The organism is Pseudomonas sp. MF6776, from assembly GCF_016613125.1.
Classification (GTDB): Bacteria; Pseudomonadota; Gammaproteobacteria; order Pseudomonadales; family Pseudomonadaceae; genus Aquipseudomonas; species Aquipseudomonas iridis.
Genome location: NZ_JAENSQ010000014.1, coordinates 1 through 114537, shown reverse-complemented (window position 1 = coordinate 114537; position 114537 = coordinate 1). Strand labels below are relative to the sequence as shown.

General features: G+C 58.7%; 106 protein-coding genes, 1 other RNA gene and 1 riboswitch (1 of these 108 only partly in view). Of the genes, 61 read left to right on the top strand and 46 right to left on the bottom strand.

What is annotated here, in order from left to right; all coding sequences use genetic code 11:
- The 5 genes from phrB to JJD74_RS17600 all read right to left on the bottom strand — a co-directional run.
- Nucleotides 1-1231 carry the 5' portion of a deoxyribodipyrimidine photo-lyase gene (phrB, locus tag JJD74_RS17620; RefSeq protein ID WP_200616212.1) on the bottom strand. Its footprint begins 215 nt before the window's first position, so the window shows 1231 of its 1446 coding nt (coding positions 1-1231); it begins with the start codon at nt 1229-1231; its stop codon lies beyond the left edge, outside the window.
- Nucleotides 1232-1251: 20 nt separating this feature from the next.
- Nucleotides 1252-2193 carry a MerR family transcriptional regulator gene (locus tag JJD74_RS17615; RefSeq protein WP_042561038.1) on the bottom strand — a complete coding sequence of 314 codons (942 nt, stop codon included), beginning with the start codon at nt 2191-2193 and terminating at the stop codon, nt 1252-1254.
- A complete protein-coding gene (locus JJD74_RS17610) occupies nt 2193-3155 on the bottom strand; it encodes a YbgA family protein (protein ID WP_042561037.1) in 963 nt (320 codons plus the stop codon). The genes JJD74_RS17615 and JJD74_RS17610 overlap by 1 nt, the downstream gene beginning before the upstream one ends.
- Before the next feature lie 199 nt (nt 3156-3354).
- Nucleotides 3355-3573 (bottom strand): TIGR02450 family Trp-rich protein, encoded by a 219-nt coding sequence (locus tag JJD74_RS17605; RefSeq protein ID WP_200616209.1) that lies wholly within the window; start codon nt 3571-3573, stop codon nt 3355-3357.
- A complete protein-coding gene (locus tag JJD74_RS17600; RefSeq protein WP_047303137.1) occupies nt 3570-4556 on the bottom strand; it encodes an NAD(P)/FAD-dependent oxidoreductase in 987 nt (328 codons plus the stop codon). Before JJD74_RS17600 ends, JJD74_RS17605 begins: the two co-directional genes overlap by 4 nt.
- A 197-nt stretch (nt 4557-4753) precedes the next feature.
- On the opposite strand from JJD74_RS17600, the gene JJD74_RS17595 reads away from it, so the two are divergent.
- Nucleotides 4754-5656: a TIGR01777 family oxidoreductase gene (locus JJD74_RS17595; protein WP_200616205.1), complete on the top strand. Its 903-nt coding sequence runs from the start codon at nt 4754-4756 to the stop codon at nt 5654-5656.
- Between the two features lie 13 nt (nt 5657-5669).
- Entirely contained in the window at nt 5670-6695 is a 1026-nt protein-coding gene (hemH, locus tag JJD74_RS17590) for a ferrochelatase (protein ID WP_200616202.1), read from the top strand.
- A 119-nt stretch (nt 6696-6814) separates the two neighbouring features.
- Here hemH and JJD74_RS17585 read toward each other — a convergent pair whose 3' ends face one another.
- The gene (locus tag JJD74_RS17585; RefSeq protein ID WP_042561032.1) at nt 6815-8089 is read right to left on the bottom strand and encodes a uracil-xanthine permease family protein; all 1275 of its coding nucleotides are present in this window, start codon (nt 8087-8089) and stop codon (nt 6815-6817) included.
- A 2-nt stretch (nt 8090-8091) separates the two neighbouring features.
- Nucleotides 8092-8730, bottom strand: coding sequence for a uracil phosphoribosyltransferase (gene upp / locus JJD74_RS17580; protein WP_042561031.1), 639 nt, complete (start codon nt 8728-8730; stop codon nt 8092-8094).
- A 178-nt stretch (nt 8731-8908) separates the two neighbouring features.
- On the opposite strand from upp, the gene JJD74_RS17575 reads away from it, so the two are divergent.
- The 3 genes from JJD74_RS17575 (at nt 8909) to JJD74_RS17565 (ending at nt 10430) form a co-directional block, all read left to right on the top strand.
- Nucleotides 8909-9466: a hypoxanthine-guanine phosphoribosyltransferase gene (locus JJD74_RS17575; protein ID WP_042561030.1), complete on the top strand. Its 558-nt coding sequence runs from the start codon at nt 8909-8911 to the stop codon at nt 9464-9466.
- 133 nt (nt 9467-9599) lie between these two features.
- Nucleotides 9600-10079 (top strand): hypothetical protein, encoded by a 480-nt coding sequence (locus JJD74_RS17570; RefSeq protein ID WP_200616198.1) that lies wholly within the window; start codon nt 9600-9602, stop codon nt 10077-10079.
- Between the two features lie 63 nt (nt 10080-10142).
- Nucleotides 10143-10430: a PA4642 family protein gene (locus JJD74_RS17565; RefSeq protein WP_042561028.1), complete on the top strand. Its 288-nt coding sequence runs from the start codon at nt 10143-10145 to the stop codon at nt 10428-10430.
- A gap of 143 nt (nt 10431-10573) precedes the next feature.
- Here JJD74_RS17565 and mqo read toward each other — a convergent pair whose 3' ends face one another.
- Both mqo and JJD74_RS17555 read right to left on the bottom strand, forming a co-directional pair.
- Nucleotides 10574-12082, bottom strand: coding sequence for a malate dehydrogenase (quinone) (gene mqo, locus JJD74_RS17560; RefSeq protein ID WP_042561027.1), 1509 nt, complete (start codon nt 12080-12082; stop codon nt 10574-10576).
- A gap of 709 nt (nt 12083-12791) precedes the next feature.
- Nucleotides 12792-13025, bottom strand: a complete 234-nt coding sequence (locus tag JJD74_RS17555) for a hypothetical protein (protein ID WP_042561026.1) — start codon at nt 13023-13025, stop codon at nt 12792-12794.
- Between the two features lie 205 nt (nt 13026-13230).
- Between JJD74_RS17555 and JJD74_RS17550 the strand changes: the two genes are divergently transcribed.
- On the top strand, nt 13231-13815 hold the full coding sequence (locus JJD74_RS17550) for a YajG family lipoprotein (RefSeq protein WP_007912832.1): 585 nt from the start codon (nt 13231-13233) through the stop codon (nt 13813-13815).
- Nucleotides 13816-14002: 187 nt separating this feature from the next.
- On the opposite strand, the gene JJD74_RS17545 is transcribed toward JJD74_RS17550, so the two are convergent.
- Entirely contained in the window at nt 14003-14209 is a 207-nt protein-coding gene (locus tag JJD74_RS17545) for a hypothetical protein (RefSeq protein ID WP_008083982.1), read from the bottom strand.
- Between the two features lie 191 nt (nt 14210-14400).
- Here JJD74_RS17545 and JJD74_RS17540 point away from each other — a divergent pair, with 191 nt between their 5' ends.
- Nucleotides 14401-14679 (top strand): hypothetical protein, encoded by a 279-nt coding sequence (locus tag JJD74_RS17540; RefSeq protein WP_042561025.1) that lies wholly within the window; start codon nt 14401-14403, stop codon nt 14677-14679.
- A gap of 91 nt (nt 14680-14770) precedes the next feature.
- Here JJD74_RS17540 and JJD74_RS17535 read toward each other — a convergent pair whose 3' ends face one another.
- A complete protein-coding gene (locus JJD74_RS17535; protein ID WP_200616194.1) occupies nt 14771-15934 on the bottom strand; it encodes a 1-acyl-sn-glycerol-3-phosphate acyltransferase in 1164 nt (387 codons plus the stop codon).
- Nucleotides 15935-16076: 142 nt separating this feature from the next.
- On the opposite strand from JJD74_RS17535, the gene JJD74_RS17530 reads away from it, so the two are divergent.
- The 4 genes from JJD74_RS17530 (at nt 16077) to JJD74_RS17515 (ending at nt 18162) form a co-directional block, all read left to right on the top strand.
- Complete coding sequence (locus tag JJD74_RS17530; RefSeq protein ID WP_042561023.1) at nt 16077-16259, top strand: CPXCG motif-containing cysteine-rich protein; 183 nt, start codon at nt 16077-16079, stop codon at nt 16257-16259.
- Between the two features lie 9 nt (nt 16260-16268).
- The gene (locus JJD74_RS17525) at nt 16269-16529 is read left to right on the top strand and encodes a putative signal transducing protein (protein ID WP_200616191.1); all 261 of its coding nucleotides are present in this window, start codon (nt 16269-16271) and stop codon (nt 16527-16529) included.
- A gap of 37 nt (nt 16530-16566) precedes the next feature.
- Nucleotides 16567-17190, top strand: coding sequence for an SOS response-associated peptidase (locus JJD74_RS17520; RefSeq protein WP_042561021.1), 624 nt, complete (start codon nt 16567-16569; stop codon nt 17188-17190).
- 153 nt (nt 17191-17343) lie between these two features.
- A complete protein-coding gene (locus JJD74_RS17515) occupies nt 17344-18162 on the top strand; it encodes a M48 family metallopeptidase (protein ID WP_042561020.1) in 819 nt (272 codons plus the stop codon).
- A gap of 148 nt (nt 18163-18310) precedes the next feature.
- Here the strand turns inward: JJD74_RS17515 and JJD74_RS17510 are convergent, their stop codons facing one another.
- The 3 genes from JJD74_RS17510 to JJD74_RS17500 form a co-directional block, all read right to left on the bottom strand.
- The gene (locus JJD74_RS17510) at nt 18311-18895 is read right to left on the bottom strand and encodes a TMEM165/GDT1 family protein (protein ID WP_042561019.1); all 585 of its coding nucleotides are present in this window, start codon (nt 18893-18895) and stop codon (nt 18311-18313) included.
- Between the two features lie 88 nt (nt 18896-18983).
- A riboswitch (yybP-ykoY riboswitch) is annotated at nt 18984-19108 on the bottom strand.
- Nucleotides 19109-19147: 39 nt separating this feature from the next.
- On the bottom strand, nt 19148-20146 hold the full coding sequence (locus JJD74_RS17505; RefSeq protein WP_042561018.1) for a class I SAM-dependent methyltransferase: 999 nt from the start codon (nt 20144-20146) through the stop codon (nt 19148-19150).
- A gap of 31 nt (nt 20147-20177) precedes the next feature.
- The gene (locus JJD74_RS17500; RefSeq protein ID WP_200616188.1) at nt 20178-21143 is read right to left on the bottom strand and encodes a 2-hydroxyacid dehydrogenase; all 966 of its coding nucleotides are present in this window, start codon (nt 21141-21143) and stop codon (nt 20178-20180) included.
- A gap of 157 nt (nt 21144-21300) precedes the next feature.
- Between JJD74_RS17500 and JJD74_RS17495 the strand changes: the two genes are divergently transcribed.
- The 5 genes from JJD74_RS17495 to JJD74_RS17475 all read left to right on the top strand — a co-directional run bounded on the left by JJD74_RS17495 (nt 21301) and on the right by JJD74_RS17475 (nt 30561).
- Nucleotides 21301-21930: a LysE family translocator gene (locus tag JJD74_RS17495; RefSeq protein ID WP_042561016.1), complete on the top strand. Its 630-nt coding sequence runs from the start codon at nt 21301-21303 to the stop codon at nt 21928-21930.
- 286 nt (nt 21931-22216) lie between these two features.
- Entirely contained in the window at nt 22217-23899 is a 1683-nt protein-coding gene (locus JJD74_RS17490; RefSeq protein ID WP_200616185.1) for a fatty acid--CoA ligase, read from the top strand.
- Nucleotides 23900-24236: 337 nt separating this feature from the next.
- Nucleotides 24237-26126: a DUF1302 domain-containing protein gene (locus tag JJD74_RS17485; RefSeq protein ID WP_042561014.1), complete on the top strand. Its 1890-nt coding sequence runs from the start codon at nt 24237-24239 to the stop codon at nt 26124-26126.
- 27 nt (nt 26127-26153) lie between these two features.
- Entirely contained in the window at nt 26154-27518 is a 1365-nt protein-coding gene (locus tag JJD74_RS17480; protein WP_042561013.1) for a DUF1329 domain-containing protein, read from the top strand.
- A gap of 310 nt (nt 27519-27828) precedes the next feature.
- Nucleotides 27829-30561: a LuxR C-terminal-related transcriptional regulator gene (locus tag JJD74_RS17475; protein ID WP_200616183.1), complete on the top strand. Its 2733-nt coding sequence runs from the start codon at nt 27829-27831 to the stop codon at nt 30559-30561.
- A 101-nt stretch (nt 30562-30662) separates the two neighbouring features.
- Here the strand turns inward: JJD74_RS17475 and JJD74_RS17470 are convergent, their stop codons facing one another.
- Complete coding sequence (locus tag JJD74_RS17470) at nt 30663-35591, bottom strand: M10 family metallopeptidase C-terminal domain-containing protein (protein ID WP_200616180.1); 4929 nt, start codon at nt 35589-35591, stop codon at nt 30663-30665.
- A 198-nt stretch (nt 35592-35789) separates the two neighbouring features.
- Between JJD74_RS17470 and JJD74_RS17465 the strand changes: the two genes are divergently transcribed.
- Complete coding sequence (locus JJD74_RS17465; RefSeq protein WP_200616177.1) at nt 35790-36434, top strand: MBL fold metallo-hydrolase; 645 nt, start codon at nt 35790-35792, stop codon at nt 36432-36434.
- A 116-nt stretch (nt 36435-36550) separates the two neighbouring features.
- Nucleotides 36551-37282 carry an OmpA family protein gene (locus JJD74_RS17460; protein ID WP_042561010.1) on the top strand — a complete coding sequence of 244 codons (732 nt, stop codon included), beginning with the start codon at nt 36551-36553 and terminating at the stop codon, nt 37280-37282.
- 251 nt (nt 37283-37533) lie between these two features.
- Here JJD74_RS17460 and JJD74_RS17455 read toward each other — a convergent pair whose 3' ends face one another.
- Nucleotides 37534-37968: a YhcB family protein gene (locus tag JJD74_RS17455; RefSeq protein WP_042561009.1), complete on the bottom strand. Its 435-nt coding sequence runs from the start codon at nt 37966-37968 to the stop codon at nt 37534-37536.
- A gap of 144 nt (nt 37969-38112) precedes the next feature.
- On the opposite strand from JJD74_RS17455, the gene JJD74_RS17450 reads away from it, so the two are divergent.
- The 3 genes from JJD74_RS17450 to zapE all read left to right on the top strand — a co-directional run bounded on the left by JJD74_RS17450 (nt 38113) and on the right by zapE (nt 41307).
- The gene (locus tag JJD74_RS17450) at nt 38113-38742 is read left to right on the top strand and encodes an alpha/beta hydrolase (RefSeq protein WP_042562198.1); all 630 of its coding nucleotides are present in this window, start codon (nt 38113-38115) and stop codon (nt 38740-38742) included.
- A 24-nt stretch (nt 38743-38766) separates the two neighbouring features.
- Entirely contained in the window at nt 38767-40122 is a 1356-nt protein-coding gene (locus JJD74_RS17445) for a tryptophan--tRNA ligase (protein ID WP_042561008.1), read from the top strand.
- A 90-nt stretch (nt 40123-40212) separates the two neighbouring features.
- A complete protein-coding gene (zapE, locus tag JJD74_RS17440) occupies nt 40213-41307 on the top strand; it encodes a cell division protein ZapE (RefSeq protein ID WP_042561007.1) in 1095 nt (364 codons plus the stop codon).
- 59 nt (nt 41308-41366) lie between these two features.
- Here zapE and JJD74_RS17435 read toward each other — a convergent pair whose 3' ends face one another.
- The 5 genes from JJD74_RS17435 to JJD74_RS17415 all read right to left on the bottom strand — a co-directional run bounded on the left by JJD74_RS17435 (nt 41367) and on the right by JJD74_RS17415 (nt 47751).
- Complete coding sequence (locus JJD74_RS17435; protein ID WP_200616165.1) at nt 41367-42350, bottom strand: asparaginase; 984 nt, start codon at nt 42348-42350, stop codon at nt 41367-41369.
- Between the two features lie 67 nt (nt 42351-42417).
- On the bottom strand, nt 42418-43626 hold the full coding sequence (locus JJD74_RS17430) for a hypothetical protein (protein ID WP_200616161.1): 1209 nt from the start codon (nt 43624-43626) through the stop codon (nt 42418-42420).
- 15 nt (nt 43627-43641) lie between these two features.
- Complete coding sequence (locus JJD74_RS17425) at nt 43642-44529, bottom strand: nitrilase family protein (RefSeq protein ID WP_200616158.1); 888 nt, start codon at nt 44527-44529, stop codon at nt 43642-43644.
- Between the two features lie 196 nt (nt 44530-44725).
- Complete coding sequence (locus JJD74_RS17420; protein ID WP_200616154.1) at nt 44726-46675, bottom strand: flavin monoamine oxidase family protein; 1950 nt, start codon at nt 46673-46675, stop codon at nt 44726-44728.
- 179 nt (nt 46676-46854) lie between these two features.
- Complete coding sequence (locus JJD74_RS17415) at nt 46855-47751, bottom strand: GlxA family transcriptional regulator (protein WP_196304183.1); 897 nt, start codon at nt 47749-47751, stop codon at nt 46855-46857.
- Nucleotides 47752-48001: 250 nt separating this feature from the next.
- On the opposite strand from JJD74_RS17415, the gene JJD74_RS17410 reads away from it, so the two are divergent.
- A complete protein-coding gene (locus JJD74_RS17410) occupies nt 48002-49138 on the top strand; it encodes an acyl-CoA dehydrogenase family protein (protein WP_042561001.1) in 1137 nt (378 codons plus the stop codon).
- Nucleotides 49139-49243: 105 nt separating this feature from the next.
- On the opposite strand, the gene JJD74_RS17405 is transcribed toward JJD74_RS17410, so the two are convergent.
- Nucleotides 49244-50284, bottom strand: a complete 1041-nt coding sequence (locus JJD74_RS17405; protein WP_041073179.1) for an NADP(H)-dependent aldo-keto reductase — start codon at nt 50282-50284, stop codon at nt 49244-49246.
- Between the two features lie 245 nt (nt 50285-50529).
- Between JJD74_RS17405 and rplM the strand changes: the two genes are divergently transcribed.
- The 7 genes from rplM to JJD74_RS17370 all read left to right on the top strand — a co-directional run bounded on the left by rplM (nt 50530) and on the right by JJD74_RS17370 (nt 55414).
- A complete protein-coding gene (gene rplM / locus JJD74_RS17400) occupies nt 50530-50958 on the top strand; it encodes a 50S ribosomal protein L13 (RefSeq protein ID WP_007917032.1) in 429 nt (142 codons plus the stop codon).
- Nucleotides 50959-50972: 14 nt separating this feature from the next.
- Nucleotides 50973-51365 carry a 30S ribosomal protein S9 gene (rpsI, locus tag JJD74_RS17395; protein ID WP_008080273.1) on the top strand — a complete coding sequence of 131 codons (393 nt, stop codon included), beginning with the start codon at nt 50973-50975 and terminating at the stop codon, nt 51363-51365.
- Nucleotides 51366-51633: 268 nt separating this feature from the next.
- Entirely contained in the window at nt 51634-52227 is a 594-nt protein-coding gene (petA, locus tag JJD74_RS17390) for a ubiquinol-cytochrome c reductase iron-sulfur subunit (RefSeq protein ID WP_007917031.1), read from the top strand.
- Nucleotides 52227-53438, top strand: a complete 1212-nt coding sequence (locus tag JJD74_RS17385) for a cytochrome b (RefSeq protein WP_042561000.1) — start codon at nt 52227-52229, stop codon at nt 53436-53438. Before petA ends, JJD74_RS17385 begins: the two co-directional genes overlap by 1 nt.
- On the top strand, nt 53438-54220 hold the full coding sequence (locus JJD74_RS17380) for a cytochrome c1 (RefSeq protein WP_042560999.1): 783 nt from the start codon (nt 53438-53440) through the stop codon (nt 54218-54220). The genes JJD74_RS17385 and JJD74_RS17380 overlap by 1 nt, the downstream gene beginning before the upstream one ends.
- A gap of 146 nt (nt 54221-54366) precedes the next feature.
- A complete protein-coding gene (locus JJD74_RS17375) occupies nt 54367-54984 on the top strand; it encodes a glutathione S-transferase N-terminal domain-containing protein (RefSeq protein ID WP_047303097.1) in 618 nt (205 codons plus the stop codon).
- Nucleotides 54985-55000: 16 nt separating this feature from the next.
- Complete coding sequence (locus JJD74_RS17370) at nt 55001-55414, top strand: ClpXP protease specificity-enhancing factor (protein ID WP_150592664.1); 414 nt, start codon at nt 55001-55003, stop codon at nt 55412-55414.
- An 88-nt stretch (nt 55415-55502) separates the two neighbouring features.
- On the opposite strand, the gene JJD74_RS17365 is transcribed toward JJD74_RS17370, so the two are convergent.
- The 4 genes from JJD74_RS17365 to JJD74_RS17350 form a co-directional block, all read right to left on the bottom strand.
- Complete coding sequence (locus JJD74_RS17365; protein WP_042560996.1) at nt 55503-56081, bottom strand: BON domain-containing protein; 579 nt, start codon at nt 56079-56081, stop codon at nt 55503-55505.
- Entirely contained in the window at nt 56078-56671 is a 594-nt protein-coding gene (locus tag JJD74_RS17360) for a phosphoheptose isomerase (RefSeq protein ID WP_008082788.1), read from the bottom strand. The genes JJD74_RS17365 and JJD74_RS17360 overlap by 4 nt, the downstream gene beginning before the upstream one ends.
- A 104-nt stretch (nt 56672-56775) precedes the next feature.
- Nucleotides 56776-57138, bottom strand: a complete 363-nt coding sequence (locus JJD74_RS17355) for a YraN family protein (protein ID WP_200616150.1) — start codon at nt 57136-57138, stop codon at nt 56776-56778.
- Nucleotides 57138-58949: a penicillin-binding protein activator gene (locus tag JJD74_RS17350; protein WP_042560994.1), complete on the bottom strand. Its 1812-nt coding sequence runs from the start codon at nt 58947-58949 to the stop codon at nt 57138-57140. Before JJD74_RS17350 ends, JJD74_RS17355 begins: the two co-directional genes overlap by 1 nt.
- Nucleotides 58950-59127: 178 nt before the next feature.
- Between JJD74_RS17350 and rsmI the strand changes: the two genes are divergently transcribed.
- The 18 genes from rsmI (at nt 59128) to lpxC (ending at nt 78701) form a co-directional block, all read left to right on the top strand.
- The gene (gene rsmI, locus JJD74_RS17345; RefSeq protein ID WP_200616147.1) at nt 59128-60033 is read left to right on the top strand and encodes a 16S rRNA (cytidine(1402)-2'-O)-methyltransferase; all 906 of its coding nucleotides are present in this window, start codon (nt 59128-59130) and stop codon (nt 60031-60033) included.
- A 73-nt stretch (nt 60034-60106) separates the two neighbouring features.
- An RNA gene (rnpB, locus tag JJD74_RS17340) (RNase P RNA component class A) lies at nt 60107-60460 on the top strand.
- A gap of 402 nt (nt 60461-60862) precedes the next feature.
- A complete protein-coding gene (gene mraZ, locus JJD74_RS17335) occupies nt 60863-61318 on the top strand; it encodes a division/cell wall cluster transcriptional repressor MraZ (RefSeq protein ID WP_042560992.1) in 456 nt (151 codons plus the stop codon).
- Nucleotides 61315-62262, top strand: a complete 948-nt coding sequence (rsmH, locus tag JJD74_RS17330) for a 16S rRNA (cytosine(1402)-N(4))-methyltransferase RsmH (RefSeq protein WP_390896372.1) — start codon at nt 61315-61317, stop codon at nt 62260-62262. The genes mraZ and rsmH overlap by 4 nt, the downstream gene beginning before the upstream one ends.
- Entirely contained in the window at nt 62259-62552 is a 294-nt protein-coding gene (gene ftsL / locus JJD74_RS17325; RefSeq protein ID WP_042560990.1) for a cell division protein FtsL, read from the top strand. The genes rsmH and ftsL overlap by 4 nt, the downstream gene beginning before the upstream one ends.
- Entirely contained in the window at nt 62552-64291 is a 1740-nt protein-coding gene (locus tag JJD74_RS17320; protein ID WP_181818547.1) for a peptidoglycan D,D-transpeptidase FtsI family protein, read from the top strand. Before ftsL ends, JJD74_RS17320 begins: the two co-directional genes overlap by 1 nt.
- A complete protein-coding gene (locus JJD74_RS17315; RefSeq protein WP_200616143.1) occupies nt 64291-65754 on the top strand; it encodes a UDP-N-acetylmuramoyl-L-alanyl-D-glutamate--2,6-diaminopimelate ligase in 1464 nt (487 codons plus the stop codon). The genes JJD74_RS17320 and JJD74_RS17315 overlap by 1 nt, the downstream gene beginning before the upstream one ends.
- Entirely contained in the window at nt 65747-67114 is a 1368-nt protein-coding gene (locus JJD74_RS17310; RefSeq protein ID WP_200616142.1) for a UDP-N-acetylmuramoyl-tripeptide--D-alanyl-D-alanine ligase, read from the top strand. The genes JJD74_RS17315 and JJD74_RS17310 overlap by 8 nt, the downstream gene beginning before the upstream one ends.
- Nucleotides 67114-68196 (top strand): phospho-N-acetylmuramoyl-pentapeptide-transferase, encoded by a 1083-nt coding sequence (gene mraY, locus JJD74_RS17305; RefSeq protein ID WP_047303084.1) that lies wholly within the window; start codon nt 67114-67116, stop codon nt 68194-68196. The genes JJD74_RS17310 and mraY overlap by 1 nt, the downstream gene beginning before the upstream one ends.
- Nucleotides 68197-68201: 5 nt before the next feature.
- Nucleotides 68202-69548 carry a UDP-N-acetylmuramoyl-L-alanine--D-glutamate ligase gene (murD, locus tag JJD74_RS17300; RefSeq protein WP_200616141.1) on the top strand — a complete coding sequence of 449 codons (1347 nt, stop codon included), beginning with the start codon at nt 68202-68204 and terminating at the stop codon, nt 69546-69548.
- Nucleotides 69545-70762 (top strand): putative lipid II flippase FtsW, encoded by a 1218-nt coding sequence (ftsW, locus tag JJD74_RS17295; RefSeq protein ID WP_047303079.1) that lies wholly within the window; start codon nt 69545-69547, stop codon nt 70760-70762. The genes murD and ftsW overlap by 4 nt, the downstream gene beginning before the upstream one ends.
- Nucleotides 70752-71822, top strand: a complete 1071-nt coding sequence (murG, locus tag JJD74_RS17290; protein WP_200616140.1) for an undecaprenyldiphospho-muramoylpentapeptide beta-N-acetylglucosaminyltransferase — start codon at nt 70752-70754, stop codon at nt 71820-71822. Before ftsW ends, murG begins: the two co-directional genes overlap by 11 nt.
- Nucleotides 71815-73275, top strand: coding sequence for a UDP-N-acetylmuramate--L-alanine ligase (gene murC / locus JJD74_RS17285; protein ID WP_042560981.1), 1461 nt, complete (start codon nt 71815-71817; stop codon nt 73273-73275). The genes murG and murC overlap by 8 nt, the downstream gene beginning before the upstream one ends.
- Nucleotides 73272-74231, top strand: coding sequence for a D-alanine--D-alanine ligase (locus JJD74_RS17280; RefSeq protein WP_115148182.1), 960 nt, complete (start codon nt 73272-73274; stop codon nt 74229-74231). Before murC ends, JJD74_RS17280 begins: the two co-directional genes overlap by 4 nt.
- 4 nt (nt 74232-74235) lie before the next feature.
- Nucleotides 74236-75102 carry a cell division protein FtsQ/DivIB gene (locus JJD74_RS17275; protein WP_047303073.1) on the top strand — a complete coding sequence of 289 codons (867 nt, stop codon included), beginning with the start codon at nt 74236-74238 and terminating at the stop codon, nt 75100-75102.
- Nucleotides 75103-75117: 15 nt separating this feature from the next.
- Nucleotides 75118-76377 (top strand): cell division protein FtsA, encoded by a 1260-nt coding sequence (gene ftsA / locus JJD74_RS17270; RefSeq protein WP_047303071.1) that lies wholly within the window; start codon nt 75118-75120, stop codon nt 76375-76377.
- A 103-nt stretch (nt 76378-76480) separates the two neighbouring features.
- The gene (gene ftsZ, locus JJD74_RS17265; protein WP_042560977.1) at nt 76481-77677 is read left to right on the top strand and encodes a cell division protein FtsZ; all 1197 of its coding nucleotides are present in this window, start codon (nt 76481-76483) and stop codon (nt 77675-77677) included.
- A 112-nt stretch (nt 77678-77789) separates the two neighbouring features.
- Nucleotides 77790-78701, top strand: a complete 912-nt coding sequence (gene lpxC / locus JJD74_RS17260; protein WP_007939852.1) for a UDP-3-O-acyl-N-acetylglucosamine deacetylase — start codon at nt 77790-77792, stop codon at nt 78699-78701.
- Nucleotides 78702-78974: 273 nt separating this feature from the next.
- Here the strand turns inward: lpxC and JJD74_RS17255 are convergent, their stop codons facing one another.
- The 7 genes from JJD74_RS17255 to JJD74_RS17225 form a co-directional block, all read right to left on the bottom strand.
- Nucleotides 78975-80483: a sensor domain-containing diguanylate cyclase gene (locus JJD74_RS17255; RefSeq protein WP_200616137.1), complete on the bottom strand. Its 1509-nt coding sequence runs from the start codon at nt 80481-80483 to the stop codon at nt 78975-78977.
- Between the two features lie 207 nt (nt 80484-80690).
- On the bottom strand, nt 80691-82007 hold the full coding sequence (locus JJD74_RS17250) for an OprD family porin (RefSeq protein ID WP_200616134.1): 1317 nt from the start codon (nt 82005-82007) through the stop codon (nt 80691-80693).
- 193 nt (nt 82008-82200) lie between these two features.
- The gene (locus JJD74_RS17245) at nt 82201-82422 is read right to left on the bottom strand and encodes a hypothetical protein (protein ID WP_042560974.1); all 222 of its coding nucleotides are present in this window, start codon (nt 82420-82422) and stop codon (nt 82201-82203) included.
- Nucleotides 82423-82620: 198 nt separating this feature from the next.
- On the bottom strand, nt 82621-83985 hold the full coding sequence (locus JJD74_RS17240; RefSeq protein WP_200616130.1) for a heavy metal sensor histidine kinase: 1365 nt from the start codon (nt 83983-83985) through the stop codon (nt 82621-82623).
- The gene (locus tag JJD74_RS17235) at nt 83975-84652 is read right to left on the bottom strand and encodes a heavy metal response regulator transcription factor (protein WP_007916978.1); all 678 of its coding nucleotides are present in this window, start codon (nt 84650-84652) and stop codon (nt 83975-83977) included. Before JJD74_RS17235 ends, JJD74_RS17240 begins: the two co-directional genes overlap by 11 nt.
- 8 nt (nt 84653-84660) lie before the next feature.
- On the bottom strand, nt 84661-87762 hold the full coding sequence (locus JJD74_RS17230) for a multidrug efflux RND transporter permease subunit (RefSeq protein ID WP_200616127.1): 3102 nt from the start codon (nt 87760-87762) through the stop codon (nt 84661-84663).
- Entirely contained in the window at nt 87759-88919 is a 1161-nt protein-coding gene (locus JJD74_RS17225; protein ID WP_200616123.1) for an efflux RND transporter periplasmic adaptor subunit, read from the bottom strand. Before JJD74_RS17225 ends, JJD74_RS17230 begins: the two co-directional genes overlap by 4 nt.
- A gap of 349 nt (nt 88920-89268) precedes the next feature.
- On the opposite strand from JJD74_RS17225, the gene JJD74_RS17220 reads away from it, so the two are divergent.
- Together JJD74_RS17220 and JJD74_RS17215 are read left to right on the top strand one after the other, a co-directional pair.
- Complete coding sequence (locus JJD74_RS17220) at nt 89269-89574, top strand: type 1 fimbrial protein (RefSeq protein WP_042560969.1); 306 nt, start codon at nt 89269-89271, stop codon at nt 89572-89574.
- Nucleotides 89575-89685: 111 nt separating this feature from the next.
- Nucleotides 89686-89925, top strand: coding sequence for a hypothetical protein (locus JJD74_RS17215; RefSeq protein WP_047303058.1), 240 nt, complete (start codon nt 89686-89688; stop codon nt 89923-89925).
- A gap of 206 nt (nt 89926-90131) precedes the next feature.
- Here the strand turns inward: JJD74_RS17215 and JJD74_RS17210 are convergent, their stop codons facing one another.
- The 5 genes from JJD74_RS17210 to norR form a co-directional block, all read right to left on the bottom strand.
- Entirely contained in the window at nt 90132-90881 is a 750-nt protein-coding gene (locus JJD74_RS17210; protein ID WP_200616119.1) for a YkgJ family cysteine cluster protein, read from the bottom strand.
- Nucleotides 90882-90963: 82 nt separating this feature from the next.
- Nucleotides 90964-91290 (bottom strand): hypothetical protein, encoded by a 327-nt coding sequence (locus JJD74_RS17205; protein ID WP_200616116.1) that lies wholly within the window; start codon nt 91288-91290, stop codon nt 90964-90966.
- Between the two features lie 151 nt (nt 91291-91441).
- Entirely contained in the window at nt 91442-91924 is a 483-nt protein-coding gene (locus JJD74_RS17200; RefSeq protein ID WP_200616113.1) for a GNAT family N-acetyltransferase, read from the bottom strand.
- Between the two features lie 3 nt (nt 91925-91927).
- Nucleotides 91928-92830, bottom strand: a complete 903-nt coding sequence (locus tag JJD74_RS17195) for a chemotaxis protein CheV (RefSeq protein WP_042560964.1) — start codon at nt 92828-92830, stop codon at nt 91928-91930.
- A gap of 355 nt (nt 92831-93185) precedes the next feature.
- Nucleotides 93186-94745 carry a nitric oxide reductase transcriptional regulator NorR gene (norR, locus tag JJD74_RS17190; protein ID WP_200616110.1) on the bottom strand — a complete coding sequence of 520 codons (1560 nt, stop codon included), beginning with the start codon at nt 94743-94745 and terminating at the stop codon, nt 93186-93188.
- Nucleotides 94746-94909: 164 nt separating this feature from the next.
- Here norR and hmpA point away from each other — a divergent pair, with 164 nt between their 5' ends.
- The 8 genes from hmpA (at nt 94910) to JJD74_RS17150 (ending at nt 103276) form a co-directional block, all read left to right on the top strand.
- Nucleotides 94910-96091 carry an NO-inducible flavohemoprotein gene (hmpA, locus tag JJD74_RS17185; protein ID WP_200616107.1) on the top strand — a complete coding sequence of 394 codons (1182 nt, stop codon included), beginning with the start codon at nt 94910-94912 and terminating at the stop codon, nt 96089-96091.
- 252 nt (nt 96092-96343) lie between these two features.
- Entirely contained in the window at nt 96344-96853 is a 510-nt protein-coding gene (locus tag JJD74_RS17180; RefSeq protein ID WP_200616104.1) for a disulfide bond formation protein B, read from the top strand.
- Between the two features lie 825 nt (nt 96854-97678).
- Nucleotides 97679-98620, top strand: coding sequence for a ubiquinol oxidase subunit II (gene cyoA / locus JJD74_RS17175; RefSeq protein WP_042560960.1), 942 nt, complete (start codon nt 97679-97681; stop codon nt 98618-98620).
- A 3-nt stretch (nt 98621-98623) separates the two neighbouring features.
- Complete coding sequence (gene cyoB / locus JJD74_RS17170; protein WP_042560959.1) at nt 98624-100654, top strand: cytochrome o ubiquinol oxidase subunit I; 2031 nt, start codon at nt 98624-98626, stop codon at nt 100652-100654.
- Nucleotides 100655-100657: 3 nt separating this feature from the next.
- Nucleotides 100658-101281, top strand: coding sequence for a cytochrome o ubiquinol oxidase subunit III (cyoC, locus tag JJD74_RS17165; RefSeq protein WP_042560958.1), 624 nt, complete (start codon nt 100658-100660; stop codon nt 101279-101281).
- A complete protein-coding gene (gene cyoD, locus JJD74_RS17160) occupies nt 101281-101616 on the top strand; it encodes a cytochrome o ubiquinol oxidase subunit IV (RefSeq protein WP_042560957.1) in 336 nt (111 codons plus the stop codon). Before cyoC ends, cyoD begins: the two co-directional genes overlap by 1 nt.
- Nucleotides 101617-101626: 10 nt before the next feature.
- Nucleotides 101627-102514: a heme o synthase gene (gene cyoE / locus JJD74_RS17155; protein ID WP_042560956.1), complete on the top strand. Its 888-nt coding sequence runs from the start codon at nt 101627-101629 to the stop codon at nt 102512-102514.
- Between the two features lie 270 nt (nt 102515-102784).
- On the top strand, nt 102785-103276 hold the full coding sequence (locus JJD74_RS17150; RefSeq protein WP_042560955.1) for a RidA family protein: 492 nt from the start codon (nt 102785-102787) through the stop codon (nt 103274-103276).
- A gap of 70 nt (nt 103277-103346) precedes the next feature.
- Here JJD74_RS17150 and JJD74_RS17145 read toward each other — a convergent pair whose 3' ends face one another.
- The 3 genes from JJD74_RS17145 to JJD74_RS17135 form a co-directional block, all read right to left on the bottom strand.
- A complete protein-coding gene (locus tag JJD74_RS17145; protein WP_200616101.1) occupies nt 103347-104051 on the bottom strand; it encodes a hypothetical protein in 705 nt (234 codons plus the stop codon).
- Nucleotides 104052-104195: 144 nt separating this feature from the next.
- The gene (locus tag JJD74_RS17140; RefSeq protein ID WP_200616098.1) at nt 104196-104600 is read right to left on the bottom strand and encodes a GNAT family N-acetyltransferase; all 405 of its coding nucleotides are present in this window, start codon (nt 104598-104600) and stop codon (nt 104196-104198) included.
- 56 nt (nt 104601-104656) lie between these two features.
- Nucleotides 104657-105562: a LysR family transcriptional regulator gene (locus JJD74_RS17135; protein ID WP_200616095.1), complete on the bottom strand. Its 906-nt coding sequence runs from the start codon at nt 105560-105562 to the stop codon at nt 104657-104659.
- Nucleotides 105563-105664: 102 nt separating this feature from the next.
- On the opposite strand from JJD74_RS17135, the gene JJD74_RS17130 reads away from it, so the two are divergent.
- On the top strand, nt 105665-106837 hold the full coding sequence (locus JJD74_RS17130) for an aspartate aminotransferase family protein (RefSeq protein ID WP_200616092.1): 1173 nt from the start codon (nt 105665-105667) through the stop codon (nt 106835-106837).
- A gap of 125 nt (nt 106838-106962) precedes the next feature.
- Here JJD74_RS17130 and JJD74_RS17125 read toward each other — a convergent pair whose 3' ends face one another.
- From JJD74_RS17125 to JJD74_RS17110, 4 genes are all read right to left on the bottom strand, one after another.
- On the bottom strand, nt 106963-108882 hold the full coding sequence (locus tag JJD74_RS17125) for an alkaline phosphatase D family protein (protein ID WP_200616090.1): 1920 nt from the start codon (nt 108880-108882) through the stop codon (nt 106963-106965).
- Nucleotides 108883-108953: 71 nt separating this feature from the next.
- On the bottom strand, nt 108954-109691 hold the full coding sequence (locus tag JJD74_RS17120; RefSeq protein ID WP_200616087.1) for a hypothetical protein: 738 nt from the start codon (nt 109689-109691) through the stop codon (nt 108954-108956).
- Between the two features lie 116 nt (nt 109692-109807).
- On the bottom strand, nt 109808-110986 hold the full coding sequence (locus JJD74_RS17115) for a hypothetical protein (RefSeq protein WP_200616085.1): 1179 nt from the start codon (nt 110984-110986) through the stop codon (nt 109808-109810).
- 90 nt (nt 110987-111076) lie between these two features.
- On the bottom strand, nt 111077-111442 hold the full coding sequence (locus tag JJD74_RS17110) for a hypothetical protein (RefSeq protein ID WP_115147743.1): 366 nt from the start codon (nt 111440-111442) through the stop codon (nt 111077-111079).
- Nucleotides 111443-111561: 119 nt separating this feature from the next.
- Between JJD74_RS17110 and JJD74_RS17105 the strand changes: the two genes are divergently transcribed.
- Nucleotides 111562-112317, top strand: a complete 756-nt coding sequence (locus JJD74_RS17105) for a hypothetical protein (RefSeq protein WP_200616083.1) — start codon at nt 111562-111564, stop codon at nt 112315-112317.
- A gap of 34 nt (nt 112318-112351) precedes the next feature.
- Here JJD74_RS17105 and JJD74_RS17100 read toward each other — a convergent pair whose 3' ends face one another.
- Entirely contained in the window at nt 112352-112681 is a 330-nt protein-coding gene (locus tag JJD74_RS17100) for a hypothetical protein (protein WP_200616080.1), read from the bottom strand.
- Nucleotides 112682-112974: 293 nt separating this feature from the next.
- Here JJD74_RS17100 and JJD74_RS17095 point away from each other — a divergent pair, with 293 nt between their 5' ends.
- Both JJD74_RS17095 and JJD74_RS17090 read left to right on the top strand, forming a co-directional pair.
- Nucleotides 112975-113262, top strand: a complete 288-nt coding sequence (locus JJD74_RS17095; protein ID WP_042562197.1) for a hypothetical protein — start codon at nt 112975-112977, stop codon at nt 113260-113262.
- Between the two features lie 104 nt (nt 113263-113366).
- On the top strand, nt 113367-113627 hold the full coding sequence (locus JJD74_RS17090) for a DUF6429 family protein (protein WP_115147745.1): 261 nt from the start codon (nt 113367-113369) through the stop codon (nt 113625-113627).
- Nucleotides 113628-114537: the final 910 nt, after the last annotated feature.

Genomic DNA, 114537 nt, shown 5'->3' with positions numbered 1-114537 from the left:
TTTCCGATTGGCTCAACGGGTTGAAAATGCGGAAGTACGGGGCCGAATCGGTGCCGGTCGACGAGCTCCATTGCCAGCCGCCGTTGTTCGCCGCCAGATCACCATCGATCAAATGACGCATGAAAAACCGCTCGCCTTCGCGCCAGTCGATCAGCAGGTTTTTGGTCAGGAACATCGCCACGACCATGCGCAGGCGATTGTGCATCCAGCCGGTTTCGAGCAATTGGCGCATCGCCGCATCGATGATCGGCAGTCCGGTACGCGCCTCTTGCCACGCCGCGAGTTCTTCCGGGGCGTCGCGCCAGGCCAGCGCTTCGGTTTCCGGACGGAAGGCGCGATGGCGCGAAACCCGTGGATAGCCGACCAGAATGTGTTTATAGAACTCGCGCCACAACAGCTCATTGATCCAGGTAATAGCGCCGACTTTGCCGCTTTCGAATTCACCCTGATTGCTTTGCAGGGCGGCGTGAAGGCATTGGCGTGGCGAAACCACGCCAGCGGCCAGGTACGCTGACAGCTGACTGGTGCCAGGCTTGGCCGGGAAGTCGCGTTCGCTTTTGTAGTAATCGATTTGGGCGTCGGCGAAGGTATCGAGGCGGCGCCGGGCTTCTTTCTCACCGGCAGGCCACAGATCGCGCAGGGTTTCGTTTGGCGTGGCGAAACCGGTGACGGATGCAGGAATCGGATCGCTGTCGATGCCCAGTGGCGACTGTTTGCCGGGGGCGGCCACCAACGCCGGAATCGAGCGATGCAGGCGTTCGTAGCAGACCTTGCGAAACTGGCTGAACACCTGGAAGTAAGTCCCGGTCTTGGTCAGTACGGTGCCAGGCTTGAACAGCAATTGATCGAGATAACTGTGAAATTCGATGCCCTCGGCCTGCAATGCCTCGGCCACGGCCGCATCGCGCCGGCTCTCGTTCAAGCCATATTCTTCGTTGACGTGCACGACCTTGATATTCAGTTGGTGACAGAGCTTGCACAGTTCTGCCGGCGCCTGGTCCCAATGCGCCGCCGTACGGATCAACAGAGGAATATTCAGTTGGCCGAGGCTTTTGCTCAGTTCGTGCAGATTGCGCAGCCAGAAGTCGACCTTGCAGGGCGCGTCGTCATGTTCTTGCCATTGCTGTGGGCTCAGCAGATACACGGCAACAGTCGGACCGCGCGCTGCGGCAGCCGCGAGTGCGGTGTTGTCATGTTGGCGCAAGTCGCTGCGCAGCCAGATCAATTGCATATCGGTCGTCGTCGCGTCCATTAAATCAGCCCACGCTGAACGAGAGCCTGATGTGCTGAAAGTGGATCTTCAGCCAGGTACAAATCAGCAGTTTCCAAGGTTTTTGCGGACAACTCGGCCTGGTGGATGCAAACCGTTGGTCCGACGATTATTTTCGGGCAAGTGACGCCAGCCAAAAGTTTTGGCAACTGCGCAAGCTGCATGGCTTTGCTGGAATACAGCAGTACGCCGCGGGCTTGCAGGTGTTCGACCGCCAGTGCCAGCTCTCCGGACGGCAGTGGCCAGTCAAACACCTGCACCGGGCAATCAGCGCTGCTGACCAGCCACGCGCACAGCCACAGATGAGGTTCCAGTGACAGGTCGGAATGATTGATCAGCAACAGTGGCGCGGTGTGCAATTGACGATTGTTATGGTAGATGCGCGCGCCAAATTTGCTGCGTAACCACGAATAAAAAAATACCCGTTCCATCTGCGCGCCGAACTGGCCCTGCCAGCGCTGTTCAAGTTCAGCCAGCAGCGGCACCAGCAACTGCTCACACAGCGTGCGCGGGGGATACAGCGCCATGACTTGATTGATGCTGTCGTCGATGGTCCGTTCATTGAGTTGCGTAACGGCCATGAGCAGGGTCTGGCGCAAGCGTTGCCAATCGTTTTCCACCGACTCGCCGAGGTCTTGCGCAGTGTCGAGAAGCGGCTTGACCTGGCTGACCGCGACGCCACGGTTGAGCCAGGTGAGGATCGTCAGGATGCGTTGCACGTGCTCGGCCGAATACAGCCGATGCCCCTTGGGCGTGCGTTGCGGGACGATCAGACCATAGCGCCGTTCCCACGCCCGCAGCGTGATCGCATTGACGCCGGTTTGCCGCGCCACTTCGCGGATCGGCAACCAGCCATCGTCGAGGGCTTTCTTGAAATCGGCGCCGAGGTCTTCCTGGGCGCTGGTGTCGGGGCTCACGTTCATCAAATCAAGTTTCGCAGGCTGAGATTTTCCGGGTGCGGTTGCAAGTAAACCTGTTGCGCAATGTACGGATCGGGATGTTGGCGAAAGTGATGCTTGAGCAGGGTCAGCGGCACCACGAGCGGGACGATGCCCAACCGATATTGGCCGATCACATGCACCATCTCCTGCTTGTCTTCGGCGCTGATTGCCTGTTTCAAGTAGCCGGTGATGTGCTGCAGAACATTGCTATGGGTGCCGCGGGTCGCACATTTTTTTAGCGCTGCCATCAATTCGCTGAAGTAACGCGGGCCAAGTTCGGCAGGGTCGCTCTGCGCCATGTTGCCCAGCAACTTGCCTAGCGCCTTGTATTGGAGCGGGTTGTGCGCCATCAGCTGGTATTTGTAGCGTGAGTGGAATTCGGTGAGCACACGGCGGCTCAGGCCTTGGGCAAGCACTTGCTGCCAGGCGCTGTAGGCGAGAACCCGGGTGATGAAGTTTTCACGCAGCACCGGATCATTCAGGCGTCCGGCTTCTTCCACCGGCAAGTCCGGGTGCCGTGCACAGAAGGCCTGTGCGTAGATGCCCCGGCCACCGCCATTCACCGGCGCGCCGTTATCGTGATAGACCTTGACCCGTTCCAGACCGCAGGAAGGTGATTGCTGCATGAAGATGTAGCCGCAGATGTCATTGAGCTCGCCGGCCATTTTCTCGCCGTACTCGGCCAGAGGCGCGGTAACGTTGATCGAGGGATTGACAGTGCCGACGGCTTGCGGGCTTTGCGGATCGCCAACCAGACGGATCGGTTCGCGGGGGATGCCCATGCCGATGGCGACTTCCGGGCACAGCGGCACGAATTCGAAATGTTCAGCGAGGGTGCGGCTGCACAGGCGTGATTCCTTGTGACCGCCGTTAAAGCGAACCTCGGCGCCCATCAGGCAGGCACTGATGGCGATCTTCGGCCGGGACATGGAAAGGTCTGACATGGATACCTCTCGAATCTATACCTGTACAGAGATTGATCTCTGTACAACATTTCCTAAGCATAGATTCATAGCTGTACAAGTCAAATCATTTGTATAAGTTTTTCTGTAGGCGCTGCCGAAGGCTGCGATCTCTTGATCCTGTCTTTGATTTGGGAGTTTTGAGAAGCAAAGATCAAAAGATCGCAGCCTTCGGCAGCTCCTACATGAGCCAGCCGATTTTCCATTGGGCGTTGTTTTGTAAAGCATGCCAATCGAATCGTTCGACGCGCTTGGTCAGCACCGCCTGGAACTCGACTTCGAGCACCGTGCCCTCTTCATCGCAAATCAGCTCAGTCACCAGGAAATGTTTTTCACGGTTTTGCGGGTGGGCTGCTGTCCATTTCGACAGCAGCAATTTGCGTGGGTTGATGCGATTCATTGCAAGTGCTCATGCAAGCGGCGGGCAGCTTCCTGGCCGCTGAGCCAGGCACCTTCGACGCGTCCGGACAGACACCAGTCGCCGCAGGCATACAGGCCCAGATCAGCATCCGCCAGCGTGCCCCATTCGTGGCCCGTCGCCGGGCGTGCATAGAGCCAGCGATGGGCAAGACTGAAGGTCGGTGCGGGCATCGCGCTGTGCAGCAATTCGGCGAACGCGCCGTGTAGTTGCTCGATCACCGCTTCCTTGGGCAGGTCGATGTGCTGTCGACTCCAGGCGCTGGTGGCGTGCAGTACCCAAGTGTCGAGGGTGTTGTCGCGCCCCGGTTTACTGCGATTGCGCGCCAGCCAGTCGAGGGGGCTGTCCTGCACGAAGCAACCCTCGATCGGAGTATCCAGCGGCGTATCGAAGGCGAGGGCGACGGCCCAGGTCGGGTCCATTTTTACCCCGGCGGCGGCACCGGCGAGTTTCGGCGCGGCGGCCAGCAGCGCGGTAGCTTGCGGTGCCGGCGTGGCGATCACGACATGACTGAATGGGCCGTGGGTGAAGCCTTCGGCGTCTTGCAGATGCCAATGTTCTTCGCCGCGATAGACCTCGGTAATCCGACAGGCAAATTGCACCTCCAGCCCCTCGAGCAAGCCGCGGGTGATGGCGCTCATCCGCGGCGCACCGACCCAGCGGGTCTGCTCGTCCGGCGACAGATTCAGTTGCCCGCCCTGGAAGGTGTAGAGCTGCGGTGTCCACTCGGCGACCCAGCCCTGACTTTGCCAGCGCTGTACCTCGGTGACAAAACGCCGATCGCGGGCGGTGAAATATTGCGCGCCCAGATCCAGCGAACCGGCGTCGCTGCGTTTGCTCGACATACGTCCGCCGCTGCCGCGACTTTTATCGAACAATTGGACGGTGTGCCCAGTCTCCGTAAGAGCCTGAGCCGCCGAGAGTCCGGCGATGCCGGTGCCGATGATTGCGATAGGTACAGTCATAGGGGCCTCGTTTACCTTTCTGTACAGACTACGCCGTCGTTGAAACCTGTACAATTTTGTTTTTTGGTATAACTTCTAGCGTTCTCGTTCTGGCAGCTTGGCCTATGGTTAAACAATAGAACCTGCCCGATAGAAAAGATCCCTGCTTTTAAAAATAGACTAGTGATCCGGGTAAAACGCCACGCGAGGAAGATGTCATGCACATATTGCTGACCGGCGGTACTGGTTTGATCGGGCGTCAACTCTGTCGACACTGGTCGGGGCAGGGGCATCACCTGACGGTTTGGAGTCGACGCCCGGAAGAGGTCGCGAAAATCTGCGGGGCGCAGGTGCGCGGCATTGCAAGGCTGGAAGAGCTTGGCGAAGAACCCCTCGACGCAATCATCAATCTTGCTGGCGCGCCGATTGCCGACCGACTGTGGACCCATCGACGTAAAGCGTTGCTGTGGAGCAGCCGCATCACGCTCACGGAAACCTTGTTGGCGTGGCTGGAAAAACGCGCGCAGAAACCGGCGCTGCTGATTTCGGGTTCGGCCATCGGCTGGTACGGCGACGGTGGTGAGCGCGAGTTGACCGAAGACTCACCGCCAGTAATCGACGATTTCGCCAGTCAGTTGTGCGTTGCCTGGGAGGAGACTGCCCAGCGCGCAGAGGCGTTGGGCATTCGCGTGGTGCTGGTGCGAACCGGTCTGGTGCTGTCGGCCGAGGGCGGCTTTTTGTCGCGGCTGTTGCTGCCGTTCAAACTTGGATTGGGCGGGCCTCTGGGCAATGGCCGGCAGTGGATGCCTTGGATTCATATCGACGACCAAATCGCCCTGATTGATTTTCTTCTGCATCGTGATGAGGCCAGTGGTCCTTATAATGCGTGCGCGCCAAAACCTGTGCGCAATCGCGAATTTGCCAAGACGCTGGGCAGTGTTTTACATCGTCCGGCGTTCATGCCAATGCCGGCCCTGGCACTGAAGGTCGGTCTTGGCGAGTTGTCATTGCTGTTGCTGGGTGGCCAACGGGCCACGCCGGCACGCTTGCTGGAAGCGGGATTCAGTTTCCAGTTCACGGATTTACGCGCGGCTCTGGATGATCTCTCCAGCCGCCTCTGAAATAGGACGTTGCATGACCGATCACGCCTTGCTTCTGGTCAACCTGGGTTCCCCGGCCTCCACCTCGGTGGCCGATGTACGCCGCTACCTCAATCAATTTCTGATGGATCCGTACGTGATCGACCTGCCGTGGCCGGTGCGGCGTTTGCTGGTGTCGCTGATCCTGATCAAGCGCCCCGAGCAATCCGCGCACGCCTACGCCTCGATCTGGTGGGAGGAGGGTTCGCCGCTGGTGGTGCTCAGCCGTCGCTTGCAAGAGCAGATGAAGGCGCAGTGGAAGCATGGCCCGGTCGACCTGGCGATGCGTTACGGCGAGCCTTCAGTTGAAACGTGCCTGACAAGGCTGGTCGCGGCAGGGCACAAGCGCATCACGCTGGCGCCGCTTTATCCACAGTTCGCCGACAGTACGACGACCACGGTGATCGAAGAGGCCCGGCGTGTAATCCGTGCCAAGAACCTCGATGTGCAGTTGTCGATCCTGCAACCGTTTTACGATCAGCCGGAATACCTCGACGCGCTGGTCGCCAGCGCCAGGCCGCATTTGCAGCAGGACTATGACCACCTGCTGCTGAGCTTCCATGGTTTGCCGGAGCGGCATCTGACCAAGCTTGATCCGACCGGGCAGCATTGTTTCAAGAACGAAGACTGCTGCAAGAACGCATCCCCAGCGGTTTTGGCTACCTGCTATCGCGCGCAATGCCTGCGCACGGCGGCACTGTTCGCCGAGCGCATGGGGCTGGCGGACGGCAAATGGTCGGTGTCGTTTCAGTCGCGATTGGGTCGTGCCAAATGGATCGAGCCGTACACCGAAGCGCGGCTGGATGAGTTGGCGAAAAGCGGTGTGAAGAAGCTTCTGGTGATGTGCCCGGCGTTTGTGGCCGATTGCATCGAGACGCTGGAAGAGATCGGTGATCGCGGCAAGGAGCAGTTCCGCGAAGCGGGGGGCGAGGAGTTGGTGCTGGTGCCGTGCCTGAATGACGACCCGCAATGGGCGAAGGCGTTGGCCACTCTTTGCGAAAGAGCGCCGTTGGCCCTTTAAAGCCAAAAGCTTCGCGAGCAGGCTCGCTCCCACATTTGATCTTCAGTGCGCTGAAGAACCCCTGTGGGAGAGAGCCTGCTCGCGAAAGCTATCTGTCAGGCAATAAACATCTTGAAGCCTTAGATCAGCGGCTCATCCGGCTTCTTGTTCTTCCAGCCATCATTGCCCGGCAGCAGCAGGTTCAGCGCAATCGCCACCACCGCGCACAGCGCGATGCCTTTGAGGCCGAAGTCGTCCGGACCGGTGCCAGTGCCAACCAGCACACCGCCAATCCCGAACACCAACGTGACCGAAACAATCACCAGATTGCGTGCTTCGCCCAGATCGATCTTGTGGCGGATCAGGGTGTTCATGCCCACTGCCGCGATCGAACCAAACAACAGGCACAGAATCCCGCCCATCACCGGTACCGGGATGCTTTGCAGCAGCGCGCCGAACTTGCCGACAAACGCCAGGCTGATGGCGAAGATCGCCGCCCAGGTCATGATTTTCGGGTTGTAGTTCTTGGTCAGCATCACTGCGCCAGTCACTTCGGCGTAGGTGGTGTTAGGCGGGCCGCCGAACATCCCGGCTGCGGTGGTGGCGATGCCGTCACCGAGCAGAGTGCGATGCAGGCCCGGCTTCTTCAGATAGTCACGACCGGTCACGCTACCGACTGCAATCACGCCGCCGATGTGTTCAATCGCCGGGGCCAATGCCACTGGAACGATGAACAGAATCGCCTGCCAGTTGAACTCCGGCGCGGTGAAGTGCGGGATCGCGAACCACGGTGCTGCGGCAATTTTCGCGGTATCGACCACACCGAAATAGAACGCCATGGCGAATCCGACCAGCACGCCGGAAATGATCGGCACCAGACGGAAAATGCCTTTGCCGAACACTGCCACGATCAACGTGGTCAGCAGCGCTGGCATCGAGATCATCATTGCAGTCTGGTAATGGATCAGTTCGGAACCGTCGCCAGCCTTGCCCATCGCCATGTTCGCGGCAATCGGCGCCATGGCCAGGCCGATGGAGATGATCACCGGGCCGATGACCACTGGCGGCAGCAGACGGTCGATGAAACCGGTGCCTTTGATCTTCACGGCCAGGCCAAGAAAGGTGTAGACGAAACCGGCCGCCATCACGCCGCCCATGGTCGCGGCCAGGCCGAACTGGCCCTTGGCGAGAATGATCGGGGTGATGAAAGCGAAGCTGGACGCCAGGAACACCGGCACCTGACGGCCAGTGACGATCTGGAACAGAATCGTCCCAAGACCTGCGGTAAACAGTGCCACGTTCGGGTCAAGGCCCGTGATCAGCGGCATCAGCACCAAAGCGCCGAAAGCCACGAACAGCATCTGGGCGCCGGACAGCACCGTGCGCCAGAGCGGATCGTTGAACTCTTGTTGCATGGTCACGCGTCCTTCTGCTTGGTGCCGAAGATCTTGTCACCGGCATCGCCAAGCCCTGGGATGATGTAACCGTGTTCGTTCAAACGTTCGTCAATCGAGGCGGTGTAGATGGTCACGTCCGGGTGAGCCTTTTCTACAGCGGCAATGCCTTCCGGCGCTGCAACCAGCACCATCGCGCGGATTTCCTTGCAGCCAGCCTTTTTCAGCAGGTCGATGGTTGCAACCATCGAGCTGCCGGTGGCGAGCATCGGGTCGATGATCATCGCCAGACGTTCGTCGATTTCCGGAACCAGTTTTTCCAGATAGGTGTGGGCTTGCAGGGTTTCTTCGTTGCGGGCAACACCCACAGCGCTGACCTTGGCACCCGGGATCAGGCTGAGCACGCCTTCGAGCATGCCGATGCCGGCACGCAGGATTGGCACGACAGTGATCTTCTTGCCGGCGATTTTCTCGACCGACACGGTGCCGCACCAACCTTCGATATCGTAGGTTTCCAGCGGCAGGTCTTTAGTAGCTTCGTAGGTCAGCAGCGCACCGACTTCCTGAGCGAGCTCGCGGAAATTCTTGGTGCTGATGTCTGCGCGGCGCATAAGGCCAAGTTTGTGACGGATCAGCGGATGGCGGATCTCTTGGATGGACATGGGGAAAGGCTCCGGCGGCGGGCAAAAAAACCGGCCTAGATTAATCTATCCGAGGGTGATGTCCTATAGGACATAGAGTACGTTAGTCCATAAAGGCTTGATTCAGCCGTGCGAGATGCGTACCTTTGCCCGCTTTTCGCGACTATACCCCCCTTCAACCACCCCCCCGGAGAGCGCCATGTCCGCTGATCTCGAGCATATCCGTCAAATCATGCGAGAGGCTGACTGCCTGTACACCGAGTCTGAAGTCGAGGCCGCCATTGCCCGCGTCGGTGCACAAATCAACGAAACACTGGCCGAGAGCAACCCGGTGGTGTTCTGCGTGATGAACGGCGGGCTGATTTTTTCCGGCAAGCTGCTGACTCATCTGCATTTCCCGCTGGAAGCGTCCTACCTGCACGCGACCCGTTATCGCAACGAAACCAGCGGCGGCGATCTGTTCTGGAAGGCCAAGCCAGAAGTCTCGTTCCTTGACCGTGACGTGCTGATCATCGACGACATCCTCGATGAAGGTCACACCCTTGGCGCGATCATCGATTACTGCAAACACGCCGGCGCGCGCAAAGTGCACACCGCCGTGCTGATCGACAAGGATCACGACCGCAAGGCACGTCCTGACCTGAAAGCAGACTTCGTCGGCCTGCCGTGCATCGACCGTTACATCTTCGGTTACGGCATGGACTACAAAGGCTACTGGCGTAACGCCAACGGGATCTTTGCCGTTAAAGGCATGTAAGCAAGATCAAAAGATCGCAACGTTCCGCAGCCCCTGCAAGGGATTGATTACACCCTGTAGGAGCTGCGGAACGCTGCGATCTTTTGCTTTTAATCCCATGCTAGAGTGCTCGGCCCCGCCTCCGGAGCCTGCCATGCACCTCTTGATTCGCAGCCTTGCCGCCCTGTTGCTCACCCTTAGCCTGCCTTTGTCCGCCGCGCCGATGCACAGCCAGTTCCTGCCGCCGGACGATTTGACCCTGCGCGATGCCGAGCCCGAACATCAGCAACTGATGCAGGTCACGGACTATTCGGTGGTGGTCGGCGCGCAACGTCAGTCCAATCAGCAGCCGATTCCGGTCACCTCGCCACTGATGATCCGCCTCAAGGGCAAATCCCTGAGCAAAGGCGCGACAATCACTCAGGTGCTGGTCAGCTTCGATGGCGAAAGCAAAAGCCTGAAAAAACCGCTCTATGACGACAAAAGCAAAACCCTGACACTGTTTTATCCGCTGGCTCAATACCGTGTGGTGATCGATCTGCTGCGCAACGACACCGTCTATGTGCAATTCCTCAGTTACGCCAACGGCCATATCTGGGCCGATTTGCACACCGGCAGCGTGCGTGCGCGTTGAGCCGAGCGGCAGGGCAGGGGTAAACTGCCCGCCCCGTGTCATGTCTGCGAGCTGGAGTCGGCAATGCGTAAAGATAAGAAACAAGTGATTGGTGACGAGATCGGCGATGAGCAGATCAAGCTGTTCCTCGATTTTGAACCGGTCGACGCTACTTCGCCGTCGTTGCACAAACTGATCAAGGCTTACCGTGGTCTGCGAATCGACGATTTCGAACGGTTTCTGACGTTCTTTGTGGCGGCTGGGTACGACGTCGATGGCAAGGACGAGCAGGGCCAGACGTTTGTTGATCAGATCCGCGATCAACGCAACGCGCCGGAATACATCGAGCTGATCGACAAGGCTCGCGGTTAAGGTCTAAAGACAAGATCAGCTCCTACAGAGGATTAGTGTTCACCCTGTAGGAACTGCCGAAGGCTGCGATCTTTTGCTTTTTGGCAGGCATAAAAAAACGCCCCGCACTCACTGAGCTGCGGGGCGTTTTTTATGCGGCACGATCAAGCGTAGCTTGGCGTCTCGCTGCTTTCTTCAACCAGTTCCAGGGCGATGTTGTTCTGCGTGTTGATCTTGCGATACAGCGCAGCATCGGTTTCCAGAACCTTTTCGCGGGCCGGGAAGATTTCCGCCAGTTTGCCAGCCCACTCGCCGGACGCTTTGCCCGGGAAGCACTTCTCGATCAGTTCCAGCATGATCGAAACGGTCACCGATGCACCTGGCGATGCGCCGAGCAGGGCCGCAAGGGAACCATCCTTGGCCGCGACCAGTTCGGTACCGAATTGCAGGATGCCGCCCTTTTTCGGGTCTTTCTTGATGATCTGTACCCGTTGGCCGGCCACTTCCAGGCGCCAGTCTTCGGCTTTCGCCTCCGGGTAGAAACGGCGCAGGGAATCCAGACGCTGTTCCATCGACTGCATCACTTCGCTGACCAGGTACTTGGTCAGGTCCATGTTGTTTTTTGCCACCGCCAGCATCGGCCCGATATTGCCGGCGCGAACCGACAGCGGCAGGTCCATGAACGAACCATGCTTGAGGAATTTGGTGGTGAAACCGGCGTATGGCCCGAACAGCAGGGATTTCTTGCCATCGACCACGCGGGTGTCCAGGTGCGGCACCGACATCGGTGGCGAACCTACGGCAGCCTGGCTGTAAACCTTGGCCTGGTGCTGTTTGACAACTTGCGGGTTGTCGCAACGCAGCCACTGGCCGCTGATCGGGAAGCCGCCGAAACCTTTGCTTTCTTCGATGCCCGAAGCCTGCAGCAATGGCAGGGCCGCGCCACCGGCGCCGAGGAAGACGAATTTGGCATCGACTTCACGGCTGCTGCCGCTGTTGACGTCCTTGATGCTGACGGTCCAGCCGCTGCCGTTACGCTTGAGGCCGGTGACGCGCTTGCAGTATTTGACCTGGGCGTCGGGAGCGCTGGTCAGGTGCTTGAGCAACTGATTCGTCAGGGCGCCGAAGTTGACGTCGGTGCCGTTCATCACGCGGGTCGCGGCGAGCACTTCGTCCGGCGAGCGGCCCGGCATCATCAGCGGCATCCACTCGGCCATCTTGGCCTTGTCCTCGGTGTACTCCATGTCGGCGAAGGCGTGGTGCTTGCTCAGCACATCGAAGCGTGACTTGAGGAAGGACACGCCACTGTCGCCCTGCACGAAACTCAGGTGCGGCACCGGGCTGATGAAGGATTTGCACGAGCCGAAGGTGCCTTTTTTGGTCAGGTACGACCAGAACTGCTTGGACACTTCGAACTGGGTATTGATGTGCACGGCTTTCTTGATATCGACGCTGCCGTCGGCCGCTTGCGGCGTGTAATTCAGCTCGCACAGGCCTGCGTGGCCGGTACCGGCGTTGTTCCACGGGTTGGAACTCTCCGCAGCACCGGAGTCCATCAGCTCGACAACTTCCAGTTTGATCGCCGGATCGAGCTCTTTGAGCAGCACTGCAAGGGTGGCACTCATGATGCCGGCCCCAACCAGTACTACATCGACTGCTTCGTTATGCGCCATTTAACGCGTCTCCAAAATCTGCAGCACCAAATTGTCGGCATGGCTGCCAGGCATTCAGGGACAGGTCAATTATGTCCCGGCTATCCGTGGTCAGGTTCGCCATGTCCGAATCTTCGCAATTTTTCGCAACTTTGACGGATGCGTGCGGCGTGGCTTCCAGAGCTCCATGAACTCATTTCAGCGCCCGGCTGGCAATTCGACTTATGGTCGAGACATCCGTTTTTGTGCAACCAAATCCGTAGCGGACAGGCTTCAGGCTCCGGTATTCGAGGTATACCCGGTCCTGTGTCGTTGGGCTGTTTCAGACGCTAATGGTGCATGTTCAGACGCAAAACTATTCATTTGCTCGCCACACTCTTGTGAAGTTGTGAAAACCCGTTTTTTTCACGCTCTTTTGAAGACGTGAACCTCAAAAAAGGGCTGTCCAAGCCTGGCACCCTGCCCGCAAAGGCAAAACAACGCGGTGGCCGAGCGTCATGACAGCTCTGCAGATTCGCGAAAAGCGGGGGTTTTGCCGGAAGAACAGGCAAGCGCGCCAACTTCACTCGATCTGTGTGGGCGACTCTCTGTGGGCGATTTTGGATGCCAACGCAAGCGCATTGACGGTGTTGCGGGGCCCGATCAGGAGACGTCCTTATAATCGGGGGGAGATTGTATCGAAGAAATGCGCGGAGTTGGTCGAGTTTAATGACTTTTATTAGGCATCCGGTCAGATGCTCAACTGCACCTGCGCCCGTGCGCGCATTTGACGCGGTACGACCCGGGCGCTGGCGGGCAGCGGCTGGTTCAACCAGGTAAGGCGGATTTCTTCTATTTCCACCCAGCCATCGCCCATCGGCTGCAGGCTGCACTGCTTGAAGGCCTGACAGTGACCGTTGCGGTCGAGCAGGGCAAAGCTGCGATGCAGCGGGCGTGGCGCGAACAACGAGATCAGATAACGCATGGCCGAGCACCTGGTTGGAGGACTGATTTGAAGGATGCCGACCAGCCGTGACGTGTACATGTATGGCGGGTGAAGAATCTGTGACAGGAACCGCTTTCGACGGGGTTTGTCAGACATTTCAGTATTCATTGTGCGGCGCTGGTTACCCGCAGTGGCCCACCGCTATACTGCCGGCCTGTTTGTGCCTGATTCTGGAGAGAAAAGCATGTTGCAACGCCTGTTGTTCGGTTTGATCACTGTGGCCGGTTTGACTCTGGCCGGCTGCGCCCACAGCCCGCAACAACTGAGTCCGGAACCGAAGCTGACCACGCAATTGCCTGCGGTCGGCCGTGGCCAGCCAGTCGTCGTGCGTGTGGTTGACGGTCGTCCGTCGCCAACTCTGGGCACCCGTGGCGGTCTGTATCCTGAGACCAGTGCCATTACTGTACAGCGCGAGCAGATCCTGCCGAAGTTGCAGGCTCAGGCTGAAGCCGCCGTGCGTTTGCTCGGGTTCACCCCGACCAACAACGCGCCCAACGCTCCGCAACTGACTGTGACCCTGGCCGAACTGAAGTATCAGTCGCCCAAAGAAGGCATGTACGTGACTGAGGCGACCATCGGCGCGACCTTCCGCTCTGACGTGCAGAACGCCAACCGTCGCTACAGCGGCCGTTACGGTGCTTCGCTGGACCAGCGCTTCGGCATGGCGCCGAACCAGGAAACCAATACCAAACTGGTCAGCGATGTGTTGAGCGATGCGCTGACGCGTTTGTTCAAGGATCCGACCGTGGGTCAGGTTCTGGCTGAATAAGCGGGTCGCCTGATGTGAAAAAGCCCGGGACCAGTGATGGTCCCGGGCTTTTTCATGCCTACGTCTCTACCTGCATAACCCCCATCCCTGTAGGAGCTGCCGAAGGCTGCGATCTTTTGATCTTGTTTTCAAACAGTCAAAATCAAAAGATCGCAGCCTGCGGCAGCTCCTACAGGGGGCGTATCGTTCAGGCAGCCTGCGAATAAAAATCGAGAACGCTAACTCCCGTCAGCAAATCCGTCTCGGGCAAATCCGCATGCTGATGCCCGCCCAGCGCGCAATACACCAGCCAATGGCGATCCTGAACATTGAAGGCGAGGCTGCCAACGAGACTTTGCTGCTCGTCGTAGGGGGTGATGAGGTACAGACGATCCTGGTTTTCAGCGTGAAGCATGACGCGTTCCATGTGTGTTTCGAGGCGCGCATGGTGGTGCATCCACATGACGAAGCCGTGACACAGGACAGCCATCGGTCGATTGCCGGGTTATTTGTCGTAAAGGAGAGGCGTCGGGGACAGGTTTCGGTAGAATCCTGGCGCGGTCGTCTGTCTGGCGTCTGCCACACTGATTAAGTTTGAGGTCTGTGATGTCGCTGCATTTGATGACGCTGTTTACCAACCATCCCGCCAAATTGATCAATCTGCTGGCGCTGCTGTTGGCGTTCCCCGGCAGTTGGCTGCTGCACGCGACCCGCCGCCGCGAACAACGCGCATCGGCCAGCATCGCCGCGCAGCGCCAGGCTCAGCCGAACGCTGAACCGATCCTCGATTGGTCGACGTTGCGCATGAACCGCTTTTTCTATCGCTTCGGTTTTGCCTGCCTGGGCTTGGCGCTGGTCATTTCCTGGATCAGCACCCAATTCTGAATTGAATGCAAAACCCTTCGCCACCGTCACGTGGTGTCAGGCAAAAAAACGGCGCCCGAGGGGCGCCGTTTTTGCGTCGGATCGAAGCCGCTTACAACGGCAACCCAGCCTTGACCCGATACTGGTTACGCACCGGCGTTGCATATTGCAGCACCAGATACGGACGATGCTCTTCAGGGCAAGCGTCCAGCCGTGACTGCCACTCTTCCTGCGCCTTGGCCAGCTCATCCGCCGGGAACACCTCGGCAGCTTTCGGCACATTCAGTTGCGGATCAGCATCGGCCCACTGCGCATACGCCAGGTAATGCACCGGGAACAACCGGTAGCCGCCGAGAATCTGCTTGTCCATTTCGACTGCCAATTGCTTGGTGTCTTCAAACAGCTCGGTAATGGGCGCGGCGAAGTTCACGTGCACCCGGCCCTTATAGCCGGTGATGCCCTTGGCAATGCTCACGTCATCTTCGCCCGACACTTTGCTGTAGGTGCCGGTGGTGGCGCGGATGTACAGCTCGCGGGCCTTGGCCTGGTCGCACGGATCGTATTCGTAGCTGATCGACACGGGGGTGACGTTCAGCGACTGAATCACTTCGCCGAACGGCTCGTCCTTGCGGCTCATGTGGAACATCTTGAGGATCGCCGACTCGGTGCGGTCGTCGCCATCCTTCGCCCGGCCTTCGGCCTGTGCAATCCAGATCGAGGCGCAATCATTGCGGATCGAGTAGTTGATGTACGCCGACAGCAACTGATACGCGGCCATTTTCTCGCGACGGCCGGTGATCGAGCGATGCACGATGAAACTCTTGTTCAGGCGCATCAGGTCGCTGACAAACGGCTTCTGCAACAGGTTGTCACCAATCGCGATACGCGGCGTCGGCAGGCCGGCGTGGTACACGGCGTAGTTGACGAAGGCCGGGTCCATGACGATGTCACGGTGGTTGGCGATGAACAGATACGCGCTGCCGGACTTGAATTGCTCGACCCCGGTGTAGGTCACGCCGTCGGTGGCGCGCTCGATGGTGTGGTCGACGTACGCCTCGATTTTGTCCTGCAAAGTTGCCACCGATGTCACGTCGGCAAACTCACGACGCAGCCGATGGGCTATAAGTGGTTTGAGCATCCAGCCGAAGGGACCGGCAAAACGCGGGAAGCGGAAGTGGGTGAGGATATCTAGAAACGCCTTGTCGCCGAGCAGTCTTGCCAGTACCACGGGTACTTCGCTGTCGTCGTAAGGTCGGATGGCATCGAATTCGCCCATCATGCTCTCTTGTTGGAAACGGCTAGGGTAAGTAAAGGTTTTGATCGAAAACCAACGGGGCACGGTCTGAAAAAATAGCCAGACAAAAATAGCCCTGCAAATAGACCGGCGATTATACGCACAAGTCACTTGGGAGACCGCGATGCTGGAAGCTGCACTGTATGAATGTCCTTATTGTGGGGAGCAGGTCGAGACGTCAGTGGACTTGTCCGGCGGCGATCAGACTTATATCGAGGACTGTCAGGTGTGTTGTCGCCCGATCACGTTTGTATTGCAGGTTCACGGTGAGGAATGGCATCTGGAAGTGTTCAGCGAAAACGAGTGAGGGGCGCCCATGCAGCGGATCTACGAACCGGAAAACCTGTTGGAAGGCGAAATGCTCAAGGGCATGCTCGCCAGCGAAGGTATCGAGGCGCATCTGGTGGGCCGGGATTTGCTCGGCGGCGCGGGCGAGTTGCCGATTTTCGGGTTGCTGGGGCTGTCGGTCGATAACGATCAGGCCCAATACGCCCTCGAACTGATCACCGCGTACAATGCCGCGCTGCCGCTGCCCGGCGACGAACCGGAGAGCTTCCTCGGTACGCTGGTCTGTTAGGCTGGCGTTCGTTTTATTTTTTGAGTCGTGTTGCCCCATGTGTGGACGTTATGCCCTGTTTCGCTGGAACCGCGACTTCGCGGCCCTGCCAGGTTTTCCTGCCGATCAACTGGCGCAGTGGAACATTTCCCCCAACGATTCGGTGTTGATGCTGCGTGCCGGCGAAGACGGCGAGCGCACGCTGGCCCGCGCCCGCTGGGGGCTGACGCCGCCGTGGTTGACGGACTTGTCACGCACTCCGGCGCATGCCCGCGCCGAAACCGTGGCCGAGCAACCGATGTTTCGCGAGGCGCTGCGTTTGCGTCGCTGCCTGCTGCCGGCCAACGGCTTTTATGAATGGCGCGGCACCCAGCGCAAGCGCCCTTACTGGCTGACGCCGGGCGAGGGGGCTTCGCTGTTTTTTGCGGCGATCTGGGAAGCGTACCCGGTGCAGGAGCAGGTGTGGTTGAGCACGGCGGTGATCACTCAATCAGCGGCCAGTCAGCGCCGGCCGTTGATTCTGGATGAGGCGGGGCAGGCTGCGTGGCTTGATCCCGCGACGCCGCTGCATGCCTTGCAAGCCTTGCTCGCCAGTGAACCGGCCGCGTTGCGCGAGCGGGTGTTGGCGAACATGGTCAATGATCCGAAACTCAATGGGCCGGAGTGTCTGACTCCGGGTTGAATCAAAAGCCTCTCACCCCAGCCCTCAGGGAGAGGGCTGGGGGGCTTTTGCTCTGCGGAATATATCTGAAAGTCGCTGCAATACGTCCGTTGTATCTGGCGCCAATACAATTACCCACCTACGATACGCGACAGGTTTTCAGGGAGCTTTTGAATGAACAAGACATTGGTTGTAAGTGCACTGAGCGCAGCGCTGTTGCTGGCCGGTTGTCAGTCGGTCAACACCACCAGCGGCGGCGCCGTGGGTGTGGAGCGCAAGCAATACATGTTCAGCATGCTGTCCTCGCAAGAGGTCGATCAGATGTATGCCCAGTCCTATCAGAAGACCGTGGGCGAGGCGTCGACCAAGGGTGTGCTGGACAAGACCAGCAGCGACGCCAAGCGGGTTCAGGCTATTTCCAGCCGTCTGATTGCCCAAGCACCGAATTTCCGCCCGGATTCGGCGCAGTGGAAGTGGGAAGTCAATCTGATCAAGAGCGACGAGCTCAACGCCAACTGCGGCCCTGGCGGCAAGATCATTTTCTACACCGGGCTGATCGACAAACTGAAACTCACCGACGATGAAATCGCCGCAATCATCGGCCATGAAATCGCCCACGCTCTGCGCGAGCATGGTCGTGAAGCGATGTCCAAGGCCTATGGCATTGAAATGGCCAAACAGGGCGCGGGCGCACTGCTCGGTCTTGGCCAGGACAGCCTGGCGCTGGCCGATACCGTGGCCAATTACGGCATGACCCTGCCTAACAGCCGCGCCAACGAAAACGAAGCCGACCTGATCGGCCTGGAGCTGGCCGCTCGCGCCGGCTACAACCCGAACGCCGCGATCACCCTGTGGAACAAGATGAGCAAGGCGTCGGAAGGTTCGCCGCCAGAGTTCATGAGTACACACCCGGCGTCGACCAGCCGGATTGCTTCGTTGCAGGCGGCGATTCCGAAGGTGATGCCGCTTTACGAAAAAGCTCCGAAGTCCTGATCATCTTTCAGCGAGGCTGATGATCCCTTCGCGAGCAGGCTCGCTCCCACAGGTTCGGTAGTGCTCACACAATCTGTGAGCGCCGTAAATCCCTGTGGGAGCGAGCCTGCTCGCGAAGACCGATGACACGGTCTATCGACTTGTGCCGTTAAACCCAGCCGCTGCTCTGCATCGCTTTGTAAACCGCAACGAGCGCCAGAATCAGGAATGCCGAGGCCGCCAGGCGTCGGATCAAGGTCAGCGGCAGTTTGTCCGCGGCAAAATTACCCGCCAGTACAACCGGCACGTTGGCAATCAGCATGCCCAATGTGGTGCCGATGATCACCAGCCACAACTCCGGATATTGCGCGGCGAGCATCACCGTCGCAACCTGGGTTTTGTCGCCCATTTCAGCAAGGAAGAACGCGATAAGCGTGGTCAGGAACGGCCCGAACTTGCGCGCGGTACTGGCTTCATCGTCATCCATTTTGTCCGGGACCAATGTCCACAGTGCAGTGGCTGCGAAGCTTGCGGCGAGAATCCAGTGCAACACGGAGTCGGAGAAGAAGCTGCCAAACCAGGCACCTACCGCACCGGCTGCTGCGTGGTTGGCCAGGGTCGCAGCAACGATGCCGGCAATGATCGGCCAGGGTTTGCGAAAGCGTGCGGCCAGAATCAGCGCGAGCAGTTGCGTCTTGTCGCCGATTTCGGCCAAGGCAACGATTGCGGTGGGAACGAGTAATGAGTCCAGCATCAGGATTTTCCTAAGGGGCGGGTCGACACGGCTATGACACGTACAGCCTTCCCGCCCCGGGTAAGGTGTGCGTGTCATAGGTCTTGTCAAACCCTGCGATCCGTCTGATGCGGACGCTTGGGTCGCATACGCCATGATCTGAGGATCAAGTATGTTGACGTATGCCGGACGAGCTTGGTGCTCGTGGGAGACTACTCCCCTAGGACGGAGCGGATTCTGCCTTCGCAAATCCGATAGAGCAAGAACAAATTTTCAGCCGCGCTTGGCCCGGTAAATCCGGAAACCGTTACCCTCAGCCTTGATCGCACAGATCCCGAGGTGCTCTTCAATCAGCGGTTGATACTTCAGGAAGCTATTGGCAACCAGGCGAAGTTCGCCACCGTTTTTCAGATGTTTGGCCGCTTTTCGCAGCAAGTTCTCGGTGGCGAAATAATCGGTATGGACGCCGACATGGAACGGCGGATTGCTCAGAATCGCGCTCAGGCCCATCGGTGCAGCATCGATACCGTCACCGGTCAGCACTTCAGCCTCCAGCCCGTTGGCTGCAAGCGTCAGACGGCTGCTGGCGGCGGCAAAAGCATCGACGTCGAGCAACGTGACCTGATTGTGCGGGTAGCGACGTTTTACCGCAGCCCCCAACACTCCAGCGCCACAGCCGAAATCCAGCAGGTGGCCGCTCGGCAGTTTGTCCAGATGCTCCAGCAACAGCGCGCTGCCGCGATCCAGTCGACCATGGCTGAACACGCCCGGCAGGCTGATGACTTTTAGCGGACCTTCGGCCAGCGGCAATTCATAGGTTTGTGCCAGGCTTTCCAGCGACTTCACTTCAGGGGCATTGGCTACCGTGACTTGCCAGAGCTGGCAGTGCCGCGCGCTGTCGAGCTTGCGCGGCTTGCCGAACGGGTTGAGTTGCTTGGACGCGCCTTCGATGCCGCTGCGTTTTTCCCCGACCAGAAATACTTCGCGCCCGGCCAGGCGCGCGGCCACGGCGTTGAGGATGTAGTCGGTCAAGTCCTTGGACTTGGGCAGGAACACCACGGCGCTGTCGAACTCGCGCTCGGGGATGTTCACGCCGAAATGGCTGCGGCCTTCGAAGCGCGCCTCCAGGGCGTTTTGATCACCGGCATGCCAGCACCAGCCAAACGCGTTGGGCAGGCGACCGAGCAAATCGTCGGCAGGCAAACCGGCCAACAACAGCGAACCCTGGAATAACTCGGGCTGACGAAGCAGTACTTCACTGCGCGGATCCATATCTGCTCCTCAAAAAAAGTGCCGCAGTTTATCAACTGACGACCCGCAGCGCCTTACCGCTGAAGAACGCTTCGGCGTTTTCGGTCAATTGACCGACGATGCGCTGCCGCGCCTCACGGCTGCCCCAGGCGTTGTGCGGCGTGACGATGAGACGCGGGATATCGGCGGCCAGCAGCGGATTGCCCTGAGTGGGCGGCTCGACACTCAGCACGTCAGTGGCGGCGCCACCTAGATGACCGGCGCGCAAGGCATCGGCCAGCGCCTGCTCATCGATCAGTCCGCCGCGGGCGGTGTTAATCACGAACGCGCCGGGTTTCATCGAAGCCAGTTCGCGAGCGCCGATGAAGTGGCGAGTGTGTTCGTTGAGCGGGCAGTGCAACGTCAGGGCGTCGATCTGCGGGAGCAATTCATCCAGCGGCAAACGATCCGCCCGGGCAGGGCGCCCTGGAATCTGTCCGAGCAATACGCGCATGCCGAACGCTTCGGCCAGTTGCGCGACGGCGCCGCCGAGTTCGCCATGACCGAGCAAGCCGAGGGTTTTGCCTTGCAGTTCGACAATCGGGTAGTCGAGCAGGCAGAACTGTTTCGCCTGCTGCCAGCGACCTTCATCGACGGCTTTTTGATAATCGGCCAGGCGGGTGGCGAGGTTGAGCAACAGCATGATGGTGTGTTGCGCCACCGATGGCGTGCCGTAACCCTGGCAGTTGCACACCGTGATGCCGTGGGCGCGAGCGGCCACCAGATCGACGTTGTTGGTGCCAGTGGCGGTGATCAGGATCAGTTTCAGGTCAGGGTTGGCGGCCATGGCGGCGGCGTCGATCAGGATCTTGTTGCTGATCGCCACGGTGGCACCTTGCAGGCGTTCGGCAACCTGTTCAGGCAATGTCTGAGCGAACAATTGCAAGTCGCTGAAGCAGGCGCGCAACGGGCTGAGGTCGAGATCGCCAAGATCCAGTGAAGGATGATCAAGGAATACGGCGCGGCGCGGGTTCGTCATCAACTGTACCTTTTGTGCTGTGAACGGAAGGCGTAATCTGCCGAGCCTACCAGATGAAACAATTGGTTACTCGGTGGCTGCGGTGCTCCAGAATCCTGTAGGAGCGAGCACCTGCGCCTTGAGTCCGATTTGACTGATCAACTCCAGAGGAGCCCCCATGTACTGGACCGAGTTCTTGACCGTTGCACTGATCCACCTGCTGGCCGTCGCCAGCCCCGGCCCGGACTTTGCCGTGGTGGTGCGCGAGAGCGTCACCCACGGAAGACGCGCCGGTACCTGGACGGCGCTGGGTGTGGGCACGGCGATTTTCCTGCATGTGGGCTATTCGCTACTGGGCATCGGTTTGATCGTGTCGCAGTCGATTGTGCTGTTCAACGCGCTGAAATGGGCGGCGGCGGCGTACCTGCTGTACATCGGCTTCAAGGCCTTGCGTGCGCAACCGGCAAAAGCCGTCAGCGATGATCTGCACAAGGAAGCGGGCGAGCGCACCGCCCGTGGTGCGTTCACTTCGGGCTTCGTGACCAACGGCCTGAATCCGAAAGCCACACTGTTCTTCCTGTCGTTGTTCACCGTGGTGATCAACCCGCACACGCCCCTGGCGATGCAGGCCGGCTACGGCGTTTACCTCGCTGTCGCGACCGCTTTCTGGTTCTGCCTGGTGGCCATGCTGTTCAGCCAGCAACGCGTACGCGCCGGTTTCGCCCGCATGGGCCACTGGTTCGACCGCACCATGGGCGCTGTGCTGATCGCCCTCGGTGTGAAAATCGCGTTCACCGAGATGCATTGATCCGGCGAGAGCCTGCCGGCTGCGGGCTATTGGATGACCGCGATCCTGTAGGAGCTGCCGAAGGCTGCGATCTTTTGATCTTAAAAACACATCAAAAGATCGCAGCCTTCGGCAGCTCCTACAAAGGGCTCGTTCATGACTTTCCCCTTCCATCCTGCAAATACTGGCGCAAAGCTAGCATTTGTACGGCTTTGCAAATCATTCCTTTGGCTGATTTGGCTGGCGTATAAGGGTTTTAGAGTACAAATCTCTACGCCAACACCGAGCCGTCAGAAAAGGGATTCTTATGTTGCAGACTCGCGTCATTCCCCCAGCCGATGGGGCCTACCAGTATCCATTGCTGATCAAACGGCTGCTGATGTCCGGTGCCCGTTACGAGAAAACCCGCGAGATCATCTACCGTGACCAGTTGCGCTACAGCTACCCGACCCTGATCGAACGCGTGGCGCGGCTGGCCAACGTGTTGACGGCTGCCGGCGTCAAGGCCGGTGACACCGTGGCGGTGATGGATTGGGACAGTCACCGTTACCTGGAATGCATGTTTGCCGTTCCGATGATCGGCGCGGTGATCCACACCATCAACGTGCGCCTGTCCCCGGAACAGATCCTCTACACCATGAACCACGCCGAGGACCGCTTCGTGCTGGTCAACAGCGAGTTCGTCGGGCTGTACCAGGCGATTGCGCCGCACCTGACCACGGTCGAGAAAACCCTGCTGCTGACCGATCTGCCGGAAAAAACCGCCGAGCTGCCGAATCTGGTGGGCGAGTACGAGCAACTGCTGGCCGCCGCCAGCCCGCAGTACATCTTTGAGGACTTCGACGAAAACTCGGTCGCCACCACGTTCTATACAACCGGTACCACCGGCAACCCGAAAGGCGTGTACTTCACCCATCGGCAACTGGTGCTGCACACCATGGGCGTGTCGACGATCATGGGCTCCATCGACAGCGTGCGCCTGCTCGGCACCAACGACGTCTATATGCCAATCACGCCGATGTTCCATGTTCACGCGTGGGGCCTGCCTTATGTGGCGACCATGCTCGGGCTCAAACAGGTTTATCCGGGCCGCTACGATCCGGAGTTTCTGGTGGAGCTGTGGCGCAAGGAGAAGGTCACGTTCTCCCATTGCGTGCCGACCATTCTGCAAATGCTGCTCAACGCCAAAGGTGCGCAGGAAACCGATTTCGCCGGCTGGAAAATCGTCATCGGCGGCAGCGCACTCAACCGTACCTTGTACGAAACCGCCAAGGCTCGCGGCATTCAACTGACCGCCGCCTATGGCATGTCCGAGACCGGACCATTGGTATCGTGCGCACACCTCAACGACGAGCTGATGGCCGGCACGGAGGACGAACGCACCACTTATCGAATCAAGGCCGGTGTGCCGGGCCCGCTGGTGGAAGCCGCGATTGTCGATGCCGAGGGCAACTTCCTCCCGGCCGATGGCGAAACTCAGGGCGAGCTTGTGCTGCGTGCACCGTGGCTGACCGAAGGTTATTTCAACGAACCGCAAAAAGGCGCCGAACTGTGGGCCGGCGGCTGGCTGCACACCGGCGACGTCGCGACGCTCGACAGCATGGGCGTGATCGACATCCGTGACCGGATCAAGGACGTGATCAAGACCGGTGGCGAATGGATTTCCTCACTGGACCTCGAGGACCTGATCAGCCGTCACGTCGCGGTACGCGAAGTAGCAGTGGTGGGCATCGCCGATCCGCAGTGGGGCGAGCGCCCGTTTGCCCTGCTGGTGATCCGTGAAGGGCATGAAATCGGGGCGCGGGAGCTCAAGGAGCACCTCAAGCCATTTGTGGAGCTGGGGCATCTGAGCAAGTGGGCGATTCCGAGTCAGATCGCTCTTGTTACGGAAATTCCCAAGACCAGCGTCGGCAAGCTCGACAAGAAGCGCATCCGTCTCGACATCACTGAATGGCAGGCCAATAACAGCACCTTCCTCTCGACCCTTTAAGTCCCTGCTGGCGCGCCGAAAACGGCGCGCCAGACCCGCCAAGCAAGCGCTTGCCTTGTGAAATCGAAAATTTCAGCCATCCTTGCCATGCCGACACGTGTCGGCCTGGCGAAAGGACTGTTCCAGAGTGGTCGGCAGCTGCAAATCACACTTTAGAGGGATCAAGCTCCACAACCTGCTGGCTATAGTCCACTTAAGGATTTTTAAGAACGTGGCACACGCACAAGATGGGGCGATGCATCTTTGGAGTGACGTCGGACAGCCTTTGGCATCCGGTCCTTCAGACGTTTTTAAAAGTACTCACTGCCATAACAATAATGCACATGGAGTAGCGTCGATGACCTCAGTAAACCAGTTCTGGCGCCGGGCGAAACTGCCTCTGGCGGTCAGTCTTGCTTCTTCGCTCGCCGGGCCTGCATTCGGCGTCAGTTTCAACGTTGGTGAAATCGAAGGTCAGTTCGATTCATCCCTGTCGATCGGCGCAAGTTGGTCTACCCAGAGCCCGAACAAGAACCTCATCGGCGTCAACAACGGTGGTCACGGCCTGTCGCAGACTTCTGACGATGGCCACGCCAACTTCAAGAGCGGCGAAACCTTTTCGAAGATCTTCAAGGGCATCCATGACCTTGAATTGAAATACGGCGACACCGGCGTGTTCGTCCGTGGCAAATACTGGTACGACTTCGAACTCAAGGACGAAAGCCGTCAGTTCAAGGACATCAGCGACAGCAATCGCAAGGAAGGCGCCAAGTCTTCCGGCGGGCAGATCCTCGACGCCTTCGTCTACCACAACTACGCCATCGCCGATCAGCCGGGCTCGGTTCGTCTGGGCAAGCAGGTAGTGAGCTGGGGTGAAAGTACCTTCATCGGTGGCGGCATCAACTCGATCAACCCGATCGACGTGTCTGCATTCCGTCGTCCAGGTGCCGAGATCAAGGAAGGCCTGATCCCGGTCAACATGTTCTACGTGTCTCAGAGCCTGACCGACAATCTGTCGGCCGAAGCCTTCTATCAGCTGGAATGGGACCAGACCGTTGTCGATAACTGCGGCACCTTCTTTTCGCAGCCGGACATTGTCGCCGACGGTTGCAACGACAACCTGCGCGTGCTGAACAAGCGTTCGACTATTCCAGCCGTTGCACTGGGGCCGTTGGCCGCCAACGGCGTCGATGTCAATCAGGAAGGCGTTCTGGTACGCCGTGGTCCGGATCGCGATGCCCGTGACAGCGGTCAGTGGGGCGCGTCCCTGAAGTACATGTTCGAGCCTCTGGATACCGAGTTCGGCGCGTACTTCATGAACTACCACAGCCGTGCGCCGATCTTCAGCGCAACCGGTGCGCCGCGGTCGGTCTACAACACTGCAGCCGGTCTGCCCGGGCCGTTCGCAGCTCTCGCACCACTGCTGGTGGCGGGCAACTCGAATTACTTTATTGAATACCCTGAGGACATTCGCCTCTACGGCCTGAGCTTCTCTACCACCCTGCCTACCGGTACGGCGTGGAGCGGTGAGATCAGCTATCGCCCGAATGCACCCGTACAACTGAACTCCACCGACATCCTGTTCGCCGGTGTTCGTCCGCTGGGCGGCGCACTGACCAACGCCTCGCTGCTAAATGGCGTTCCTGGTCAGGATCTGCACGGCTATGAGCGCAAGGAAATCACCCAACTGCAGACGACCTTCACGCACTTCTTCGATCAGGTCATGGGCGCCAGCCGTCTGACCCTCGTGGGTGAAGCGGGCATGACCTACGTGGGCGGTCTGGAAAGCCGTTCCGACAAGCGTTATGGCCGGGATCCGGTTTATGGCCCGGGTGAGTTGCCGGCCACTGGCGGTATCAATACCTGCGCCAACATTCTCAACGCCAGCACCATCAATGGTGCAGGGCCGGGTTCGCCGCAGAACAACCGCAGCCGCAATTGCGACAACGACGGCTTCACCACATCGATGTCGTGGGGCTATCGCGGTCGGGCCATCTGGGATTACAACGACGTCTTCGCCGGTGTGAACCTCAAGCCGAACGTAGCCTGGTCCCATGACGTCAGCGGCTACTCGCCTGGCCCTGGCGGCAACTTCGAGGAAGGTCGCAAAGCGGTCAGTCTGGGCGTCGATGCCGAGTACCAGAACACCTACACCGCGAGCCTGGCCTACACCAACTTCTTCGACGGCAAGTACACCACTGTGGATGACCGCGACTTCGTTGCGCTCAGCTTCGGCGTGAACTTCTAAGCACTGCATTTCAGGACGAACGAATTTATGAAAATAACAAAAAGTCTGTTCCACGCCGGTGTTCTGGGTCTGTCGCTGCTGGCGACCGGCGTCATGGCCGCAGTGCCTGCTGGCGAAGCGGACAAGCTGGGCAAGAGCCTGACCCCGATGGGCGCAGAAATGGCGGGTAACGCCGATGGCTCGATCCCGGCCTGGAAGCCGTTGCCGAAGAATGCCGGTGCGGTCGATGCGCGTGGTTTCCTGTCCAACCCTTACGCCAGTGAGCAGCCGTTGTTCACCATCACCGCCAAGGATGTCGACAAGTACAAGGACAAACTTGCGCCGGGCCAGTACGCGATGTTCAAGCGCTACCCGGAAACCTTCAAGATGCCGGTCTATCCATCGCATCGCGGCGCTACCGTGCCGGATGAGGTGTTCGCCTCCATCAAGAAAAACGCCACTACCACCACGCTGGTGTCGGGCGGTAACGGTCTGGAAAACTTCGAAACGGCTGTGCCGTTCCCGATTCCTAAAACCGGCGTCGAAGTCATCTGGAACCACATCACCCGCTATCGTGGCGGCAGCGTGACGCGTCTGGTGACCCAGGCCACGCCGCAACCGAATGGCTCGTACAGCCTGGTGTATTTCCAGGATCAGTTCGTGTTCCGCGACAAGATGAAAGACTACGATCCGGCGAACCCAGGCAACATCCTGTTCTACTTCAAGCAGAAAGTGACTGCGCCGGCACGTCTGGCCGGTGGTGTGCTGCTGGTGCACGAAACCCTCGACCAGGTTAAAGAGCCACGTTCGGCGTGGGTCTACAACGCCGGTCAGCGCCGTGTGCGCCGCGCACCGCAAGTGTCCTATGACGGCCCGGGTACTGCGGCGGACGGTCTGCGTACCTCCGACAACCTGGACATGTTCAACGGCGCGCCGGATCGCTACGACTGGAAGCTCGAAGGCAAAAAAGAGATGTACATCGCCTCCGACAGCTACAAGCTCGACGATCCGAAACTGAAATACGCCGACATCATCAAGGCCGGCCACATCAACCAGGATCTGGCGCGTTACGAGCTGCGCCGCGTCTGGCACGTGGTTGCGACCCTGAAGGAAGGTCAGCGCCACATCTACGCCAAACGTGACTTCTACATCGACGAGGACACCTGGCAAGCAGCGGTCATCGACCATTACGACGGTCGTGGTCAGCTGTGGCGTGTGGCCGAGGCGCATGCCGAGAACTACTACGACAAACAAGTGCCGTGGTATGCCCTGGAAACCCTCTACGACCTGCAATCCGGCCGCTACCTGGCGCTGGGCATGAAGAACGAAGAGAAGAGTGCGTATGACTTCGGCTTCACCGCGACCACCAGCGACTTCACCCCGGCCGCTCTGCGTCAGGAAGGTGTTCGTTAAACCGCTGTAAACCCGAGGCCGCATCCTCGTGAAAACGCCCCGACTGGTTCGGGGCGTTTTTTTTACTGTTCATTTTTGTACCGCCTTGTGTAGGCGCTACCGCAGGCTGTGATCTTTTGATCCTGCTTTGGATTCAGAAACATTCTCGTCAAAAGATTGCAGCCTTCGGCAGCGCCTACAGGATTTGGCGTGCAGGTCGTTGTAGCCTTTTTGTAGCCATTTGTAGCAACTACCTTCATAACCGGTTCGTTTAAGGCTAGTCTGCGGACATCTGCAACGCCGCCAACAGCAATTCGAACAAGAGCCGGCCATGACTGATCTGTCCCCACTTCCGGGTCCCGCAAGCGTTGCCGTCGCGGCACTGGACGGGCGTTTTTTTCGCCCGCCGCTGCCTGACGGACACGTATTGCGACCACGCCTTTGCGAGCGCCTGCAAGCAGGACTCGGTGGACGGCTGTTGCTGGTCAGCGCCCCCGCAGGCTTCGGCAAGAGTTCGCTGGCCGTGGAGTTTTGCCAAAGTCTGCCGGCGCATTGGCAAAGTCTCTGGCTGGGCCTGAGCCCACGGGACAGCGACCCCGGTCGCTTTCTCGAGCGCTTGCTCGAAGGCCTGCAAGACTATTTCCCCGAACTGGGCAGCCGCGCGCTCGGCCTGCTGAAGATGCGTCAACGCCACCAGCCGTTTGCCTTTGAAGAATGGCTCGACGGTCTGCTCGACGAGCTGGCGCAGCACCTTGATCCGGCGACACCCTTGTTGCTGGTGCTCGACGATTATCATCTCGCCCAAGGCCCGGTGCTCGACCGTTGCCTGCAGTTTTTCCTCAACCACTTGCCCGAGGGTTTGCTGGTGATGGTCACCAGTCGGCAGCGCCCTGACTGGCACCTGGCGCGCTTGCGACTGTCGCGGCAACTGTTGGAACTGCACGAGCAGGATTTACGCCTGACCCATGACGAAGCCCTGACCTTGCTTGATCGCCACAGCACTTCACTGCGCGGCGAAGCGTTGGAAAACCTTATCCAGCGCAGCGAAGGCTGGGTCGCCGGGCTGCGTTTCTGGCTGCTGGCAGCATCCGAAGCCGGCAGTGAAGCCGCATTGCCGCAAGCGCTGAACGGCGGGGAAGGGCTGATCCGCGACTATCTGCTTGAAGAAGTCATCGATTGCCTGCCCATCGAAGTGCAATCGTTTCTCTACGACACCGCACCGCAGGAGCGCTTTTGCAGCGAACTGTGCGATGCCGTGCGCGAAGCCCATGACAGCGCCGAGATCCTGCGTTTCCTGCAGGCGCATCAAGTATTTCTGGTGCCGCTGGATGAACACGGGCACTGGTATCGCTATCACCATTTGTTTTCCGACCTGTTGCGCAGTCGCCCGGTTGCACAGGCCATGGTGCCCACCGGAACGCTGCATTTGCGCGCCTGTCGCTGGTTCAATGCTCAGGGTTTACTCGATGAGGCCGTGGAGCAGGCGTTGCGTGCCGGCCACCTCGACGTGGCGGCGAATCTGGTGCAGAACCTGTCGGAGGAACAACTGCTGGCCGAGCAGAATGTCGGCATGTTGCTGCGCTGGAAAATGGACTTGCCCGACAGCCTGTTGATCAGCACGCCGCGCTTGATCGTGCTGTACAGCTGGGCGCTGGGGCTGGCGTGTCAGCTCGATGCGGCCGAAGAATTGTCCAGCCATCTGAGCCGCTTCCTGCCGGCGCCATCGGCCACGGCGCAAAAGTCGATGCTGGCGCAATGGCTGGCGTTGAGCGGGATCATCGCGCGCGGACGCGGTCATCGCGAGTTGACGCTCAAATACTGCAGCGAAGCGCTCGAAAGTCTGCCGGCCAAGCGCTACGGCCAGCGGCTGATGTGCTTGTCGACGTTATCCAACCTGGCGATTGCCGACGGTGATCTGTGGCGCGCGCGGGGATTGAATCGCGAGTCCCTTGAGTTGGCGCAACGCGTCGGTAATCCGTTATTCGAAGCACTGGCGCATTACGATCGCGCCCGCGTTTTGCAGGCTCGCGGTGAAATTCTGCGTTCGCTCGATGAAGTCCATCAGGGCCTGGAACGGTTGCGCGGACTTTCCCCACAGCGCCTGTATGCCGTGCGCGCGCGGCTGACGTTGTACGAAGGTTTTCTGTTGGCGATGCGCTTGCAGCCGCAGCTCGCACGCGTGCGGTTATTGGCCGGGCTCAGTGAAGCACGGGCCTGTCGCGACATCAGCGTGTTGATCGGTCACTGCGTGATCGCGCGTCTGGATGGCGCCAGCGGTGAGTTCGCCAAAGCCTTCGCCGAACTCGCCGAAGCCGAGCGGCTGATGCACATCTGGGACGTGCCGCCTATCTACTATCTGGCGATGATCACTCTGGTCAAATGTGAACTGTGGCTGGCGCAGGGCCGCACCGATCTGGCCGAAGCCTGGCTGGCGCGGTTGGGCCAGACTTATACGGGCGAACGTGCGGCGGCGCCGCCGGAATTTCATCCACAACTGCCTTTGCATGTCGAACTGCAACAGGCACTGCTCGATGTGATTCAAGGGCAACCGATGCTCGCCGAAGGGCGCTTGAACGTATTGCACGAAAACGGCCAGCAAACCGGGCGTCAGTTGCTCAGCGTGATGGCGTTGACGCAGAAGGTGGCGTTGCTGTTGGCGAGCGGGCGCGAGGCGGAGGCGCGCAAAGCGCTGAATCAGGCGTTGGAGGCAGCGGCCGGGGGCGTGCTGCAACCGTTCGAGGCTTTGGTCAAGGGACACGTGGACTGGTTGCGCGGACAATTGCTGACGTCGCCAACGCTGGCAGGACAGCAATTGCTGCAACACTTTCCGCCAGCCGCGCCCCGTCCGGCCGTGGAATCAAGTACTACCGAACAGCTCAGCAGTCGCGAACTGGCGGTACTGCGGTTGATTGCTCAGGGCTGCTCGAATCAGGAAATCAGCGAGCAGTTGTTCATCTCGCTGCACACCGTTAAAACCCACGCCAGCCATATCAACAGCAAACTTGGGGTTGAGCGGCGTACGCAGGCAGTGGCGCGGGCGAAGGAGTTGGGCGTCCTGAGTTAGACGCAACACACGTCCACCCATAAAAAACGCCCCGAACCAGTCGGGGCGTTTTTGATTATTGCCCGGTCATTTTACAAACCGGGTTTAACTGCGACAGAGCGTCAGGCGACCAGGTCGTTGGCGCTGAAACTGTTCACACCGACCAGCTGGATTTCGAAGTCCGCACCGGTGTTGCCGCTGACATTACCCGACAGCACGTGATCAACGAAGCGCAGTTGACCTGCGCCAGTGAAGTCGGCTGCGCCAATGAAGCTGAATCCGTTGAAGCCAGCAGTCAGCAGATTGGCATCGAATTTCGTCAGGTCGATCTTGTCGCCTTGCAGGCTATTGAAGTCAGAGATGACGTCGCGGTCGGCACCGATGCCCATTTCGTTGACTGCGCGGAAAACGAAGGTGTCCGCTCCGGTATCACCGACAAGCACATCTGCACCTGCACCGCCGTCCAGGATGTTGTTGCCGGTGTTACCTCTGAGGATGTTGTTCAGGGCGTTGCCGGTTGCGCTGACGGCGCTGCCGACCAGGTTGAGGTTCTCGAGGTTGGCGCCCAGCGAGTAATCGATGTAGGAATAGACCGAGTCGAGATCAGTTGCCAATGGGCCTTGTTCGATAACCACGTCACCGACGTTGTCGACGACATAGCTGTCGTTGCCGGCACCGCCAATCAATGTGTCCGCGCCTGCGCCGCCATTGAGGGTGTTGTCGCCACTGTTGCCGGTCAGGATGTTGCTCATCGCGTTGCCGTAGACAGTGAAACCGCCGGCACCGGTCAGCTCAACGTTCTCGAAGTTCTGCAAACTACTGAGATTGAGGTCGACGATATTGGTTTGCGGGGTAGAGTTGTAGCCGATCAATAAGGTGTCGATGCCTTCGTTGGCCAACTCCTGAACGAGGGCCAGTTCACCGGCCTGATCGAGGCCGTAGGTATCATTGCCCTTGCCGCCGATCATGGTATCCAGGCCGGCACCGCCGATCAGACGGTTGTCGTTGTCGGTGCCTCTGAGGATGTTGTCAAGCGAGTTGCCCGTGGCATTGAGTGCGCCGCCTACAAGGTTAAGGTTTTCGAGGTTCGCCCCCAGCGAGTAATCGATATAGGAATAGACCGAGTCGATTTCCGTGGCTGATGGGCCTTGGTCGATGACCACGTCGCCGATGTTGTCGACGACATAGCTGTCATTACCCGCGCCACCGATCATGGTGTCTGCACCCACGCCACCATTCAGGGTGTTGTCGCCGCTGTTGCCGGTCAGGGTGTTGTTCAGTGCATTGCCGTAGACGGTGAATCCACCGGCGCCGGTAATGGCCACATCTTCGATATTCACCAGACTGGTCTGGTTCAGGTCGATGATTTTGTTTCGTGCGGACATGCTGTATTCGATGACCAGCAGATCAGTTCCTTCGTTGGCCAACTCCTGAACGAGAGCCAGTTCGCCAACCTGATCGATACCGTAGGCGTCATTGCCTTTGCCGCCAATCATGGTGTCCAGTCCTGCGCCACCCACCAGTTGGTTGTCTGCGTCGTTACCGATAAGCACGTTGTTCTGATCATTGCCGATAGCGTAAATGGTACTGCTACCGGTCAAGGTGAGATTCTCCACGTATTCGCTCAGGGAGTAGTTCACCGATGCGCGTACTGTGTCGATGCCATCCCAGCGGAAGGTTTCGGTGACCACATCACCGACGTTGTCGACGATGTAAGTATCGTCGCCTGCACCGCCTATCATCAAGTCGGCTCCAGCGCCGCCATTCAGGATGTTGTTGCCTTCAGTGCCCCTGAGGATGTTGTTCAGCGAGTTGCCGGTGGCATTGAGAGCGCTGCCGACCAGGTTCAGGTTCTCGAGGTTGGCGCCCAGCGTGTAATCGATGTAGGAGTAGACCGAGTCGAGATCAGTCGCCAATGGGCCTTGTTCGATAACCACGTCTCCAATGTTATCGACGACATAGCTGTCGTTGCCGGCGCCACCAATCAAAGTGTCCGCGCCGGTGCCACCGTTGAGCGTATTGTCATCACTGTTGCCGGTCAGGATGTTGTTCAGCGCGTTGCCATAGACGGTGAACAGGCCGGAACCGGTCAGGACAACGTTTTCAATGTTCTGCAAACTGGCACGATTCAGGTCGACTTTACTACCCAGGACGCTGAATGCCTTGTACTCGATCACGAGTGTGTCAGTGCCTTCGTTCTCCTGCTCCTGGACCAGATCCAGTTCACGTTCCTCGTCGATGCCATAAGCGTCATCGCCTTTACCGCCGATCAGCGTATCGATGCCGGCGCCGCCAACCAGTTGGTTATTGCCGTCGTTGCCGATGATGATGTTGTCCTGCTCGTTGCCTACCCCGTAGATGTTGCCGGTGCCGGTCAGCGTGAGGTTTTCAAGGTTGGCGCTCAGACTGTAGTTGACCGATGCGAGGACAGTGTCGATTTCACCCTGCTGGTAGCTGGTTTCACTGATGACATCGCCTACATTGTCGACGATGTAGGTGTCATTGCCTTTGCCGCCGATCATCAGGTCTGCACCCGCACCGCCGTCCAGTACGTTGGCGCCGTCGGTACCCCTGAGAATGTTATTCAGGAAGTTGCCGGTTGCGCTGACGGCGCTGCCGACCAGGTTGAGGTTCTCGAGGTTGGCGCCCAGCGAGTAATCGATGTAGGAATAGACCGAGTCGAGATCAGTTGCCAATGGGCCTTGTTCGATAACCACGTCACCGACGTTGTCGACGACATAGCTGTCGTTGCCGGCACCGCCAATCAATGTGTCCGCGCCTGCGCCGCCATTGAGGGTGTTGTCGCCACTGTTGCCGGTCAGGATGTTGCTCATCGCGTTGCCGTAGACAGTGAAACCGCCGGCACCGGTCAGCTCAACGTTCTCGAAGTTCTGCAAACTACTGAGATTGAGGTCGACGATATTGGTTTGCGCGGTAGAGTTGTAGCCGATCAACAAGGTGTCGATGCCTTCGTTGGCCAACTCCTGAACGAGGGCCAGTTCACCGGCCTGATCGAGGCCGTAGGTATCATTGCCCTTGCCGCCGATCATGGTATCCAGGCCGGCACCGCCGATCAGACGGTTGTCGTTGTCGGTGCCTCTGAGGATGTTGTCAAGCGAGTTGCCCGTGGCATTGAGTGCGCCGCCTACAAGGTTAAGGTTTTCGAGGTTCGCCCCCAGCGAGTAATCGATGTAGGAATAGACCGAGTCGATTTCCGTGGCTGATGGGCCTTGGTCGATGACCACGTCGCCGATGTTGTCGACGACATAGCTGTCATTACCCGCGCCACCGATCATGGTGTCTGCACCCACGCCACCATTCAGGGTGTTGTCGCCGCTGTTGCCGGTCAGGGTGTTGTTCGACGTGTTGCCGTAGACGGTGAATCCACCGGCGCCGGTAATGGCCACATCTTCGATATGCAGCAGACTGGTCTGGTTCAGGTCAATGATGTTGGCTTGTGCAGTTGCGCTGTATTCGATGACCAGCAGATCAGTTCCTTCGTTGGCCAACTCCTGAACGAGGGCCAATTCGCCAACCTGATCGATACCGTAGGCGTCATTGCCTTTGCCGCCAATCATGGTGTCCAGGCCTGCGCCGCCCACCAGTTGGTTATTACCGTCGTTGCCAACCAGAAGGTTGTTCTGAGCGTTGCCGATACCGTAGATGTTACCGGTGCCGGTCAGGTAAAGGTTCTCCAGGTTGGCGTTCAGCGCGTAGTTTGCCGACGCGCGAACGGTGTCGATCTCGTTGGCCTGTGAGCTGGTTTCGCTGATGACATCGGCGCTGTTGTCGACGATGTAGGTATCGTTGCCCAGCCCTCCGATCATGATGTCGGCCCCCGCACCACCGTCCAGCACGTTATCGCCGTCATTGCCCCTGAGGGTGTTGTTGAGACTGTTGCCTGTCGCATTCACTGCGTTACCCACCAGGTTCAGGTTCTCGAGGGTGGCCCCCAGCGTGTAGTCGATGTAGGAGTAGACCGAGTCGATATCGCTGGCCGATGGGCCTTGTTCGATGACGACGTCACCGACGTTATCGACGACATAGCTGTCGTTGCCCGCACCACCTTCCATGTAGTCTGCACCTGCGCCACCGATAAGGGTGTTGTCCAGTGCGTTGCCGATCAGAGTGTCATTGAATGCCGAGCCAGTGGCGTTTTCAATCTTCGCGCCGTATGCAATTGCCAGTCCCTGATTGAAGGCATTGCCGCCCTGATCAGTAAAAGCCTGGCCGATCTTGCTGTACTGTCCTTCGGTGAGGTTGAGGCTGACGGCCGCCAATTGGTTGCTCGCATCGATAGTATCGACACCGCCAGCATCCCAGATGGTTTCAAACACCGATTGTGTTGGCGTCCACGAGTAAACGTTGTTACCGGTCATCCACTGGTTATTGGCGCCATAAAGACTCTGGATCGCCAGGATGTCGAGCACCATCGGAGTGGTCGGCAGATAGGAATAATTGTTGTTATAGCTCATGACGGTATAGCCGACGTCATCGAACGCCGGATCGAGCGTGACGGCGTTGGTGGCGGATGGCGCGAACGAATGCTTCAGGCCGATGGCATGACCGATCTCATGAATGAATGTCATGAAGTCATACGTTCCCTTGTCCGGGAACAGTTGACTGGTGTTTGGGCCGATCCAGATGTCGCCACCATTAGGCTTCTCGGAAGGAGTGTAAGCCCAGGCCGCCGCATCGCTGTCCAGCAGCGAATAGCCACCAAAACGCAGGTCACCCACGCTTGTCGAGGATTCGCCGGTCAACTGGAACGTGATATTAGCCACTGCTGCCCAACTGCTCAGCGCACCCATCGCCGCGACTTTTTGAGTGTCTGTCAGTGCATAGGCGGCTTTTGGTTCATTGTCGAAGCTGTAGTTCGGAGCGAAGACCGATACACCAGGGACGATGAAACTGTAGGTAAGACTGGTCACCGCACCAGGGGAATACCATTTGGTGCTTTCCCATTTATAGCCAGAAATGAGGCTGTCGATGGGGGCTGATCCGGTCAGTGAGGCAATCCAGGTGTTGGTGTAACCAGTAGGGCGAGGCATAACGATTCCTGAGGTAAACCGCGGCCCTTCCCGAAATGTGGCCGCTACAAGTTATGATTTTGCATGAAAAAAAACTGCTTTGACATTATATGGCCACTACTTTCCGATTAGTGGCGCCAAAAAACTGACCCGGGCTGTATGTATCGGCGTGTGAAGTAGAATCTTGAAGCCATCTTTAGCCGTTACCTCAGGATCCACATGACCGTTCAAAATCCAGCACTCATTCGCGAAACCTTCCCCGTCGGCCCTTTGCAATGCAACTGCACGATCATCGGCGATCCGGTCACAAAAAAAGCCATCGTCGTCGACCCGGGTGGCAGTCCCGACCTGATCATGGCCCGCCTCGATGCGCTGGGCCTGAAAGTGGTCAGCATCATCCATACCCACGCCCACCTCGATCACTTCCTCGCCTCAGGGCAGATGAAAGAAAAAACCGGCGCGACGCTGCATCTGCACAAGGAAGATCAGTTCCTCTGGGACAACCTCGAGATGCAATGCCAGATGTTCGGCGTGCCCTACGTTCCGGTGCCATCACCGGATCGCTGGTTGTCGGACGATGAGGAGCTGGCTTGCGGTTGCGGGGTGGCACTGCATACGCCGGGTCATACGCCCGGTTCCATGAGCTTTTGGTTTTCCGAGGCTAAGCTGTTGATTGCCGGCGACACACTTTTTCGTCGCGGGGTAGGGCGCACGGATTTATGGGGTGGCGATCAGGCGACCATCGTGCGATCGATCAAGCAGCGGCTGTACACCCTGGACGAAGATGCAACGGTGGTTACCGGGCATGGTCCGGATACGCGTCTGGGTGATGAAATGCGCGAAAACCCTTTTGTGCGGGCGTAAATATTTTGTCATGGGTGGGCGGCGGAATTTTTGTCCATTGTCATGATCCAACGCCCGCAGAGGTTTATTGCCAACCGGCCGCTGCACCTCAGAATGCAGAAAAGTAGGAGCTCTTCATGTTCACCAAGCGTCGTTTGATTATTGTCGCTACTGCCGTGGCCTTGTTGTCCGGCTGCGCCTCGCCTAACCCTTATGACAATCAGGGCCAGGCCGACGGCGGCTCCCAAGGCATGAGCAAAACCGCCAAGTACGGCGGCCTCGGCGCTCTGGCCGGTGCACTGGCTGGTGCCGCTATCGGTCACGATAACCGTGGCAAGGGTGCCTTGATTGGTGCTGCCGTGGTGGGTGCTTCGGCGGCCGGTTACGGTTACTACGCCGATCAGCAAGAGAAGAAACTGCGTGCCAGCATGGCCAATACCGGGGTTGAAGTGCAGCGTCAGGGCGATCAGATCAAACTGATCATGCCAGGTAACATCACGTTCGCCACCGATTCGGCGAATATCGCCTCCAGCTTCTATCAGCCATTGAACAATCTCGCCGGCTCCCTGAAGGAGTTCAGTCAGAACCAGATCGAAATCGTCGGCTATACCGACAGCACCGGCAGCCGCCAGCACAATATGGACCTGTCCCAGCGTCGTGCGCAGAGCGTGGCGACCTACCTGACGTCGCAAGGTGTCAGCGGTGCCAACCTGTCGGCCCGTGGCGCCGGTCCGGATAATCCGATTGCCAGCAACGGCGACGTCAATGGTCGGGCACAGAACCGTCGCGTTGAGGTCAACCTGAAGGCGATTCCGGGCCAGCAGTATGGTGCTCAGCAACAGCCGGGCACGGTTCAGCAGTATCCGTAACTGATTGCCTGAATGAAAAAATGCCCGATCCTGTGATCGGGCATTTTTTTGTGGCCGGTGCTGGCTCCATCGCGGGCAAGCCCGCTCCCACAGGGTTATGTGTGGAACACGGATTTTGTGTACACCAAAGAAACCTTTGGGAGCGGGCTTGCCCGCGATGGGGCCGGTGCATTCACCGTAAAATCCTCAGGCACAAAAAAGCCCCCGGACAACGGAATTGTCCGGGGGCTTTTGCTTGTCGCTGCGACTGATTACTTCTTCAAACCATAATGCTCATCGAGCATGCCTGGCGCATTCGGAGTCTTCGGCGCGTAATCGCGTGGCGGCTCCTGATCGCGCGGTGGCGTCAGACGCTCGCGTGGGGCCTGCACCGATTCAGAGTGCAACGAGGCGAGCAAGCGCTGGCGAGTCTGCTCGTCCAGGGCCAGACGATTGGCACCCTCGGCGAGATGATCCTGCACTTCCTGATAGCTTTGGGTCAGTTTCTTGACCAGCATCGCGGTGCTGTTGAAGTGGGTGACCACTTCGTTTTGATAACTGTCGAAACGCTCCTGGATATCATCCAGTTGACGCTGCGTACGGCTCGGCGCAGCGTTCGGCGCAACGCGCGCGATCAGGAATCCAATGGCGACACCCACAACCAGGGCAAGAGTCGGTAACAACCAAACTAAGAGCGAGTGTTCCACGAGTCCTTCCTCTATAAACGGCTTTGCTTTACGTTAACGGCTCGAACCTGCGCTGTATACCGCGATTCACTCGCAATAGATTGGCACAGACAATTTGCTAGACGAGTCGACCCGATTCGAGGTCACGGAGTTCCTTCCTTGCTGATGCGTGAAACCCCTGTAGTGATTGATGGCCCAGTCGGCCAAATTGAAGCTCTTTACCTGGATAACGAGCAGCCGCGCGGCATCGCGCTGATCTGCCATCCGAACCCGGTGCAGGGCGGCACCATGCTCAACAAGGTCGTCTCGACCCTGCAGCGCACGGCCCGCGACGCCGGTCTGATCACCCTGCGCTTCAATTATCGCGGCGTCGGCGCCAGCGAAGGTAGCCACGACATGGGCACCGGTGAGGTCGACGATGCTCAAGCCGCCGCCGCATGGCTGTTGGAAAAACACCCGAATCTGCCACTGACCCTGTTCGGTTTCTCCTTCGGCGGATTTGTTGCAGCAAGTCTCGGCGGCCGTCTCGAAGCCCAGGGCGTGCAACTCAAGCACCTGTTCATGGTTGCGCCGGCGGTGATGCGTCTGGGCGAGCAGGATCAACTGCCAGCGCATGTCGAGTTGACCGTGATCCAGCCGGAAACCGACGAAGTCATCGATCCGCAATTGGTCTATGACTGGTCGGACGAACTCCAGCGCCCCCATGAGCTGCTGAAAGTGGCAGAATGCGGACACTTTTTTCATGGCAAGTTGACCGATCTCAAGGATCTGATCCTGCCGCGTCTCTCGAATTGATTGCAGTCTGACAAGCGATTACCCATGACGAACCGTACCCGCATCCTCACCGGCATCACCACCACCGGCACGCCACACCTTGGCAACTACGCCGGCGCCATCCGTCCGGCGATCCTCGCCAGCCGCGACAGCAATGCCGATTCGTTCTACTTCCTGGCCGACTACCACGCCCTGATCAAATGCGATGACCCGCTGCGCATCCAGCGCTCGCGTCTGGAAATCGCTGCGACCTGGCTGGCCGGTGGCCTGGATGTCGACCGCGTGACCTTCTACCGTCAGTCGGACATCCCGGAAATCCCCGAGCTGACCTGGCTGCTGACCTGCGTCGCCGCCAAGGGCTTGCTCAACCGTGCGCACGCCTACAAGGCCTCTGTGGACAAGAACGTCGAAACCGGTGAAGACCCGGATGCCGGCATCACCATGGGCCTCTACAGCTACCCGGTGCTGATGGCCGCGGACATCCTGATGTTCAACGCGCACAAGGTGCCGGTCGGTCGTGACCAGATCCAGCACGTGGAAATGGCCCGCGACATCGGCCAGCGTTTCAACCACCTGTTTGGCCAGGGCAAAGAATTCTTCACCATGCCTGAAGCGCTGATCGAAGAAAGCGTGGCGACGTTGCCTGGCCTCGACGGTCGCAAGATGTCGAAGAGCTACGACAACACCATTCCGTTGTTCTCCAGCGCCAAAGAGATGAAGGACGCGATCTCGCGAATCGTCACTGACTCCAAAGCGCCAGGCGAAGCCAAGGATCCGGACAACTCGCACCTGTTCACTCTGTTTCAGGCCTTCGCCACGCCAGCACAGGCTGACGAATTCCGCAGTGAACTGCTCGGTGGCCTGGGTTGGGGCGAGGCGAAGAACCGCCTGTTCCAGTTGCTCGATAACGAATTGGGCGAGGCGCGCGACAAGTATCACCAGTTGATCGAGCGTCCGGCAGATCTGGAAGACATCCTGCAGATAGGCGCGAAAAAGGCCCGTGCCGTGGCAACGCCGTTCCTCAACGAACTGCGTGAAGCCGTGGGCCTGCGTTCGTTCGTCAATCAGGTTCAGGTGGCTGCGACCACCAAGAAGAAAGCCGTAAAAGCCGCACGTTTCGTCAGTTTCCGCGAGGACGACGGCAGTTTCCGTTTCCGTCTGCTGGCGGCCGATGGCGAGCAATTGCTGCTGTCGCGCAACTTCGCTGATGGCAAAACCGCTGGCCAGGTGACCAAGCAACTGCAATCCGGTCAGTCTCTGGACGTGCGCAGCGAAGACTTGAGCTTCAGCGTGTGGCTGGAAGGCGAGTGCATCGGCGACAGCCCGGCATTCGCTGACAGCACGGCGCGGGACGCGGCCATCGAGGCCCTGCGCATCGCGTTGACCCCGGTACAGGAATAATCAGCGGCTCGGCCCGACCAAGGGCTGATTGCCATTCCCATGGGCCGTCGCTACAGTGACGGCCCGTTTTTGTTGCCTTGCTAACGAATTATGACGCCCCTAGAACGATACCAAGCTGATCTGAAACGCCCGGACTTCTTCCATGACGCCGCGCAGGAAACTGCTGTGCGTCATTTGCAGCGCCTGTACGAGGATCTGATCGCCGCCGATCAGAACAAGCCGGGTCTTTTGAGCAAGCTGTTTGGCAAAAAGGATCAGACGCCGGTCAAGGGTCTGTACTTCTGGGGCGGCGTGGGTCGCGGCAAGACTTACCTGGTCGACACCTTCTTCGAAGCGCTGCCGTTCAAGGAAAAGACCCGCACGCACTTCCACCGCTTCATGAAGCGTGTGCACGAAGAGATGAAAACGCTCGGCGGCGAGAAAAACCCGCTGACCATCATCGCCAAGCGTTTTGCGACTGAGTCGCGGGTCATCTGCTTCGATGAATTCTTTGTCTCCGACATCACTGACGCAATGATCCTCGGCACGCTGATGGAAGAGTTGTTCAAGAACGGCGTGACCCTGGTCGCGACCTCGAACATCGTTCCCGATGGTCTGTACAAGGACGGCCTGCAACGCGCGCGCTTCCTGCCGGCCATTGCGCTGATCAAGCAGCACACCGAAATCGTCAACGTCGACAGCGGCGTCGACTATCGTTTGCGTCACCTCGAGCAGGCGGAACTGTTCCACTATCCGCTCGACGAAGCCGCTCACGAAAGCCTGCGCAAGAGCTTCAAGGCACTGACACCGGAATGCACGGCGGCGGTGGAAAACGACGTGCTGATCATTGAAAATCGCGAGATCCGTGCCCTGCGCACGTGTGATGACGTGGCCTGGTTCGACTTCCGCGAACTGTGCGACGGCCCGCGCAGCCAGAACGACTACATCGAACTGGGCAAAATCTTCCACGCCGTGCTGCTCAGCGGTGTCGAGCAGATGAGCGTCACCACCGACGACATCGCTCGCCGCTTCATCAACATGGTCGACGAGTTCTACGACCGTAATGTGAAGCTGATCATCTCTGCTGAAGTCGAATTGAAGGATCTGTACACCGGCGGGCGCCTGAACTTCGAGTTCCAGCGCACGCTGAGTCGCCTGCTGGAGATGCAGTCGCACGAATTCCTGTCGCGGGCCCATAAGCCTTAAGCAGATCTCGAATTCAGAAAAAGGGCCTGCAATTGCAGGCCCTTTTTTTGCGCGTTTGGTTAACCGGTTTGATCGAGGTAAGACGCCAGATGCTCTTGCTGTCGGCACCCGACCAGCAACCAGAGCAAAAGCCTCGCTTTGCGCGGGCAGGCGAACCCAGCCATCAAGGCACCCTTGCGCTGCAAATCGATTTCGCTGCCCTCAAAGCCGTAGGTTGACCGTGCCGTGGAGCCACAGCCGGTGCGTGTCGCGATGATTACCGGAATGTGTCGGGCGATGGTTTCGATGACTTTGGCCCAGTGTGCGGACACATGTCCGGCACCGAATCCGGCGATCACCAGCCCGTCATAGCCCAGCTCGACGACATTTTCCAGCAGCAGACTGTCCGCAGAGAGCGATGCTTCCAGCAAGGCGATCGTCTGGTTGGTGTTTTGCGGCAGAGGCAAGACTTGACGTGCAACGGGCGGCAGCAAATAACGCACAACACCTTCCATTAGAACGCCGGCAGGACCGGTCACAGGCGATGCGAACGCGTGCAGCGCCATGGAGTCGACTTTGCGCACGGCGTTCGCCCGGTGAATCTGCCCGTGGATAACCACTTGGGCGCCGCGTCCCCGACTGCTTTGCGCCAGTGCGACGCGGCCGGCATCCAGCAGGTTTGCCGGACCATCGGCACCCGCCTGGGCCGCCGAGCGCATGGCACCAGTCAGCACCAGCGGTTCGTCGTGGTCCCACAGATAATCAAAAAAAGTGGCGGATTCCTCTAGCGTGTCCGTGCCTTGAACAATGATGACGCCTGCCGCACCTTGATTGATCTGAAAGTTCGCCCAGCACAACACGCTCAGCAGATATTCGAAATCAAGTGAGGCGCCGGGCAATAGTCCGAGCGTCTCTACAGTCAACTGCGCAAGTGTTTTCAGTTCCGGCACCGTGTTCAGGAGCGCCTCGCCTGACACCGATGGAACGACTCCTTCGCCGCTTTGAAGCGATTGCATGCTGACAGTACCGCCGAGTGCGGCAATCGCCAGTTTGGGCAAGTCCATGTGATACCTCGCAAAGGAAACCGGCGGCTCCTGAATCGAATTCAAGCGCCAGCCGGGAAGGGGGGCGTCAGTGGCTTGCCAGCCAGCCGACGAGCGGAAGGATCAGCAGCGTGCTGATGGCCATGGACAACACATTCCCGATGAAACCGTGCATGTGCCCCGGCACTCGCTGCGCGAGGGCGCAAGCCAGCGGTGGGGCGATCAGGGCACCGAGCAATGCGCTTGAGACAATCACTTGCCAGTCGCCGCCGTAGGTCAAAATAGCTGCCGGAACGACTGATACCAGCGGCACATAGGTCGGGTACCAGCCTCGGGCTATCCATTGTTTGCGCCAGATCAGCACGCCCAGTGCCGAGGTCAATGCCTGGCCCGCCAGTAGTTGTGGCAACAAACCGGTGCCATAGACAGGGCTCATCGGGTTCAGGGTAAACGCCAGCAATGCGCCGACGATCAGCCCAAGACTGGCCCATTCATTGCCGAAAAAAGGCGCTTCGGAGAAGTCCGCCAAGACCCGGCGAATGCTCCAGACCACACCATAATCGGGAGCTTTGGCGGTCACCGGGATGCTGGCCTCCTCGGCGACCTGTTCGGGCGCCGCGGATGTCACCAGACTCGGCACGCAGCGGCAGAGTACGAAGGCGCCGATGCTGGCGATTGCCATGCCCGATACATTGCCGATCACCACGGGCAGGCCGAGGGGGTTGCAGACGTAATTCACTATCAGCATGCACATGGGCGTCACGAAAAGGGCTCCCATGATTGCGCCATTGATCGCGACCTTCCAGCCACCCCCAAACATCAGAACCATCGCCGCGGGCAACGACACAAATGCCGCAAACGTTGGCTGCCAGCTCGTGGCGGTGACGGTCCAGCCCCACACGAGATTGCTCAGTACCAGGCCCAGTAAAGAGCTGGTAACGAGCCACGGCCATAGTCCGCTGCCGTAACAGATGGTAAAGCCTTGCCAGGATTTTCCCGTTCGATTCGCCCAGTAACCCAGATAAGCACCTGCCAAAAGGCCAATGGATGCGAACTCGTGTTTATAAAATGCCACCTCACTGATATCTCCCAACACCCAGCGCAGCCAGGCGGTCGGCTCGGGAAGATTCGAGACCATGTGGCCGTAATCCGGCCAGCGTGCTGACCAAAGTGAGTGATTGTTCATCGAGAGCCAGACAATCAGCGCTGTAGCACTCAGCAGCAATCCAATGATCATGCTGTCGAACATTGTTCTGGCGGCGACTTGTTTCCGTGGTTTTGCGTGGATAGTTCCCATTGCTTGGCCCCCCGATTAGCGCGGAAGGCACGGATGCTCGGTGTAGCCGAGCATTCGGTCGTAGACATCGCAGCGGCGATCCCGATGGAGGTCGTTCAAGTCATTCCAGATAGGCGCGCTGCGAGCGCTGGTCAGGTCAATATCGGCGTAGAGAATTTCCTGCTGGTCGGCAGATGCCACGCGGCCGATCGGCCAGCCGTTGGTGCCGGCGATCAACGAACATCCAAGGTATCGAGCGCCGCGCTCTTCGCCGATTCGACTCGCCGCCGCGATAAACACATTGTTGACATGCGCGGCGGTCATGGTCAGATACGAGGCCATGCATTTGCCGGCGTCATCGAACAACGGTGGCGGAGTCCAGACCCAATTGTTGAGGCTGCAAATGATGTCTGCGCCTTGCTGGCTCAGGATCCTCGGGACCTCGGGAAACCAGATGTCCCAACAGATCAGCAATCCAATGCGACCGATAGGCGTGTCAAAGACCGGGAATCCCGAGTCGCCGGCAGTGAACCAGAGCTTTTCCAGGTTCCAGAGATGAGCCTTGCGGTACTTGCCGATAAACCCGTCAGGTCCCACTAGCACGCCAGTGTTGTAAAGCCTCGATCCCTCGCGCTCGGTCAGCCCGGCTACCAGATAAACCTGATGATGACGGGCGAAATCTTCCCAACTGCCAACACTCGGCCCATCTGGAACCGCTTCGGCATGGTCAAACGCATCCTGCCGGTTCTGAAAGAAATAACCGGTGCTGGTCAGCTCGGGCAAAACGATAAGGTTTGCGCCGTTGTTAACCGCTTCCAGTGCCAACTCCAGACTGGTACTCAAGTTTGCCGCGCGGTTTTGCGTGCCGACCTGCGGATCGAATTGCACGACCGCAACACGAACGGGGCTTGTGGACTCACTCATTTTTCATGACCTCTTATTATTGTTTTCACGCCGTTGAATGGCGGGGTCATAAGAGTCGAGTCGGGAGCAAAGCGTAAGTCGGCGGTTTCCGGTTAAGTTGTAGGCCTTCTCCTAGGAAGCGTAGTCCTGCGTTAACGCAAGGTCCTCGGCCTGCTGCCGGGACCCTTCGTGAACAGTGGATGGCGTGCTCAGAAAGTCAGGTGGCGTGGTGAAAATGCGGGTAGTCATCCATGGTGAAGCCGCCGTTGAAACGCGCATCGGTCTTGTCGCAAATATGAATGACTGCATCGACGGCACCGCGAAAGCAGGGCTCGGTCCAACCGGCATCAACCGAAAATGACTCCCCCGATAGATACAGGCCCGAAGCCTTTGAATAGTCTCGGTTGTATTTCAGCAGGCGGACGGCATCGTGGTAAGTCCCGGGACGGTAAAGCTTGGCGCACCCCAGCGAATTTTTATCGGTCATCCAGCGCTGTACGACGGCTTGTTGCAGGCCAATGTACGGGGAAATACGTTGTTGAATATTGCTGGAGTTCATGAGGATTCTGTCCAGTTCTTCTGCGCACTTTGCGATCAGTTCTTTGTCGCTGAAGCAGGACAGTTTGGTTGCGTCGTCCTCCCAGGTGTAACTCAAAAGAATGCAGTCGTAGCTGTAGTTCTCGTTGTAGCGGTAGGTATAAACGTCATGGATAAAGCTGTCCGTGACAATCGCTTGGGGAATGTTGGTATTGCCCGACAGAAAGGATTTTTTCAGCGGTGCGAAGACCTTGCAGCTAGTTTCCCAGTGCGCGGTTTTGTACGCGTTAATCGTTTCGAACGGCAGCATCTGAGGCGTGAAGTCTTCCAGCTTGACTCGGGTCTCGATCAACCATGAGGGTAGCGTCATGATCACTGAATCAAAGTCATTGAAGTGTTCCTGGGCCAACTCGGGCTGGCTATGTTTGCGGTTGAAATAGACGCGGATTTTTCCGCTGCCGAGTTTTTTCAATCTGCTGACGGCGCAGTCGGTCAACAGGCCTTCACTGCTTTGCTGGCAGTGCTCATAAAACGATTGGGTGGACTCGTCGGGCTGCATGAACATCAGGCATTCACTCAGCGCAGCGAGCCCCAGATAGCGTGGTTTATCAAACTGCAGGCCAGTCGAATCGAAAACCGCATTGCTGTTCACAAGGGGTGAGTCAGGCAGCGGGTCGCCTTGTTCATCCACTCGGCCATGCACTAATTGCAAATGGCTGCTGAAACCAAATATGGCGGTGCGCAGAGGATATAACGCGCACACGTCATAGAAGGCTCCCCAGCTACCGTCGCCAATCCCGATGGCATAGAAAATGGCCGACTCCTTTGCCGACATGCCCATCCCGCCAAAGTCACCGGGGGCGTCGCGATTCCAGCGCTGCAAGGCAGGCATGCCAACCAGTTCGCGGAAGGATACGGCGTGGTATTTTTCGACGATAGCGGCCCAGACGGCTTCCCAGTCCTCGCCCGCGTACATTTCGGCGACATGCCGGGTCATGCGGTCGGCGAAAGCTCTCCACTTGGCGTACACCGCTTGCAGTTCATCGCTGGGAGGCGGCGTCTGGCCGTCAGTATTTTTCCAGATCAGCATTTGCGGTGCAGCTTCTGCCGCCAGACGGCCCTCGCGCAGGTAAATGCCGGTTGATTTGACCCATTGGCTGCCAGGGTTGGCGAAGTCCGACAGCGACAAGTCAAAGGTCTTCGCGTAGTAGGCCATGAGCGATCGACCCTCAGTCGGCAACTCGCCTTCGCGGTTGAACAGAGGCATGCGCATCGCGCCCATTTCAAACGGGGTATGACTCGCGCTGGATTGAGGGCTTCCCGGAACGGTCAGGTGCCTGCCGCCTATGCGGGAGGATTGTTCGATCAGCGTGATATGCCTGAAGCCGCAGCGCAGCAACTCTCGGGCGGCGGTGAGACCGGTGACGCCAGCGCCAATGATGCAGATCCGGTGTTGTGGGTCAGTGGCGCGAGCGATGCCGTCTTTTTGCTCGACCAATGCGCGATAGTCAAAGCACAAGTCAGGAGGATTGGGAAAGCGGGGCTTCCATTTGGATGGCGTTGAGCGTTTTTTGCGAACCTCAACGCCAGCGGCTTGTGATGGGTAGTTGTAACTGGATCCGATGGTCACTGTTCATCTTCCTTGATGCGATGTGCATGTGAAGGAGTCTGTACGGCGAACCTATGTATGGACAGTCGTAAAAAAGGTCGGAAAGCCGATCTGTTTTCGCTGGTTTATGTGGGAAAAAACACGCCAGGAGCCGTCCATGTGAAAGGGCTACTCGCACATGGACGTCTGTCTGACTGTGTTTATGCAGCCTGCTGAAACTGCTGCCGATACTGGTTCGGCGACAATTCGGTGTGCTGACGGAACAGCCGCGCGAAGAAGCTCGCATCGTCATAACCGACTTCATAACTGATGGTTTTGATGCTCTTGCGGCTGGCGGACAACAAGCCCTTGGCCGTTTCGATGCGCAGGCGTTGCAGATAGTGCAGGGGTTTGTCGCCGGTGGCGGTCTGGAAGCGGCGCATGAAATTGCGGATGCTCATGCCGTGCTCGCGCGCGACGTCCTCGAAACGAAACTTGTCGGCGAAATGCTCTTCGAGCCAGTGCTGGATCTGCAGGATGATCACGTCCTGATGCAGCTTCTGCCCGCCAAAACCGATGCGGCCCGGCGAGTAGCTGCGCTGCACTTCGTAGAGGATGTCGCGCGCTACAGCCTGTGCGACGTTGGCGCCGCAGAAGCGCTCGATCAAGTAGATGTAGAGGTCGCAGGCCGAGGTGGTACCGCCGGCACAGTAGAGATTGTCTGCGTCGGTCAGGTGTTTGTCCTGATTGAGGTAGACCTTCGGGAAGCGCTCGGTGAAAGCGTTGAAAAAACGCCAGTAGGTCGTAGCTTCCTTGCCATCGAGCAGGCCGGCCTCGGCCAGCCAGAACACCCCGGTGGCTTCGCCGCACAGGACGGCTCCGCGAGCATGTTGCTCACGCAGCCACGGCAGGACTTGCGGGTAGCGGGTGCACAGCGTGTCGAAATCGTCCCAGAACGCCGGAAGGATGATGATATCGGTATTTTCCAGGCCGCCGTCCACTGGCATGACCACATTACTGAAGCTTTTCACCGGCTTGCCATCGGGGCTGACCAGGCGGGTTTCGAACGCCGGAGTCAGGCCTTGGCCCAGTTGTTTGCCGTAACGCAGGCTCGCCACATGGAAGAAGTCCTTGGCTTGCATGAGTGTGTAGGCGAAAACCTGGTCGATCGCCAGGATGCTGACGCGCCGCAAGGGCGTGGAGACGTGCTTGGACATAATTCAACTTTTGTTTTGTTTTTATAAGGGAAAGTGGTCACCAGACGGCTGGATCGTCTTATTTTTTGTCGGATGTGTCCAGTGTCCTCTATCGGAGGGGAGGCTTAGTCTCTGAAGGACACAGCCCTCCAACAAGAAAGAAAGGTGCCGCATGATCCCCAGAACCTTGTTCAGTTCCGAGCACGAATTGTTCCGCGACAGCGTACGAACCTTCCTCGAAAAAGAGGCCGTGCCGTTTCACGGGCAATGGGAGAAACAAGGCCACATCGACCGTAAACTCTGGAACAAGGCAGGGGAGGCGGGGATGCTCTGCTCGCATCTGCCGGAAGAGTACGGTGGCTTGGGGGCGGACTTTCTTTACAGTGCGGTGGTGATCGAAGAGGTTGGGCGATTGGGCCTGACCGGCATCGGTTTTTCGTTACATTCAGACATTGTTGCGCCGTACATCCTGCATTACGGCAGCGAAGCGCTGAAGCATAAATACCTGCCGAAACTGGTGTCGGGCGAGATGGTCACGGCCATTGCCATGACTGAGCCCGGCGCGGGTTCCGACCTGCAAGGCGTCAAGACCACCGCCGTGCTGGACGGTGACGAGTACGTGATCAACGGCTCCAAGACCTTTATCACCAACGGCTTTCTCGCTGATCTGGTGATTGTCGTCGCCAAGACCGATCCAAAGGCAGGCGCCAAGGGCACGAGTCTGTTTCTGGTGGAGGCGAATACGCCGGGCTTCGAGAAGGGCAAACGCCTGGAGAAGGTCGGAATGAAGGCCCAGGATACGTCGGAATTATTCTTCCAGGACGTACGCGTGCCGAAGGAAAATTTACTGGGGCAGGCCGGGGCAGGGTTTGCTTACCTGATGCAGGAATTGCCGCAAGAGCGTTTGACCGTGGCGATTGGTGGTCTCGCTTCGGCAGAAGCAGCGTTGCAATGGACAATCGATTACACCCGTGATCGCAAGGCATTCGGCAAGGCGATTGCCGATTTCCAGAACACCCGCTTCAAACTGGCGGAAATGGCCACGGAAATTCAGATCGGTCGTGTGTTCGTTGATCGCTGTCTTGAGCTGCATCTGCAAGGCAAGCTCGACGTGCCGACGGCGGCGATGGCCAAGTACTGGGGCACTGACCTGCAATGCAAGGTGCTCGATGAATGCGTGCAGTTGCACGGCGGTTACGGGTTCATGTGGGAATACCCGGTGGCTCGGGCGTGGGCGGATGCGCGGGTGCAGCGGATTTATGCCGGCACCAATGAAATCATGAAGGAGATCATTGCGCGGTCGCTTTGAGTTTTGCAGTGAGTTGACAGGCCCCTTCGCGAGCAGGCTCGCTTCCACAGGTACGGTGATCTCCTGTGGGAGCTAGCTTGCTCGCGAAAGCGGTGCATCAAACGATCACGGCGCAGGATTCGGATGATCCTTGTGAATCGCCTCGATCCCCGCCAGCACTTCATCCGACAGTTTCAGATCGAAACTGGCGATGTTGCTGTCCAGCTGCTCCAGCGTCGTCGCACCAATGATGTTGCTAGTGACGAACGGCTGCTGAGTCACGAACGCCAAGGCCATTTGCGCCGGATCCAGACCGTGTTCACGGGCCAGTGCGACATAACGGCTGCACGCCGCTTCCGATTGCGCGTTGAAATAGCGGCTGAAGCGGCTGTAGAGGCTCAGACGACCTTTTGGTGGGCGCGCGCCACCTTCGTACTTGCCGGACAGGAAACCGAACGCCAGCGGCGAATAGGCGAGCAAGCCGCATTGTTCGCGGATGGCGATTTCTGCCAGGCCAATTTCAAAGCTGCGGTTGAGCAGGTTGTACGGGTTCTGGATCGACACGGCGCGTGGCCACCCCCGTGCTTCGGCCAGGGCGAGGAAGCGCATGGTGCCCCACGGCGTTTCGTTGGACAGGCCGATGTGGCGGATTTTGCCGGCCTTCACTTGCTCGTCGAGTGCTTCGAGGGTGTCTTCAAGTGGCGTCAGGTTGGCTTCGATCTTGTGTTTGTAGCCCAGTTGTCCAAAAAAGTTGGTGCTGCGCTCCGGCCAGTGCAATTGGTAGAGGTCGATGTAATCGGTCTGCAGACGCTTGAGGCTGGCATCCACCGCTTCCGTGATGTGTTGGCGGTTGTGGCGCAGGTTTTTGTCGCGGATGTAGTCGATGGTGTTGCCGGGGCCGGCGATCTTGCTGGCCAGGATCCAGTCGGCGCGATCACCACGGCTTTTGAAGTAATTGCCGATATAACGCTCGGTGGTGGCGTAGGTTTCGGCTTTCGGCGGTACCGGATACATCTCGGCGGTGTCGATGAAATTGATCCCGGCCTCTTTGGCCCGTTCGATCTGGGCGAAGGCTTCAGCTTCAGTGTTTTGCTCGCCCCAGGTCATGGTGCCGAGGCAGATTGCACTCACGTTCAGGTCGGTACGGCCTAGCTGGCGATAGTCCATCGGGTGCTCCTTGGGCAAAACAATCATAAAAGCAGGTTGAAATATTTTTCGCAATCTGCATAATTGCCGACCTCTTTCTGCAGTGGAAGTGATGCGCCGCCGCCGAAGAATCTTGCCGTTGAACGGACGCGCCGACCCGAGCCCCCGAAAGCGTCTGTATCCGGCTGCCTTTGACTTGTCAAAGTACGCACTATTCAGTAAGATCCGCCGTCTAATTTACAGGGCGGCCCCTGAGGCTATAAAGAATGAAAACTTTTACTGCTAAACCAGAAACAGTAAAGCGCGACTGGTTTGTCGTCGACGCTGCTGGTCAGACCCTGGGTCGTCTGGCCACCGAAATCGCGAGCCGTCTGCGTGGCAAGCACAAGCCTGAGTACACTCCTCACGTTGATACCGGCGACTACATCGTCGTAATCAATGCTGAGCAGATTCGTGTTACCGGTGCTAAAACCACTGACAAAATGTACTACTCCCACTCCGGTTTCCCGGGCGGCATCAAGTCGATCAACTTTGAAAAGCTGATCGCTAAAGCCCCTGAGCGCGTGATCGAGACCGCGGTTAAAGGCATGCTGCCTAAAAACCCGCTGGGTCGCGACATGTACCGTAAGCTGAAAGTCTATGCGGGCGCTGCACACCCACATACTGCTCAGCAGCCCCAAGAACTGAAGTTTTAACGGAATAGTACATTATGTCGGCGACTCAAAATTACGGCACTGGCCGTCGCAAGACCGCAACCGCACGCGTTTTCCTGCGTCCGGGTACTGGTAATATCTCCATCAACAACCGTTCGCTGGAAAACTTCTTCGGCCGCGAAACTGCCCGCATGGTAGTTCGTCAGCCGCTGGAGCTGACTGAGACTGTCGAGAAGTTCGACATCTACGTCACCGTGATCGGTGGTGGTGTAAGTGGTCAGGCTGGCGCAATCCGCCACGGCATCACTCGCGCTCTGATGGACTACGACGAAACCCTGCGTGGCGCTCTGCGCAAAGCTGGCTTCGTTACTCGCGACGCCCGTGAAGTTGAACGTAAGAAAGTTGGTCTGCGTAAAGCGCGTAAGCGTCCGCAGTACTCGAAGCGTTAATTCCGCTTCCGCGTTCAAAAGAACGCCCGCCTCCTCACGGAAGCGGGCGTTTTTTTTGCCTGCGATTTATCAAAAGAATTGCGCTGTGACAACTTGCCACATTCGTAGAGCCCCTATACTGCAAGGCTTGAGGGTGAGAGCTCCGGGTAATTCCCTTGTCAGAATTGGGGCTTTTCATTACCATTCGGCAAAATTTTTATAAGTAACATTGATTTATTTAGTAGATGCCTGATTTAACAGGCCACAAAAGCTGATGGGAGAGGACTGAATGAGCAATGACGGCGTGAATGCAGGCCGGCGTCGCTTCTTGGTAGCAGCCACATCCGTGGTGGGTGCTGCAGGAGCGGTGGGGGCTGCGGTCCCGTTCGTGGGGTCATGGTTTCCCAGTGCCAAGGCGAAAGCCGCTGGTGCACCGGTGAAAGTGAATGTCAGCAAAATCGAGCCAGGACAGCAGATGATTGCTGAGTGGCGCGGCCAGCCGGTGTTCATTGTCCGCCGTACCGAGGAAATCCTGGGGAATCTTAAAAAGATCGAGGGGCAACTCTCCGATCCGACCTCCAAAAACTCCACGCAACCCACCTATGTCGACCCTGAAGTGCGTTCGATCAAGCCGGAAATTCTCCTGCTGATCGGGATTTGCACACACTTGGGTTGCTCACCGACCTTCCGTCCCGAAGTGGCACCTGCGGATCTGGGTAAAGACTGGGTAGGCGGTTATTTCTGCCCTTGCCACGGTTCCCACTACGATCTGGCTGGCCGCGTCTACAAGTCGCAACCCGCGCCTTTGAACCTGCCAGTTCCCCCGCATTCCTATGAGACCGATGACCTGATTGTCATTGGCGTCGATACGGAGAAAGCGTGATGAGCAAGTTCATGGATTGGGTAGATGCGCGCTTCCCTGCCACAAAAATGTGGGAAGACCATCTCAGCAAGTATTACGCTCCAAAAAACTTCAACTTCTTCTACTTTTTCGGCTCGCTGGCGCTTCTGGTTCTGGTTAACCAGATCGTCACCGGTGTCTGGCTGACGATGAGCTACACCCCATCGGCAGAAGAAGCGTTCGCTTCCGTTGAATACATCATGCGCGACGTCGAGTACGGCTCGATCCTGCGTCTGCTGCACTCGACTGGCGCTTCGGCGTTCTTCATCGTGGTCTATCTGCACATGTTCCGTGGTTTGCTCTACGGTTCGTACCAGAAACCGCGTGAGCTGGTCTGGGTGTTCGGCATGCTGATCTACCTGGCGCTGATGGCCGAAGCCTTCATGGGTTATTTGCTGCCGTGGGGTCAGATGTCCTACTGGGGGGCGCAGGTGATCATCTCGCTGTTCGGTGCGATTCCGCTGATCGGCGACGACCTGACCCAGTGGATTCGTGGTGACTATCTGATCTCCGGAATCACCCTGAACCGCTTCTTCGCCTTGCACGTTGTGGCCTTGCCGATCGTGATTCTCGGTCTGGTGGTGCTGCACATTCTGGCGCTGCATGAAGTGGGTTCGAACAACCCTGACGGCGTCGATATCAAGAAGCACAAAGACGAGAACGGCATTCCGCTGGATGGCATTCCTTTCCATCCGTACTACACCGTGAAAGACATTGTCGGTGTTGTGGTGTTCTTGTTCATCTTCTGCTTTATCGTGTTCTTCTTCCCGGAAATGGGTGGCTATTTCCTCGAAAAGCCGAACTTTGAACCGGCCAACCCGTTCAAGACGCCAGAGCACATTGCGCCGGTTTGGTACTTCACGCCGTACTACGCGATCCTGCGGGCGATCCCGGACAAACTCATGGGTGTTATCGCCATGGGTGCGGCCATTGCAGTGCTGTTCGTCTTGCCATGGCTCGATCGCAGTCCGGTCAAGTCGATGCGCTATAAAGGCTGGATGAGCAAAATCTGGCTGGTGGTGTTCTGCATTTCGTTCGTGATCCTCGGCATTCTCGGCGTTCTGGCGCCAACCCCGGGTCGTACGTTGCTATCGCAGGTCTGCACCTTCCTGTACTTCGCCTACTTCATTCTGATGCCGTTCTACACCAGGCTCGAGAAGACCAAACCGGTTCCGGAAAGGGTGACTGGCTGATGAAAAAGTTATTTTTTGCTCTGATTTTTGCTGCTTTGCCTGTCCTGTCTTTCGCGGCACCGCACGGTGGTCCGGAACTGGAAAAAGTCGACATTGACGTCGGCGACAAGGCTGCTCTGCAGGATGGTGCGCGTACCTTTGCCAACTATTGCATGGGTTGCCACAGTGCCAAGTTTCAGCGTTACGAGCGGGTTGCCGATGATCTTGGCGTACCCCACGAACTGATGCTGGAGAAGCTGGTGTTCACTGGCGCCAAGATCGGTGACCACATGAACATCGGCATGCAGCCGGCCGACGCCAAGACCTGGTTCGGCGCAGCGCCGCCGGATCTGACGCTGGTGGCTCGCGTTCGTGGCACTGACTGGCTCTACGGTTACCTGAAGTCGTTCTACGAAGACCCTACACGTCCATGGGGCGTGAACAACACGGTCTTCCCGAATGTCGGCATGCCTAACGTGCTGGTCGGCCTGCAAGGTCGTCAGGTCGTAGGTTGCAAACAGGTGCAGATCGTCGAGGACGGCAAGAAGCAATATGATCCGCTGACCGGTACGCCTCTGACTCACGAAGCGTGCGATCAACTGACCATCGTGCCGAAATCCGGTGCTCTGAATGAAGAGCAGTTCGATGAGAAGGTCAAGAATCTGGTAACCTTCCTGGCTTACTCGGCTAACCCGGTTAAGCTGCAACATCAGCGCATCGGTACTTACGTTTTGCTGTACCTGGCGTTCTTCTTTGTGTTCGCCTATTTGCTCAAGCGTGAATACTGGAAAGACGTGCACTGATACGCTTCAAGCATTGCTGTTAATCGCGCGCGCCCAAGGGCGCCTCCGACAACGTAGCGCCTGGTAAGCCAGGTGTTGCGGGAGGCGCCCTCTGGGCGCGCGCGTTTTTCCGGTTCCGATAATTTCAACAAGCGAGGAGGATCGCCATGGGCGTGACCAATCGGTTGGCCTGCTACTCCGACCCCGCCGACCACTATTCCCACCGAGTGCGCATCGTGCTTGCAGAGAAGGGTGTCAGCGCCGAAATCATTTATGTGGAAGCTGGTCGCCAGCCGCCTAAACTGATTGAGGTGAACCCTTACGGAAGTCTGCCGACGCTGGTCGATCGTGACCTGGCGTTGTGGGAGTCGACCGTGGTGATGGAGTATCTGGATGAGCGTTACCCGCACCCGCCGTTGCTGCCGGTTTACCCGGTGGCACGTGCCAACAGCCGACTGCTGATTCATCGCATTCAGCGTGACTGGTGTGGTCTGGTGGATCTGATTCTGGATCCTAAAAGCAAGGAGGCCGCGCGCGTCGTGGCGCGCAAGGAATTGCGCGAAAGCCTGACTGGCGTGTCGCCGCTGTTTGCCGACAAGCCGTTTTTCCTCAGTGAGGAACAAAGTCTGGTGGATTGCTGCCTATTGCCAATACTCTGGCGTTTGCCGATTCTGGGTATTGAACTGCCGCGGCCTGCCAAGCCGTTGCTTGATTACATGGAGCGCTCGTTTGCGCGTGAGGCTTTCCAGGCGAGTCTGTCTGGTGTCGAACGCGACATGCGCTAAGGCTTAAGGAGCCGCTATGAACTCCAGTCGACCTTATCTGGTCCGCGCGCTCTACGAGTGGATTGTGGATAACGATTGCACCCCGCACATGCTGGTTAACTCCGAGTATCCAGCCGTGCAGGTGCCGCAGGGTTTCGCCAGTGACGGGCAGATTGTTCTGAACATCTCGCCAAGTGCTGTGCGTCATTTGCACATGGACAACGACGTGGTGACCTTTGAAGGTCGCTTTGGTGGTGTCCCGCACAGTCTGTACGTGCCGATCAGCGCCATCCTGGGCATTTATGCCCGGGAGAACGGTCAGGGCATGGTGTTCGATATCGAGTCGCCGATGGGTGACGAAGACGATATCGAGCAGGACGATGACCTGCCGCCACCGGACAGCGAGCCACCGCGCCCAAGCGGCCGGCCAAGTCTGAAGGTAGTGAAGTAATAAAAAAGGCGATCCGGATGGATCGCCTTTTTTATTGCCTGCTTTAAACCTGTAAGAGCTGCCGAAGGCTGCTCCTACGAGGAAGAGGTCAGTCGATGTACTCGAACAGCTTCACAATCTTCTGCACGCCGGATACGCCCTGCACCAGGTTGGTCGCCTGAGCGGCTTCCTGCTTGGTCAGCAGACCCAGCAGATAGACGATGCCATTCTCGGTCACGACCTTGATGCGCGAGCCGGGAATACTGGCGTCGGTGAGCATCTGGGTCTTGATCTTGGTGGTCAGCCACGTGTCGTTCTGACGCGCCAGCAGGGAGGAGGGTGGCAGCACTTGCAGCTCGTTGTGCACCTTCTTCACGCGCTGAACGTTGGCAGCGGCCTGTTCGGCCTTGGCCTTGAGGTCTGCGCGCGGTGTCTGGCCAGCCAGCAGCACGACGCCGTTGAAACTGGTGACGACCACGTGCGAGTCGTTGTCCAGCGCCGGGTCGGCCTTGGCCACGTTAACGCCCACTTTGGTTTCGATCAGCGAGTCATCGATCTTGCTGCCGAAGGTGCGAGTGCCGCGGTCGTCATCAATCGGCGCTTCACGGCTGGCATTCACCACCGAAGTGCAGCCGCTGATGCCGAGGCACAGAGTCAAGGCCAGAAGGCCAAGGCGATTAGGGGTCATTCTTCACTCCCGAACAGTTGGCTGTCGATCAGATCGCAGAGGCAATGGATCGCCAGCAAGTGGACTTCTTGAATACGTGCAGTGACGTTGGCCGGTACGCGAATCTCGACGTCCTCGGGCAACAGCAGTGACGCCATGCCGCCGCCATCGCGTCCGGTCAAAGCTACGACAATCATTTCGCGATCATGTGCGGCCTGGATCGCTTGAATAATGTTCGCCGAGTTACCGCTGGTCGAAATCGCCAGCAAAACATCGCCTGGCTGACCGAGTGCACGGATCTGCTTGGAGAACACTTCGTTGTAGCTGTAGTCGTTGGCGATCGAGGTGATCGTCGACGTATCGGTGGTCAGGGCGATGGCCGGCAGGCTCGGGCGCTCGCGCTCGAAGCGGTTGAGCAGTTCCGAGGAGAAATGCTGGGCGTCGCCGGCAGAACCACCGTTGCCGCACGAAAGCATTTTGCCTTCGTTGAGCAGGGCGTTGACCATGATCTGGCTGGCTTGCTCGATGTGCGGTGCAAGTACGTCCATCGCCTGTTGCTTGGTGTCGATACTGGCCTGAAAAAGCTGGCGAATTCGCGATTGCATGTCCATCTGTGTGACCTTAAGTAGCGCGGCTGTTCGGCACATGAATGTGCAGCCCGCAAAGCAAAGAGCAAAAGTTGTCGGGTGGAAATATCCGGGTTGGCGGCAGGCAATCAACTGTCGAAAGCATTCTGCAACCAGTTCAGCTGACTCGGATGGCTGTCGATGGCCACCACGTCGAAGCGGCAGGGGGAATTGGCCCAACGCGACTCGCGCTGAAGAAAATACTGTGCAGCGAAAATCAGTTTCTGCTGCTTGCGCCCATCGATGCTAGCGAGCGCACCACCCCATTGAGTGTTTTTTCTGTAGCGAACTTCAACGAATACTACTGTATCGCCATCAAGCATGACCAGATCAAGCTCGCCGCGTTTACATAACCAGTTCTGCGCCAGCAGGCGCAGTCCCTGATTTTGTAGATGTTCGAGCGCCTTGCGCTCGGCATCCTTACCGCTTTGCGAGCGTGACCTGTCAGGCATTAGCGCTGGGTGTCCGGCAGGCGCTGAACCTGGCCGCTGACGAATTGAGCCCAAGGCAGCTGACGCACAATGCGCTGAGTCTGGGTCATGCTGAGGCTGCCCGACTGACCTTCGATGCGGCTGTCCGGCAGGGCTTTGAGTTGGCCCAGACGCGGTGCCAGACGATAGGCATCGGCGCCCATGGCGTACAGGCGCCCAAGGCTGCCGGCGGCTTGTGGCCACTGCGCGGTGACTTGCTGGCGCAGCGGATCGCTGGTTTCCAGCAGCCAAGGCGTTTCGCAGAAGCGGATGCCGTTCATGTCGTTGTACTGGTTCACATCGCCGCTGGCGCTGTAAACGTGCGAGGTCGCATAGACAGGGACGTCACCGGCGTACTGGAAATTCAGGGTCGGCTTGATCTGCTGCGCCTGTTGCGGAGTCGCGGCGAGGAAGATGAATTCGATGTCCTGGCGGCGCGATGGCTGAGCGGCGACGTTGGTGCCTGCAGCATTTTGCAGGCTCTTGGCGCGGGCTTCGCTCTGGCGCAGTTGGAACATGTCGGCAATTTGCTGGGCCAGTTGCACTGGCTGGTCGACACGCTCGGTGGCAACGATGCTGCCGCCATTGGCTTGCCAATCCTGGCTGAACGCACGCAGGACGCGGTCGCCCCATTCGCCTTTCGGCACCATGATCGCGGCGCGTTGCAGGCCGTCGGCGCGGGCGCGGCGGGATACTTCGCGGGCTTCGTCTTCAGCGGCAAGGCCAAACTGGAACAGCTGCGCCGGACCTTGATCGCCTTCGCTGTAGTTCAGTGCGAGGGTGGTGATCGGCAGTTGCGGGCGAGTGCTCAGCTGTTTGACCAGCGTTTTTTCCAGTGGGCCGACGACCAGTTGCACGCCGTCGGCCTGAGCCTTGCGGTAGAACTCGTCCATGGAGGTCAGTTTCGAGCTGTCATAGAACTCGATCGCTGGTGGCTTCTGCCCGGCCTGTTGGGCCTGATAGTGCGCAGCCATGAAACCTTCGCGCAGTGCTTTGCCGACCGACGCCAGTTGGCCGTCCTGTGGCAGTAGCAGGGCGATTTTGCTCAGCGGCTGGCTGGCCAGTTCCTTGAGCTTGGTCAGCGGCAGCGGCAGATTGATTGCAGCCGGGTGCTTTGGATTCTGCGCGCGCCAGGTATCGATTGCGGCTTGTTGCTGTTCGAGCGTGCCGGCGGTTTTCACGGCCAGCGCCAGACCCATCCAGCCGCCGAGGTCATCGGTGGTGTTCGGTTGCAGTTGATCGGTCGGCAGCGAGGCGATCAAAGTCCAGATCGCTTCATGGTTCTTGCTCGCAGCTTCGTCTTTCAGCATCGGCGCAATGAAGATGCGCTCGCGGGCGGCAGCCAGGGTCTGGCCATCGGCTTCGAGGGCGCGAGCATGAACGGTGCCGGTGCGGACTTGTTGCTCTTCCGGCATTTCACCCAGTTTCTGCAGGCTTGGATGGCTCAGGGCGGTCAGCGCCGCTTTCGGCTGATTACGCGTCATCGCGAGTTCGGCGGACAGCGTATTGGCAAAAATCTGCTGGCCCGGCTTGAGTTGCTCCACCGGCACTTGTTGCAGGATCTGCGCAGACTGCCCGGCATTGCCTTGGCGATAGGCCAGGTCTGCTGCGCTCAGGCGCAACAGGGCGGCTTTTTCCGGGGTTTTAGCCTGGGAAGCCTGTTCGAGCAGTTGCTCGATGCTGGCGTCCGGAGTCCGTGGAAGTTCGCCAAGGCTGGAGGAAGGGGAACTGGCGCAAGCCGCCAAAAGGGCAGCGAGGCAGAGGGCAGTGAACAGCCGCAGGCAAGCGATCATGTAAGTGTTCCTGATACTCGATCAAATTAGCGTGGAATTGTACCCAAGCACTGGCCGGGGCGCGATGTTGCTGGCGTGAATCGGTCAATTTAGCTGAAGTAAATGTTGCGGCGTCGCAGGACTGCGCGCAAAAACCGCAGGCCAGCAGAGGACGTCGCAAGCCTCGTGACGCGTTACAATGCCGGTTTTTACCGATCATGAGGTGTGCGCTTTGACTGCTCCAGGTTCCCTGAATTCCGCTGCCGGCTCGCTTTATGTGGTGGCGACGCCCATCGGCAACCTGGACGACATCAGCGCCCGGGCACTGAAAATCCTCCGTGAAGTGGCGCTGATCGCTGCCGAGGATACGCGTCACTCGCAACGACTGATGCAGCACTTCGGTATTTCGACGCCGTTGGCCGCTTGCCACGAACATAATGAACGAGATGAAGGTAGCCGCTTTATCACCCGTCTGCTGGCGGGAGATAGCGTCGCGCTGATTTCCGACGCGGGCACGCCGCTGATTTCCGATCCGGGCTATCACCTGGTGCGTCAGGCTCGCGCTGCCGGGATCAATGTGGTGCCGGTGCCGGGTGCCTGCGCGTTGATCGCAGCATTGTCGGCAGCGGGCCTGCCGTCTGATCGATTCATCTTCGAAGGTTTCCTGCCGGCCAAGTCGGTTGGGCGCAAGGCGCGACTCGAAGCAGTCAAGGAAGAGCCGCGTACACTGATTTTCTACGAAGCCCCGCACCGCATTCTGGAATGTCTACAGGACATGGAAGCAGTGTTCGGTGGCGAACGGCAGGCACTGCTGGCCCGTGAAATCACCAAGACCTTTGAAACGCTCAAGGGGCTGCCACTGGCTGAATTGCGCGCATTCGTCGAGTCCGACAGCAATCAGCAGCGCGGCGAATGCGTGGTGTTGGTTGCCGGCTGGACGGCCCCTGATAGCGAGGACGCGGTCAGCAGCGAAGCCATGCGCATCCTCAATCTGTTGCTTGAAGAGATGCCGCTCAAGCGTGCCGCCGCGCTGGCAGCGCAGATCACCGGTGAGCGTAAAAACGTCCTTTATCAGGTCGCGCTGGATAAACAGAAGGACGTGTAAGCCGTCGCCCATAGCGGTCTTGAGGCTTTTAGCGCTTGTTCTTCGCTCGCTCTGCCGTTAACCTTCGCGGCGGAGAGTCGATCGGACAGTCGCTGCCTTCTATGAAAATTAGGGGGGGGAGGAAAGTCCGGGCTCCATAGGGCGAAGTGCCAGGTAATGCCTGGGAGGCGTGAGCCTACGGAAAGTGCCACAGAAAATAACCGCCTAAGCGCTTCGGCGCCGGTAAGGGTGAAAAGGTGCGGTAAGAGCGCACCGCGCGTCTGGCAACAGTTCGTGGCTAGGTAAACCCCACTTGGAGCAAGACCAAATAGGGTCCCAAGGCGTGGCCCGCGCTGGGACCGGGTAGGTTGCTAAAGATGTCCAGTGATGGCCATCGTAGACGAATGACTGTTCAAGACAGAACCCGGCTTACAGATCGACTCTCCACCTTTTTCTTTCCCTGCTTGAATCAATGGCATCGGGGCTGTGTAATATCAGCAGGCCTGCTCTGAAAGTTCGGCAGCGGCAATTGCAGTAATAGCCTTTTCCCACCTTGCTTCAATCAACAGCAGAAGCGCTTTTGTAATACCGAAAAAATCTTACTCTTAACAAATTACTTTAACTTTCGAGCGCAGCTTTCAGTGCTGCATCAAGTTATGGGTCAAAAGTCTCCGTCAGATTCTCGTTACTCCTCCTTTTATGCTCCTAAATCTCCGTTCTGTAAGGCTTTTCCTTTAATCCGCGCCTTGACGGTGTGGTGGCCGCATTCCTATAGTGTGCACAAGTGGCGGAAAGTGGCATGAAGTGGGTTTTTTGAGCTCAAAACGATAAAAATTGGAGAAACGCAGACGTGTTTCGCGGAGCTAACGCTATCAGTCTCGATGCAAAGGGCCGTCTCGCTATGCCGAGCCGGTACCGTGACGAGCTGGATTCGCGTAGTTCCGGCCAATTGATCGTCACCATTGATGCCGTTGATCCGTGTCTTTGTGTCTACCCGCTCGACGAGTGGGAAATTATTGAAACCAAGTTGCGCGCGCTCCCTTCGCTTCGTGAAGAGAACCGTCGCTTGCAGCGTTTATTGATTGGTAATGCCGTCGACCTCGAACTCGATGGCAGTGGTCGTTTTCTGGTTCCGCCGCGTCTGCGCGAATACGCAAAGCTTGATAAGAAAGCGATGCTGGTGGGCCAACTGAACAAGTTCCAATTGTGGGACGAGGATGCATGGAACGCGGTATCTGCCGCTGACCTTGCTGCCATTCAACAACCGGGCGCGATGCCTGATGAACTGCGTGATTTGATCTTGTGACTATTGATAGCGGCTTTAACCACATCACCGTACTGCTTGACGAAGCCGTCGAGGCTCTCGCCGTACGTCCTGATGGCTGCTATCTGGACGGTACGTTCGGGCGCGGCGGACACAGTCGGTTGATCCTCAGCCAGCTCGGACCGGACGGTCGACTCATCGGATTCGACAAGGATCCTCAAGCGATTGCCACCGGGCAAACGCTAGCGGCCGAAGACGGCCGCTTTGTCGTTGTGCAGCGCAGCTTTGCCGAGCTCGGTTCGGAAATCGCCGAGCGCGGTCTGGCCGGCAAGGTCAGCGGTATTCTGCTCGACCTGGGCGTGTCCTCGCCGCAACTCGATGACGCTGAGCGAGGTTTCAGTTTCCTCAACGACGGTCCGCTGGACATGCGCATGGATCCGTCTCGCGGCATCAGCGCCGCTGAATTCGTCAACACCGCGCCGGCTGAAGAAATCGCCCGGGTGTTCAAGGAATACGGTGAAGAGCGTTTCTCCGGCCGCATGGCGCGTGCCGTCGCCGAGCGTCGCGATATCAAACCTTTCGAGCGTACCGCCGATCTGGCCGAAGTGCTCAAGGTTGCCAACCCGGCATGGGAAAAGGGCAAGAATCCGGCCACCCGTGCGTTCCAGGGTTTGCGCATTCACGTCAACAACGAATTGGGCGATCTGGAAGCCGGCCTCGAAGCGGCGCTGGAAGCCCTGGAAGTGGGTGGCCGTCTGGTCGTGATCAGCTTCCATTCGCTGGAAGACCGTATTGTCAAATTGTTCATGCGCAAGCTGGTGAAAGGCGAAGCCGATAACCTGCCGCGCAACCTGCCGGTTCGCCATGTGGCGTTCGAGCCGAAAATCAAAGTCCATGGCAAAGCGCAGACGGCCTCCGACGCCGAACTCAAAGCCAACCCACGTTCCCGTAGCGCCGTCATGCGCGTCGCGGAGAAATTGCGTTGAGCAAGCTTTTTGCCAAGCCACTGCCCGGCGGCAGCTTTTTCATGCTGCTGCTGTTTGTTGCCGTGCTCGTGTCGGCCATCGCGGTGTCTTACAGCGCGCACTGGAACCGCCAGCTGCTCAACAATCTTTACAACGAACTCAGCGTGCGCGACAAGGCGCAGGCCGAGTGGGGCCGCTTGATTCTCGAGCAAAGCACCTGGACCGCACACAGCCGGATCGAAGTGCTGGCCACCGAACAACTGAAAATGCATATCCCTGGCGCGGCTGACGTGAAGATGGTGGCGCCATGATGAAACTTGAAGGCGCACTGTTCCCGTGGCGCTTCCGCCTGATGGTGACGCTGCTCGGTTTGATGGTGGCTGCGATCTGCTGGCGCATCATTGACCTGCAAGTGGTTGACCGTGACTTCCTCAAAGGTCAGGGCGATGCACGCAGTCTTCGTCACATCCCGATTCCTGCTCACCGTGGTCTGATCACCGACCGTAACGGCGAGCCTTTGGCCGTCAGTACCCCGGTGACCACCCTGTGGGCCAACGCCAAGGAAATGCAGACGGCCAAAGAGAAGTGGCCAGCACTGGCCGCCGCGCTGGGTCAGGACCCGAAAGCCCTGACCGAACGCCTTGAGGCGCAGGCCAACAAAGAATTCATTTATCTGGTGCGCGGGCTAACCCCTGAGCAGGGCCAGTCCGTGCTCGACCTGAAAGTGCCGGGAGTTTACGGCATCGAAGAATTCCGCCGGTTCTACCCTGCCGGTGAGGTCACCGCGCATATGGTCGGCTTTACCGACATCGATGATCATGGGCGCGAAGGCGTCGAACTGGCCTATGACGAATGGCTGGCCGGCGTGCCGGGCAAGCGACAAGTCATCAAGGATCGGCGCGGTCGGCTGATCAAGGATGTCCAGGTCACCAAAAACGCCAAGGCCGGCAAGCCCTTGGCGTTGTCCATTGACCTGCGCCTGCAATATCTGGCCAACCGCGAGCTGCGTAACGCGATCATCGAGAACGGCGCCAAGGCTGGCAGCCTGGTGATCGTGGACGTGAAGACCGGCGAGATCCTCGCGATGGTCAACCAGCCGACCTACAACCCGAACAACCGTCGCAACCTGCAACCGGCGATGATGCGTAACCGCGCGATGATCGACGTGTTCGAACCGGGTTCGACCATGAAAGCCATCTCGATGGCCGCCGCGATCGAAACCGGTCGCTGGAAACCGAGCGATACCGTCGAGGTTTACCCAGGCACGCTGCAGATCGGCAAATACACCATCAAGGACGTTTCGAGGTCCGAAGGTCCGGTGCTCGACCTGACCGGCATCCTGATCAATTCCAGTAACGTCGGTATGAGTAAGGTCGCGTTCGATATCGGCGGTGAAACGATTTTCCGCCTGGCGCAGAAAGTCGGTCTCGGCCAGGACACCGGCCTCGGCTTCCCGGGCGAGCGTGTCGGTAACCTGCCGAACTACCGCGAATGGCGCAAGGCAGAGACGGCGACGCTGTCCTACGGTTACGGTATTTCCGTCACTGCGATTCAACTGGTTCACGCCTTCTCGGCGCTGGCCAACAACGGTCGCCTCGCACCACTGACGCTGATCAAAACCGACAAAATGCCGCAAACCACACAAGTGCTGCCGGAAGCTGTCGCGAAAACCATGCAGGGCATGTTGACCCAAGTGATCGAAGCCCCGCGCGGTGTGTTCCGTGCTCAGGTGCCGGCGTATCACGTGGCGGGCAAATCGGGTACGGCGCGCAAGACCTCAGTGGGCACCAAGGGCTACGCCGAAAACTCCTACCGTTCGTTGTTCGCCGGCTTCGGCCCGATGAGCGATCCGCGTTACGCCATCGTTGTGGTGATCGATGAACCAAGCAAGGCCGGTTACTTCGGTGGTCTGGTTTCCGCGCCGGTGTTCAGCCGTGTGATGTCCGGCACCCTGCGCTTGATGAACGTGACCCCGGATAACCTGCCGACCCCACAACAGGCCAACACGACCCCGGTCGTTCCGCTGAAAGCCAATGGAGGGCGCGGCTGATGTCATTAAGTCTGAACAAGATATTCCCCCACGCCGGCCACGATCTGTTGATTCGTGAATTGGCGCTGGATAGCCGTAACGTACGTGCGGGCGACCTGTTCCTCGCGGTGCCGGGCGGCAAATTCGATGGGCGTGCGCACATTGCCGATGCCTTGCAACGTGGCGCCGCTGCTGTGGCCTATGAAGTGGAAGGCGCCACTGTGCTGCCAATCACCGATGTGCCGCTGATTCCGGTCAAGGGTCTGGCAGCGCAGCTGTCGGACATTGCCGGGCGTTTTTACGGTGAGCCAAGCCATCACCTGAACCTGGTGGGGGTGACGGGCACCAACGGAAAAACCAGCGTGACCCAACTGGTTGCGCAGGCGCTGGATCTGCTCGGCCAGCATTGCGGCATTGTCGGCACCCTCGGTTCCGGCTTCTATGGCGCATTGCAAAGCGGCCTGCACACCACGCCGAATCCGATCGCCGTGCAAGCGACTCTGGGCGACCTGAAAAAGGCTGGCGCCAAAGCCGTGGCCATGGAAGTGTCGTCCCACGGTCTGGATCAGGGGCGCGTCACCGCGCTGGCGTTCGACGTTGCCGTGATGACCAACCTGTCCCGCGATCATCTGGACTATCACGGCACGATGGAGGCTTACGCGCAGGCCAAGGCCAAGCTGTTCGCCTGGAATGATCTGAAGTGCCGTGTGGTCAACCTCGACGACGATTTCGGCCGGCAACTGGCCGCCGAAAAACGCGAGTCGCGTTTGATCACCTACAGCCTGCTCGACAGCAGCGCTTACCTGTACTGCCGCGAAGCGCAGTTTGACGATCATGGCGTGCGCGCCACCTTGGTCACGCCGCAGGGCGAGCATCATCTGCGCAGCACGCTGCTCGGCCGTTTCAACCTGAGCAACGTATTGGCAGCCGTTGGCGCCTTGCTCGGCCTGGATTACGCGCTCGACGAAATTCTCAAGGTACTGCCGAAACTCGAAGGCCCGGCCGGACGCATGCAGCGTCTTGGCGGCGGCACTCAGCCGTTGGTGGTGGTCGATTACGCGCACACCCCGGATGCTCTGGAAAAAGTCCTGACGGCTTTGCGCCCGCACGTCAAAGGTCAGTTGCTGTGCCTGTTCGGCTGTGGCGGTGATCGTGATCGCGGCAAGCGTCCGTTGATGGCTGAAGTGGTCGAGCGTCTGGCCGATCAAGTGCTTGTCACCGATGACAATCCGCGCACCGAAGACCCGGCAGTGATTTTCGATGACATTCGCGCCGGTTTCACGGCTGTGGATAAAGTCACCTTCGTCTCCGGTCGTGGTCAGGCAATCGCGCAATTGATTGCCGACGCTTCGGCGGATGACGTGATCGTTCTGGCCGGTAAAGGTCACGAGGACTATCAGGAAATCAACGGCGAGCGTCATGCCTTCTCCGACCTGGTCGAAGCCGATCACGCGCTGACCGCTTGGGAGGTGGCCCATGCTTAAGGCCCTGACACTCAGCGAGCTGACCAACGCGCTCGACGCACGCCTGATCAGCGCCGATGCCAGTTTCGACGGCGTGAGCATCGACAGCCGCGGGATCAAACCCGGCCAACTGTTTATTGCCCTGACTGGCCCGCGTTTCGACGGTCATGATTATCTGAACGACGTCGCCGGCAAAGGCGCCGTTGCTGCATTGGTCGAGCGCGAAGTCGCCGACAGCACCTTGCCGCAATTGCTGGTCAAGGATACCCGTCAGGCCTTGGGCCAGTTGGGTGCCTTGAACCGTGCCGCGTACACTCAGCCGGTGGCGGCCGTGACCGGTTCCAGCGGCAAGACCACGGTCAAGGAAATGCTCGCCAGCATCCTGCGCACGCGCGGTCCGGTGCTGGCAACACGCGGCAACCTGAACAACGACCTCGGTGTTCCGCTGACCCTGATCGAGCTCGCCCCGGAACACACCTCCGCCGTGATCGAACTGGGCGCCTCGCGTCTGGGCGAAATCGCCTACACCGTCGGGCTGACCAAGCCGCACGTAGCGATCCTGAACAATGCCGGTACCGCTCACGTTGGTGAGTTCGGTGGCCCGGAAAAAATCGTCGAAGCCAAAGGCGAAATCATCGAAGGGCTGGCGGCCGATGGCATCGCCGTGCTCAACCTCGACGACAAGGCCTTTGGTATCTGGAAGACCCGCGCTGCCGGTCGCAAAGTGCTGACCTTCGCGCTGAGCAACACTCAAGCGGACTTCTACGCCAGCGACCTGAGCACTGATGCACGCGGTTGCCCGGCCTTCAATCTGCACACGCCCGAAGGTAGCGAGCGCGTTCAACTGAACCTGCTCGGCACCCATAACGTTGCCAACGCCATGGCCGCCGCCGCTGCTGCCCACGCTTTGGGTGTGTCGCTGTTCGGCATCGCCACTGGCCTTGGCGCGGTGCAACCGGTCAAGGGCCGCACCGTCGCGCAATTGGCGAAAAACGGCATGCGCGTGATTGATGACACTTACAACGCAAACCCCACCTCGATGTGCGCGGCCGTTGATATACTCGCCGGCTTTTCCGGCCGCACCGTCCTGGTGCTCGGAGATATCGGCGAGTTGGGCGATTGGGCGGAGCAGGGGCACCGCGACGTGGGCGAATACGCCCGGGGCAAGGTTTGCGCGCTGTACGCGGTCGGGCCGAACATGGTTCACGCCGTCAACGCATTCGGTGAGCAGGCGCATCACTTCGGCACACAGGCCGAACTGATCCAGGCCCTGGACGCCGAGCAGGACACAAACACCACCATTTTGATCAAGGGTTCGCGCAGTGCAGCGATGGAAAACATCGTTGCGGCTCTGTGTGGGTCCAGTCTGGAGAAACATTAATGCTGCTGCTGCTAGCGGAGTATCTGCAACAGTTCCACAAAGGCTTCGCGGTCTTTCAGTACCTGACCCTGCGCGGGATCCTCGGTGTGCTGACCGCGCTGGTTTTGTCGCTGTGCTATGGCCCGTGGATGATCCGCACTCTGCAGAACCGTCAGATCGGCCAGTCCGTTCGTAACGACGGTCCGCAATCGCACCTGTCCAAGTCGGGTACCCCGACCATGGGCGGCGCACTGATTCTGTCGTCCATCGGCGTCAGTACTTTGCTCTGGGCTGACCTGAGCAACCGCTATGTCTGGACTGTGTTGCTGGTGACTCTGTTGTTCGGCGCCATCGGCTGGGTCGACGATTACCGCAAAGTCATCGAGAAGAATTCGCGTGGCTTGCCAAGCCGCTGGAAGTATTTCTGGCAGTCGGTGTTTGGTCTGGGCGCGGCGATCTTCCTTTATATGACCGCTTCGACGCCGGTGGAAACCACGCTGATCCTGCCGATGCTCAAGGATTACAGCATTCCGCTGGGCTTCGGCTTCATCGTGCTGACCTATTTCGTGATCGTCGGTTCGAGCAACGCGGTCAACCTCACCGACGGCCTCGACGGTCTGGCGATCATGCCAACCGTGATGGTCGGCGGTGGTCTCGGCATCTTCTGCTACCTGTCGGGTAACGTGAAATTCGCTGAATACCTGTTGATCCCGTATGTGCCGGGCGCAGGCGAACTGATTGTGTTCTGCGGCGCGCTGATCGGTGCCGGTCTGGGTTTCCTCTGGTTCAACACCTATCCGGCCCAAGTCTTCATGGGCGACGTCGGCGCACTGGCGCTGGGTGCTGCACTGGGCACCATCGCGGTGATCGTCCGTCAGGAAATCGTCCTGTTCATCATGGGCGGCGTGTTCGTGATGGAAACCCTGTCGGTGGTCATCCAGGTTGCATCCTTCAAGCTGACCGGTCGCCGCGTATTCCGCATGGCACCGATACACCACCACTTTGAACTCAAGGGCTGGCCCGAGCCGCGCGTGATCGTCCGTTTCTGGATCATCACCGTGATTCTCGTGTTGGTTGGCCTTGCCACCCTGAAGCTGAGGTAGAACGAGTGTCTCTGATCGCTTCTGACCACTTCCGCATCGTTGTCGGCCTCGGCAAGAGCGGCATGTCCCTGGTTCGCTTCCTGGCGAACCGGGGCACGTCGTTTGCCGTGGCCGATACGCGGGAGAATCCACCGGAACTGGCCACGCTCAAGCGTGACTATCCGCACGTGGAAGTGCGTTGTGGCGAGCTGGACGTTGAATTCCTCTGCCGTGCCGACGAGCTCTACGTGAGCCCCGGCCTGGCGCTGGCGACCCCGGCCCTGCAAGCCGCTGCGGCCCGTGGCGTGAAACTGTCCGGTGACATCGAGCTGTTCGCGCGTAACGCGAAGGCGCCGATTGTGGCCATCAGCGGTTCCAACGCGAAAAGCACCGTTACCACCCTGGTCGGCGAGATGGCGGCTGCGGCCGGCAAACGTGTGGCGGTGGGCGGCAATCTCGGTACCCCGGCGCTGGATCTGCTCAGCGACGACGTCGAGTTGTACGTGATGGAACTGTCGAGCTTTCAGCTGGAAACCACCGATCAGCTCAACGCTGAAGTGGCCACCGTGCTGAACATCAGCGAAGACCACATGGATCGCTACAGTGGTCTGCCGGCGTACCACCTGGCCAAGCACCGGATCTTCCGTGGTGCCAAGCAGTTCGTGGTCAACCGTCAGGATGCACTGACCCGTCCACTGATGGGCGAGGGCCAGCCATGCTGGACGTTCGGCCTGAGCAAACCTGATTTCAAGGCATTCGGTATCCGCGAAGAAGAGGGCGAGAAGTATCTGGCCTTCGAATTCCAGAACCTGATGCCGGTCCGTGAGCTGAAAATTCGTGGCGCGCACAACCAGTCCAACGCACTGGCGGCGCTGGCGCTCGGCCATGCGGTCGGCCTGCCATTCGACGCAATGCTTGCGGCCCTGCGCACCTTCGCCGGTCTCGAACATCGCTGCCAGTGGGTGCGTGATCTGGACGGTGTCGCTTACTACAACGACTCCAAAGCCACCAACGTTGGCGCCGCACTGGCGGCCATCGAAGGCCTGGGTGCGGACATCGACGGCAAGGTCATTCTGATCGCCGGTGGTGATGGCAAAGGTGCCGAGTTCAACGACCTGCGTGATCCGGTGGCAGCCAACTGCCGCGCCGTGATCCTGATGGGCCGCGACTCCGACAAGATCGGCGCGGCCATCGGCGATGGCGTGCCACTGATTCGCGCAACCTCCCTGGTTGATGCTGTCGCGCAATGCCGCGCCGCCGCCCAACCGGGTGATGTGGTGCTGCTGTCGCCGGCCTGTGCCAGTTTCGACATGTTCAAGAATTACGAAGACCGTGGTCACCAGTTCGTCCGCGCCGTGGAGGAATTGGCATGAACCTGAGAAATATCATCAAGCCGTACCCGTCGCCGCTGATTACCGGGCGCGGTATCGATCTCGACTTCCCGATGCTCGCCGGTTGCCTGGCGCTGCTCGGCCTGGGCCTGATCATGATCGCGTCGGCCTCCACCGAAGTGGCAGCCGCGCAGTCGGGCAGTCCGCTGTATTACATGATCCGCCACCTTATCTATGTGGTGCTGGGGTTGGGCGCGTGCATCATCACCATGATGATTCCGATCGCCACCTGGCAACGCCTTGGCTGGTTGATGCTGCTGGGTGCGTTCGGCCTGCTGATCATGGTGATCATCCCGGGGATCGGCCGTGAGGTTAACGGTTCGATGCGCTGGATCGGTTTCAGCTTCTTCAACGTGCAGCCCTCGGAGATCGCCAAGGTATTCGTGGTGATTTACCTCGCCGGATATCTGGTGCGTCGCCAGAAAGAAGTGCGCGAGAGCTGGATGGGTTTCTTCAAGCCGTTCATCGTGCTGCTGCCAATGGCGGGCCTGTTGCTGATGGAGCCGGACTTCGGTGCCACCGTCGTAATGATGGGGGCGGCGGCGGCGATGCTGTTCCTTGGTGGGGTGGGCTTGTTCCGCTTCTCGCTGATGGTGGTGCTGGCGGTCGGGGCCGTGGTCCTGCTGATTCAGATGCAGCCCTACCGGATGGCGCGTCTGACCAACTTCGCCGACCCGTGGGCCGACCAGTTCGGCGCCGGTTATCAGTTGTCGCAAGCGCTGATCGCGTTCGGTCGTGGTGAATGGCTGGGCGTGGGCCTGGGCAACAGCGTGCAAAAGCAGTTCTACCTGCCGGAAGCGCACACCGACTTCGTGTTCTCGGTACTCGCCGAAGAGCTTGGCGCGGTGGGTTCGCTGTGCACCGTGGCCCTGTTCGTCTTCGTGTGTATCCGCGGCATGTACATCGGTCTGTGGGCCGAGAAAGCCAAGCAGTTCTTCGCTGCTTATGTGGCATACGGCCTGTCGTTCCTGTGGATTGGTCAGTTCCTGATCAACATCGGTGTGAACGTCGGCCTGCTGCCAACCAAGGGGCTGACCTTGCCGTTCCTCAGTTACGGCGGCAGCTCGCTGGTGATCTGCTGTGCCTGCCTTGGCCTGTTGCTGAGGATCGAGTGGGAGAGTCGAACCCATTTGGGCAGTGAAGAGATGGAATTCCATGAGAGCGACTTCGCCGAGGAGCCGAATCATGGGCGCTAACGTATTGATCATGGCCGGCGGAACCGGCGGCCACGTATTCCCGGCGCTGGCCTGTGCCCGCGAGTTTCAGGCGCGCGGCTACACCGTGCACTGGCTCGGCACGCCACGCGGGATCGAGAACGAGCTGGTACCGGCCGCAGGGCTGGAACTGCACCGCATCAACGCCAGTGGCCTGCGCGGCAAGGGCAAGCTGTCGCTGCTCAAGGCGCCGTTCATGCTGCTCAAATCGGTCTGGCAGGCGCGGGCGATCATTCGTCGGCTGCGTCCGGTGTGTGTGGTCGGCTTTGGTGGCTACGTGACCGGCCCCGGCGGTCTCGCGGCGAAACTGGCCGGTGTGCCGGTGATCGTTCACGAGCAGAACGCCGTCGCCGGCACCGCCAATCGGTTGCTGGTGCCGTTCGCCGCCCGAGTGTGTGAAGCGTTCCCCGACACCTTTACTCTGTCGGACAGCCGCCGTACCACCGGTAACCCGGTGCGCAGCGAGCTGTTCCTCGAAACACCGCGACCTGCTCTGGCCGGTCGCAAAGCGCGTTTGCTGATCTTGGGCGGAAGCCTTGGCGCAGAGCCGTTGAACAAGTTGCTGCCTGAAGCGCTGGCGCAAGTCGCTGCCGATTTGCGTCCGGAAGTGTTCCATCAGGCCGGCAAAAACCACGATGAAGTGACTGCAGAGCGCTACCGCGCCGTCGGCGTGGAAGCGCAGGTGCAGCCGTTCATCAAAGACATGGCCCAGGCCTATGGCTGGGCTGACCTGGTGGTGTGCCGTGCAGGCGCGTTGACCATCAGTGAGCTGGCTGCCGCCGGTCTGCCCTCGATGCTGGTGCCTTTGCCCCACGCGATCGACGATCACCAGACCCGCAACGCCGATTATTTGGCCCGTGAAGGCGCTGCCTTCCTGATGCCGCAAAGAACGACTGGTGCCGCGGACCTTGCCGCGCGCCTGACAGAGGTCTTGATGCAACCGCAACGACTCGAAGAAATGGCCCAAGCGGCCCGCCGTCTGGCGAAACCCGATGCCACCCGTAGCGTGGTCGATACCTGTCTGGAGGTGGTCCATGGTTGAGAATCAGAAAGCCATGCCGCAACCGGAAATGCGCCGCATCCGTCGCATCCACTTCGTCGGTATCGGCGGCGTGGGCATGTGCGGCATCGCCGAAGTGTTGTTGAACCTGGGCTATGAAGTGTCCGGTTCCGACCTGAAAGCTTCGCCGGTCACCGAGCGTCTGGAATCGTTCGGCGCCAAGATCTTCATCGGCCACCGTGCCGAGAACGCTGCTGCCGCCGATGTGCTGGTGGTGTCGAGCGCCGTCAATACCTCCAACCCGGAAGTGGCGACTGCACTGGAACGCCGCATCCCGGTGGTGCCGCGTGCCGAAATGCTGGCTGAGCTGATGCGCTATCGCCACGGCATCGCCGTTGCCGGTACCCACGGCAAAACCACCACGACCAGCCTGATTGCTTCCGTGTTCGCCGCCGGTGGTCTCGATCCGACGTTCGTTATCGGTGGGCGTCTGAACGCTGCCGGCACCAACGCGCAACTCGGCACCAGTCGTTACCTGATCGCCGAAGCCGATGAAAGCGACGCGAGCTTCCTGCATTTGCAGCCGCTGGTGGCCGTGGTCACCAACATCGACGCCGATCACATGGCGACCTACGGCGGTGACTTCAACAAACTGAAGAAAACCTTCGTCGAATTTCTGCACAACCTGCCGTTCTACGGTTTGGCGGTGATGTGCCTGGACGACCCGGTCGTGCGCGAAATCCTGCCGCTGGTCAAACGTCCAACCGTGACATACGGCTTCAGTGAAGACGCCGACATCCGTGCGATCAACGTGCGTCAGCAAGGCATGCAGACCTTCTTCACCGTGCTGCGCCCTGATCGCGAGCCGCTGGATGTCTCGGTGAATATGCCGGGCAACCACAACGTGCTCAATTCGCTGGCAACCATCTGCATCGCCACCGACGAGGGCGTCAGCGATGAAGCCATCGTTCAGGGTCTGTCGGGCTTCCAGGGTGTTGGTCGACGTTTCCAGGTCTACGGCGAACTGCCGGTGGACGGCGGCAGCGTGATGCTGGTCGACGACTACGGCCACCATCCGACCGAAGTCGCGGCCGTGATCAAAGCCGTGCGGGGTGGCTGGCCGGAGCGCCGGCTGGTGATGGTTTACCAGCCGCACCGCTACAGCCGCACCCGCGACCTGTACGACGACTTCGTCAATGTACTGGCTGACGCCAACGTTTTGCTGCTGATGGAAGTCTATCCGGCCGGTGAAGAACCGATCCCGGGCGCCGACAGCCGCAAGCTGTGCAACAGCATCCGGCAGCGCGGTGCGCTCGACCCGATCTACATCGAGCGTGGCGTCGATCTGGCGCCGCTGGTCAAGCCGCTGTTGCGCGCCGGCGACATCCTGCTGTGCCAGGGCGCTGGTGATATCGGCGGTCTCGCGCCGAAGCTGTTGAAAAGTGAATTGTTCGCTGGCGCCGTGGCCGCGCCGGTCGAGGGGAAGTTGAAATGACTGCTGCCTACGCCAATCTGTTCTCCACCATCGCGCCGAAAGACTTCGGCCGTGTCGCCGTGCTGTTCGGTGGCCTGAGTGCCGAGCGTGAGGTTTCGTTGAAATCCGGTAACGCCGTGCTCGAGGCGCTGCAGAGCGCTGGCGTGGACGCGTTCGGCATCGACGTCGGCGACGATATTCTGCAGCGTCTGCTGAGTGAAAAAATCGACCGCGCCTTCATCATTCTCCACGGTCGTGGCGGTGAAGACGGCTCCATGCAGGGCCTGCTCGAAGTCGCCGGCATTCCATACACCGGCAGCGGCATTCTGGCTTCGGCACTGGCGATGGACAAACTGCGCACCAAGCAGGTCTGGCACAGCCTCGGGATTCCGACGCCGCGTCACGCCGTGCTGTGCAGCGAAGCCGATTGTATTTCGGCAGCGACGGAACTGGGCTTCCCTTTGATCGTCAAACCGGCGCATGAAGGTTCAAGTATCGGGATGGCCAAAGTGAGTTCTGCGTCCGAGTTGATCGACGCATGGAAAGCGGCCAGTACCTACGATTCGCAAGTGTTGGTTGAGCAATGGATTCAAGGTCCGGAGTTCACCATCGCCACCCTGCGTGACCAGGTGTTGCCTCCAATCGCCCTGGGTACACCGCACACGTTCTACGACTACGACGCCAAGTACATCGCCAACGATACCCAGTACCGCATTCCGTGCGGGCTGGATGCCGCCAAGGAAAAAGAACTCATGGATCTCACGGCCAAGGCCTGTGAGGCGCTGGGTATCGCCGGTTGGGGCAGGGCAGATGTGATGCAGGACGCCGACGGGCAGTTCTGGTTCCTGGAAGTGAACACCGCACCGGGCATGACCGATCACAGTCTGGTGCCGATGGCGGCCCGTGCTGCCGGTCTGGATTTCCAGCAACTGGTACTGGCCATTCTGGCTGCCAGCGTAGAAGAGGCGCGAGGTTAAGACGATGCAAGGCGCACAGCTCAGACATCAGCCACCCGCACCCGGCCGCAAGCCGGTGCCGCGGGGTGCCAGCCGAATGGTGGCCAAAGAGCCGATGTCCGCGCGCCTGCCAAAAGCCAACTTCGGTTTTGTGAAAAGCCTGTTCTGGCCAGTGCTGCTGGTGGTGCTCGGGTTCGGTACTTACGAAGGTGCCCAGCGGTTGCTGCCTTACGCCGACCGGCCGATCGCCAAAATCGCCGTGCAGGGCGACCTGAGCTACATCAGCCAGCAAGCGGTGCAGCAGCGAATCGCCCCGTTCGTCGCGTCGAGCTTCTTCACCATCGACCTGGCCAGCATGCGCAAAGAGCTTGAGCAAATGCCGTGGATTGCCCACGCCGAAGTGCGTCGGGTGTGGCCGGATCAAGTGGTGATCCGCCTCGAAGAGCAACTGCCGATAGCGCGTTGGGGCGACGAGTCATTGCTCAACAACCAGGGCCAGGCGTTTACGCCCAGGGAGCTGGCGAACTACGAACACCTGCCACAACTGTTCGGCCCACAACGGGCTCAGCTGCAAGTGATGCAGCAATACCAGGTGCTGAGCCAGATGCTCCGGCCTATGGGCTTCTCGATTGCACGCCTGGAATTGCGTGAGCGAGGTAGCTGGTTCCTGACCACCGGTGCCGGCAGTTCCGGTCCCGGCATCGAGTTGCTGCTGGGACGCGGCAACCTCGTGGAAAAGATGCGCCGCTTTATCGCCATCTATGACAAGACGCTTAAAGAACAGATTACGAACATTGCGCGCATCGATCTGCGCTACGCCAACGGCCTTGCTGTTGGCTGGCGGGAACCAGTAGCGCCGACGGCAGCCCAACCCGCTGTCGCAAAGAATTAAGAAGAGGCAGGACCCATGGCAAACGTGCAAAGCGGCAAAATGATCGTCGGTCTGGATATCGGCACCTCCAAGGTGGTGGCGCTGGTAGGCGAGGTCTCGGACGACGGCACGCTGGAAATCGTCGGTATCGGTACACATCCGTCCCGCGGCCTGAAAAAAGGCGTGGTGGTGAATATCGAGTCCACCGTGCAATCGATCCAGCGCGCGATCGAAGAAGCCCAACTGATGGCGGGCTGCCGCATTCACTCGGCGTTCGTCGGCGTGGCGGGTAATCACATCCGCAGCCTGAACTCCCACGGCATCGTTGCGATTCGTGATCGCGAAGTCAGCTCGGCCGACCTTGAGCGTGTGCTCGACGCCGCCCAGGCTGTGGCGATCCCGGCTGATCAGCGTGTGCTGCATACCCTGCCGCAGGATTACGTGATCGATAACCAGGAAGGCGTTCGCGAACCTCTGGGCATGTCCGGCGTACGTCTGGAAGCCAAGGTTCACGTGGTCACCTGCGCCGTCAACGCCGCACAGAACATTGAAAAATGCGTGCGCCGCTGCGGTCTGGAAATCGACGACATCATTCTGGAGCAACTGGCGTCCGCGTATTCGGTGCTGACCGATGACGAGAAAGAGCTAGGCGTGTGCCTGGTCGACATCGGCGGCGGTACCACCGACATCGCGATCTTCACCGAGGGCGCTATCCGCCACACGGCCGTGATCCCGATTGCCGGTGATCAGGTGACCAACGACATCGCCATGGCGTTGCGCACCCCGACCCAGTACGCCGAAGAGATCAAGATCCGTTACGCCTGCGCCCTGGCCAAACTGGCTGGCGCCGGCGAAACCATCAAAGTGCCAAGCGTTGGCGACCGTCCCCCGCGTGAACTGTCGCGTCAGGCCCTGGCCGAAGTGGTCGAGCCGCGTTACGACGAACTGTTCACCCTGATCCAGGCCGAACTGCGCCGCAGCGGCTACGAAGACCTGATCCCGGCCGGCATCGTCCTGACCGGCGGTACGTCGAAGATGGAAGGCGCCACCGAACTGGCCGAAGAAATCTTCCACATGCCGGTACGCCTCGGTGTCCCGCACGGTGTGAAAGGTCTGGATGACGTGGTGCGCAACCCGATTTATTCCACTGGCGTTGGCTTGTTGATGTACGGCCTGCAAAAGCAGTCCGACGGAGTTTCGTTCTCCGGCATCGGCAGCCGCGACAGCTACAGCAGCGAAGAGCCTCAGGCGCCGCTGCTCGACCGACTGAAAAAGTGGGTCCAGGGCAATTTTTAAAAGCAGCGCGAAGCGACAAGCTTCAAGCGGCAAGCAACAGCAGTAGATACACCGCAACAAACAGCAGTAGGCGAAAAAACTAGAGAATGTAAGGAGAGGGAAAATGTTCGAACTCGTAGACAACATCCCCGCAAGCCCGGTAATCAAAGTTATCGGTGTTGGCGGTGGCGGCGGCAACGCTGTCAATCACATGGTCAAGAGCAACATCGAAGGCGTTGAATTCATCTGCGCCAACACTGATGCTCAAGCGCTGAAATCCATCGGCGCGCGGACCATCCTGCAACTGGGCACCGGCGTGACCAAAGGTCTCGGCGCTGGCGCCAACCCTGAAGTAGGTCGTCAGGCCGCTCTCGAAGACCGTGAGCGCATTGCCGAAGTCCTGCAGGGCACAAACATGGTGTTCATCACCACGGGCATGGGCGGTGGTACCGGTACCGGTGCTGCGCCGATCATCGCCGAAGTGGCCAAGGAAATGGGCATTCTGACCGTTGCGGTCGTGACTCGTCCGTTCCCGTTCGAAGGCCGCAAGCGCATGCAGATCGCCGACGAAGGTATCCGTCTGCTGTCTGAAAGCGTCGACTCGTTGATCACCATTCCCAACGAGAAGCTGCTGACCATCCTCGGTAAAGACGCGAGCCTGCTGTCGGCTTTCGCCAAGGCCGACGATGTACTGGCCGGTGCCGTTCGCGGTATCTCCGACATCATCAAGCGTCCGGGCATGATCAACGTCGACTTCGCCGACGTACGTACCGTGATGAGCGAAATGGGCATGGCGATGATGGGCACTGGCTGCGCCAGCGGTCCTAACCGTGCACGTGAAGCCACCGAGGCGGCGATTCGCAACCCGCTGCTCGAAGACGTGAACCTGCAAGGCGCACGCGGCATCCTGGTGAACATCACCGCCGGTCCTGACCTGTCCCTGGGTGAGTACTCCGACGTGGGTAGCATCATCGAAGCCTTCGCATCCGAACACGCCATGGTCAAGGTCGGTACCGTTATCGATCCGGACATGCGTGACGAGCTGCACGTCACCGTCGTTGCCACCGGTCTGGGCGCGAAAATCGAGAAGCCTGTCAAGGTCATCGACAACACCGTTCACACGTCCATGGCAGCTTCTCAGGTTCAGCAACCGGCTCCGTCCCGTCAGGAAGCACCTGCGGTGAACTACCGTGATCTGGACCGTCCGACCGTCATGCGCAACCAGGCTCAGGCCGGTGCTGCGGCTGCCGCGAAGATGAATCCGCAAGATGACCTGGACTACCTGGACATCCCGGCTTTCCTGCGTCGTCAGGCCGATTGATGGAATGTATCAGGGCTATGAAGGTGATTGGTGTTCAGCAAAGGCTCGGTCTGCTATTATCGCCAGCCTTTGTTGATACCAGTTCGCAATTTGCGCTGAAGCGGCCCAAGCCATGATTAAACAACGCACACTGAAAAATATTATCCGTGCCACAGGTGTAGGCCTGCACTCCGGTGAGAAGGTCTATCTGACCCTCAAGCCTGCGCCTGTCGACACTGGCATTGTGTTTTGTCGCGCTGACCTCGACCCTGTGGTGCAGATTCCTGCCCGCGCGGAAAACGTCGGTGAAACCACTATGTCGACGACGCTGGTAAACGGCGACGTCAAAGTGGACACGGTAGAGCACTTGCTCTCGGCCATGGCTGGCCTGGGCATCGATAACGCCTACGTCGAGCTCTCCGCGTCCGAAGTCCCGATCATGGATGGCAGCGCTGGACCCTTCGTATTCCTGATTCAATCGGCTGGCCTGGAAGAACAGGACGCCGCCAAGAAATTCATCCGCATCCTGCGTGAAGTGACAGTGGAAGACGGCGACAAGCGCGCCACTTTCGTCCCTTTCGAAGGGTTCAAGGTGAGCTTCGAGATCGATTTCGATCACCCGGTTTTCCGGGACCGCACCCAAAGTGCAAGCGTGGATTTTTCCAGCACTTCGTTCGTAAAAGAAGTCAGCCGCGCCCGTACTTTCGGTTTCATGAGTGACATCGAGTACCTGCGCAAGCACAACCTCGCACTCGGCGGCAGCGTTGAAAACGCAATCGTGGTCGATGCCGATGGCGTACTGAACGAAGACGGCCTTCGCTATGAAGACGAATTCGTGAAGCACAAAATCCTCGATGCCATTGGCGATCTGTACCTGCTGGGCAATAGCCTGATTGGTGAGTTCAAGGGCTTCAAGTCCGGTCATGCACTGAACAACCAGCTGCTGCGCAAATTGATTGAGCAGACAGATGCCTGGGAAGTGGTGACGTTCGAAGACGCCAGTACCGCACCAATCTCTTACATGCGCCCTGTTGCGGCGGTGTAAGTAAAAAACCTCTCTAGTTTTTTGAAGGCCATCCTCGGATGGCCTTTTTTTATGCCTGGTGTTTTTGTGTTGCCTGAGCTGACCTCATCGCTGGCAAGCCAGCTCCCACAAGGATTTGTGGTGTGCCGGAAATTTGTGTCTCATCCATAAACCTGTGGGAGCTGGCAAGCCAGCTCCCACAAGGATTTGAGGTGTGCTGGAGATTTGTGTCTCATCCATAAACCTGTGGGAGCTGGCTTGCCAGCGATGGGGCCGGTAAGGGCAAAGCATTAATCAGGCAGCCACCACCACCCGATTGCGCCCACCTTCCTTGGCCTGATACAACGCCTTGTCCGCCGCGAACAGCAACTGCTCCAGCGTCATCTCGCTCGCCGTCGTCCACGAAGCGATGCCGATACTCACCGTCATCGGCGACTCAGCCCCTGCGACCAACGGCAATTGTTCCACCGCTACCCGAATATGCTCGGCAATCTGCTGCGCGCCCGCACTGTCGGTCTCGGCAAGAATCACCGAAAACTCCTCGCCGCCGTAACGCGCCACCAGATCCGTCGGTCGTCGCACATTCGCCGTGATCACTTTGGCCAATTCGCGCAACGCCCGATCCCCTGCCTGATGCCCATGCCGGTCGTTGAACGCCTTGAAGTGATCGGCGTCGATCATCATCACCGATAGCGGTTTGCCCGAGCGCTGGGCACGAAACCATTCATGGCGCAGCGACTGATCGAGCATCCGCCGGTTGGCCACCCCGGTAAGCGCGTCGGTGGCGGCCAATTGCGCCAGTTCGTGTTCGGCGCGGTGACGCAGGCGCAGTTCACGGACAAGCAGCCAGGTCAGCCAGAGCAGGCCTAGGCACAGCACGCCGGTGGCGCCACTGATCAGTATTGCGGTGCGGCGCCAGGCGGCGAATACCTCGTCGCTGGACAACGCGACGATCACCGTCAGCGGCAGGTTACCGACCCGCGAATAGGTGTAGAGCCGCTGCTGATAATCCATGCTCGACGTGCTGGTAAAACTGCCGTTGCCACTTCTGTCGTTCAGAATCCGCACCACATTGGGTCGATTGCCGAAACTTTTACCGACGGAGTCGCTTTGCAGGTACGGCTTCTGCGCCAGCAACACGCCATCGTTGTCGATGATGTTCAGTGTGCTGCCATTGCCGATGTCGAGGCTGTTGAATAATTGGTCGAAGTAATCGAGCTTCAACGATGCCACGGCCACGCCGACGAACTCGCCGGTGTCCGAGGAAATACGTCGACTGAAGCTGAGGCGCCATTGATTGGCCTCGTCGCAGTCGCAACGGGTCTTGAACGGCCGGCTGATAAACATGCCGACATCGCGGTTGAAAGCATGGGCGAGAAAGTAATCGCGGTCAGCGAAGTTGCCCGGCTTCGGCACGAGCTGCGATGAGTCGGCAACCACATTGCCGAGCTTGTCGAGCAACAGGATATCGCCCTTGAAGCGTGCAGTGGCCGAGCGATCGAACAGCGCCAGATGGCGGATCTGCGGGGTCAGGTCACGCAGGTCATCACGCTGCGACGTGGCGATCAGGCCTTGCAGCGTCAGGTCGTACAACTCGACGGTGCGCAGTACGTCGGCGTCGATCAACTGGGCGATGGTGGCGGCGCTGCGGGTGCCTGACTCCTGAGCGCTGGCGTGCTCACGAATCAACAGGAACGTGACAATGCACACGATCGCGATCACGCTCAGCAGGCTGCCGAAAATCAATAGCCGCTCGGGGCGTCCGGTCTTGCCCGCAACAGGTGGGGTACGGCTCGCGATCATGGTGGGGTTATCGGTTGGGGAGTCTTATAAGCGTAGTAGGGCAAACACAGCAGCCAAAGCCAGAAACGATTCCCAATGTGGGAGCGAGCCTGCTCGCGAAAGCGATGTGTCATTCAACCGGATGTCGATTGGAAGACCGCTTTCGCGAGCAGGCTCGCTCCCACAGTGTGCATCATTAAATTCTAGACTGTGTTTGTCGCGCCGATCTTAGAAGACGTTGATCGGGTAGTCGACGATCACGCGGTATTCATCGGTGTCCGAATCAATTACGCCATAACCGTTGCCAACGCGATGGGTGGCCCACTGCAGGCGCACCGCCAGGTCTTTCGCCTGACCGCTTTGTACGACGTACTTCAAATCGAGATCGCGTTCCCAATGCTTGGCGTTGCGGCCGTCGGCGCTGTACCAATTGGAATACCCCACGCTACGCGGGTCAGCCTTGGTCAAGTCAACCGTCCCCCGGGAGTAAGACACTGCCGAGGTCAGCCCCGGTACGCCGACACCGGCAAAGTCGTAGGCGTACTTGAGTTTCCACGAACGCTCGTTCGGGCCGTTGAAGTCCGAGTATTGCTGGGAGTTGTCGAGGTAAACGCTGTCGCCCTGGCTGATGTAGTCGAATGGCGTGTTGCCGTTGACCCGTTGGTAAGCGGCGGTGACGCTATGGCTGCCGATGCCGACAGTGAAATGCAGGCTGTAGGTGTTGTTGTCGATGTTGCCGAGCAGCGCATCGCCGGTGTCCTGGGTGTGATAGAAGTGCAGGCCCGGGTTGAGGCTGACCAGGTCATTCAACTGCCAGGTGTAATCCAGGTCGTAGTAATACTGGTTCCAGATGTCCTTGAGCTCGGACGCATACAGGCTGCTGGTCAAGCCTTCGACACCGCTCCAGGCCACACCGGCCCAGTTCAGGTGTCGGCTTTCGTCACCCTCGGCCAGCGTGCCGTACGAAGTGCCGATGCGCTGGTGACCACTTTGGTTGTAAGGCTTGGTGAAACTGGCCTGGCCACCTTCGATCAACCAGCCATCGAAACTGTGGTTGGTCAGGCTGACGCCACGGAACGTCTGCGGCAGCATGCGCGTGTCGCCGCCGGCAATCACCGGGTTGGTGAGGAACAAGTCACCAGCCTTCAATTCGGTGTCGAACGCACGCATTTTCAAAGTACCGCCGGCTGTTGAAAACGAGCCCGGTGCCTTGCCGTTGCCATCGCTGATCGGCAGGATGCTGGAGCCGTCCGTGCCGCCACCGCCGTCGAGTTTCAGCCCGAGCATGGCGTGGGCATCAATGCCGAAACCGACTGTGCCTTGGGTGTAGCCCGACTGGAATACCCCGAGAAAACCCTGGCCCCACTCGATGTTGTCGTCCGCCTTCTGCAGGCGGTTGCGATTCATGTAGTAGTTGCGGGCGTTGAGGTTAAGGCTCGAGCCTTCGATAAAACCTTCTGGCGCGGGCTCATCAGCGTGAACGGCGGGGGCAATCGTTGCGGCAATTGCAATGAACAGTGGAGTGAAACGGACTGGGTAACGCACGTGCGGTAAAGCTCCTTGGGTCAACGGCACCTCAATGTTCCGAGGCGCGAAATGTTTCTTGTTGTAAAAGACGCACCAAACAGCTTTCAGACCACAACGAAAAAAGGCCGCTGAAAGGCAGCGGCCTGGAATGACGACGGTTGAACGGGAAGAGCCAAACAACCGCGTCGAGGGAAACGGAGCGATGTGCGACTCAGCTGTCTTTCTCGGAGGCTTGAGCCTGGGTTGCTGCAGCCTGAGGTGTCTGCGTCGCGTCTTTGGCCTTGGCCATCATTTCTGTCTGATGCTGATCGTACGCCTGGGCCCGAGCGCTGTTGTGCGCAACGAACGCCTGGGACTCTTCAGCCATCGCCATCGGCGACAGGATCAATGAGGACAAAACGAAAGCGCTGGCAATACCCATACTGTTGGACATCTTGAAAACCTTCTTGCTTGGCAAGTGCTGTTTGGTGCGGGCAAAGATAAGGTTGCCGGGGCTTGGGAAACAGCGTGATTTTCATAAATGACTATTGCGCAGGAGGTAAAAATTGAAGATTGCGGTGAGGCCAAGAGCTATCCCCTCACCCCAGCCCTCTCCCCCAAGGGGGGCGAGAGGGAGCCGATCGGGGGCTTTTCAAACCGGCAAACAAATCCCAAAGGTATTCATCCCCCGATCACTGCGCACAAACACATCCCCGCCATGCATCAGCGCAATCGCTTTCACGATCGCCAGCCCCAGCCCATGGTTGTTCCCACTGTTGCTGCGCGACGCATCCACTCGATAGAAGCGTTCAAACAAACGCGGCAAATGCTCACTGGCAATCGGCGAACCGGGGTTGGCCACACCAATACTCACCTGATGCTCTTGAACCTCGATTCGCACCTCGATCACTTGACCCGCTTCAGTGTGCTGCACTGCGTTACTCAGCAGGTTGATCAACGCCCGACGCAAATGCGCGACCTCGATCTGCACCTGCGCATCGCCGCTGACCTGCACCTGAACCTGCGCGTCTTCGAAAATGAAATCCAGATACTCCAGCGTGGTTGCCACTTCATCGGCCAACGATGCCGACGTCAGTTTGGTCGCCTTGTTGCCCTGATCCGCACTGGCCAGAAACAGCATGTCGTTGATGATCGAACGCAGCCGTTCCAGCTCTTCGAGGTTGGATTGCAGCACTTCGAAGTAATGTTCGGCTGAACGTCCGCGCGTCAGTGCCACTTGGGTCTGGCCGATGAGATTGGTCAGCGGCGAACGCAGTTCGTGCGCCACGTCGGCGTTGAACGACTCCAGTCGCGAATAGGCCATTTCGACGCGCTCCAGCGTCGAGTTGAACGAGTCGACGAACTGTTCCAGCTCCGGTGGCAATGGCGACAATCGCAAGCGACCGGCTCGCAGCGGCGGGGTCAGGCGTTGGGCTTCGTGAGACAGTTTGATCAGCGGCTTGAGGCCGATCCGCGCCACCCAATACCCCAGCGCCGAGGCCAGCAGCACGCCGACAATCGCCAGGCTGATCAAGGCGATCAGCAACTGATGCTGGGTCTGGTGAAAGGTCTCGGTATCGATGCCGATCATGAAGCGCAGCGGCGGACGCTGATCCTTGGCCGGCAATTCAGTCAACAGCACTTTCAGTGGATAAGTACGCTCCGGCAGCTGCAAGTCATGCATCCCCAGCGGCCCTTGGGCGAAGGCGCGGATCCGTGAATCCGGCGTACCGTATTCGTAACCCGGATCACCACTCACCACCCAGAAACGAATGCGCTTGTCCTCTTCGCCGAGCAGTTTCAACTTGGCGTTGATCTTCACCCAATGCTCCGGGGTGCCGAAGCGATTGAGTGCCGATTCGAGCACGCTATAGCGCGCATCCAGCTCGGCTTCCGGTAACAAGCCCAAACCTTTATCGACCTGCTGATACAGTGCGCCGCCGATCAACAGAAACACCAGCAGCGCCACCAGCGTGAACATTCCGCTCAGGCGCAGGGCGATCGAGTTACTGGACACCACGACTCTCCAGCACATAACCCATGCCACGAATGGTGTGCAGCAGTTTCTCGTCGAACGGCCCGTCGAGCTTGGCGCGCAGGCGTTTGATCGCCACCTCGACAACGTTGGCATCGCTGTCGAAATTGATGTCCCAGACCATTTCGGCGATGGCGGTTTTCGAGAGGATTTCACCCTGGCGGCGGGCGAGGACACTGAGCAACGAGAACTCCTTGGCGGTCAGGTCCAGGCGCGTGCCGGCGCGAGTCGCCTTGCGGCTGATCAGGTCTATCCACAGGTCGGCGATGCTCACCTGCACCGGCTCATGCCCGCCACTGCGCCGGGTTAGGGCTTGCAGACGCGCGACCAGTTCGAGGAAGGAAAACGGTTTGCCGAGGTAATCATCGGCACCGTCGCGCAAGCCCTTGATCCGGTCTTCAACACGCTCGCGGGCGGTGAGCATGATCACCGGGGTTTGCTTGCGCGCACGCAATGCACGCAGCACGCCGAAGCCGTCGAGGCCCGGCAACATGACGTCGAGGACGATCACCGCGTAGTCGCTTTCCAGCGCCAGGTGCAGGCCTTCGACGCCGTCGCGGGCCAGGTCCACGGTGTAACCCTGTTCCGTCAGACCGCGGTGCAGATAGTCCGCGGTTTTTTCCTCGTCTTCGATAATCAGAACGCGCATGACCCGCCTCAGTCTGTGGTCGCCAACGCCGGTACGGGCGCAGGTTTGGGTCTATGGAAAAGTCGCTCAAGCCACAAGTATATGACCGGCGTGGTAAACAGCGTCAGCATCTGGCTGACCAGCAGGCCGCCCACTACCGCGATCCCCAGCGGTTGGCGCAGTTCGGCGCCGGTGCCGTAACCGAGCATCAGCGGCAAGGCACCGAGCAGCGCGGCGAGAGTGGTCATGATGATTGGCCGGAACCGAGTGATGCACGCTTCGAAAATCGCGTCCTCTGGTGACATCCCGCGTTGACGTTGGGCTTCGAGGGCGAAGTCGATCATCAGGATGCCGTTCTTCTTCACAATGCCGATCAGCAAGACCAGCCCGATCAGCGCCATGATCGAAAAATCCTGGCCGCAGATCCACAACATCATCACCGCGCCCAAACCCGCTGCCGGCAAGGTTGAAATGATCGTCAGCGGATGCACGAAGCTCTCATAAAGCACACCGAGAATGATGTACACCGCCACCAGCGCCGCGAGAATCAGCCACGGCTGACTGGCCAGCGAGCTCTGGAACGCCTGCGCCGCACCCTGGAAGTCGCCGCTGATTGCGGTCGGCATGCCGATTTCGGCCTTGGCCTGATTGAGCAGAATCACCGCATCGCCCAGCGCCACGCCGGGCGCCAGGTTGAACGACATGTTGGCGGCCGGAAACATTCCGTCATGGGCAATCGACAGTGGGCCAATGGTCGGTGCATCGAATCTGGCCAGCGCCGACAGCGGCACCATTTCCCCGCTCAGCGGCGAGCGCAGGTAGAAATAGTTGAGGCTTTCGGCCTTGCCGCGCTGCTTGGTGTCCAGTTCCAGAATCACGTTGTACTGGTTGACCTGAGTCTGGAATTCGTTGATCTGGCGTTGGCCGAACGCATCGTACAGCGCCTCGTCGACATCACTGGCAGTCAGACCGAAACGCGCTGCCGCGCTGCGGTCGATGCTGATGTGAGTGATGCTGCCGCCCAGTTGCAGGTCGTTGGAAATGTCGCGAAACGCCGGGTTGCTGCGCAGTTTTTCGGTCAGGCGCTGGGTCCAGGTGGCGAGGGTCGCGCCGTCGTTGCTCTTGAGTACGTATTGGTACTGCGCGCGACTTGGGCCGGAGCTGAGGTTGATGTCCTGGCCGGCACGCAGGTAGAGCACGATGCCGGGGACTTTCATCAGTTGCGGACGAATCCGGTCGATGAACTGGCTGGCGCTGACGTCACGGTCGCCGCGTTTCTTCAGGGCGATCCAGAAGCGCCCGTTGGCGATGGTCTGGTTACTGCCGGAAACACCCACCGAGTGGGAAAACGCCTGCACCGCCGGGTCGGCGGCGACGATTTCGGCCATGGCCAAGTGTTTTTTCACCATGTCGCCGTAGGAAATGTCCGCAGCGGCTTCAGTCGTACCGAGCACGAAGCCAGTGTCCTGCACCGGGAAGAAACCCTTGGGGATAAAGATGTAGCCGGCGATGGCCAATGCGAGGGACAAACCGAACACGCCGATCATCAATTTCTGGTGGGCGAGGGCGCAGCGCAGGCCTTTCTCGTACCAGCCGAGCAAGCGTTCACTAAAGCCCGGTTTCGCGTGGGCGTGATGCACCGGTTTGCGCATGAACAGCGCCGCAAGAGTCGGCGCCAACGTCAGCGAAACCACCACGGAAATCATGATGGTCGAGGTCGCGGTCAGGGCAAACTCCTTGAACAGTCGCCCGACCACGCCGCCCATGAACAACAGCGGAATAAACGCCGCCACCAGCGAGAAACTGATCGAGACCACGGTGAAGCCGATCTCGCCTGCGCCTTTGATCGCCGCCTCGCGCATATCGTCGCCGGCCTCCAGGTGCCGGTGAATGTTTTCCACCACCACAATCGCATCGTCGACCACAAATCCCACGGCCACCACGATGGCGACCAGCGTCAGGTTGTTCAAGCTGAAGCCGAGGATATACATCAGCGCGAAACTGGCGATCAGCGACACACCGAGCACTGCCGAGACAATCAACGTCGCCGACAACTGACGCAAAAACAGCGCCATCACCGCCACCACCAGCAGGATCGCGATCAACAAAGTGATCTCGACCTCGTGCAGCGAGGCGCGGATGGTCTGGGTGCGGTCGATCAGAACGTCGACCTGCACAGAGGCCGGCAGCATGGCTTCGAGGCCGGGCAGGGCGGCTTGAATCCGGTCCACGGTTTCGACGATGTTGGCGCCCGGCTGGCGCGATATCACCAGGTTTACCCCCGGTCGATCACCCGCCCACGCTTGCACATAATCATCTTCCGAACCGTTAACAACGTTGGCGACATCTCTTAGGTGAACCGGGGCGCCGTCCTTGTAGGAAACGATGAGTTGGCTGTATTCCTCGGGATGGAATAACTGGTCGTTGGTCGACAGCGTGGAAATACTCGACTCGCCGTACAGCGCACCTTTGGCCAGGTTGAGGCTGGTTTGCTGAATCGCCAGACGAATGTCGGCGAGGGTCAGACCGATGGCCGCGAGTTTGTCCGCCGAAGCCTGAACGCGAATCGCCGGACGTTGCTGACCGGTAATGTTGATTTGGCCTACACCGTCGATCTGACTGATCTGACGGGCCAGCAGGGTTTCCACCAGATCGCTGAGTTCGGTGCCAGGCATCTGCGTCGAGCTGACACTCAGGATCAGCACAGGACTGTCGGCCGGGTTGACCTTCCTCCAGGTCGGCAGCGTCGGCATGTCCTTGGGCAGCTTGCCGGCGGCGGTGTTGATCGCCGCCTGAACTTCCTGCGCGGCCGTGTCGATGCTTTTGTCGAGGCTGAACTGCAGGGTCAGCAGGGTTGAGCCCAAGGCACTGCTGGAAGTCATCTGGGTCATGCCGGGAATGGCGCTGAATTGCACCTCCAGCGGCGTGGCCACGGACGAGGCCATCGTGTCGGGGTTGGCGCCGGGCAATTTCGCGGACACCTGAATCGTAGGAAATTCCGCTTCCGGCAGTGGGGCAATTGGCAAACGCGGGAAGGCAATGATGCCGACCAGCACCAGTGCGAGGGTCAGCAGAATCGTCGCCACCGGGTGGTCAATGCACCACGTCGAAATCCCTTTGTGCGCCTTCATGGTTTCGGCTCCGCCTGCACCACTTGCGGCGGCTCGGTCATGACTTGCACGGTCGAACCGGGTTTGAGCCGCGACTGGCCATCGGTTACCAGCACGTCACCGGCCTTCACACCTTTGATGATGTCCTGACCGCTGCCCTGATAAACCATCTGCACTTGCACGGCTTCAACCTTGTCGCCATTCACTCGGTAAACGAAGTGTTGGTCGAGACCGCGTTGTACGACGGTGGGCGGTACGACCAGCGCATTTTTGTCGAGGGCCGTCTGAATTTTTACCGTCACCAGCAGGCCCGGCCAGAGCTTCTGGCTGGCGTTGGCGAATTCGGCTTTGGCGCGGATGGTGCCGGTGTTGGCGTTGATCTGGTTGTCGATCAGGGTCAGGTGACCTTCGCCGAGCAGGTTACCGGTTTCGCCGTCGGTGTCGGCGCCGATGTAAGCCTTGACCTGTGCGTGTTGCGGGTCGTTGATCAGGCCTTGCAGGGTCGGCAGCATTTGTTGTGGCAGGGAGAACTCCACGGCAATCGGGTCGATCTGGGTAACGGTGAACAGGCCTTGGGTGTCGGTCATGCGCAGGAAGTTGCCCTCATCGACTGTGCGAATACCGACGCGGCCAGTGACCGGGGAGCGAATCTGCGTGTAGGAAAGTTGTACCTGCGCTGCATCAATCGAGGCCTGGTTGCCTTGGGCACTGGCCTTCAGTTGGTTGACCAAGGCCTGTTGCTGGTCGTAGGTCTGCTTGGAAACCCCGTCATCGACGCTGAGCAGTTTGTAGCGTTTGAGGTTGACCTGGGCGACTTGCAGTTGGGCCTGACTCTCGCCGAGTTGGGCGCGGGCCTGGTCGAGGCTGGCGCGGATCGAGCGGTCGTCGATGGTGGCGAGCAAATCGCCTGCTTTGACCAGTTGACCTTCTTTGACGAGGATTTTGGTGAGGGTACCGTCGATTTGGGGGCGTATGACCACGCTGTGCAGGGACAGCACCGAGCCGATGCCGCTGGTGTAGCGGGGGACGTCTTTTTCGCTGACGGCGATCACTCGCACCGGGATGGCGGTAGGGGGGGCGAGTTTGGTAGGGGCAGGTCGGGTTGCAAACCACAGGCCTGCGGCAGCCAGGGCGATCAATAGGGTGGCTAGCAGGGCTTTGTGCTTTTGGATTCGCATGCTTTTTGGGCGCCGAGGTTTGGAGTTTGGGCAGATTGGGTAGGTTATAAACCAGTGTGGGGGTCAGGAGGGTGACGGCTAGCTGTCCTGGCTGTCAGTTTCGGACTTACGTGGATAGCCATCCCTGAGCGAAGCCTGCCGATGCGCGTTTCTGATCAGGATCAAGGGCTGCAGCCGGGCTTGCGCTGATCCTGTTGAGCGGTGGGGGGGGGGAAGGGGCTTGATCATTTCTGAATCTGAACTCCCGTTCACCGCTCCATCTACGCTTCTAAAGATCCGCTCCCGCCAGCGGATACAAGTTGTATACCCCAGCCATTATCGTTGCGGGTCTCTTCGGGAGTGTCTTGCAATGAACCTCAAAACTGTCATCTCCAGCGTGCTTGTTTTACTTCCGCTAACGGTCTGCGCCGCGCCTCAGCCCCTCTCGGGCGAGATCCGCTTCACCGGGCAAATCGTCGATTCCGGATGTGAAGTCGGGCGAGTGGGTGCGCTGGTGACCAGCGAATCCCGGCAGATCGAACTCAAGCCAGGGGTGAAGGTTGATGTAGACACTTACCGCAACGCTTGCAGCCGTGGGGCGTTGCCGTTTTCGATGACCTATGAGCCGCTGAAAACCTCCACCGACAATGGCATCGTGACCATCAATTACCTGTAAGCCGTTCGGCGTGCGGTGCAAATCTTCAGGTGCCGAGCCACGGCGCGCAGGTATACTGCGCGCCTTCGCGGCTCACTTACCGGGCGCGACTTTTTGTTTTGCGGAGCTTTCATGACTTCCCCGATCCAACCGCCGGTTGACGACGCTGTGAGCGATGTCCCGGCCGATATGGCCGACGCCAGCGATTCCAAAGCCGAGATCCCGGCATTCAAGTTCCCGTTCAAACCGGGCGAACTGGCAGGTGCCAAAGGCTCTAACCAGCCGTGGTACAAGAACGGCGCCAAGAACGGCCACACCAAGAGCCCAGGCATGGCGCCGCCGGGCACCCGTCGTTCGATGGGCAAGCGCTGACTTTTCCTTCGGGGAATTGCATTTGGTTGCGCGGGTTTTTGAGGGCGGCGACAGATTTGGGATTGAGGTCGCCTTCACTGGCCCCATCGCTGGCAAGCCAGCTCCCACAGGTTTTCCGGTTGTTCACTTAGTTGATGTACGACACAAGACCCTGTGGGAGCTGGCTTGCCAGCGATGGGGCCCGAACAGCCACTCGAGTATCTGTATCAAGCCGCCCGCAACGAAATAAACGCATAGGTCAGCGCCGGCTCCGTCACCACCCGCGCGCCCGCCGCCAGCACTTGCCCGGCCACATCATCCCCGGACAAATGAAACAGCCATTCACTGGCCACTTCATCCAGTGGCTGCGCGTTCACCTGATCAATTACCTTCGCAAAAGCGTCCATATTCGGCAAATACGCGGTAAACCCGTCGCCCTTGAGCGCCGTGGTCCGGATGCCCAGCGCAGCGCAGATGGCATCCTTTGTCCGAATGTCATCACGATCAGCCTGACGCGAACGCTGGATCAGCTCGATCAGTTCCTGATCGACCAGCTCGCCACCGACGATCAACACCGGCCCCTGTTCCCACGATTCGGGCGGGCAATCCTTGGCGGCAGGGTTGAGCGGAATATGCGGATTGATCTCCGCCGGATAAATCCGACACACCAACGGTCGACGCTCGTAGATGCGGCACAGCTTGTCATCGTCAAGATTCCGACAAGGTCCGACATTGTACGCGGCGAAAGTGATGGCCACGTGCGCCGCCGATTCACCGCTGCGCACCGCGACCGAACGCCGTTCGGCATGTTCACGCTGCTGCGCCGGCAAGCCCAGACCGTTGCCGAGAAAAGCCTCTACCAGCACGATCACCCGACCACCGTCGGCCGCCCACATGCGGGCTTCGGCGAGGGTCAGGGGGACATGGTGGTCGGTGCAGCACTTGCCGCAGCCTACGCAGGAAAACGTCGTATTCATTGAACGATCAATCTTCAATCAGGTGTGAATCAGCGACGTAAAGCCGCCATGGGATCACCGATCGAAGCAAGTTATGCGCCATTCATTGGGTTTTGGCGGTCGGGAGGATCGAGTCCCATTCGGTGACAAATGCGGTTTTCGATTTTTTGTTGTACAGGCACAGCTCGGTGCCTTGTTGGCCTTTCATGTGTTTCTGCGGGTACTGGCCTTGCAGCAGCACGGCGGTGTAGCCGACGCGGTCGTCGAATTGCGCGGCATTGCCGACCGGTTTGGCGTTCTTCAAACCGCTGGCTTTGGTGCAACTGGCGAGCACGGTTTTGTCGTAGGCGGCCCAGGCGTCAGGGCTGGACGCGTGGGCGTTGGAGGCGAGGGCGGTGAGGCAGATGAAGCTCAGGGTAGTCGCTTTCATGGTTTTGGCATCCTTGTAGTGGCAAGGGTTGGAGTATGCCTGAGAGCGAAAAGTTGTCTTTGAGGCCGCCATCGCTGGCAAGCCAGCTCCCACAGGTATTGTGAGCGGCGCCCATCTCTGTGGGAGCTGGCTTGCCAGCGATGACGCACGATCAGGTTGGCACCAACTCCCGGCGGACTACGTACATTCCGGCACTTTCATACAATCGCTGTGCCCGCAGGTTGTCTTCCAACACTTTCAAATCGACAAACCCTTCGCGCCGTTGCTGAAAAACCTTGAATGCATTCAACAGCAATCCCCGGCCCAATCCTCGACCCTGGGCGCGCGGATGCACCACCAGATTCTTGATGTACGCACTCGTCCAGCACTGCGCCACACCAACGACACCCTCGGCATCAATGGCAATGAAACACAGAGCCGGGTCATATTCCGGGTCGCGTTCAAACCGTTGCTGCCAGACCTCCAGCGCCGGTACCCGGCCGCCACCTTCGCGGTGACCGAGTTGCATCAAGTCATGCACGGCGCCAGCCAGTTCCGGGCGATAGGTGCTGATTTCAATGCCCTGCGGCCAGACGACATCCGGCACGTCTGCACTCAGATCGCGCCGCAGCAAAAAGCAGTAAATCTCGCCCAAGAGTCAATAACCGTTGGCCGCGACGTGTTTGGCTGCTTCGATCAGACGTTGGGTCAACTCCGGCGAGGAGAACTTCGTCAGCACTGCGTTGGCCCCGGCCAGTCGTGCCTTTTCGCTGTTCATCGCGCTGTCGAGCGAGGTGTGCAGCAGCACGTAGAGATGGGCGAAATCCGGGGTCTCGCGCAGGGTGCGGGTGAAGGCGTAGCCGTCCATCTCGGACATTTCGATGTCGGAGACGATCAGGTTGATCTGCTGGGCGGTGCCCTGCAAATCAAGCAGGCAGTCGATGGCTTCCTTGGCGCTGCGTGCGGTGTGGCATTGCAGGCCGAGATTGCGCAGGGTGTGCACCGATTGTTGCAGCGCCACCTGACTGTCGTCGACCACCAGAATCCGCGCGTTGCCGAGGACGTCGGCGTCTTCCATGGTCAGGTCGGTCGGGGCCATTTCGATCTGCGCCGGAGCGATGCTGTGGATGACTTTTTCGATGTCCAGCACCTGCACCAGCGTGCCATCCACCGAGGTTACCCCCGTGATGTAGGCGCGCGGTCCGCCGGAACCGAACGGCGGTGGTTTGATGTCGGTGGTCAGGCAGTGGACGATTTTGCTCACCGCTTGAACGTGCAGGCCCTGTTTGGAGCGGCTGACGTCAGTGACGATCAGACAGCCACCGTTGGGGTCTTCCAGCGGTCGCTCGCCGATCGCGCGGCTGAGGTCGATGACCGACAGTGCGGCGCCGCGCAGGGTGGCGATGCCTTTGACGTGCGGATGCGACTCCGGCAGCTTGGTCAGCGGCGGGCAGGGAATGATTTCACTGACTTTCAGTAGGTTGATCGCCATCAGCTTGCCGCTGCGCAAGGTAAACAGCAGAAGCGAAAGTGAATCTGCGCGGGCTTTGTTGGAAGACATAAAAACCTTCTGTGGAAAAAGGTGATGGGCGAGGGTGGAAATCGCCAGAAACTATTGATGCCGGGTTATCGGCGCGTATGGGGTGGGCTTTAGGTCAGTTGTCGGGTGGCGTTGCGTTCCAAAGCCAAAGCCCCTCACCCCAGCCCTCTCCCTCCGGGAGAGGGGGCCGACCGAGGTGTCTTGCGCAATACATCGACCTGAAAGAACGAGTCGATTATGGATTCGACACTGCACGTTCACGCGAAAGACCAAGCCGATTATGGATTCAGCACTGCAGGTTCACGTCGGCGTAGCTCTCCAATATCCCCCAATCAGTCCCCTCTCCCTCCGGGAGAGGGTTAGGGTGAGGGGGCTTTTAGCTTTTCATGCCCAACCGCTTGGCCATCCGTCCCAGATTCGCCCGATCAAGCCCCAACTCCCGCGCCGCACTCGCCCAATTATCCTGATGACGCTCCAGCGCCGCACTGATCAACTGCCGCTGGTACGCCTCGGTAGCACTGCGCAAATCCCCGCTGATCAATGTCGCCGACGCCACAACCGCAGCAAGCGGCTCAGGCAAGTTATCCACAACCTCACGCGGCAAATCGAGATCCGCCGCACTCAAACTGAGAATCTTCGGCCGCACCTTGCAGTTGCCCAAGGCCTTCAACGCGCTGCGCCCGATCAAGTGTTCCAGTTCGCGCACGTTGCCTGGCCAAGTGTAGGCGAGGAGGGCTTCCTGGGCGTCACTGTTCAGTCGCAGGCTATTAAGGCCCATACGCGAACGGTTCTGTTCGAGGAAGAAGCCGCTGAGCAGCAACACATCACGTCCACGATCACGCAAGGCCGGCACCCGTAGCGGGTAGACGCTCAGGCGGTGGTAAAAGTCGGCACGGTAGCGACCGCTGCGCACTTCTTCGGCCAGATCGCGGTTGGTCGCAGCGATCAGGCGCACGTCGACCTGATGCTCCTTGTCCGAGCCTAAACGTTGTAACTGGCCGCTCTGCAGCACGCGCAAAAGTTTGGCCTGAACGGTCAGCGACAATTCGCCCACCTCATCGAGAAACAGCGTGCCGCCATTGGCCAGTTCAAATTTGCCGCGGCGGTCGCTGGTAGCGCCGGTGAAGGCGCCGCGTACGTGGCCGAACAACTCGCTTTCCACCAACGTGTCGGGCAGTGCCGCGCAGTTGAGGCTGATGATCGGTTTGTCGGCGCGGGCTGAGGCAGCGTGGATCGCCTGAGCCACCAACTCCTTGCCAACCCCGGTTTCGCCGGTGATCAACACGGTCAGGTCGCTACCGCCGACCAGGTTGATCTCTTCCACGAGGCGCTTGTGCGTCTTGCTCTGGCCGATCATTTCGCGGTTCTGCTGACCGCTGGCCTGACGGTAAATCTCGGCGCGCTGGTGCTCGTCTTCGACCCGGATCGCCAGACGCTCGATGCGTTCGGCGGCGTTGACTGTGGCCGAGGCAAGGCTGGCGAAGGCTTGCAATACGTCCAGTTCGATCGGCTCGAAGCGTTCCGGATCGAGCGCGTCGAGGGTGATCAGGCCCCAGAGTTTTTCATCGACAAACAGCGGACAGCCGAGGCAGTCGTGGACTTCCAGGTGATCGTCGAGGCCGTCGATCAAACCGTCGTAAGGGTCGGGCAAGTCGCTGTCGGCGGCAAACCGGGTCGGCCCGGCACCTGCCAGCAACACTTCAAAGCGCGGGTGCTCACTGACCTTGAAGCGGCGGCCGAGGGTGTCTGTACTCAAGCCATCCACCGCCAATGGCACCAGCGATTCGCCGTCGAGGCGCAACAACGCGGCGGCATCGCAGGGCAGCAGGGCGCGCATGGCTTCAAGCAGTCGACGATAACGCTCACCCTCCGGCAATTCGCGGGAGAGGTCGGAGACCAGCGGCAGTAGAGCGGTCAGCAAGGATTTGGCGATCATGGTTGTGTAGTCAAAGAGACAAGATGTAGTCGGAGTGACTATAAAGAGCGTTGGGTCGAATTGACTACATATTTTTTAACATGCTGATTTATATGGATAAATAAGTTGGCACGGAAACTGATAACTCTAGGGTAACTTTTCCAGAAAGCTCAGGAGTCACCCTTATGCTTAGCGTCCAGGATCGTGCCATCGTCAAATCCACCGTGCCTTTGCTGGAAAGCGGCGGTGAGGCGCTGATCACGCACTTCTACCGCATGATGCTCTCCGAATACCCGCAAGTGCGCCCATTGTTCAACCAGGCGCATCAGGCCAGCGGCGACCAGCCGCGTGCGTTGGCCAACGGTGTGTTGATGTACGCCCGCCACATTGATCAGCTCGACCAGTTGGGCGATCTGGTGGCGAAGATCATCAACAAGCACGTCGCCTTGCAGATCCTGCCGGAGCACTACCCGATTGTCGGTGCCTGCCTGTTGCGCGCCATCTCTGAAGTGCTCGGCGAAGAGATCGCCACGCCAGAAGTGATGAGTGCCTGGGGCGCGGCGTACGGTCAACTCGCCGACATCCTGATCGGCGCCGAAACCGCCATTTATGACCAGAAAGAGCAAGCCATTGGTGGCTGGCGCGGGGCGCGGGAGTTCATCGTTGCGGCCAAGGTGGAAGAGAGCGCGGAAATCACTTCCTTCTACTTTGAGCCTGCGGACAAAGGCCCGATTCTGGCGGCCGAGCCGGGTCAGTACATCGGCATGAAGCTGGTGCTCGATGGCGAAGAAATCCGCCGCAACTATTCGCTGTCGGCGCTGGCGAATAAAGGTCAGTACCGTATCAGCGTCAAACGCGAACCGGGGGGCCGCGCGTCCAATCACTTGCACGATCAGTTGCATATCGGCGCGAGCATTCAGCTGTTCCCTCCATCGGGTGAGTTCACCCTGGCTGCCAGCGACAAACCACTGGTGTTGATCAGCGGCGGCGTTGGCATCACCCCGACGTTGGCGATGCTCGAGGCGGCGCTGGAAACCGAGCGCCCGGTGCACTTCATCCACTGCGCGCGCAATGGCAGTGTGCATGCGTTCCGCGACTGGATCGACGGCCTGGCTGCGCGTCATCCGCAACTCAAGCGTTTCTATTGCTACGCCGAAGACGACGGCGTGAGCCCGGCAGCGGACAAGGTCGGGATACTGAGCCAGGATTTGCTCGCTCAATGGCTGCCGGAGCAGCGCGATGTCGACGCCTACTTCCTTGGGCCGAAAGGTTTCATGAGTGCGATCAAGCGGCATCTGAAAGCGCTGGGTGTGCCGGAGAAACAGAGCCGGTATGAGTTCTTCGGGCCGGCTGCTGCCTTGGAATAAATAGCCCAGACCGAGTAGTCCGTATCGCGGGCAAGCCCGCTTCCACAGGTTTTATGGCGTACGCAAAATTCATGTACGACGCTGGACCTGTGGGAGCGGGCTTGCCCGCGATGGCCGTTACACGGTTCCGTTCTGAAAAATCCCTTTGAATTAATGGTTCCTTAACCGCTTTATCGTTTATTTCCCCGGTGTAGACTTGCGACAACTTTCAGTCGCCAGACGGCTGAACCATGGACATATAAGGGAAACGCGATGAGCGAGGAAACAATTCGATTGGGACGTGAGCGGCGCTTTCTGGTGCTGCTGGGCATCATCTGCCTGGCGTTGATCGGTGGCGCGCTGTACATGCAGATCGTGCTCGGCGAGGCGCCGTGCCCACTTTGCATCCTGCAGCGTTATGCGTTGCTGCTGATCGCGCTGTTCGCCTTTATCGGTGCAGCCACGCGCACCCGGCGCAGCATCACCGTATTCGAAGTACTGGTGGTGATCTGTGCGATTGCCGGGGCGGCAGTCGCCGGGCATCACGTGTACACCCAGTTCTATCCGGCGATCAGCTGTGGCATCGATGTGTTGCAGCCTATTGTTGATGATCTGCCGCTGGCGAAGATCTTCCCGCTGGGCTTCCAGGTCGACGGATTCTGCTCGACGCCGTACCCGCCGATCCTCGGTCTGTCGCTGGCGCAATGGGCGCTGGTAGCGTTCGTACTGGTGGTGATCCTGGTTCCGCTGCTGGCCTCGCGTAATCGAAAAACACTGCGCTGAGTCAACTATTGCGCGTTGTTGCCGATACAGAAAACGCCCCGATTTGCGGTTCAGCAGATCGGGGCGTTTTGCATTTCAGAGTGTTTGTGAAAACACCGTGACGAACAGCAAGGAAGGGTGTGGCAGGTGTGCGACATGTTGTCACACAGGCGGTGTCGCAAGTCGATCCACCTACCCGGATTGGCGCACTGTTACAAAAAAGGATTGGTCTGTTTCGGTGTTTTTAGGCTTTTGAACGCGTGTGCCAGATCAGGCAGTTTTAACAAGCGCGGGCAAATGGCCAGAAGCCTTGGGGTATCGGGCTTTGCGCCGATCCAGCCCTCGGAAAAAGCCTTCAGAGCTGTCTGAACTGAGGCGGATACACCTACAAATTTTGGCGTTTTTGTTGAGAATCTATTTCGATAACATGCGGCACTTTTGCAAAAATGGCGATGGATTGTTGCTTGAACGGATAAAAATTATTTCGGGATAAGACATGGTGTATAGGGCGCTACCTATCTACAATCGCCCGCACTGAATTCCCGGCGCTGTTCAGCCTTTATTAAGGAGGCGAGCAGGAAGTCGGGTGTCGAGCAGGCTGTGAGGCTTTCAAGACACCCAGGTGTCGGTGCCTTCCAACTTTCCGCACCAAATGGAATTGGTCTGTAACAAGGCCTTTGACCACGAATTCGAATAAGAACTTACCGCTGTCCCAGGTTTTGTCGAGCGTCTGACGCGCGACGGGCGGCCCTTATTCAATCCAAAGAAAATGCCAACCCTTGGCAGGGTGAAGTGTTGGCGATCAAAACCCAACTGCATTGCGCAAGCTGCTTTAGAGGTCGTGAGATGAGTAAAAACAGGTACCCCAGATTACTAGGCCTAGTGCCGCTGCTCGGCACGTTGTTGCTGGGAGGCTGCAACATGACCCTGCTCAATCCAACGGGCCAGGTCGGCCTGGAACAGCGCAACCTGATCATCACCGCGACCCTGCTGATGCTGTTGGTCGTTGTGCCGGTTATCGTCATGACCTTCCTGTTCGCCTGGAAGTATCGCGCCTCCAACAAAGACGCCATCTACACGCCGAAATGGTCGCACTCGACCAAAATCGAAGTGGCCGTCTGGACCATTCCGGTTCTGATCATCATCGCGCTGGGTTACATCACCTACATTTCGACCCACGAACTGGACCCGTATCGTCCAATCGAATCCGACGTCAAGCCGATCACCATCGAAGTGGTTGCGCTGGACTGGAAGTGGCTGTTCATTTACCCGGAACAAGGCATTGCCACGGTCAACAAGATCGTGTTCCCGGCGCACACGCCAATCAACTTCCGGATCACCTCCGACGCCGTGATGAACTCGTTCTTCATCCCGGGCCTGGGCGGCCAGATCTACGCGATGGCGGGCATGCAGACCAAACTGCACCTGATCGCTGACCGCAACGCTGAAATGGACGGTATCTCCGCCAACTACAGCGGCGCAGGTTTCACCGGCATGAAGTTCAAAGCCATCTCGACAACTCAGGAAGATTTCGACGCCTGGGTAAGTGAAGTCAAGAAGTCACCTAAACAGCTTGATCAAGCTGAATACGCAGCCCTTGCCAAACCGAGCCAGAACAACCCAGTCGAGCTCTACTCCTCGGTCACGCCGAACCAGTTCCAGATCATCGTCGACAAGTACGAAGGTATGAAGCCGGGCAAGCCGCTGAAGCACGAGAAGAAAGAGAAAGAAGTGGCGGCCACGGAAATTGACTCGAGTTCGCATTCAGCTGCCGGGGCAGAGGAGTAAACAATGTTTGGTAAATTAAGTTGGGAAGCGGTTCCTTTCCACGAGCCGATCGTGATGGTGACCATCGCCATGATCGCGCTGGGTGGTCTGGCACTGTTCGCTGCAATCACTTACTTCAAGAAGTGGACTTACTTGTGGACCGAGTGGTTGACCTCGGTTGACCACAAGAAAATCGGCGTGATGTACATCATCGTCGCCATGGTCATGCTGCTGCGCGGTTTTGCCGACGCCATCATGATGCGTACCCAGTTGGCCATGGCCACCGAGGGTTCGCCTGGCTACCTGCCACCTGAACACTATGACCAGATCTTCACCGCTCACGGTGTGATCATGATCATCTTCATGGCGATGCCATTCTTCACCGGCCTGATGAACCTTGCAGTGCCGCTGCAGATCGGCGCGCGTGACGTTGCCTTCCCGTTCCTGAACTCCCTGAGCTTCTGGCTGCTGGTATCCGGCGTTGTGCTGATCAACCTGTCGCTGGGCGTTGGCGAATTCGCCAAGACCGGTTGGGTTGCTTATCCACCGCTGTCGGGCCTGCAATACAGTCCGGGCGTGGGGATGGATTACTACATCTGGGCGCTACAGTTATCCGGGTTGGGTACAACGTTGACGGGGGTTAACTTCCTCGCCACCGTGCTGAAAATGCGTACCCCTGGCATGAAACTGATGGACATGCCGATCTTCACCTGGACCTGCACCTGGGCAAACGTTCTGATCGTGGCTTCGTTCCCGATCCTGACCGCTACCCTGGCACTGCTGACCCTTGACCGTTACATGGATTTCCACATTTTCACCAATGAACTTGGTGGCAATCCAATGATGTACGTCAACCTGTTCTGGGCGTGGGGCCACCCTGAGGTATACATCCTGATCCTGCCGGCATTCGGCATTTTCTCGGAAGTCATCTCGGCCTTCACCGGCAAGAAACTGTTCGGCCACCACTCGATGATCTACGCCTCGGGCGCGATCTCGGTACTGGGCTTCATGGTTTGGCTGCACCACTTCTTCACCATGGGTTCGGGTGCAAGCGTCAACGCCTTCTTCGGTCTGGCGACGATGCTGATTTCCATCCCGACGGGTGTGAAGCTATTCAACTGGCTGTTCACCATTTACCAGGGTCGTCTGCGCTTCACCAGCCAGGTGCTGTGGACGCTGGGCTTCATGGTGACCTTCGCCATCGGCGGCATGACCGGCGTACTGCTGGCCATCCCGGGTGCTGACTTCGTTCTGCACAACAGCCTGTTCGTGATCGCTCACTTCCACAACGTGATCATCGGCGGCGCGGTATTCGGTTACATCGCAGGTTTCGCGTTCTACTTCCCGAAAGCGTTCGGCTTCAAGCTGCACGAAGGCTGGGGTAAAGCAGCGTTCTGGTTCTGGATCTCCGGCTTCTTCGTCGCGTTCATGCCGCTCTATGCACTGGGCTTTATGGGCATGACCCGTCGTCTGAACGCCACCACCAACCCTGAGTGGGTACCGTACCTGTACGTTGCCATGTTCGGTGCGGTAATGATCGCTGTCGGTATCGCCTGCCAACTGATCCAGCTGTACGTCAGTGTGCGTGACCGCAACAAGCCAGAGAACGTTTGCGATCACGGTGACCCGTGGAATGCACACACCCTGGAATGGTCGACCTCGTCGCCACCGCCGTTCTACAACTTCGCCGTGCTGCCTAAGGCTGACTGCATCGACCCGTTCACCGAAGCCAAGGAAAACGGTACCGCGTACCAGCGTCCGGCCAAGTACGAGCCGATCCACATGCCGAACAACACCGCCACTGGCGTTGTGATGGGCGCGCTGTTGACCGTCTTCGGTTTTGCCATGATCTGGCACATCTGGTGGCTGGCAATCGCGAGCCTGGTAGGCACTGTCGTCTACTTCGTGATCCACGCTGCACGTGACGACCAGGGCTATATGGTTCCGGTTGAAACGATCGAGCGCATCGAAGCCGAGCAGCACAAGCGTCTGGTTGCGGCAGGGAAAATCCCGGCCGGTGCCACCCGTGTTGAAACCTCGTTGGAACAGGCTTAAACCATGTCGAATTTAGTGACCAATGCTGGACACGCCCATGGCGAACATGGGCACGATGACCATCACCACGATTCGGGCGAGATGACCGTATACGGTTTCTGGCTCTACCTGATGACCGACTGCATCTTGTTTGCGTCGATCTTCGCGGTATACGCGGTACTGGTAAACAACGTTGCCGGTGGCCCGTCGGGCCACGACATCTTCGAACTGCCATACGTGTTGGGCGAAACCGCTCTGCTGTTGTTCAGTTCGATCACCTACGGCTTCGCCATGCTGGCGTTGTACAAAGGCAAGAAGCAGCAGGTCCTGGGCTGGTTGTTCATGACCTTCCTGCTCGGCGCTGGCTTCATCGCCATGGAGATCAACGAGTTCCACCTGCTGATCTCCGAGGGCTTCGGTCCTAGCCGTTCGGGCTTCCTGTCCGCGTTCTTCACCCTGGTCGGTACCCACGGTCTGCACGTATCCGCAGGTCTGATCTGGATGGGCATCATGATGTACCAGGTCAACAAGCACGGCCTGACGGCGACCAACAAGACCCGTCTGAGCTGCCTGAGCCTGTTCTGGCACTTCCTGGACGTGGTGTGGATCTGCGTATTCACCGTTGTTTACCTGATGGGGACTCTGTAATGGCTAACGCACACTCCCATGACAGCCATGATGCTGGCCACGGCAGCGCCAAGTCGTACGCCATTGGCTTCATTCTGTCGGTAATCCTGACTGTCATTCCGTTCGGCCTGGTGATGTACCCGACCTTGCCGAAGATGACGACACTGGCAATTGTCATGCTGTTCGCAGTGATCCAGGTGATTGTTCACCTGTATTACTTCCTGCACCTGGACCGTTCCATTGCTCAGCGTAACAACGTGATTGCGTTCGTCTTCACGGCCATCGTGATCGTGCTGCTGGTTGGCCTGTCGCTGTGGATCATGTTCAGCATCCACACGTACATGATGGCGAAGTGAGGTAGACCCGATGTCGCTCAAGCACTTTATCCAAATCACCAAACCGGGGATCATTTTCGGTAACGTGCTTTCTGTGGCAGGCGGGTTCTTCCTGGCCTCGAAAGGGCATGTCGATCTGGCGGTGTTTCTGGCAGCCATGATCGGCACCTCCCTGGTTGTAGCCTCCGGTTGCGTGTTCAACAACTGCATCGACCGCGACATCGACCTGAAGATGGAACGCACCAAGAACCGGGTGCTGGTCCAGGGCTTGATCTCCCTGAAACTGGCCCTGATCTACGCGACCATCCTTGGTGTTCTCGGCGTTGCATTGTTGTACAAGGTGGCCAATCCGTTGGCCGCCCTGTTCGCGGTAATCGGCTTCGTGATCTACGTCGGCTTCTACAGCCTGTACCTCAAGCGCAAGTCGGTTCACGGCACGCTGGTGGGCAGTCTGTCGGGCGCCATGCCGCCAGTGATCGGTTACGTCGCTGTAACCAACAGCTTCGACATGGCCGCGCTGGTTCTGCTGGTGATGTTCAGCCTGTGGCAGATGCCGCATTCCTACGCCATCGCGATCTTCCGCTTCAACGATTACCTGGCCGCATCGATTCCGGTGCTGCCAGTGAAGCGCGGGATTAAAGTGGCCAAGAAGCACATCCTGCTCTACATCCTGGCGTTCCTCGTGGCGACCTTGATGCTGACCTTCAGCGGCTACGCCGGCATGAGCTACCTGGCCGTCGCCGCCGCAATGGGCATGTACTGGCTGTACATGGCCTGGACCGGCTACAAGGCAGTGGATGACACTGTCTGGGCACGCAAGCTGTTCGTGTTCTCGATCTTCACCATCACTGCGTTGAGCGTCATGATGTCCCTGGACTTCAAGGTGCCGAGCGAGTTGTTGCTGACGTACGCGCCGTAAGGTTTCAGGTTGTACATGAAGCCCCGCCATCGAGAGATGTGCGGGGTTTTTTGTTGGCTGAATTTCGGTGATTGAGGCGCCATCAATCGTGAGCAGGGGCCACCTCGACGCGATACCTTTGTAGGCGCAGCGTGCCGCAGCTCCTGCAGGGTTGAGTTGCGGTATCGGAGTAAACCCCCTAGATTCGGATCCAACCATGACAGTGATAGCGCCATGCCATTTCACGGGTGCTCAACTGTTCTTCATGCACCGATAACGAGGCTGGGCGAAATGACTGAGAGGATGACCTGCGACGAACGCTTCATTGCCCTGGCACAAGAGCTGAACTACGACATCCACGGTGAGAACACCGCCGGCGGTAACTACGCACCGCTGATCCGTCATCACGATGAGCTGTACATCAGCGGCATGGTGCCACGTACCCACGGCAAGATTCAGTACCCCGGTCGGGTTGGCCTGGAGTTGACGCTCAAGGACGCACAGGCCGCCGCGAGCATCAGCGCGATGCGGTGTCTGGCGCTGATCGTCGATGCGGTCGGTTCGCTGGACAAGATCCGGGCGCTGTTGCGGGTCACGGTGTACGTGAAGTCCACGCCTGACTTTGTTGACCTGAGTGAAGTGGCCAACGGTGCGTCGGATGTGTTCAGCCATGTGCTCGGCGATGCTGGCCGGCACACGCGTACCACGGTGGGTGTCTATCAGTTGCCGAAGAATGCGGCGATTGAAGTCGACATGATTGCGGCATTGCACTCGGGCGCATAATCCTCGCGCCGGAAAACAAAAAGCCCCGCCTGATCAGTCAGTGCGGGGCTTTTTCGTCAGCGTGGCCGGATTACTGCGCGGCGATGCTGTAGCCATCAAATGCGGTCCGCTGCTGCAGGGCCGTGATGATGTTCTTGCGGTTGACGGCCTGTTCGGTGCCGGCATTGTCGACGAAGGTTTCGCTATCGATTTCGGCTTCCTCACCTTCACCGACGAAGGTGAAACCAAGGAACTCCAGCGCTTCACGGTCAACATTCAGACGCGAGCGTGGCGTGCGCAATGGCAGGGTCACGCTGCTGCCATCCTTGCTGATGGTGAAGATTTCGACTTCTTTCTTCGCACGTGCCGCTTTGCTCTTGCCGCCGCTCGGGTTGCTGATCGCCTGATGGGTCTGGTTCAGTACTTTGAGCGCCAGGCCGTAAACGATTTCCTGGAAAGCCGGATCATCCTTGAAGCTAGAGAGGATGCGGCCGATCGAGAACTTGCTGCTCAGGTCTTCGAGGGCGGCGATGTCGGCAGCCTCGGCATCCTTGAGGCTCTTGAGCTCGCCCATCAGTTCGTAGGCCTTGTCGTCATCGAAGCGGTCGTGAGCCTCACGGATCGCGGAGCGCAGTTCACGGATCTGATCGCTCTCGCGGGACGACTGGAACGCGTCCAGCACCATCTCGCTGATGATTTTGGCTTGTGGCAGGTGTTGTGAAAGATTGATGGAGTTTTCGTATTCCGCTTTGGACGATTCGGTGACTACGGATTCAGCGGTGTTGAAATCGGACATTGAAATTTCACTACTTTTTAACTTGAGTGGAGATGAGCAAGCGCGGGGCTTTTTCAGGTCGACTAATTTAGGGGAGCGGGGCGACGTTGTCACGGAGCAACGGGCTGGCGGTATAGGTTTTTTAGCGGGCACCGAGCGCACGCCCTATTTCAAGCGCGGTCGTTCCATGGCAATCACTGAGGTCTCGAAACCCAGGCCGGCAAAAAACGCCTCTACACCTTCACGGCCAGCCCGCAGCACCCAAGTGATGTCCGGGTTGTCGCCCATGATGTGCTCGACCAATGATCGGCCAATCCCACGGCGTCGATGTTGCCCGTCCACCACGACCATCGACAGGTAACCATTGGACAAACCATCGGTGATGCCACGAGCGAAGCCGATGATCTCTTCGCCTTCCAGCGCGACGGCCGTGCGCTGGGAATTTCTGACAAGTTGCGCAAAATACTCGCTGGAACCTGTCCGGTGTTCCCAGCCATTTTGCCCAAGGAATCGTCGAACCGACTCCGCCTCTGCTGGCAGCATGTCGCGTACGTTCGGGTTGTTGTTCATATGTGGGGCGACTCCTTGTCGGTGATCATTCGAGGTCAGGTTAATGGTTCTCTGAATCAGGATCTGCCCCAGGCTGTCATCGCAAACTCGACGAAACGTCTGAGCTTGGGCAGTCGATACCGATCCGGGGCGTATAACAGGTGCAATGGACGGCTGGGCGGCTGGTAGTCGGGGATGACCGTCACCAGTCTGCCATCGCGCAGGTCCTGTTCCACCAGTGCATCGGGCAGCATCACGATGCCCATGCCGGTGCGTGCGGCCTGATGCAAACCGGCGGAGCTGTTGATCAACATCGGGCCACTGACATCGACCATGATTTCGCCGTCCGGGCCGCTGATGCGCCAGCGCTTTTCCACCGATTGCCAGTCATCGCCGGTGGGGTAGGCGAAGGACAGGCAGTCATGCTGTTGCAGGTCTTGCGGCGTCAGCGGCATGCCGCGCCGTGCCACATAGTCCGGCGACGCGCAGACCGTCAGGGTGTAATCGATCAATGGCCGCGCGATCAGGTTGGACTGCTCGAAGTTGCCCAGCCGAAAAGCGACGTCGAGCCCGTTTTCGAGCAGGTCCGGACGGCTGTTGGTCAGCACCACATCGAGTTTGACCTTTGGCCATTGCAGGGAAAACTCACTGAGCGCCGGGGCCATGCGTTCAACGCCGAAGGTCAGCGGTGCGGTGATGCGCAAGATGCCGCGAGGTTCGTCCAGAGCCTGTTCGGCGAGGCGTTCGGAATCGGCCAGCAGGCCCAGCACTTCGAGGCAGCGCTGGTAGTAGACGCTGCCGAACTCGGTCAGTCGTTGGCGGCGGGTGGTGCGCTGCAGCAGTTGCACACCAAGCCGTTGCTCCAGCGCTCGCAGATGATTGCCTACCATCGTCGTCGACATTTCGCACTGCAACGCGGCCGCCGTCATGCTCCCCGCTTCAACGACTTTGACGTAGACGTTCATCGACTGAAACAAATCCATTATCAAGCCCAGCTTATAAATGATTGAAGTTTTGCCGAGTTTATCCAGTTCTGGTGGCTAACCATACTGCAAACACACCGACCTTCACTGGAGTTTGAAGTCATGACCGCCGCCCTGATGAACACCTACCAACCACTAGCCCTGAGCTTCACCAAGGGCCTGGGCACTCGACTGTGGGATCAGGCTGGCCGCGAGTATCTGGATGCGGTCGCCGGGGTCGCCGTGACCAACGTCGGCCACTCGCACCCTCGTATCGTGGCGGCCATCAGCGAGCAGGCCGGACTGCTGCTACACACTTCAAATCTGTACAGCATCGACTGGCAGCAGCAATTGGCAAAACGGTTGACCGGACTGTCGGGGATGGAGCGCGCGTTCTTCAACAATTCCGGGGCCGAGGCCAATGAAACTGCACTGAAACTGGCGCGGCTCTACGGCTGGCGCAAAGGGATCGAGCAACCGCTGGTGGTGGTGATGGCCAACGCGTTTCATGGCCGCACGCTCGGCACGCTGTCTGCCAGCGACGGGCCGGCGGTGCGTTCGAGCTTCAGTGAACTGCCGGGTGATTTCATCAAAGTCCCGTTCGGTGATCTCGCCGCAATCGAACAGGTTCAGCGCAAGCACGGCGAGCGGATCGTGGCGATACTGGTCGAACCGATTCAGGGCGAAAGCGGCGTGCAACTGGCGCCGCCCGGTTACCTGAAAGCCCTGCGCGACATCTGTAATCGGCATGCCTGGTTGCTGATGCTTGACGAGATCCAGACCGGCATCGGCCGCACTGGCCAGTGGTTTGCGTTTCAGCACGAGGGTTTTGTCCCGGACGTCATGACATTGGCCAAAGGACTCGGCAACGGCGTGCCGATCGGCGCGTGCCTGGCGCGGGGCAGGGCGGCGGATCTGTTTACACCTGGCAGTCATGGCAGCACGTTTGGCGGTAACCCATTGGCCTGTCGGGTTGGCTGCACCGTGCTGGACATCATCGAAGAACAAGGCCTGCTGGAGAACGCCCAAGTACAGGGTGAGCGCCTGTTGACGCGGTTACGCGCAGAGTTGGCGGACAACCCCAATGTGCTGGCGATTCGAGGGCAGGGATTGATGATCGGCATCGAACTGAAACAGCCGATTCGGGATCTGACACTGATCGCAGCGCGGGATCATGGGCTGCTGATCAACGTCACGCGCGGCAAGACAATACGGCTGCTGCCACCGCTGACGATTGATGAGCGGGAGGTGGGGATGATTGTTCGGGGTGTTGCGCGGGCTGTGACTTCGATTTGATAGCTACGCGATAACCCTGTGGGAGCGAGCTTGCTCGCGATAGCGCATTGTCAGGCGACATTCATTTTGAATGATCGATCGCAATCGCGAGCAGGCTCGCTCCTACATGGGAAAGGTGCATAGCTCTACTTCGGATAATCCGCCAAATCCGGCGCCAGCATTCGCGTTTGGGGCGCGCCGTTCGAGTTGTGCTGAATGATCTCTCGCGGCTGCCCCTGTTCATTGAAAAACACCTGACCGATCCCCGCCGAATTCCACAGGCGCTCACCGGCCTCGGCGTGTTCCGGCGTATACGGCACGATGCGCATGCGGCGGCGTTTGGTCAGCCAGTTGAGTGGCGAGCGTGGTGAATAAAGCCAGCGGTTGAGCCGATCAAACCACTCCAGCAACGTAGGCGGGAACTCGTTCTTGATGCCGCTGCTGGTGATCTGCCAGATTCGCGGGCCGGCCTTGCGGTGTCGGATCAGCACTTCGTAGACGAAGGAATAATGCACATCGCCGGACAGCACCACGTAGTTTCCTGGCGTGCGCGAGTGTCGGAAAATGTTCAGGATCACCTGCGCGGCGCCCCGGTGGGCCATCCAGTTTTCGGCATCGACCAGCAGTGGAAAACCGCACCAGCTAAAGATCTTTTGCACGGTTTCAATCAGCTTTACACCGAAGATCGGCGCGGGTGAAACGATGATCGCCGACGGATGATCTAGCAACTCCTGCTGCAGTTCGCTCAACGCTTCCCAGTCGAGCAGTCCTGAGGGTTGCTTGAGCGCCATTTCGCTGCGCCAGCGTCGGGTCCGGGTGTCGATAACCACCAGCGCCGGGCTGGTTGGCAGCACGAAATGCCAGTGCTGAAAGCGCAGCAGCTCATCAATCAGATCATCCTGCACCGGGCTGTCGAGGTAATGGTCATCGCCGCTGGCAATCAGACGTCGAGTCTTCACCAGCACATCCTTGAACGCGTCCGGGTTATTACCCCAGCCCTGGCACAACATGTAGGCGATCAACGCATTGCCGATGATGCGTTTGGAGAACGGATGGCCGTAGGCCGTTTCCTCCCATTGCGCAGAAAGATTCCAGTCATCGGTAATGTCGTGATCGTCAAAAATCATCAGGCTCGGCAGATGCGCCAGCGCCCGGGCGACGTTGCCCAGCCCTGCCTTGAAAGCATCGATACGCGTCTGTTCGAGGTTGTAGCGCTTGAGGCGCTCGGGCGTCAGCGTTGGTGTCGTCGGGTTGATCAACGCCCATGCCACCGGCGACCACACCAGCAAATACATCGCCATGACTTCGGCAAAGGTCACCAGATGATTGTCAGCGCTGCTGCTGGTGAAAATCGGCTTACGCGCACCGCCGAAAAATCGCTCGCGCAATGTCTCGTTGCTCTCAAGTGCCGGTAACAAATCTGCACGATGGTAGTAGCTTGCCGGATGGTTATAGAGCTTGGCGCTGTCGCTGACCACGGCGCCTTCGAGGTGTTCGTCGAACAGGCCGAGGCGTCCGATCAAGGCATGAATCGCTCGTAGTGTCGGCCCGGCGACGTCATCGGCGTAGACCTGATCACCACTCATCATCAGCAGCGCCGGGCGCTGTTGCGGGTCGGTTTCGGCGGCCAGCAGGTGGTCGACGCAGAGCAAACCATCCACCGCCGGATGGTGCGGCTTGCGGCAAGAACCGTGGAGCAACTGGTCGATCCGCGAACGCACCACGAAATTTGGGCACCTGGCGTCGCCATACAACAGATGCTGCGCCCAATCGGCGATGCTCGCGTCGCCATCAATCAACACGTCGTAATCGACAAACTCGTCGAGGGGCAGGGCGTTTTCGAGGCTGACATCAATGAGATGAACGAATGCGCGAGTGCCTACAGGAATGACCGTGCATTTCTCGGCATCCAGAGGAATGTCTCCTACACCTTGCACGCGCAAAGTCAGCGACAGTTGGCGCGTGCCAACCAGCCACAGCACCAGTCGCTTGGGCTCAAGCCGTCGCAACAACGGGCCGGCCAAAACCGGTGGCAGCGGGATCAGTTCATCAAGTGTTGGAGACATCCGGGGACAAGACTCAAAGCGCACGGCCGGCGATGATAGCGCAGCCGGCGCCTTGAACGCTTAAGTGAGGCTTAAGAGTCGGCTTTTTGCAGTTTCAGATCCAGCAGACGCCATTCGGCCGGCGTCGCGTCAACTCTTGGCTGCTCTTGCACGGAGCAATCGAAACGGTAGGTGACATCGTCGCCGGTCATGTTGCGAGCGATGACGGTGTTGCTGAAGGTGTAAACCTGATCCTTGAAACGGTGGCTGACGAGGCTTTTGCTGTCAGCAAAGCGAGCCGACGCGGGGAAGCGCAACGTGCCGGTCACGAACGGGCTGCACATGACATACGCGAGCATCGACTTGTCGGCTTGTGCATCACTGCGAAACTTTTTGCTCAACGCCGCGAGGGCTTTGCGTCCCTGGTCGTCACTCTGGTTCAGCACGGTCTGTAGCGCCATCGACTTCGGCGCTCGGCTGGCGTAGTTCGGCAGCAAGGCAGAGTCGGCGGGCGAAGGCTTGTCATCCGGTTCGATGGCGGCAAACACCGGCGCATCTTTCAGCGCAGCGGCGGGCGTGACTGACTCGGCCTCAGGCAATAAAGAGGTCGGTTCGGCGACCTGCGTGTTTTCAGCCTTCGCCGCCTCGTAGTCATGCGACGAAGGAAACAGCGACAGGGTGATCGACAACACCACCATGGCCACAATAAAACCGCCGGCCGCGCCAACAATGTTGCCGTAGAAAATATTCCAGCTGCCACGGTTCTTGACCACCCAGCGCCACATGAAACCCCAGGCCGCGACAAACGCCAGAAAACGCAGAAACTCCATTTGATCCTTTCCTTAAACCTGCAAAAACGCTCAAGGCAGCACGCTTCGAGCACGCTGCAATAATGGGCACCAAGATAACAAAATAGAAGCGTCGCGCTTCTTGCTCATCGAGCTGATCAGTTACCGGTCAGTTCGAAGCGCAGGTCCAGCAACTTCCAGTCGTCAAAACCTTCGTTCATGGTTGGCAAAGCCTGCAGGGTGCATTCGTAACGATAGGTCAGATAGTTTCGCGCAGCGTCCTGGATCTTCATCAGACTTGTGCTGGTATAGATCTGGTCTTTGTAACGCTGAGTCGAGAGAGCCTTATCGTCGGCAAACAGGGCGAGTTCCGGCTGACGCAGAACGCTGCGTAAAAACGGCTCGCACATCTGGAACGCGATCAGTCTTTTGTTGGCGTCCGGCCCGCCAATGAGCCCTTTTCGCAACTGCGCATGAGCCAGAGTCTGTTGCGCAGTCATCCCTTGAACCGTCGCCAGTTCAGAACGGGTTGTCGGTATTTCATTGAGATAGTTTTCCACCAGGCCAGACTTGAGCGGTTCTGGCGTAGCAGCAGGCGCAGCAGCGACATACTCGGGCAATGCTTCCCGGGGCGACGTGTTGGCAGAACCTGCAGGGCCTGACTTTCCTTGCATGGTCAACTCCAGCAGGCGCCATTGGTCATCCTTGATCCCGTTGCCGGAGACGAACTGCACGGCGCAGTCATAGCCGAGACTGACCATCGTGCCTTCCATGTTTTCGCCACTGATCCTGCTCATGACGAGGTAGGTCTGGGATTTGTAGCTGTCGAATCGAAAGTCCTCAGTCTCGTCGAAGGAGGCGGAATCCGGAATGCGCAGCGTGGATTTTGCCGCTGACCGACAGATCAGGCCCGCCAGGCTTCCGTTGACCCCGTTGGCCATATCTGCGCTGGCTCGCCATTGCTCGTATTGGCTGCTCCACTGTGGATCGAGACTGGCGGAAAGCAGCGGTGTAGAGAGCCGTGGATAGCGCGGGCTGTCGGTGGGCAGCAACGGCGATGTCGGAGCGGATGTACGACTGACCGGAGAGCGTGGGACAAAAGATCTGAGCTGGCTTTCGTTCGCGATTTGCGGCTGAGTGTCGCTGGATGTCGCGGGGGTAGATTTTTCGGGCAGAAGTCCGTCGACGATAACGAACACCACGGCTGCCACGATAAACCCGGCAATCAGGCCGGCGAAGTGGCCAAAGAATACCGGCCAGTTTCCACGATTCTTGACGACCCAAACCCACATCCCTGCCCAGACCAGCAAAAACATCACGATCAACGCTGTTTCCATCCCATCCATATCCTTTCTTTAATTCGTGTCAGCTCACTAAGCAGATCCGCTTTTGCGGGCGGCAAGATAGCAAAACAATTACGCCTCAGTTCACGTGTTGGGAAAATAATTCACAGCAAGAAACAGCAGGGTCGCCATGCTGGCGGCAAACCCACACACCGCGCCCAGCAACTGACGTGCAATCGGATGTTCGGGTTGACGGCGATTGGCAATCCACAACCATACCCCCGCCAGAACGCCCGCGCTTGTGGTGAGCACCACCAAGCTGCGATCCAGGTTTGGTGTCGCCATCGACGTTCCAATGACTGCGTCGTAAATCAGCGTGAACACAATGCCGGTTACCACGCTACTTCCAGCGCCAGCAAGGTTGCCAAGTAGCAAGTTCCACTCACCCCGCTGCTTCACCACCCACAACCAGGTTCCGGCCATCACTAGCAAGCACAACAAAGCATCCATTGGTTTATTCCCGAGTGCGCGATAACGGAGGCGGTTGACAGGCCTCCAGCGAGAGTGGACGGCAAGATATCAAAATAGTAGCTTCGCGCCACTTTCTTCAAACACGTAACGGACTACACATGCCGATTGTTTCTGCTACCCCGCGCCTGCTTGGCGCGTTTCTTCTCGCCATCGTCATGACCCCGGCGTTTGCCGACCGAGATGAAACCCCGGAGGTTGCCTGGAAGGAATACCTCTCCGATTGTGAGCGTTTTCAGCAAGTAGTGAACAACGTTCAAAACGGGACCATGACTGCCAGGGCGGCGATGGTCCGCATCGATAGCTTGAAGCGAACAGTTTTCGTCCATCGGGAGCACCTCGTCCAGGCAAGCCTTGCCTCTCCCGATTATGCCCGTTGCGAAAACGTCATTGCCCAGGCGACCGAGATCTGGAACAAGGAACATGACGTCCAGGACAAAGAGATTCAACAGCAATACTTCAAGGCTCAGGCCGAGCACGAGAAGTCCCCGGAATACGAGCGCGCCCTCGCTCTGGGCTTTAGCGACGTCGGCGGAATCGGCAAGCTCAAAGAACTGGCCGAGGAATCGGAAACGGATGGCGAAGCGTATCTGAAGACCTTGATGATTACGGTCGACTGGGGTTGCGGCCGACATTTTCGCGCCGTGAGATACGTCAAACCCTATGTGATCTACACCGCCCACCCTGATGAGGGCAGCTGCGCCGTCTATAAAGAGGTCGCGGTGCTCGGCGGAGAGAGTGTGGAGAGGGGCGAGACCATCGATCAGGACGCGATTTTTCAATACGTGGGATGGAAGACGCTGGAAGGGCCAGGTGGGTTTCCCGTCGACATTCGAGTCGTAAAAGTGCGGAAGTAATCAGCAGGGCTGTTTCTTCAGATTGCGCATCTGATTACAGAATGTCTTTCAAATAACCCTTGAGCGCGAGGAGCGGCTGATCGAGCTGCTCCAGCGATTGCGCCTGGCTGAAATCGGCTGACAACTTGTGCAGCTCACGCCCCAACGGTTTCTCGACACCGCCCAAGGCGTCCATTGCCAGACCAAGACACTCGCTCATCTTCAACTGAATGGTCTCGACATCACCCCGCCGCACCAGCAACTCGAAAATGTCCTTCTGGTAATCCCCCATGACCATGTCGTCCCGCAAAATCGGGCTCAGGCCTTCTTCCTCGTAAGCGAGCTTGAGGGAGAAGAGGGCGACTGTTTCCAGTGACGTTTCCATGGGGTGCCTTTTGCGATGTCCTTCGTAACGAGAGATGAGGGTTCTGGGGGCAGCCAACGCTGCACCGGGGACGGGCGCGATTATACGTATCCGACTGCATTCGGGGGAGTGATCAACAACGATACCGCCCACTTCAGTACAGCCAGGACTCGAGAGTGGTGACGCCGCATTCAAAGCAATTCTGATAAATTCTTCATCGCTAAAATCGCTGACAGGGAGTCATGCATGGCAAAACCATTCGCACCAATAACCAAACCCAAAACGCGGCAGTTGCGACCATCGGCACTGCAACGATGAAAAAGTTACTGATCGGGGCGGCGCTCGTGATGGGGGCTATTCTCTACAGCGGCTACTACCAAGCCCTTGAAGACGGTGACATTGAAACCATTCTGTTTATCAAAAAGCATCCGACGTGGCAGATGAGGTTTCACAACATCCACGCCAACGACGGGGAGATCAGGCAAGTGGAACGGCTTACGGACGAGGAGCGAAAAATGATCATCGATTACTGTCGGTATCGACTGGGGCTCGATACGGCGCTGAGAACGCAGGATGATGTTGAGAGATGCCGAATTAAATAGCCCCGTTCGATAAGGGCTACGGGTACAGGCCCGGTCGAATGGGAATCTGAGTTGTGCCCCCACAAACTCGACGTTAACTGTTGAACGCAAGCGGAGTTACGACCATGGAATACGACGACAAGCTGATGGAGGATGCCGTGCTCGCCCTGTTGGCAGCCTTAAGTTCAGATGACGGCAATGCCTGGAAAGGCTTCGACTTCGAGATCATGAACCGATTGCATGAGCAGGGTTTCATCAGTAATCCGGTGAACAGGAACAAGTCGATCTGGTTGACAGATGAAGGCATGCAGCGAGGTCGGAAGATAGCTGAGCGGTTGTTTGGGGGGAGTGCACAAGCTGAGCCCGCTTCCAGCCCTGAGACCTGATCTCATGCGGCTTCATCGGCTGGATGCACCTGAAAATCATCTAGCCGAGGGCAACCAGTTTTCTACAGACGAAAAAAAGGCCTTGCCTAAGCAAGACCTTTCTTGATTTTGGTGCCCGAGGGAGACTCGCTTAACCCATATTTTACATGGCTTTCGAGCAAATTTCGTGTCTAGGGATACAAGTAGGGATACAGAAATGACGGCATTGTGAGGCCTGCAGACAATGATCAAAATTCTTTCTCAGGTTGCCCTTTCGCCAATTGAGCCTCAATCTCTTTGAAATGTTACGGAAAGGGAGTTGTAAGTCGTGGTCGAGCCTTGTCTTGGGTCTTTGTGTTTCACTTCGGTATTGTCCAGTGATCCCAAATTTTTTGGATTCTCTGAGTTTCTAGCCGGTTTGGCATTGATGGTTTTGGCTTGGACAATAGCGGATGTTTCGTACAAGTTTCGAGTCGCAACAGCTCCCATACCTCTTAGACGTTTCACATTTTATATGGTAGCTATTGTTGGGCTGCTAACGTTATTGACCGATTTATGGCGTGCGGAGCAGTGGCTCGCACCGAAAGGAAATGTATTTACTCCATCGACATGGCAAGCTTTTTTGGGGTTTCTTTTTCTAGTCACGTTTCTATCCTGGGCTTGGTACGCATTCATCCGTCCTCCCGTTTTTGGACGAGGCAGCGCAAAGCATTTCGCTCACGCAGTTTATCACTTTGTATTAAAGGGGACTCCGGCTGAGCTGGCAGTAGTAGCGGAGGAGTTGCGAAGGTCTGCTGAAAACATGGCGGTTACAGGAGCTGAGTGCAACACGGTTATTGAATTGAAGCTGGAGCATCATGCCGCATAGCCATAGCTTCCTGCATCACCTCGTCCATAACCTCGATCGGACACTTGAAGTCGAAGCGCTTAC

Bases quoted from the DNA above. Each gene is read 5' to 3' on its own strand.
- JJD74_RS17145 (WP_200616101.1), bottom strand. From the start codon at position 104,051: ATGTCCGATTTCAACACCGCTGAATCCGTAGTCACCGAATCGTCCAAA.
- cyoB (WP_042560959.1), top strand. From the start codon at position 98,624: ATGTTTGGTAAATTAAGTTGGGAAGCGGTTCCTTTCCACGAGCCGATC.
- cyoD (WP_042560957.1), top strand. From the start codon at position 101,281: ATGGCTAACGCACACTCCCATGACAGCCATGATGCTGGCCACGGCAGC.
- JJD74_RS17110 (WP_115147743.1), bottom strand. From the start codon at position 111,442: ATGGATGCTTTGTTGTGCTTGCTAGTGATGGCCGGAACCTGGTTGTGG.
- lpxC (WP_007939852.1), top strand. From the start codon at position 77,790: ATGATTAAACAACGCACACTGAAAAATATTATCCGTGCCACAGGTGTA.
- cyoA (WP_042560960.1), top strand. From the start codon at position 97,679: ATGAGTAAAAACAGGTACCCCAGATTACTAGGCCTAGTGCCGCTGCTC.
- JJD74_RS17255 (WP_200616137.1), bottom strand. From the start codon at position 80,483: ATGATCGCGAGCCGTACCCCACCTGTTGCGGGCAAGACCGGACGCCCC.
- JJD74_RS17430 (WP_200616161.1), bottom strand. From the start codon at position 43,626: ATGGGAACTATCCACGCAAAACCACGGAAACAAGTCGCCGCCAGAACA.
- JJD74_RS17205 (WP_200616116.1), bottom strand. From the start codon at position 91,290: ATGAAAGCGACTACCCTGAGCTTCATCTGCCTCACCGCCCTCGCCTCC.
- JJD74_RS17500 (WP_200616188.1), bottom strand. From the start codon at position 21,143: ATGACGAACCCGCGCCGCGCCGTATTCCTTGATCATCCTTCACTGGAT.
- mqo (WP_042561027.1), bottom strand. From the start codon at position 12,082: ATGGCGCATAACGAAGCAGTCGATGTAGTACTGGTTGGGGCCGGCATC.
- JJD74_RS17095 (WP_042562197.1), top strand. From the start codon at position 112,975: ATGAAAAAGTTACTGATCGGGGCGGCGCTCGTGATGGGGGCTATTCTC.
- JJD74_RS17360 (WP_008082788.1), bottom strand. From the start codon at position 56,671: ATGGACATGCAATCGCGAATTCGCCAGCTTTTTCAGGCCAGTATCGAC.
- JJD74_RS17310 (WP_200616142.1), top strand. From the start codon at position 65,747: ATGCTTAAGGCCCTGACACTCAGCGAGCTGACCAACGCGCTCGACGCA.
- zapE (WP_042561007.1), top strand. From the start codon at position 40,213: ATGACGCCCCTAGAACGATACCAAGCTGATCTGAAACGCCCGGACTTC.
- JJD74_RS17470 (WP_200616180.1), bottom strand. From the start codon at position 35,591: ATGCCTCGCCCTACTGGTTACACCAACACCTGGATTGCCTCACTGACC.
- JJD74_RS17375 (WP_047303097.1), top strand. From the start codon at position 54,367: ATGGGCGTGACCAATCGGTTGGCCTGCTACTCCGACCCCGCCGACCAC.
- JJD74_RS17605 (WP_200616209.1), bottom strand. From the start codon at position 3,573: ATGAATCGCATCAACCCACGCAAATTGCTGCTGTCGAAATGGACAGCA.
- ftsZ (WP_042560977.1), top strand. From the start codon at position 76,481: ATGTTCGAACTCGTAGACAACATCCCCGCAAGCCCGGTAATCAAAGTT.
- murG (WP_200616140.1), top strand. From the start codon at position 70,752: ATGGGCGCTAACGTATTGATCATGGCCGGCGGAACCGGCGGCCACGTA.
- JJD74_RS17610 (WP_042561037.1), bottom strand. From the start codon at position 3,155: ATGTCAGACCTTTCCATGTCCCGGCCGAAGATCGCCATCAGTGCCTGC.
- JJD74_RS17355 (WP_200616150.1), bottom strand. From the start codon at position 57,138: ATGCCTGACAGGTCACGCTCGCAAAGCGGTAAGGATGCCGAGCGCAAG.
- JJD74_RS17480 (WP_042561013.1), top strand. From the start codon at position 26,154: ATGAAAATAACAAAAAGTCTGTTCCACGCCGGTGTTCTGGGTCTGTCG.
- JJD74_RS17140 (WP_200616098.1), bottom strand. From the start codon at position 104,600: ATGAACAACAACCCGAACGTACGCGACATGCTGCCAGCAGAGGCGGAG.
- JJD74_RS17215 (WP_047303058.1), top strand. From the start codon at position 89,686: ATGACTTCCCCGATCCAACCGCCGGTTGACGACGCTGTGAGCGATGTC.
- JJD74_RS17320 (WP_181818547.1), top strand. From the start codon at position 62,552: ATGAAACTTGAAGGCGCACTGTTCCCGTGGCGCTTCCGCCTGATGGTG.
- JJD74_RS17180 (WP_200616104.1), top strand. From the start codon at position 96,344: ATGAGCGAGGAAACAATTCGATTGGGACGTGAGCGGCGCTTTCTGGTG.
- JJD74_RS17280 (WP_115148182.1), top strand. From the start codon at position 73,272: ATGACTGCTGCCTACGCCAATCTGTTCTCCACCATCGCGCCGAAAGAC.
- JJD74_RS17535 (WP_200616194.1), bottom strand. From the start codon at position 15,934: ATGGGCGAATTCGATGCCATCCGACCTTACGACGACAGCGAAGTACCC.
- JJD74_RS17130 (WP_200616092.1), top strand. From the start codon at position 105,665: ATGACCGCCGCCCTGATGAACACCTACCAACCACTAGCCCTGAGCTTC.
- JJD74_RS17490 (WP_200616185.1), top strand. From the start codon at position 22,217: ATGTTGCAGACTCGCGTCATTCCCCCAGCCGATGGGGCCTACCAGTAT.
- JJD74_RS17210 (WP_200616119.1), bottom strand. From the start codon at position 90,881: ATGAATACGACGTTTTCCTGCGTAGGCTGCGGCAAGTGCTGCACCGAC.
- norR (WP_200616110.1), bottom strand. From the start codon at position 94,745: ATGATCGCCAAATCCTTGCTGACCGCTCTACTGCCGCTGGTCTCCGAC.
- upp (WP_042561031.1), bottom strand. From the start codon at position 8,730: ATGTCCATCCAAGAGATCCGCCATCCGCTGATCCGTCACAAACTTGGC.
- JJD74_RS17350 (WP_042560994.1), bottom strand. From the start codon at position 58,949: ATGATCGCTTGCCTGCGGCTGTTCACTGCCCTCTGCCTCGCTGCCCTT.
- JJD74_RS17545 (WP_008083982.1), bottom strand. From the start codon at position 14,209: ATGCTTCACGCTGAAAACCAGGATCGTCTGTACCTCATCACCCCCTAC.
- petA (WP_007917031.1), top strand. From the start codon at position 51,634: ATGAGCAATGACGGCGTGAATGCAGGCCGGCGTCGCTTCTTGGTAGCA.
- rsmI (WP_200616147.1), top strand. From the start codon at position 59,128: ATGCCGGTTTTTACCGATCATGAGGTGTGCGCTTTGACTGCTCCAGGT.
- JJD74_RS17135 (WP_200616095.1), bottom strand. From the start codon at position 105,562: ATGGATTTGTTTCAGTCGATGAACGTCTACGTCAAAGTCGTTGAAGCG.
- JJD74_RS17115 (WP_200616085.1), bottom strand. From the start codon at position 110,986: ATGGAAACAGCGTTGATCGTGATGTTTTTGCTGGTCTGGGCAGGGATG.
- JJD74_RS17370 (WP_150592664.1), top strand. From the start codon at position 55,001: ATGAACTCCAGTCGACCTTATCTGGTCCGCGCGCTCTACGAGTGGATT.
- JJD74_RS17195 (WP_042560964.1), bottom strand. From the start codon at position 92,830: ATGTCTTCCAACAAAGCCCGCGCAGATTCACTTTCGCTTCTGCTGTTT.
- JJD74_RS17530 (WP_042561023.1), top strand. From the start codon at position 16,077: ATGCTGGAAGCTGCACTGTATGAATGTCCTTATTGTGGGGAGCAGGTC.
- cyoE (WP_042560956.1), top strand. From the start codon at position 101,627: ATGTCGCTCAAGCACTTTATCCAAATCACCAAACCGGGGATCATTTTC.
- JJD74_RS17505 (WP_042561018.1), bottom strand. From the start codon at position 20,146: ATGGATCCGCGCAGTGAAGTACTGCTTCGTCAGCCCGAGTTATTCCAG.
- JJD74_RS17150 (WP_042560955.1), top strand. From the start codon at position 102,785: ATGACTGAGAGGATGACCTGCGACGAACGCTTCATTGCCCTGGCACAA.
- JJD74_RS17555 (WP_042561026.1), bottom strand. From the start codon at position 13,025: ATGCGTTATCTGATCTCGTTGTTCGCGCCACGCCCGCTGCATCGCAGC.
- JJD74_RS17410 (WP_042561001.1), top strand. From the start codon at position 48,002: ATGATCCCCAGAACCTTGTTCAGTTCCGAGCACGAATTGTTCCGCGAC.
- JJD74_RS17315 (WP_200616143.1), top strand. From the start codon at position 64,291: ATGTCATTAAGTCTGAACAAGATATTCCCCCACGCCGGCCACGATCTG.
- JJD74_RS17120 (WP_200616087.1), bottom strand. From the start codon at position 109,691: ATGGAGTTTCTGCGTTTTCTGGCGTTTGTCGCGGCCTGGGGTTTCATG.
- JJD74_RS17595 (WP_200616205.1), top strand. From the start codon at position 4,754: ATGCACATATTGCTGACCGGCGGTACTGGTTTGATCGGGCGTCAACTC.
- JJD74_RS17125 (WP_200616090.1), bottom strand. From the start codon at position 108,882: ATGTCTCCAACACTTGATGAACTGATCCCGCTGCCACCGGTTTTGGCC.
- JJD74_RS17445 (WP_042561008.1), top strand. From the start codon at position 38,767: ATGACGAACCGTACCCGCATCCTCACCGGCATCACCACCACCGGCACG.
- JJD74_RS17575 (WP_042561030.1), top strand. From the start codon at position 8,909: ATGTCCGCTGATCTCGAGCATATCCGTCAAATCATGCGAGAGGCTGAC.
- JJD74_RS17570 (WP_200616198.1), top strand. From the start codon at position 9,600: ATGCACCTCTTGATTCGCAGCCTTGCCGCCCTGTTGCTCACCCTTAGC.
- JJD74_RS17510 (WP_042561019.1), bottom strand. From the start codon at position 18,895: ATGCTGGACTCATTACTCGTTCCCACCGCAATCGTTGCCTTGGCCGAA.
- JJD74_RS17475 (WP_200616183.1), top strand. From the start codon at position 27,829: ATGACTGATCTGTCCCCACTTCCGGGTCCCGCAAGCGTTGCCGTCGCG.
- JJD74_RS17435 (WP_200616165.1), bottom strand. From the start codon at position 42,350: ATGGACTTGCCCAAACTGGCGATTGCCGCACTCGGCGGTACTGTCAGC.
- JJD74_RS17520 (WP_042561021.1), top strand. From the start codon at position 16,567: ATGTGTGGACGTTATGCCCTGTTTCGCTGGAACCGCGACTTCGCGGCC.
- JJD74_RS17425 (WP_200616158.1), bottom strand. From the start codon at position 44,529: ATGAGTGAGTCCACAAGCCCCGTTCGTGTTGCGGTCGTGCAATTCGAT.
- murC (WP_042560981.1), top strand. From the start codon at position 71,815: ATGGTTGAGAATCAGAAAGCCATGCCGCAACCGGAAATGCGCCGCATC.
- JJD74_RS17585 (WP_042561032.1), bottom strand. From the start codon at position 8,089: ATGCAACAAGAGTTCAACGATCCGCTCTGGCGCACGGTGCTGTCCGGC.
- JJD74_RS17225 (WP_200616123.1), bottom strand. From the start codon at position 88,919: ATGCGAATCCAAAAGCACAAAGCCCTGCTAGCCACCCTATTGATCGCC.
- JJD74_RS17550 (WP_007912832.1), top strand. From the start codon at position 13,231: ATGTTGCAACGCCTGTTGTTCGGTTTGATCACTGTGGCCGGTTTGACT.
- JJD74_RS17460 (WP_042561010.1), top strand. From the start codon at position 36,551: ATGTTCACCAAGCGTCGTTTGATTATTGTCGCTACTGCCGTGGCCTTG.
- JJD74_RS17405 (WP_041073179.1), bottom strand. From the start codon at position 50,284: ATGGACTATCGCCAGCTAGGCCGTACCGACCTGAACGTGAGTGCAATC.
- JJD74_RS17090 (WP_115147745.1), top strand. From the start codon at position 113,367: ATGGAATACGACGACAAGCTGATGGAGGATGCCGTGCTCGCCCTGTTG.
- JJD74_RS17540 (WP_042561025.1), top strand. From the start codon at position 14,401: ATGTCGCTGCATTTGATGACGCTGTTTACCAACCATCCCGCCAAATTG.
- JJD74_RS17515 (WP_042561020.1), top strand. From the start codon at position 17,344: ATGAACAAGACATTGGTTGTAAGTGCACTGAGCGCAGCGCTGTTGCTG.
- JJD74_RS17450 (WP_042562198.1), top strand. From the start codon at position 38,113: ATGCGTGAAACCCCTGTAGTGATTGATGGCCCAGTCGGCCAAATTGAA.
- JJD74_RS17615 (WP_042561038.1), bottom strand. From the start codon at position 2,193: ATGAACGTGAGCCCCGACACCAGCGCCCAGGAAGACCTCGGCGCCGAT.
- JJD74_RS17230 (WP_200616127.1), bottom strand. From the start codon at position 87,762: ATGAAGGCGCACAAAGGGATTTCGACGTGGTGCATTGACCACCCGGTG.
- ftsA (WP_047303071.1), top strand. From the start codon at position 75,118: ATGGCAAACGTGCAAAGCGGCAAAATGATCGTCGGTCTGGATATCGGC.
- JJD74_RS17100 (WP_200616080.1), bottom strand. From the start codon at position 112,681: ATGGAAACGTCACTGGAAACAGTCGCCCTCTTCTCCCTCAAGCTCGCT.
- JJD74_RS17525 (WP_200616191.1), top strand. From the start codon at position 16,269: ATGCAGCGGATCTACGAACCGGAAAACCTGTTGGAAGGCGAAATGCTC.
- JJD74_RS17365 (WP_042560996.1), bottom strand. From the start codon at position 56,081: ATGACCCCTAATCGCCTTGGCCTTCTGGCCTTGACTCTGTGCCTCGGC.
- JJD74_RS17385 (WP_042561000.1), top strand. From the start codon at position 52,227: ATGAGCAAGTTCATGGATTGGGTAGATGCGCGCTTCCCTGCCACAAAA.
- hemH (WP_200616202.1), top strand. From the start codon at position 5,670: ATGACCGATCACGCCTTGCTTCTGGTCAACCTGGGTTCCCCGGCCTCC.
- rplM (WP_007917032.1), top strand. From the start codon at position 50,530: ATGAAAACTTTTACTGCTAAACCAGAAACAGTAAAGCGCGACTGGTTT.
- JJD74_RS17565 (WP_042561028.1), top strand. From the start codon at position 10,143: ATGCGTAAAGATAAGAAACAAGTGATTGGTGACGAGATCGGCGATGAG.
- cyoC (WP_042560958.1), top strand. From the start codon at position 100,658: ATGTCGAATTTAGTGACCAATGCTGGACACGCCCATGGCGAACATGGG.
- ftsW (WP_047303079.1), top strand. From the start codon at position 69,545: ATGAACCTGAGAAATATCATCAAGCCGTACCCGTCGCCGCTGATTACC.
- JJD74_RS17600 (WP_047303137.1), bottom strand. From the start codon at position 4,556: ATGACTGTACCTATCGCAATCATCGGCACCGGCATCGCCGGACTCTCG.
- JJD74_RS17220 (WP_042560969.1), top strand. From the start codon at position 89,269: ATGAACCTCAAAACTGTCATCTCCAGCGTGCTTGTTTTACTTCCGCTA.
- JJD74_RS17495 (WP_042561016.1), top strand. From the start codon at position 21,301: ATGTACTGGACCGAGTTCTTGACCGTTGCACTGATCCACCTGCTGGCC.
- mraY (WP_047303084.1), top strand. From the start codon at position 67,114: ATGCTGCTGCTGCTAGCGGAGTATCTGCAACAGTTCCACAAAGGCTTC.
- JJD74_RS17465 (WP_200616177.1), top strand. From the start codon at position 35,790: ATGACCGTTCAAAATCCAGCACTCATTCGCGAAACCTTCCCCGTCGGC.
- JJD74_RS17275 (WP_047303073.1), top strand. From the start codon at position 74,236: ATGCAAGGCGCACAGCTCAGACATCAGCCACCCGCACCCGGCCGCAAG.
- hmpA (WP_200616107.1), top strand. From the start codon at position 94,910: ATGCTTAGCGTCCAGGATCGTGCCATCGTCAAATCCACCGTGCCTTTG.
- rpsI (WP_008080273.1), top strand. From the start codon at position 50,973: ATGTCGGCGACTCAAAATTACGGCACTGGCCGTCGCAAGACCGCAACC.
- JJD74_RS17235 (WP_007916978.1), bottom strand. From the start codon at position 84,652: ATGCGCGTTCTGATTATCGAAGACGAGGAAAAAACCGCGGACTATCTG.
- JJD74_RS17245 (WP_042560974.1), bottom strand. From the start codon at position 82,422: ATGTCCAACAGTATGGGTATTGCCAGCGCTTTCGTTTTGTCCTCATTG.
- JJD74_RS17485 (WP_042561014.1), top strand. From the start codon at position 24,237: ATGACCTCAGTAAACCAGTTCTGGCGCCGGGCGAAACTGCCTCTGGCG.
- JJD74_RS17380 (WP_042560999.1), top strand. From the start codon at position 53,438: ATGAAAAAGTTATTTTTTGCTCTGATTTTTGCTGCTTTGCCTGTCCTG.
- JJD74_RS17105 (WP_200616083.1), top strand. From the start codon at position 111,562: ATGCCGATTGTTTCTGCTACCCCGCGCCTGCTTGGCGCGTTTCTTCTC.